Here is a 115,343-nt window from a genome sequence, read left to right as displayed (position 1 = left end):
ATACGAAAGCGAAAATCTGCTTTCATTGGTTTCTTTGTTCTCACATCTGCTAACCCAGCGGTATAACTCCAAGTTTTACCACCCTTAGAAATGTTAGCGAGTATTCCCGGGTATCCAAGTTGTAGTGCATCCCGTATTGCTTTCTTAACGGAAGTACGATCGCTTTGCATACTTGTTTGTAACGAACTAGATACATTTTGCGTAGGTTCTGCTTTTACAATTGAGGCTGGTGTTATGTATAACAGGGAACTTCCAGCTATTAAAAGTGATAGACTTGCACATGTAATTTTACTGCATGTTTTCATAAAGCATCCTCTTCTCTATTTAAATTGTATTGATGGTTGATAGGTATGTCATATACTAACCACACAGCTATCAACTCTCCCAATGATAAAAGTCAACACTGAATTTGCAATCATCTATAGATCAATTATTTCTACAAGCAACTCTCTGACCTAATAAATGATTAATCCCTCTTCTTCAGATGTTTGTTAATTTCTATAATTTCTTCTTTTTCTTCCATAGAGTTTTATTAATTTGTTTTTCTAAAAATATATTGTAACTATTCCCCCTCCCGTTCTTCTCTATATTTTAATCATATACATTGAAAATCTCTTTTTTCTTACTCCTTCCTTACAAATTCCTTACGTTCAAAATCACTTCTATATTTCGGTGGTTTTTATTTAAGAAAACTTAGTTCTATTAACTTGATCGCAATGAAATAGCACCAAATACCCATCAACTGAAGAAAAGTAAATGCCTCAAAAATGGAAATACTGTACATTTTGCTTGATGAACATAGGGACTGGCTCCCCACTATAACCTTTTTACCGTATAAATATATATTCCATATTAAAATTATAAAACTCAATTAATTTCTTATTTTTCAGAAAAATAAGACAGTAACATTGAATTTATTGTATAATGTTGTAAAAAGATGTCGGAGGGATTTAATGTTACATAAAATATCTCAATTCACAATGAAGCTTTCATCCATTCTTTTATCACTCTTATTATTATTAAATTTACCTTATTTATTTATCACTCAAAATGGATTTACCTTTCAACCAATTCTTTTTTTTAATCAGATTGTTACAATGTTAAAGGAAGTTTTCTCCCCTGAATCATTAGTGGTTATAGGATCAGACCCGAAATTTGGTAGTTTCAAAAAAACACCTTTATTCCCAACTGTTTTAGAACCTTACCTATATTCATTTACTGTATTATTTTTAGCCTTTTTACTTGCGCTCTTTCTATCATCTAGCATGGCATTTTTTTATTTTTTAGCAAAAGATTATATAAAAAAATGGATAAATCGAATTGTGTTCATATTAGAAGCTGTCCCTGATATGATGATGATGATTTGTTTGCAAATATTTTTCATATGGGTACTTAGGAAATTCGGGGAAGCTCCTTTCACCATTATTTCTTTTAATGAAAATCGAGCTTATTTACTCCCAATTGTATCTTTAGCAGTCTTACCTACATTACAAATGTTTCGGATGATGGTGTTATACATAAAAGAAGAACATGGAAAAGATTATGTAGAGGTTGCCTATGGAAAAGGCCTTTCATCAAGTTATATACTATGCATTCATTTATTCAAAAATATATCTATCCACTTCTTCCACCATTTAAAAACGCTTTTTGTTTTCTTACTTTCTAATTTATTCATTTTAGAATTTGTTTTTAATATGGAAGGCATTATTCAATTCTTATTTAATAAAGCGTTTATTTCACCTCCAGCTGCATTTATCATACTGGTTATGATTATTTTACCGTTTTATACTATTTTTCAAATAATCTCATTCATGATGAATAGATGGCAAAAGCACTTGAAAGGAGTAGCATTATGAGATCTATTTGGAAATCAAAACGCTTTTTAATCGGCTTTACATATTTATTTATACTTATTTCAGCTAGTTTTATTTATAGTTGGTTCTTTAAAGATAACATCCCAAAACCTCCTCAATTACTTTACAATGACAATAACGAATTACTTGGAAAGGCCCCCTTTCCGCCATCGTTAATTCCGCCTTTTGGATCTGATCGTTTTGGAGAGTCTGTTTTCTTTCAAATTATAGAAGGAGCAAAATTTACTATTCTATTAGCCGTGGCAATTAGCTTCTTTCGAATTTTATGCGGAACATGTATAGGAATCCTCTTAAGTTTATTTACTCCAAAACTCAAGAGATTTTTCCAGGGATGCTCAGAAGTTTTTTACTATATTCCAACTCTATTTATCGCATTCATACTTATTACGCCCGTTAATATTGTAATCACATCAAATGCTGATGGGTTAAATCCAAATATTTCATTTACGTTTTATCAAGTACTCGTACTTATTTTCGTCGCTCTGCCTACACTTTCTTTATATATATCCTCAGAGGTTGATGAATTTATGAAACGAGATTACATTTTAAGTGCACAATTATTAGGTGCTAGCCGTTTTCATATTATGAAAAAACACTTACGAGTCTTATTACTTGACCGCTTATTTGTATTATTTATGGAACATATCGTCCAAACACTCATACTCGTTATCCATTTAGCGTTGCTTAACATTGTAATTGGCGGGATACAAATGCGTGAACTATATGACGGAGTGCTCAAACCTGTTTCTCTATCTAATGATTGGGCAGGCCTTATTGGCTTAAATCGTAATGAAATGAATCTTTCATGGTGGATCATTTTTTATACTCTCGCTTCATTCTTTATTACGATTCTATTTATTAAGCTTATGACACTCGGGATTCAAGATGCACTGAAAGCAAGAGATTCGCAAACTGTAGCAATTCAAACCGTTCCTGATCATAAAAAATTTGTTAAACATAAAGATTCTTTTTCTTTTGCAAATAAAGTGAACCTTTAATCCTGTCTCATTAATCAAGTATGGATTGGCATTGATATTAGTAGAATATAAAAAAGATGATCCCTATTGCATACAGGGATCATCTTTTTATGCAGTCTAACTTTTTTACATGTACTTTGTTAGACTTATATTTTTTATATTTAATGTGAATTATTTGCAATCACAATTATGCTGTTTAAAATCGATTACCATACGTCCTTGAATTCGACCTTGTTCCATTTCTTCGAATACATTTTGTACTTTATCTAAAGAACAAGTTTGAACAACAGGTACTACTTTTCCTTCTGCACCGAACATAAATGCCTCTTCTAGATCCTTACGAGTACCGACTAGAGAGCCAACCACTTCAATTCCATCTAGTACAAGTCGCGGAATGTTTAAATCCATCGTTTCTACTGGTAAACCTACTGCAACGACTTTACCACAAGCACGTACTGCATCAACTGCAGAGTTGAATGCTACTTTTGAAACAGCTGTTACTACAGCAGCATAAGCACCACCAAACTCATCTTGAACAATCTTATCAGCAGGACCTTGAGAAATTGGATTGATTGTCATATCAGCTCCAACCTCTTTTGCTAAGGCTAATTTATCGTCATTAATATCTACTGCAATTACCTTTGCACCAAATACGTTTTTAGCATATTGAATAGCTAGGTTACCTAATCCACCACAACCATAGATGACGATAGGTTGGCCAGGTTTAATATTGGATACTTTTATAGCTTTATATGTAGTTACACCCGCACATGTGATTGATGATGCTTGAGCTGGATCTAATCCTTCTGGTACTTTCACCGCATAATCAGCTGTCACAATACATTGTTCAGCCATACCACCATCTACTGAATAACCAGCATTCTTAACTTCACGGCAAAATGTTTCTCTACCAGTCACGCAATATTCACAACGTCCACAAGATTGGAACATCCATGCAATACTTACACGATCACCTACCTTTAGTGAAGTTACATCATCAGCAATTTTTGTAACAATACCAATACCCTCATGACCAAGAATACGGCCATCTGTGTTTCCAAAATCATGATTTGCAACGTGTAAATCAGTATGACAAACCCCGCAATACTCTACATCTACTAGCGCTTCACCTGAGTGTAACGGACGTAATTCCTTTTCAATAATTTCAATGTTTGCTTTACTATTTTTATTAACTACTACTGCTTTCATATGTGATCTCCCCTTTAGTGTTTTAGAATTTTTCATGAGTTCATCTCACAACTTCTGTCTTCACTAGTTTGGCTAATCATTATGCCAAATGTAAGTGTTCAATCATCATTACATGTTCATCATAACATGACACTTCAAAAACATTTTGTGAAATTATGAACAATATTTGAATTATTGCATAAGTCGGTTTTTATTTTATATTTTTAAAAATGAGAGTCTATCACTGGCTATAAGTAAGCCACATATTTCTACAAGAAAATAAAAAAAGCCCTTCATTTGAAGAGCTTTTCTTATTTTCGCCTCATCGAAATCGTTTCACGTATACTTTGTAAATGTTTTAACGTTTCCTCCTGTCGTTGCAACGACAACCCTACATACAAAGTATCAATTAAACTTAACTGTGCTAATCGTGATGAACTTGCTTCTGTGCGGAATTCTGTCTCACGTGTTGAAGTATAGAGCGTTATATCAGTAAGTTGACTTAATGCCGATTTCTGATAGCTCGTAATCGCAATAATTTTAGCTCCTCTTGCTTTCGCTACTTCTAACGCTTCAAGTAACCCTTTATTGCTACCAGAATGAGAAATGCCGATAACAACTGAATTTTTCGAGAGTAAACCTGCTCCCATAATTCGGAAATGCAAATCGGTATGAGCGATACATGAAATACCAGTTCTCATAAACTTATGCTACGCATCCGTCGCAATAATACCAGAGCCACCATTTCCATAAAACTCAATTCGATTCGCTTCTTGTAAAGCTTTTACAGCTTGCTCTAGCGCTGTATCATTTAACAAATGCAATGAGTTATTCATACTTATTATTTCTCGCCGTGTTTCACTGCGTACAGTGCAGCTTGCGTACGATCATCTACTTCCAATTTAGCTAAAATATTTGAAACATGTGTTTTCACAGTTTGTTCTGTAATATGAAGCTCTGCTGCAATTTCTTTATTGCTTCGCCCTTTCGCAATTTCCTGAAGTACTTCTTGCTCTCTTTTCGTTAACATAGAAAAAGGGTTTTCTTTTTCTTTTTCTTTCTTGACTACTGATCGTCCTAATAGTGCTGGTGTTACTTTCGGATGAAAATTCGTATTTCCTTCATGTACTGCAATAATAGAAGCTACAAGTTGCTCAGGTTGTACTTCTTTTAATTGATAACCATCTGCTCCGGCTTCAAGTGCTGGTAAAACATAATCTTGCTCTGAAAAACTGCTTAATATTAGTATCTTTATCGTTTCATCATATTGTTTTATTTGTTTTGTTGCTTCGATGCCATCCATCTTCGGCATTGATAGATCCATTAATACTACATCTGGCCTTTTTGTTTGGACGAATGTTAACGCATCTTCTCCATTTTCTGCTTCCCCAACAATTTCAAATTCTTCTCTCGTTTTCAAAAAGAATACAAGTCCTCTTCGAACGATATGATGATCCTCAACTAGTAGTAATTTAATTTTCAACCTTCTTCTCCCCTTCAAACTGGCAACTGAATTTCAATTTTCGTACCCTTTTTCAGCTCCGTTTTTATTTGAAATGATCCCCTCATTAACTGAATACGTTCCTTCATACTTTTTAAACCGAGTGCTGACTCTCTTACTTGCTCTTGTATAAATCCTATTCCGTTATCCTCTATGTAAAAATACAACTGGTTATCTTCTATTTTTAAAAGAACATGTACCTTTTCACATGAAGCATGTTTTTTACAATTATGTATCGCTTCTTGACTAATACGCCATAAAACTTCTTCTATTTCATCACCAATTGAAACCATTCCATCAATTCGAACTTCTACGTGAATCCCTAACAACTTTCCGTAATTTTTAATTGCTTCAGCTAACCCTTTCTCTAATCCTTCCGGTCTTAATTGCCAAATCAAAAGTGTCATCTCTTGTAATGCTTCCTGTGATAATTCTCCAATATAGCTCAACATCTCTTGCAAGTCTCTATCTTGCGTCATATTTAGAGTACCTTTTGCGGTTAACATGATAGAAAATAACAATTGTTTTACTGAATCATGTAAATCACGTGCAAGTCGATTTCGTTCAGCTACTACTACATATTTACGTTCTTTTTCCACTAGCTGAATACGTTGGATTGTCGTCCCTATTTGAAATGCAATTGATTCTAATAATGCTAATTCTTCCTCTGAAAAATGTGTTTTTTGAGGAGAGGCGACATTTAATAGACCAAACTTCTCCGATCCAGACCTAAGGGGAATTGTCGCATGGTGCGTAACATTTTCGGTATCTCCCCAATTACATTCAATCGCATCCTCTATTCGCTTACATTCAATAATATTTGTCGCTTTTTCCAATCTGCCATTCACAAAACGCTCTACACACCAGCAATCTCCTTCACACATCGGCTTCTTCTCTTGCCACGTAAGAGCTGGCGGTAAGTTTTGATCTACAAGCATACGGTGTTTTCCACTTTCATCAATAAAAAAGATCCACCCTGTTTGCAAATTCATAACTTGTAACAATGTATGTAACACTTTTTCTAACATATCTTGTAAATTTGTTGCTTCATTTAATAATTCAGCAATTGCTTTTAATGCCTCTAAACGATGCATCTCTTTTTCTTCAAAGTTCATTTTCATCACCGTCTACCATTATAACATTAAGAAATTTCTAAATTCTACAAATTAAAAAGAACTGAATTCCTTCAGCTCTTTTTTATATCAATCATTTTATTATTATTTTTCTATCCAATGCTGAAAGCAGCATTTCCGTTACCAAAATATTCTACTTTAGCTGTCCGATAAAGATTGTCCATCTTGGCTATGCTGTAAACTTTCAGTAGTAACAAGCATATTTGCTGCTGGCATTTGTACTTGATTCTTATGGAACATAGACATTAATTCAAATCTTACTTGTCTAGAAGTTTCAAAATAATCTTCTGGCTTTATTAAACCTGTAATACAAAATTCATATCCAACGTATTTCAGATTCGGGTTTAAATCTGTAACACCTACATATTTAAAAGGTTCAACAGCTTCATCCTCTACTTTATAAAGACTTGGGGCCAATTTTTCATTACAATTAACACAAACTTCCTCTAACAATTCCTTAACTCTTGTAGGATCTTCCTGATAACTTACCGTAATCCGTTCAATTACTCGCATCCAGCCTTTATTAAAATTTTGTATCGTTCTAATCTCTCCGTGTGGTATCGTAAGAAGTTTTCCTGACCATTCACGAATTTGCATAAAACGAATACTAATTTCCTCAATCGTTCCTGAGTTTGTTCCGTTAAAAGTAACAAAATCGCCAACACGAAACTCTTTGTCCGCTAATCTCGCAAAGCCTAATATAACATCTTTCAGCATCTGTTGTGCAGCAAAGCCGATAACAACCCCCGCTATCCCAGCACCTGCAATGATACTTTTTATATCTACAAATTGGCTAATTAAATATATGATTAGACTAATGATAATGATATATCTAAAAATAGATCGAATCACACTTTGAATCGTTTGCTCTACCTCTTCATCAAAAAAGCTTGATTTCCTAAAAAACCAATCAATAATGCGGTTTATGACAAATGAAATAATGATTAGAACGAAAGCAAATAGTAAAAATCTTAAAAGTAAAAACTCTCTTACATAATTAAAAAATTCTTCAGTATACGTTAATAAACTCATCTAACCACTTCCTTACTAATTAAAAAATTCATAATCGTCTCAGTTTATTCTAGGAAAATCTATTATCTTCTCTAAAACGTCGCTACCCTTACTATGTATTTTGACTTTATTACTAATTCACTTTAAACAGTATGTCTAGATGTTCTTTTCCTTTCCCTTTAAATATACCCTTTTTAATAACGTAAGGGGAGCTAATCGTGAAATTTTTAAGCGTTAAAACTTTATTCTACTCATTACGATTTCAACTAATTTATTCATTAACTAGATAAAAAAAGAGCTGAATTTATCAGCTCTTTTATTCGATATTAATTGTTGTTTTACTGTTTTTTTCTTCTTTCAATTTTGGCAATTCAATTGTCAGTACGCCATCTTTATAATTTGCTTTAACATTTTCTTCCTCAACTCGTTGAAAATTAAAGCGTCGAGTTACAGAACCTATAGAACGTTCTTTACGAATATATATGCCATTCTCATTTTTTTCTTCTACTTCATTATGATTAGTTGCTTGAATCGTTAATACATCTTGTTCAAATTCAACTTGAATGTTTTCTTTTTGAAAACCAGGTAAATCTGCTTTTACTGTATATTTATCAGACTGTTCATGAACATCTACTTTAAAAGTATCCATGTTCATCGGTTTAAAGAAAGCATCTGTCATCCCTTCTAATAAAGAAGGCCCAAAATCAAAAATACCATTTTGACGTTTTGTTATTTCTGGAAATAAATTACGCATATTTTTTCCTCCTTATTATTTATGAATGAAAGATTATCTCTTTCTGCCTTTATTATAACACTTGGTCAAAAAAGGTCAAAGATTTTATTTGACCTTTTTTGATGTATATTTTACCAAATAAAACAAATAAGTTATATGACTTCTCTCCCTCTTATAAAGAGGAAAATATTCACATAACAACGAATAGTATATTTGCTCTTATTTTTTCTTACGGAGGTTACATACAATGGGGTATATTGAAGAACTTAGAAAAGTTGTCGGATCAAGACCACTCAATCTAGCAGGAGTTGCTGTAGCTGTTTTCAATGAACAAGGACAAATATTACTTCAACAAAGGCGAAATGGTATTTGGGGTGTTCCTGGTGGATTCGTTGAACTTGGTGAATCAACAGAAGAAGCTGGGAGACGAGAAGTGTTCGAAGAAACAGGGATTGAAATAGGAACCTTACAGTTAATAAGCGTATTTTCTGGAAAAGAATTTTTTGTAAAATTACCAAACGGGGATGAGTTTTATCCTATAACAATCGCATATCTTTGCAAAGACATTAAAGGCGGCTTGCTAAAAGCTGATGGGATTGAATCATTAAGTGTACAATTTTTTGATTTTGATAAGCTACCAGAAAATATTAGCCCATTTATAAAAAAATTAATTGAGCAAAAACTCGTCTCAATTTAAACGCAAAAAGAGACCTTTTTTAAAGGCCTCTTTTTTTCACTTCACTTCTGCGTTTAAGCAAGATTTAAAATGTCCAAGTGCAAATTCATGCCCTTGCGCATTAAAAGATGCAACCGCCTTTTCATAAACTACAATTTTAAACCCTTTATTATAAGCATCTACTGCTGTATGAAGAACACAAATATCAGTACATACCCCTACAAGGTGAACCTCTTCAATTCCTCTTTCTCTTAACTTCATCTCTAAGTCTGTTCCTGCAAATGCACTATATCGCGTTTTATCCATGTAATATACATTCTCATCATCTTGATATGTTTCATATACCCCTTGTAATTCACCAAACAAATTTCTTCCATTTGTACCTGCTATATTATGAGGCGGGAATAATTTTGATTCAGGATGATATACATCATTCTCTTCATGTTTATCAATAGCAAAGACAACGTAATCTCCATTTTCGATATATCGCTTCGTTATATGTACAAGTTCTTTCTCAATTTCTTGACCGGGTTTTCCGCAAGTTAAAGCACCTTTTTCCGCTACAAAATCATATGTATAATCAATATTTATAAGAGCTCGTTTCATTACTATCTCTCCTTCTCCTGTTTCACAGTAAACAATAGAAAATTTGTTATTACGACATCGTATGTACTATTCGACATTTCAAATGAAATACCTACATTTTTCTTCTGAAACTTACCTTATTCCGAGTTTATCATATAATAGCTAAACAATGGTAAAACAAATAGACCCTATTGATAAGTCATAAATTTGATAATGGAACGTAACTTGCATCATAAACCAAATTACTGACATCATCATATTAATCAAGAAGATACAAATACACCGGTTCACCTCTTCAACCGCTTTTTCTGTCATAGTAGTAACAAGTGGTCTCTTCCTAATTTAATCATATTAGAAAACGAAACAAGTGATTCACTATTACAACCTCTAGTATAAACAAAAAGTACACTACTTTTTGAGTAATGTACTTTTTATTCTTCTTATGACGCTGGTTTTGTTTCGAATGTTGCTTGATTAAAACTAATAACCTTTCCTTTCGGATCATTGTTTTCATACTGAACTGCCGTAATCGTATGACTACCTGTTTCAAGCGTCTTTTCTTTTAATTGTACTGTTGTCTGTGTTGTACTAGTTACTTGATATTTATCTGCAAACACTCGATCTACAAATACGAATGTTTCTTTATCATTTTGAAAATTAGAGAGCTCTAATTCAACGTGTTGAATTAAAGTATCCTTTTTAATGAATACAGCTGGTATATTACCATTCTCAGAAGTACCGTCTGGTGTAATAACTTTTACTTTTCCTTCTCCGACTGGCACTGCTCCTTCAGGAAATACTACTATATTCTCATTACTTGCGTTTACAACTCTTTCTTCCTGCTTTGATTGCGCACCTTCTTTTTCTTGTGGAGCTCCGCAACCGGCTAATAACAATACAGACAATCCAGTGATTATGAATTTTTTCAAAATTCATCCCCCCTGTCATTTCATTATAATTTATTATACAAAAATAACTTTTAAATTTTAAGACTACTTTCAACACTTTCATGAACAACTAGAATCTTGCTCACGATTAATGTATCATACTTTCCTTAATAGAACATTAATTTTTTTTATGAAATAAATAGTAATTCCCTCTTATCTATCATTTTAGCCTAACGGATTAATTACATACCTATCCAAAATAAAAAGACATTGTTTCATTCAATGTCTTTTTATTTTCGGCTTTAAAAAACAAATGTTGTAATCTCATCCACTTCTTTTCTTGGAAGTTTCTTCGGCTTATCCTTCGGAAAACCGAGTGAAATAACCATATTTATTTGTTTTTCAGGCTCAATTTGTAAATATTGTCGTAGTTCATCTTGAGCTAACAATACCGGTCCTGTCATTGGGCATGTACCAAGCCCCTTCGCATGTGCAGCCAACATTAAGTTTTGGGCCGCTAAACAGCTGCTCTTAATTCCTTCTTCTTCCCAAACTGAATCTGGAACAAAAGCAATCGGATCAAATATTTTTTCACGAAACTTTGATTCATATGGCGTTGCCAAACATACGATTAATACTGGTGCCTCCGAGAAAGCTGTTGCATATGGTCCGAAAGAACGTGTAAGTAATTTTCCTGCTTTCTCTTCTCCGTTTTCTGCCGCTTTTGCCGCAAGTTTATGTAATGCATCCCATGTCATTTGTTCAATTTCTTTAATTTTTTCTCGGTTCATAATGACCAAGAACTCCCAAGTTTGTGAGTTCGTATCACTCGGTGCATAACGAGCACAATCAATAATTTCTTTTATATCACTAGTGGATACTTCTTGTTCTGTGAACTTTCTAACACTTCGTCTACCGTGAATTACTTCTTTAAAATCTTCATAATTCATACATTAAATCCCCTTTTTACAGCGTTTTCAAATCTTGTCCTATGTTTGAATTATATCATGAAAAAAAGCTGGAGTAATACCAGCTTTTTTCTTCAATATTAGTTCGTAACTTTAAACAAACGAATACTTTCTTCATATGCAACTTGGAGTTTCTTTGTGATCGGTCCTCTCTCCCCGTTCCCGAACTGCTCGTCACCAATTTGAACGACTGGGAATATTTCAAGTGGCGTCGCTGTGAAGAAGCATTCATCGGCCTCATATACTTCTTGAAGTGAAAATTCTCTTTCTTCTACTTCAATATGTAACTCTTTCGCTAATGTAATAACATAGTGACGGGTAATGCCGTGTAGAATGAAATTGTCAGCCGGATGTGTAATCAATTTATTATTTTTCACCATAAAGAAATTTGAATGACAACCTTCCGTTACAATTCCATCTCGCACTAATATCGCTTCTTGATAGCCTTGTTCGTTTATTTTATTTTTAATCATAATATTAGGTAGCAGGTTTAAGGATTTTATATGACAGAACTTCCAGCGTATATCCTCTTCTACAGTAACTTTTATTCCTCGTTCCATAGAAGCAATTGGTCGTGGAAAAGAAACAATGTTTGCAAAATATGTTGGTTGCATATTTGACTCATATACATGATTACGTGCTTGAGCCCCTCTTGATATTTGCAAATATACATTCCCATCTTCTTGAAATTTATTTTTTTCAATCATTTGATATAACTCTTCCACTAACTCTTCCTTAGTAAACGATGGAATTAATTTTATTTCTTCCATAGAATGAAAGAATCGTTCTAAATGTAAATCTAATAAATGTGGCTTCCCATCATATAGTCTGAATACCTCGTATATACCATCACCAAATTGAAAGCCTCTCTCCTCTAATGGAATCATTGGCTGTTCTTCCTTCGTATTTACAATTCTTCCGTTAAATAAAATCCAATCTTTATGAGTAGCTTTCATTTATTCCCACTCCTTTATTACATGATTGTTTTAATTGTACAACTTATGCACGATCAAAAGAAGCAATTTTCTGTATTTTAACAAAATAAAAAGTGCATCACCTATTTAAAGTGATGCACTTTTTATTTACTTCAGAAAATATTTTTCAATATCATCTAACATAAGATTTGCAGCTACAATACCACCTGCTGTATTCCAAATTACTTCATCTACTTGGAATACTTTATTCTCTTTAGAAGCCTGCAGTTGCTTAAAGAGTGGATCTTCTGTCCATTCTTTTGCTAATGTGTTTCCTTCATTATTCTTATCCGCGTCTTTATCTGATGTGAAATAGAATAAATAGTCCCCGTCCATATTTGGAATTTGCTCTTTTGTAATTCCTTTAATTGCAAATTCATCTTTATCTTGTAATGGTGGTCTTTTAAATCCAATATCATTTAATACAACACCTGAGAATGAATTTTTTTGATAAATACGAACGTCACCAGGGACGAAACGAATAATAGAAACTTTAGAGTTAACTTTATCACCTAATTTTTCTTTTATTCCTGCAATACGCTTTTTATAATCATTAAGAGCATTTTGCCCTTCTCTTTCTTTATTTACAGCTTTCGTATAAAGTGTAAAGTTTTCTTTCCAATCACCGCGTAATGTTTCAGCATATACTGTTGGCGCGATTTCTTTTAATTGCTCGTATATTTTTTCGTGACGCATTTTATTTCCGATAATTAAATCCGGCTGAAGCTTCATTACTGCTTCTAAATTAATGTCACGCTCAGTTCCTACTACTTTCGTATTTTTTAACTCTTTCGCTAAATGAGGATACCATTCATCACCAGCTCGTGGTTTCGTCGTTCCAACCGGCGTTACTCCAACAGATAAAAGTGCCTCAGCGCCCTCATTTGTTAAAACCACAACTCTTTTTGGCGTACCATTTACTGTCGTTTCTCCCATTGCATGCTTTATACTATAAGAACCTTTTGCCTTTACTGATGTATCTTTATCTTTCTTCTCTTCTTCTTTACCGCACCCTGCGATTACGACCATTAGTAACATAACGCAAAGTATAAGAATATTTTTAGTGCGTGTCATAAGCCCTCCTGGATGAAATTGATTATCATTTACACTTAAAGGTTAATGTATATCTCATACATTGTCAATAGATATATCAGAAAACTTTTTCAATATATATAATTACACCCTCATTTTTATTCAAAATATTTTTGTGCCTATTTGCTACTCAAATTTTTTTTAATCGTAACATATGAAAAATAAATGGACATAAGAAAGTAACTGTAATTCCAGTCACTGCATAACGTAAATAATACATATCAGGTATTACTTTTTTGAGTATAAACTGCATTATTAGCATGATACTTAGGCCCAATACTGTTTTTACCACTTGCATTTTAAAATCATTACTTTCATTCATATTAATAAAATGATTCTCTAACATGATACCAATCGTAGAACCTGTCAAAACTCCTAGTAATTTAAGATTATCTACTTGGCTTGTCATAACATACATAATGAGTGAAACAGCCAATATAATTCGTTGTAACAATATAAATTTCCTATCACTTAATCCCATTGTTACCTTCGTATATAAATAAACAACTATGACACTAAATAAAACGGCACCTATTATATCACTGAGCCAATGTACACGTAAATATAGACGAGAAATAGCAACTAATATAATAAAAACAATACCAATGATCCAAATGATTCTCTTTTTACATAAAATCATAAATGAACCCCAAAACGTTGTTGCTAACTGCACGTGTGTACTTGGGAAAGAATAACTTGCAGCTGATTTTTCATATAAAGATTGAATTCCGTCGTATGTATACGGTCGCGGAGTTTTCATAAATTCTTTTATCACTATCCCTATATATCCAGAGAAACAAAGCATAACAATCATATGAAATGCTTTTCTTTTAGAAACGCACCAATACGAAATTGAAATAACAATTAAATACAATGTTTCATTTGCAATAATAGATACAAGTTTAAAAAATGCTGTAAGTACACTTCCCTCCAGACTGATCATCCATTCAAGAAATAACATATCAATATTAAACATACAAACACGATACCTCCCTAAAATTTAATTCTGCTATTTTTCAGCACTTCATATAAAGTGAAACTTTAATCAGTGGGGGTTTTCTTCATCCCCCACTGATTATTAGCCCTCACCAATCGGACTTTAATGGGCAGCCCGATCCCCATCTAACTTCTTTGCTTTCGCTGAATTTTGAGGTGGGGTTCTTACTGCCCATTAAAGTGGGATAAACTAGTTGATTAACATTTCAAATTTATACACCTACTTACTTTACATGTTAAGAACATATAGTACCACATACTAATAATAGATAATGTGTTAAAACATCCAATCATTTTTATAGATTTCCAATGATTTTTGGGCTTTATATACAAAATCACTCTAATTACAAATAAAAAAACCGCCCTTAAGTAAGGCGGTTTCTATCATTTTGCTTTAACCAATTTAATATAAATATATACGATTGATAGTGAATATAACGTATGCAAAATAAAAGAAATAAAAGGGCTATTCCAGTGGTACTATACAGCAAACCGAACTTTAAAAAAACATTTAAAAGCGGTGGAAAGTTCGTTATGCTTTGTAATGTAAGTAGCATACAAAACAAAAGGAAAAACACTGGAGCATATTGTAATTCATACGGCTTTCTCTTCTTATTTATTCTTTTTCGAATAAACATATGGCTTAGCTCTGCTACTAAAAAACACCCTCCAATTAATACAAGACCAGAAGTCATCGTCATACATCCACCTGCCTTATATTTATCCCGCATAACTACTCATCACTATATTTTCTTCACATATATTCCGTCTTCCACATTAAATCCAAAGCTCTCTATGAAAGATTTCGCTTGTTCTGTTAATTCCGTTTGTAACACCTTTATCTCTTTCACATTTCTTTCTTTCATCATCATTTCAAATGTGAAATACGTATTTGTCCCATAACCATAACTTTGATAGTCAAAGTGAATAATTAACTGAGATAAAATCGCAGTCTCCTCTTGTACATTATAGTCTATTACACCAATATATGTATCATCAACCTTCACACAATACTGTACTTGATTCTCAGTTAAACTATGTGAGCGAAACATTTCTTTCACAACGTTTTCATTTTCTACAGTTACTTTTTCAAACGTAATCATATGTTGTCCATCCTTTTACTATTATTGTATCAATAATACGTCCTATTTATGAAAAAAACCTTAAGACCGTATGCGATCTTAAGGTTTTTCTAATTAAACTAAGCTATACGCACGTTTCGTTTCTTCGTGGAACTTATTCGTATCGTATTTATGCTCAACATAAATTTGATGCCATACCATAAACGCAAGTACAGTCCAAATTTTACGGCTATAATCGCCTTTATCTGCACAATGTGCTTCCAGTAAGTTTAATACATACTGTTTGTCGATTAAATGCTCTGTCTTACTCTCGTTTATAATATTGATAGCCCAATCATGCATTTCGTCTTTTAACCAGTGACGAATTGGTACTGGGAATCCAAGTTTTTTACGATCTAATACGTGATCTGGAACGATTCCGCGTGCTGCTTCACGTAAAATAGCTTTCGTAGTTCCGTTAGCAATCTTAAATTCAGTTGGAATTTTAGATGCAACATCGAATACTTCTTTATCTAAGAACGGTACACGAAGTTCTAATGAGTTTGCCATTGTCATTTTATCAGCTTTTAATAAAATGTCACCGCGTAACCATGTGAACATGTCAATGTACTGCATTTTGCTTACATCATCATAATCTTTAATTTCGTTATACAATGGTTTCGTGATATCCATATAGTTAACACTTTCATTGTAATACTTCATTAATTCAGCTTTCTCTTCTTCACGGAAGATTTTCGCGTTTCCATAGTAACGCTCTTCAATTGGCGTACATCCACGCTCTAGGAAGCTCTTTCCTTTAAAGCCTTCTTTAAGAGCACCACTTAGTGCTTTTAGAACGCTCTTACCTGGGCTAGGAATGTAAGAGAACATTTTCAGTGAGTTTGGCTCACGATAAATGTTATAACCACCAAATAGCTCGTCTGCACCTTCGCCTGAAAGAACAACTGTTACATGCTTACGTGCTTCTTTTGCAACGAAGTACAACGGTACAGCTGCTGGATCTGCTAAAGGATCATCCATATGCCAAATGATTTTTGGGAACTCATCCATAAACTCTTTCGCTGAAATGAATACGTTATGGTTTTTAACACCTAATTTTTCAGCAGTTTCTTTCGCAACATCAACTTCACTGAAACCACGTTGCTCAAAACCAACAGAGAATGTTAAAAGATTTGGATTCATTTCTCTTGCGATAGAAGCGATGATAGATGAATCGATACCACCAGATAAGAATGAACCTACTGGTACATCACTGCGCATATGCACTTTTACTGAATCATATAACACATCACGAATTGCTTGGATATGCTCCTCTTTCGTTGCACTTGAAGCATTGAAATAAGGTTTCCAGTAGCGATGGATTTCCATCTCTTTACCGATTTCTTTTACGAAATAATGACCAGGTTCGATTTTATTAACATCAATTGTTAATGTTTCTGGCTCTGGACCATATTGGTACGTAAAGTAATGTTGTAATGACGTTGGGTTAACGCCTTTATCTTCCATCACATGCATAATACTTTTCTTCTCAGATGCGAAGAATGTAGTATCACCTTGTTGTGCGATGTATAAAGGTTTAATACCGAAATGGTCACGTGCACCGAAAAGTTTCTTTTCTTCACGATCCCAAATCATAAATGCAAACATACCACGAAGGTAGTCTACACATTTTTCTTTCATATGTGCATACAATGCAATGATAACTTCTGTATCAGATTGCGTTGCAAACGTTGCACCTTTTTCAAGTAACATTTCACGTAATTCTACATAGTTGTAAATTTCACCATTAAAAATAATTACATATCGATCATTTTCATAAGTTAGCGGCTGATGTCCTGCCTCTAAGTCAATGATACTTAAACGGCGGAAGCCAAATTGTACATGCTCATCACGAAAATATCCTTCGTCATCTGGACCACGGTGGAAAATCATCGTGTTCATATTTTCAAATTGATGTTTTTCTGTTTCTGAAAACTCTCTAGGGTTTTCACATAAACATCCTACAAAACCACACATACTTCTTACCCTCTTTCAGTTTTCATTCTGTCTCTATACTACTATATCAACCCTATTTATACTAGCATAATCAACTGAATATGGCGACCAAAAACTATAAAAAAATCACTCCATTTCACATTTTTAACAATTTTTTATGAAAACATGAAAATTAGGCAATCACCTTTCTCCGCTTTTGTCATATGATATTGCAAATTGATTTCTAGGAGGGAATACCATGAGTGAAGAAAAAAAAGACTCTTCTCGCCCACCGGTTCGCAATTATTTAAAGCAAATTGATGATTTCTTCGAGCAAACACCACTTCGCAATGTAATTGCTGATTTAAATCATTTTTTCCAAAAAGGAAATCGTTTATTAACATTCCCTGTAGATTTATATGAAGTTGGTGAAGAACTCGTTGTGACAGCTGAACTACCAGGTATACAAAAAGAACAAATTCAAATTGAAATACAAAGTGAATACTTAAAAGTCTCTGTAAAAGAAGAGATACTTGAAGAAGAAGAGCAAACATCCCATAACTATTATCGCCGAGAACGTTCTATTTCAGAAGCATCCAGATTAATTAAATTACCGTACTCCATTAATAAAAAAGCAGCAAAAGCTTCGTATCAAAATGGCGTGTTAGAAATTCGGGCACCAAAACTTCCACAGCAACATGACATTTTATCCATAGACTAATGTAAAAAAGAAGGGTGCTTTAATCTGCACCCTTCTTTTTATTCTGCTAATCGTTTCATATCACGTATAATGTCTTCATACGGCGTATTGCTAATACCATTATACTTTTTCATTACTTTTCCGTTTTGATCAATTAAATAAAATGATGTTCCATGTATAACTTGACCATTCTCTGGTTTATCTACAAGTGATTGGAAATTATCTTTTGAAAACTTTGTAATATCTTCTAACGAATACCCCGTTAATAAATTCCAGTTACTAGTATCCTCTGTAAACTTTTGAATGAAAGCCTTCAAATTCTCTGGCTTATCTAGGTCTGGATCTACACTAAACGAAACAAACTGAACGTCTAATTTCTCTTCTTTTGCCATCTTTTGCAGTTTTGACATATTAGCAGTCATTGGCGGACAAACTGTTTGACAGTTTGTGAACATAAAATCTGCAACCCAAACTTTCCCTTTTAAATCTTTTGTACCAAATGGCTTTCCATCTTGATTTGTAAATTGGAAAGTTTCTAAATCCCAATTCAATGGTTTACGAAGCTTTGAACCTGATCCACTACATCCAGCAAGTACAAAGAGACAAAATACAACCATAAGACCAATTACTTTTTGATAACGCTTCATTTATAAACCTCTTTTCTCTATCCTAAATTTAAATAGGTTATGTTTATCATAACAAAAGTTAACACTACGAGAAAATTGTTTACTACATTTGTTCACGAAATCGTACGAATTTACGTATGTTACTTCTTTATTTCAAGCGAATTACTAGACAAAATAATTTTTTTACTATTATTTCTCTAAATAATCGTCGCAAAACTAATTCTATTGTTATTTTTGTAAATGCACCTTCCTGTTTTTTTACAATTATTTAAACATTCATCCATGTTATACACTGTATTCCTTAACAACATTTCGGTACAATACAATTACAACGATTTTAAATGAGGTGATGTTCATGGCAAAGCGCTATGAAAATATGGATAATGTGAGTACAAAAAAATCAATTCGCTCTTTTATACGCTGGCGTAAAGAACGAAAGCAAAACAAAAAAGATTTTTCTTTCTTAGTAGAACAATCACCCGTTAAACAAAGTGCATTTTTGCAAAGTAATATTGAAAAAACGACTGTCACATGGATTGGGCATTCTACTTTTCTTATCCAAACGAATGGACTTAATATATTAACGGATCCAGTATGGGCCAATAAATTGAAGCTAGTCTCAAGACTTACTGAACCTGGTCTTTCTATACAAGAACTGCCTAAAATTGATATTGTCCTCATTTCACATGGTCATTATGATCATTTAGATTTTTCAACACTTCGTCAACTTAATGATGACGTATTATACTTAGTACCCATTGGGCTAAAAAAATTATTTACTCGTAAAAAATTCAACAATGTAGAAGAGTATAAATGGTGGGAAAGTGCGACTATTGATGATGTTTCCTTTCACTTCGTACCTGCTCAGCACTGGACGAGAAGATCATTATTTGATATGAACACATCTCACTGGGGTGGATGGATTATTAAAAATGACAATGTGGAGGAAACCATTTATTTTTGTGGAGACAGTGGCTATTTCCAAGGTTTCAAAGAAATTGGCAAACGCTTTTCCATTGATATTGCCCTTATGCCAATTGGAGCTTATGAACCAGAATGGTTTATGAAAATATCTCACGTTTCACCTGAAGAAGCAGTGCAAGCTTATTTAGATTTAAATGCTACACACTTTATACCAATGCATTACGGAGCTTTTGCACTCGCTGATGAAACACCTCGCGAGGCAATAACAAGGCTTCGAAATAATTGGAATTTACGTATGTTACCGTGGGAACAACTGCATGTACTCTTTTTAGGTCAAACTTTCATTTATAATAGCGAAACACATTATAAGAAAGTGAATGAAAAAATCGAAACATTACATGTATAACGTAACTACTGATTTTCTATATTCAACATATAATATAGAAAATCATAAAGGGTGTTTTTTATGAATGAATATTTACAGACTCGCTATATCATTAGCGGGAGTGCCTGTATAGCCCTTCTTATTTCTTACTTTCTATTCACATAAAAAAGCTACTTGAAATAAATTTCAAGTAGCTTTTTATTATTCTGCTAAATACATAAATCCGATTGCACCCGGACCTGTATGAGTACTAATAATAGGCGTTGTAAAGAAAATTTCTGATTTAGCAAATCCACTTACTTTTTCAACAGCCGCTTTTACATTTTCAGCTAAAGGAATTGCTTTCGCATGCGGAATTGCCACAGCTTTTACAACTTTTCCAGCTGTATCTTCCTCAAATAACTTAGCTAACGTTTTTACAATTTGACCTTGGCTACGCACTTTCGTTACAGGGTTATAAACACCATCTTCAAGGCTAGCAATTGGCTTTATATTAAGTAGCGAACCGATAAACGCTTTTCCTTTACCGATACGCCCACCCTTCACTAAGTTTTCTAATGTATCTACTACTACATATAATCGAGTATTCTTCCTTACTTCATCTACACGTTTTAAAATTTCTTCTAGTGAGCGTCCTTCATTTGCCATTTTCGCAGCTTCAACTACTTGATATGCTAAAGCATGTGTAATAAATTGCGAATCAACAACTGTTACTTTTGTGTCGGTCATTGATGCAGCACTATTTGCAGTTGCCACAGTACCACTCATTCCACTTGTCATATGAATGGAAAGTACTTCACTTCCATCTTCCCCTAACTTGTCATACATTTCTACAAATGTACCCATTGCTGGTTGTGATGTTTTTGGTAGTTCCTCTGATTTAATCATTTCTTCAATAAATTCATCTGGTTGTAGATCAACGCGATCTAAATATGTTTGTCCATTTACAGAGATTGATAATGGTAGAACATGGATGTCATACTTCTCAATTACCTCTTGTGATAAATCTGCCGTTGAATCTGTTACAATTTTAATTTTTTGCATATTATATTCTTCCCTTTCCAATACGCTCTCCTTGTTATTATACTAGTATTCCCATTGCTTTCAACAATTTGAAACGAAATTTCATTAAATTAATTATATTTTTATATCTAAAATGAAAAAGACAGAGCTCTTAACCCTGTCCCCACTCTATATCATGCATTTTTTTCAAGAGTATTTGTTTTATATACATTTAAATAATCATTCCACTTCAAACAATTTTGTAAATATTCACGGAAAGAATACGAAAATCTTGGGTGTTTTTGTTTTTGAATTTTTGCAATAAATAATTGAAGACGAGACTGTATTAGAAACGATAATGGATGCTGCGCTTGTAGGACAGGGATTTCAAATATTTTAATACACTCCCCTGTTGAATGAGTGAAATAAAAACTTTTCGTAATCACAATATCAATCCTCTTTTTCATTGGATTTTTGAACTTCTTCTACTTTACACTGTAACACGTTGTTTAAAGTGGCGACTCCCATGAATACAAAAGTATCCTTAGACAATCTCTGTAGTCCTTTTGGTTAGAAGATTTATACTCTATTCATCTTCACCTAATCCATCCCCCACCCTAAATTCCTAATAAGATAAGGACTCGTTATCCGTATATTGCTTAATATATTCAGTATAAACTTATAAAAGCGCAAAGTTTGTCTAAATTTTGGAGATTCTATAATTTTTTTCTTCTCTATATTGTATACGTTTATAACTAGAGTATAACAAATAAATAAAAAAAGTGCCTTTATAACGAGGCACTTTTCGACTGAATTTCTTCTTCTCTTTTCTTTTTTCGCTTACTAACAATCTTTGATAAAGCGATACTAATTTCATAAATACAAATAAGCGGTACCGCAACTAAACTATGTGATAAAAAATCTGGCGGTGATATACACGATGCAATGATAATCAATGCTACGTAAGCATACCTTCTTATTTTTATTAGAAATTCCGCCGTCAATAGTCCAATACTCGTTAAAAACATTACTACTACTGGCAATTCAAAAATTACAGCAAATGGAACTGTTAAATTAAGAACAAAATGAAAATACTTTTCTGTCGTAAACATCGTATTAAACATTTCATTACCTATCGTAGTTAAAAAATGAAATAAAAACGGCATTACAACGAAATATCCAAAGCATAAACCTGCAATAAATAATATAGACAATACCGGTATATACATTAACGTCATCTTTTGTTCATTTGGATGTAAACCCGGTTTTACAAATAACCAAATTTGTATAGTAGCAAAAGGAATTGTACAAACGATAGCAAATACTGTAGCAATCGAGAAAAAAATCCACAATACATCACTTGGACCGAGAACAGTTAATTTCATTGGTAAGTCTTTTACAAGCCAAAAATAAATATCCTTCGTAAAAGTAAACCCAACAATTAAAAATAGTACAAAGGATAACACGGTATATATTACTCGTTTGCGAAGCTCAACTATATGTTCTACTACACTCATTTCCCGATCTTCCATCTCGTTCACCACACTTTATTTATCCATTTCGAAGAAAATTCATTACATTTTTTCTTTTTTTTCCTTCTCTTGAAATGCATCATCAGTCAATTCTTTCGTTGATTTTTTAAATTCTTTTAACGTTTCCCCTAAAGCCTTTCCGATTTCCGGCAATTTTTTCGGCCCAAATAAAATAAGTACAGCTACTAAAATTAAAATTAATCCTGGAAAGCCAATATTTGAAAACATTTCTCCATCCCCTTTATTAGTAGATTCCTTGTCCTACTATTGCATAATTTTATTTTGTCAAAAAAGTTTGAAAACGTCAACAAAACCATTACCTTTTGTCAAAAAAATTCAAAAATATAATCAATTATACAAATTTCATTTTCTATTGCTCTTGTGTATGATATGGTAAGGGAAATGACATATTATTTTATCCCGCTTTAACGGGCAGTAAGAACCACACCTTAAAATTCAGTGCAAGCAAAGAAGTTACGTGGGGGGGGGCTGCCCGTAAAAGCCTGATTGGTGAGGGCTAATAATCAGTGGGGGGATGCCCCCCACTGATTAAAGTTTCACTTTATAATAGTAGAAAGGATTACCATTATGACTGAAAAAATGACACGAATGACCCAATTTGTAAAAGAAGAAATTGCAAATGCAATAACACATGGTATCGGTGCCATTTTAAGCATCCCTGCCTTAATCATATTGATTATTCATGCTTCTAAACACGGTACCGCATCTGCTGTTGTTGCATTTACGGTTTACGGTGTAAGCATGTTCTTACTGTACTTGTTTTCGACATTGTTACATAGCATTCACCATCCAAAAGTAGAAAAATTATTTACTATACTAGATCACTCAGCCATTTATTTATTAATCGCTGGCACATATACTCCTTTTTTACTTATTACGCTTCGTGGACCATTAGGTTGGACGTTACTCGCAATTATATGGACACTAGCAATCGGGGGTATCATCTTCAAAATTTTCTTTGTACGTCGCTTTATTAAGGCATCAACGCTATGTTATATCATAATGGGATGGCTCATAATCGTTGCTATTAAACCACTTTATGAAAATCTAACCGGACATGGTTTTTCACTACTTTTAGCAGGTGGAATTTTATATTCTGTAGGAGCTATATTCTTCCTTTGGGAAAAGTTACCTTTCAACCATGCCATTTGGCATCTTTTCGTATTAGGTGGTAGTGCGATGATGTTCTTCTGCGTACTCTTTTACGTCTTACCTACAGCATAATAAAAAAGGTTTCAGCTTACATTAAGCTGAAACCTTTTTTATTACTTATGTAATTGTGATGCGATAACATCCTGTGTATACTTCGTTAACTCTTTAATATCCATAGTCGCATACTCTTCAGGTGTAATCGGCTTAGAAATTGTTACTGTTGCACGAGCTCGCTTCATACGATTTCCATTTGCTTCAAACATTTTATATGTCCCATCTAATGTTACAGGTAAGATTGCTACACCAGATTTTACAGCAAGATGAAAACTACCAGCCTTAAACTCTCCAACTTCCCCACCCTTACTTCTCGTTCCTTCAGGGAAAATTACGATAGAATGTCCATTCTTCAATAGTTCAATCCCATCTTTAATCGCTTGAAGTGACTGGCGGCGATCGCTACGATCCATAAATACACAATTCATAAGTTCCATCCAAGTTGGTACAACTGGGAACTTTTTAATCTCTGCCTTTGAAACGAAGCCAATTGGTTTATTTAAATAACCTAGTAAAACAGGGATATCCATATTACTCTGGTGATTACTTACAACTAGTACCGGCTTGTCTTTCGGAACATTTTCAAGTCCTTTAACATCTACTGTTCCTCCAGCTACACGTACCATTTTCTTACCAAACCAATTTGTCGTTTTGTACACAGCATTATCTTTTTCTTGTGGCGACATCGTATTTACTTGTCTTTTAAGACGCCACATTCTCGGTGTAATCGCAATTACGATTAAAATTAAATAAAAGATTTTAAAAAACGTTTGAATCATACAGAACCCCCACCTATTATCATTCCGACCTTCATTATACTAGACAAACGAAGGAAAAAGAAGAAAAAATGTCCAAACAACAAGTGTTTGGACATTTTTAAGTATGATATATTAGAAACGTTTTGCTAATTCACGAGCATTAGCAATTGCTGCTTCTTTAATTTCTTGTGCTTTTTCAGGGTTTGCATTCATACCTTCAACTGCAATATATTCAGTATCATTTACACCGACAAATCCTAATACAGTTTTTAAGTGATTGCGTCCGAAGTCTACAGCTGCGTATGCTCCTTCAGAATATACGCCACCTGTTGCTTGAATGTGAAGTGCTTTTTTACCTTCTAACAAGCCAACTGGACCATTTTCAGTATATTTGAATGTTTTACCTGCGATTGCTACGTTGTCTAAGTATGCTTTTACTACTGGTGGGTAGCTAAAGTTCCACATTGGAGTTACAAATACATAACGATCTGCATGCATAAATGTTTCTAAGTTTGTGTTCATTGCTGCAACTTTTTGCTGTTGAGCTTCAGTTAAAGCTTCAAAGCCTTCACCTGCTGCAAATTTACCCCAAGCAGCGAATACATCTGCATCGATTGCTGGTACTGTAGTGTTGAATAAATCAATTGTTACAACTTCGTCTTGTGGATGTTCGTTTTTATAAGCTTCGATGAAAGCTTCCCCTACTGCCATTCCGAAAGAACCTTCTGCTGAATTTGGATTTGCTGTAATAAATAGTACTTTTGTCATTGTATTCTCTCCCTTTTTTCTCTTTATCTTTAATTCAAGATTTGTTTTTTAAAAGTTAATAACTTACCTTATGTAAGTATAATACAAAAAGTTTTAATCGATGTCAATAAAAAATAGCTACTTTTTTTTCGTAAGTTAATGATTTATTTTGTTTCCTTAAAATTTAGTATATAGATATTAAGAATTTTTCATAGAAAAAGGCTAGCTCTACAAATTATAGAGCTAGCCTTTTATTACATATTATTTTTGAAATACATGCTTTACTTTTTCAGCTGGAATATTACTTCCGCCTCTACCTTTTACATCTTCAATCATCATAGTAATGACCATATCTGGTGAATTTAAATCAAATGCAGCGAACCAACCTAGTTCTTTTCCTTCGGCTTCTTTTGATACTTTTAATTCCGCTGTGCCTGTTTTTCCAGCAAGAGTCATGCCATCAATTTTAGCAATTTTCCCTGTACCATCTGGATCATTAATTACTTTCGTCATAGCAGTTTTTAATATATCCTGATTGCCTTTTGAAATTACATTCTCTTTCCAAACTTTCGGTTGCTTATCTGTTTTAATAATATATGGAGAAGGTATGTTTCCTTCATTAACAATTGGTGCGTACGTTAATGCTAGATGGAGTGGCGTCATTAATACTTGCCCTTGCCCATAACCTGTGTCTGCCATTTGAATATCATTTTTAATACCATCATTTGCGATTTTAGAAGCTGGGAATCCATATTCAATTGGTAGTTTCTCATCGAATCCGAATTTTTTCGCTTCACTCATAAACTTGTCTTTTCCGATTTTTAAAGCTTCTTGTGCGAAGTAAATATTATCCGAGTATTTCATCGCCTTATCAAAATCAATCGGATTTGCATCTTTTACACGCGTTACATAATAATTACCCCAAGAAGAATCTTTTGTCCATTTTAATCCTTCAATTTTTAACTCTTCTTTTGGATCAATCGTTTTCGTTTCAAGACCGATTGCACCTGTAATTGGTTTAAATACAGAACCTGGAACTGATAATTGTGTAAATCGATTCGTCATCGGTTTTTTCGGATCATTATTTACCGCATCACGTTGCGCTTTTGACGCCCCTCTTGTAAGGGTATTTGGGTTATAAGCTGGTGTGCTCACAAGTGCAAGTGTTTCTCCAGTCTTTGGATTAATTGCTGCACTTGATCCTACCTCATTTTTCATTTCATTATAAATTTCGCTTTGAACTGCACTGTCAATCGTTAAAGTTACATTTTCTCCATCAACAGCATCTGTTTTTGCTAAATTTTTAATTTCTTTTCCTTGTGCATCTTCTACGAAGACACGACCACCTTTTTTACCGCGTAGCTTTTCTTCCAGTACTTGCTCTAAACCAGCTTTACCTACTGGATCATCTGCTTGATAACCTTTCTTTTGTAACGTTTTTAAATCTTCAGCATTCACTTTTCCAATATAGCCAGTAAGATGTGCGGCTTCTTCTCCTAATGGATATGAGCGAACATTTACTGGCTTTGTCGCAACACCTGGTAAATCTATGTACGTATTTTGTGTTGCTCCTTCAGGCAATATTCCAATTGGTACAAGGTAATTTGGTTTTACCCATTTAGCTGCTAGTTTTTGGTCAATTTCTTCGACAGACATATTTAGTAACTTCGCTACCGTTTCTTTCGTTTGCGGAGCTGCATCCCCTAATTTTTCAGGAATCAATCCGATTTCAGAAGCTTTACCATTTACCGCAAGATATTTACCGTTACGGTCATATATTTCTCCGCGCTTCGGCTCTGTCGTTTGCATACGCACTTTACTATCTTTCGTCATACCTGGGAATATAAAATCAGGAGTCCAATCTATTTTCCAAGATTCTTTATCTCCATCCTTTTCTTTCACCATTTTTGCTTCATGGGCAAAATTGATTTTACCACCAACAGTATCCATGCTTACTTTAAAAGGAACAGGACCTTCATCTTTTTTATCTTCTTTTACTTCTCCTGCTTCTACTTTTAAGTCTTTCACTTCAATGCCAGAATAAATTTTTTCATATTTCTCAGTAAATTCTTTCTTTGAAATATCTTTTTTTGCCTTTTCTGATAATTGATCATACATTTCTGCAAATTTTTGTTTATTCCATGCTTTTGCATATGTATCAAATGCTTCTTGTGGTTTTTCTTCTTTACCACATCCGACTAACATGAATGTTAAGCAAAGAAAAAGAATCCCCCATATCTTTCTCAATCGATTCTCCTCCTCTTTCTATCTTAATACTCTTGAAAATTTTAGCATTTTCACATGCTCCCTTTCATTATAGCACTATCGAATCTCATCTATAAACCTATATTGATGGATATAAATAAAAAGACTGATGTGAATATTCACATCAATCTTTATTATTATTGTTGCTTTTCATATACATGATAATAGTACGTATACGGATTTTTTTCATCCGTTAATCCTTTTTCAACAAAAGTTTCTTTCCAATTTGTCATATCTATTTCTGGGAAGAATGTATCTCCTTCAAATGCATGATGGATTTTTGTTATATATAACTTGTCTACGTAAGGTAAAAAGAGATCATAAATTTGCGCTCCGCCAAAAATAAAGATCTCTTCTTCATTTTTGCATAGCTCAAACACTTCTTCTACAGAATGTGCTACTTCACAGCCTTCAACATGATAACCTTCATTACGAGTTACAATAATATTACGTCTTCCAGGCAGCGGTCTACCAATCGCTTCATAGTTTTTTCTTCCCATAATAAGCGAATGACCCATCGTTGTTTTCTTTACATATTGTAATTCACTCGGTAAACGCCAAGGTAAATTATTATCTTTACCAATTACTCTATTCTCGTCCATTGCGACCATAAATGAAACTATCATCTTTTCATCTCCTCTACAATTACACTGCAACCGGTGCTTTAATTGCTGGGTGTGGATCATATCCTTCAATCGTTAAATCTTCCATTTCAAAATCAAACACAGATTTCACATCTGGATTTAATGTAAGTTTTGGGAACGGACGTGGTTCACGCACCAATTGCTTTTCTACTTGCTCAAAATGATTCGTATAAATATGGGCATCTCCAATTGTATGAACAAATTCTCCCACTTCAAGTCCGCATTCATGTGCAATTAAATGTGTTAGTAACGAGTAACTTGCAATGTTAAATGGAATTCCAAGGAATATATCACCACTTCTTTGATATAGCTGACAAGAAAGTTTACCGTCTGCTACATAAAACTGAAATAACGTATGACAAGGTGGTAATGCCATACTTGGTACATCTTCAGGATTCCAAGCAGATACAATTAGGCGACGTGAATCTGGCGTTTTTTTAATCATTTCAATTACATCTTTTAATTGATCAAGCGTCTCACCAGCTGTCGTTTTCCAAGCACGCCACTGCTTACCGTATACGTCTCCTAAATAACCATATTTATTTGAGAAGTCATCATCTTCTAAAACGTTCTTTTTAAACAATTCCATTTGCTCATCGTACTGAACTTTAAATTCCTCATCTTGTTGTGAGCGAAGACCGAAATCAGTCATGTCAGGACCCGTATACTCGTCACTTTCTACCCAACTCTTAAATGCCCATTCATTCCAAATGTTGTTATTATGCTGCAATAAATAACGAATATTTGTATCACCTTTCATAAACCAAAGTAGCTCACTTGCTACAAGTCGAAACGGCACTCTCTTTGTTGTTAATAAAGGAAAACCTTTACTTAGATCAAAACGCATTTGATATCCAAATACAGATACAGTGCCTGTCCCTGTACGGTCTTCTTTCTTCGTACCATGCTCCATTACATGGCGGCATAAATTTAAGTATTCATTTTCAGCATGTTTCATATGTAGTAAAACCTTCTTTCAATCTTATATAAAATTTATCATAACATGAAAAACATTGAATTTAATAATCTTGATTAATAAAATTTATTTCAGTAATTCTTACAAAATTATTAACTTTCCATATTTAAAAAGGTTTTCATTTTCTATTACCGAAAGTATAGTGCGGTAGAACAAAATTTATATTTGGAGGTTAGAAGTATGTCTAAAATTGAAACGCCTGTTATGACTTCTTTACAAACAACGGTTGAAAAAATGATGAAGGATTTAAAGGTTCCTGGCGCTGCTGTGGCTGTTATAAAAGACGGTGAAGTCATTATTTCAGAAGGCTTTGGCTATCGTAATTTAGACACAAAAGACCCTGTTACACCGCGTACTTTGTTCGCAATCGGTTCCTCAACGAAAGCTTTTGGCACACTTTCATTAAGTTTGTTAGCACAGCAAAAAAAGTTTAATTGGGATACTCCTGTCCAGTCTTATATACCTAACTTCTCTTTATCTGAACTACTTGCTAGCTCACAAGTTACAGGACGAGATTTAGCTTCTCATCGCACTGGGGTAAGTCGTCATGATGCTCTTTGGTATAGCTCTTCCTTGTCTCGAGAAGATCTTGTCGAAAAAATAAAACATTTACCACTTGATGCACCGTTTCGAACTTCCTTTCTATATAACAACTTAATGTATGCGACAATTAGTTATATTGTAGAAAACATTACGAATCAAACGTGGGAGCAATACGCTACAGAACATATTTTAGAGCCTTTAAATATGAGGCATACAAACTTCTCTGTTATAGATTCACAAACTACAAATGATTATGCTTTACCTTACATCGAAAATGACGGTGAAATAAAAGAAGTTCCATTCCGCAACATCGATACCGTTGGTGCTGCTGGTTGTATTAATTCTACAATTGAAGATATGGCCAATTGGGTCCTTCTTCACTTAAAACAAGGGAAATTTGGAGAGCATGAATTAATCTCCTCTGAATTATTACAACAAATGTATACACCGCACAATTCCATTCCAGATCAACCAGTTTTATCACTTCCTGAATCTCCATTAAATAGTTACGGTCTCGGTTGGTTTATTAGTGCTTATCGTGGGAATAAGGTGATTCATCACGGCGGTAATATTGATGGATTTTCAGCACTTGTTTCTTTCATACCAACAGAAAACATCGGCCTTGTCATTTTAACGAATGCTGGAGGCACATTACTGCCTACTTATCTCGCTAATCAAATTTATGACGAACTGCTTGAATTAGAATCCATTGATTGGCGTAAACGCGCTGTAGAAGATACTGAAAAAATGAAGGAAATGATAAAAGAAGCAACTGAATCCATTCCAGAACAAATTAAAGGGACTACACCTTCTCACAAATTAGAGGATTATACTGGTACTTTCGAACATCCTGCATACGGAACATTACAAGTATACAAGCGTGATGATTCATTATTTGTGCAATTCATGGAAATGGACATTCAATTAACACATCATCATTACGACATCTTTTCTGCAAAAGTTGATTTATTCCAAATGAAGATGAATCTATTATTTGCATATGAAATGAGTGTGAACGGTGAATTCCCTTCCCTTCAGTTACATGTACCAGCTACGCTAAGTACTCAGCCGCTTGCATTTAAGAAAATTAAATAAATTTTTAATAGAGGGATGATAACACTTCCCTCTATTTTTCATTACAATCTCCATCCAAATAAAGGATAATACGTAAAGGATACGGAATTCTATTATTTAACTAATTAAATTATCAGGGGGAAAAGCCGTGTATACAGGAATTTTCAAAGAAATTGTTTCAATTACTCATCACGATTATTCAGGTTGTATAGATAAAAAAGGATGGGACGATCCCACTACTTATTTACAGACAATCGAGAAACTAGAGAGACAAGGAGAACTAACACCAGTACAATTTACTGAAATTGTACGTGATTACTTATTAGACTTTAAAGATAATCATATGTTTTTCAAAATGATCTCTACTAATCACCCCCTTAATAGTGTTGGCTTTCAAGTAAAAAGATACGAAGACCGACTATATATTACATCTACTTCACAGGAAATAAGAGTGAAAAAGGGACAGTCTATTCTAGCATTAGATAATATGAAAGTTCCTGAGTTATTAATAAAATATAAGAAGTATTTAAATGAGAATACATATGAACGTGAAAAATGGGATTATGTTTTATTAAAATCATCAAATTGTACACTTATAGATGAAAACGGAGTAACCGAAACCATTCGTTTACAAAAGTATAAACAAAACGAATACACACCTATTTATTCATTTAAACAACATAACAAAGATACACTCTTAATTACTTTGACGGACTTCGCAAATGCTGAAGCTATCAATACATTATTAGACTCACACAAAGATGAGCTTAATGCTTTTCCGAATTTAATCATAGATGTGCGATTAAATCGTGGCGGAAGTGATGATGCATTTTTCAACCTACTTCCTTACTTATTTGAAGACAAAGAAATTTCTCTTTTCGATTCTTCAGAAACAATGCAATTAAATCATACAGAACGAAACTTTCATCTACGTATGAAAGACATGAAAATGGAAGATTATGATTCTTTAGACGAACTTTCCAAATTATTCACTAATATGTTTATTCAAGATTTAAAAAAGAATTATAAAAAAGGATTCGTTACATTTAATACTTCTAGTTTACCAAAAGAACTTCAATCATTAAAAATACACGGACGAAAATCACCTAGTAGAGTAGTTATATTAACAGATGTTACATGTGGGAGTTCTGGCGATTCTTTTGTAGAAGTTGCAAAAAAATCATTGAAAGTAAAAGTAATAGGTCGTCCTACTGCTGGTGTAAATGATTATTCTAATTTAGCAGTAATGGAATGGGCTGATACATTCGCACTTTACTATCCTACTTCAAGGCTTTCAATTATAGATAAAGGTGAAGGAATGTCCGGAATTGGTATTCAACCACATATACATATCCCGTGGACTCCAGAACATATACAAGAAGATGTGGATTTAAAATTAGCATTGCAACTACTTCAAAACGAAGAATGGTAAAAAAATAAAGGTAGATGTGAATCACACCTACCTTTTTTATTTCATCTTAATCTTTTCTGGTTGAAACCAAGTTGGCTTTAATAACTCAAAGTTTTTATGATCCTCTAATACGATAGTAAGACGTTCTAACGTATCATCTAACATATGTGGTGCTGCTCGTAATGACCAGACAACTGACGAGAAAACTGTCATGCCAACGTACACCGCATATAATTTCCAAAACTCCTCTGGTATTCTCTCGTTAAAGTATCCTTCTATTTGTCCGATTGAATATGGAATACTAATGTCCCTTGCAAATAGTGCAATTTTCACGAAATCATGAAGCGGATCACCCCAGTCGTAGCCATTAAAATCAACAACACCTACATATTTCCCATCACGTACAATTATATTTTCTAAATGAAAATCATCGTGTTGAAATCGATTTGGGCGATTCTTTAAGTGTATTTCATTTTCATCTATAAACTTAATGATTTTATCATCATTTTTTACTTTTATTCCACATGTTTTATATGCCTCTACATATTTTCGATGTTTTTTCATTGCTCTTTCATACCATGGAAGTAAATCATTAGGAGCTTCATATGTATGCATTTTTGCTAAATCTTTTCCTGCCTCTATACCAATTTCATATTGTTCTTTTGGTGAATACGTAGGCAATAGCTTCTTTGCATCTTCCCCTTCTAAATATGAAAAAATACTATAGCATACACCTTCTTCTTCCAATATACCTATTTCAATCGGCGTTTGTGCCTGTACGTTACGTTTTGCCATTTCATTTAAAATTTGAAACTCTATTTTCCTTCTTTCATACTCTTGTATATCGCCAATCCGTAACAAATATTTTTCATCATCAATTGTCGTAACTATATATTTTTTATCAGGTGAAAACCCTTTAGAAATTTCTTCAATATTAACTGCATCTTTTACTATTTGTATATTGTTTTGCCATGCTGTAATTGTTTTCATGTATATTCCCCCTTACATTTCTATATTTGGTGTGTAAGCTACTTCTATAATAAACCCATTTGGATCATAAAAATCAATCGTATAATACCCTTCCGAATAATGATTCATTTCAATCGGACCACGTATTACGTTAACTTCCGTACTAGAAAGAAAATTTGCTACCTCATCAACAACTTCTCTTTTAATAGCTTGGTAACAAATATGTCTTGGTCCTAAAGTCCTTACGATTTCTTCATCTACTTCTTTAAAATATATTTCACTTTCTCCTGTGCTATATGCTACTTCATTTAACTTTCTCCAGCCAATTATTGAAAACAGCTTATCATAAAAAGAAATAGATTCCTTTAAATCTGCTACCCAAAATTCCATATGATGAATGCCCGCTCGAAGTGTATTCATATTAAGAATACGCCCCTTGTACTACTTGTACAATTTCCATCGGCTTATGAACCATATAATCTGGTGCATCTTTTTTCACTGTTTCAATGACATCATATCCCCAAGATACCCAAATTACGTTCACCCCAGCCTTTTTACATGCTGCTACGTCTCGCTGTTCATCACCAACATATAACATATCTTTCTCTGTTATTTTTTTCGATTTTAAAAACCTTTTTATCATTTTATCTTTACCAAACAAATTTTTAGAACAATACACTTCTTGTATATTTTCTATACCATTATTGTGTAAGAATGCCCGAATGTGCTCTTCTGAGTTCGAAGATATGACTGCAATTCCGTACCCCTTTTTATGTAGTTCATCTAATACTTCCTTCATCCCATGGAACAAAATAAGATCTTTTATAGCAGGTTGATACAATTTATAAAACTCCAACGCTAATATTGGTAGTTTATACAGCGGTACATCAAGTTGTTTACATCTTTCTGGCATCGTTAACTTGCGTAAATACTCAATTTCTTCTTCCCTTACCGTTTTATATCCGTGCTTTTCAGCAAGTTGATTATAAATTGGTACAAATATATTTTGTGAATCTACTAATGTGCCATCAAAGTCAAAAACAATATATTTTTGCATTCCCATACTCCCTTTGCCTCTTTTTCTAAACCTATCTTATTCAACACCGTAGTTGTCTTACCCTTCTATACACATAAAAAAGAACAAGATTTTCTCTTGTTCTTTTTAAGAAAGCCACTTTGGCGGTACATTCGTATTCCAATAAATATTCCCTAACTCATGGTGTCCAGAGTATCCATCATCAAAACGGTGGTAGTGGAAATTAAAATAGTAACCATCTTGCGGTGGATGATCTCTTCTTACGTGGAAACGCAATAAGTCATTTCCTGTTTTCGTATCGTAAACGTGAAAAATCTTTTCATTATTTCCACCCGCTGGTTTTTGAGAAATCGCTAATGATTGTAGCGATTCTTCTGGCACATCATTTGCTAGTTCAGCAATTGCCTCTTCAATTTTTGGTAATATTACATCTTTAAATTCATCTTCAATTACCGGACCAATTTTAGTCCCAAATTTTTGCATCGACTGCTTCTCTGCTTCTTGCATTGCATACGTAATAAAAGTATCGGTGGTTAACCTGTCATTCGTTTCTTCATATGTATAGGACGTACTCTCCAAATTTTGTTGCCCAGCTGTGCTTGTAGGCTTGTCCGCAGCTTTGGCATTATCAAGCAATATGGAAGGAGGCGTCACTAGACCAAATGTAAATACGGTAATTAATGCGACTAAGGTTTTTCTAAACCAATTTGGCATGTATGTTTCCTCCCCTTTCACTCATTATATTTTATATAACGGTTGTTTCCTCTATTATACAAAATGATTGTAATTTTTGCACTTTACAATTTTGTTAACGTTCACATATTTTTCACTTGAATATGAAATTGTAAGATTTCATACAATAAAAATACAACAATAATGAGGAGGAGATTCGATGACTTTAGATGTCATGTATTCCGCCGCAAGCATAATCGTTTTAGTATATTTTATTTATCAATGTGTTACAGATTAGAAAAAAGAGCCATTTTTCGGCTCTTTTTTCTATGGTAAGAATACTATCCAACCAATCCATACTATAAAAATGACTCCAGCAATTACAGCTGGTAATAAATAAAAATGAGAAAGTATAACTATTCCATACAAAAGTATTACTGGAAACAATAAATAGAGATCTGCCTTCCATCTTAACAATAGTAATTTTCCTTCATCACAATATAAATGAAGAAACATTTTTTTCGTAAATTCGTTCCAATAGTCGCGCGCATAACGGGAAATTGCAAATAAAGCAAATGCAAGAATGATAGCGGCAATCCACTTCGGACTCATAATAATACTGACAGTGCTTATACATACAATTTGAATAGAAAATATTCGTGCACTACTTGTACGGAAAAATTCTTTAAAAAAGGATTCAACAATACGATCATCGGTTTTCTTCCCTAAAAACTTTTTAGAACGCGGAAACATCCACGGCTTTTTATTCGAACTACTCGGTTTAGCCGCATGACCACCAACTTGCATAATCCCGCTCGTCCAGCGCATACTTTCTTCTTTTTCTTTCTCAATTTCTTTAAAAAAGGAATTTTTATAATTCAATTTTTCTTTTATCAATACGGTAATGAGAAAAACTGCTAGTCCGATACATAGTATAGAGTAAAATGGATTTTTATAAATAAAAAATAGACTCACTCCAAAAAAGGATAGACTTATAGAAAATATTACATTTTTGATAACCCATAGTAACCATCGTTTTCCCACACGTACATGAATACATCTCGTTAATAACGCCAACAAAAATCGAAATACAGTAAAGAATAGCCAAAATAATACGACTTGTACCTTCGTCACTCCAATACTTTTCAGCAAAACTGGTAACATAACAACTACTACCACTACATTCGTTATTGCTATTCGAATAAACGTATATGTCATGCCATACTGGATTAATTTTTGCATGTGAGCAGGATACGAAATTAAAAATAAACTATCCGCTTGCTCAAAAAATGAGCGAACTCCTCTTCCATATGTAATCACATAAAATGCGAGTAGACCTAATCCGAAATAAACAGTCTCTCCCATCGATAATTCTTCCGTCCATAGTGAACGATAATAAATCCCCATAAATATAAATGCTGGAATAATAATATATAGCGCAACTGTCCAATCCGTTATAGAACGTATGGACTTCCATTTGCGGCCCAGTTCATGGCGCAATCTTTTATAAAATTGTTGTTTAATCATGTTGTTCACGCCTTACAATTACATCAAAACAGTCTAATAATGAACTCCCTGGCATTTCTGCTAACGTTTGAATTGCCTCTAAATGGCCATCTGCGACTAATGTACCTTGTGAGATGAGTAAAAATCTTTCGCAAATTCTTTCAGCTGTATCTAATACGTGCGTACAAAGTAAAATTCCTGCCCCGCGTTCTTTTTCTTTATATAAATAACTTAAAAACTCTTTCGTAGCTACCGGATCTAAACCGATAAAAGGTTCGTCAATGATATAAAAATCTGGTTCAGTTAAGAACGCCAAAATGAGCATCGATTTTTGTTTCATCCCTTTTGAAAACTTTGATAAATACTCATGTTTATGCCTATCCATTCGAAACATATGTAATAACTCTTCCGCTTTCCGTTCCCAGCTTCCGGCTTCGTTCTCGCGAGCAGCCATTAATAATTCAATATGTTCCCAGAGCGTCAAATAATCATAATAAGTTGGATGTTCGGGCACATATGCATACGGATTTTTCTTTTCACCAAATGATATTTCACCATTCATATTTACAAGTAACCCGAGCATCGTTTTAATCGTCGTACTTTTCCCGGCACCATTTGCGCCAATAAGAGCAACTAATTCGCCTTGCTCAATCGAAAAGGCAATATCATGAATTTTTTTCACCTATTTCATATCCAGCAGAACGGATATTTACTTCTAACATACATTCCCCTTCTTTCCATTTCCAATACAAACTAGGAAAAGAATAACATATAACTATCTATATATCATTATAAAATATTTATTTTCATAGCAGGAATAAATATTTTTTAACAGAATACTTAATGTTTGATTACATTTAATTGGAGTGGATAATATGTCTTTTCAAATTCGTGAAGCTACGATAGACGATATAGATGCACTTTGTTCTTTAACGAAAGAATTAAAAGGTTCCTCTATTTCGTATGAAGATATGAACAACCGATTGCAATTCGTACAAATGAGTCCTTTTGATTTTTTATATGTTTATGAGGAAGAAAAAACTATACTTGGATTACTTGGGTTTCGTATACGTGAAAATTTAGAAGATGTAACTCGGTATGGAGAAATTTCAATTATTAGCGTTGATTCTACAATACGACGGAAAGGCATTGGGCAAGCATTAATGGATTATGCAGAGCAATTAGCAAAGAAGCATAATTGCATTGGCACATGGCTAGTTAGTGGAACAAAAAGAGTAAAAGCTCATCCTTTTTACAAAAAATTAGGATATGAAGTGAATGGATATCGATTTGTAAAACATTTTTAAACTACTTGTTAATTGAAAGGACTATAACTATGACAAACATTCAAGCAATTTTCATTGATCGTGACGGTACAATTGGTGGCGATACTACCATACATTACCCAGGATCATTTACATTATTTCCTTTTACAAAAGCATCACTGCAAAAATTAAAAGCTAATCATATAAAAATTTTCTCTTTTACAAATCAACCAGGTATCGCGGATGGGATAGCGACCATAGCCGATTTCTCACAAGAATTAAAAGGCTTCGGTTTTGATGATATTTACGTATGTCCTCATAAACACGGTGATGGTTGCGAATGTCGTAAACCAAATACAGGCATGCTTCTACAAGCAGCCAAAAAACACGGGCTTGATTTAACACAATGTGCTGTAATTGGTGATCGCTGGACTGATATCGTTGCAGGAGCAAAAGTGAATGCGACAACGATTTTAGTACGAACAGGCGCTGGATACGACGCTTTACATACGTACCGAGACAAGTGGGCACATATTGAACCAAACTACATTGCAGAAAACTTTGAAGATGCGACAAATTGGCTTTTAAGTCAACTATAATGCAAATGAAAAGAGACGCCTTCAAAATGAAAGCGCCTCTTTTCATTTAATATTATTTAAAACGTTAATTCATAATGGAAATAACGATTATCTCTCAAATATCCATTTTCAGCGTATAATCGCTGTGCTGATAAATTATCAATCTCTGTTTGTAATTTTACACCTTTTGCACCATTTTCTAAGGCGAATCCTTTCGCAGCTTCTAATAATTTTTTCCCTGTTCCTGCCCCGCGCTTAGCAGCTTGTACAAATAAATCATTTAAAATCCATAATTCTTTCATCGAAATAGAAGAAAATGATGGATATAATTGTGTAAATCCAATATATTCACCATCTTCAACTGCTACGAAGATAACAGATTCTTTTCTCTCCATTCGATTTCGTAAAAATACTTTTGCTCCTTCTAGATCGGAATCTTGTCTATAAAACATACGATAGTTATTAAAAACTGATGCTAGTCCATCTAAATCTGCAATTGTTGCCTCATATATTCTCATTTTACTCCATTCCCCTTCCAATACTGTTTCATTATATCCGTTGCCCATTTAGGCTGTACAATTTCTTCTTTCGGCATAAACTCTTTCATTATTGGCTTTATATCCAATACAGGGGTGCCATCAATAGCATCTAACCCCTCAACAATAATTGATTTACCTTCTCTTTTGATTACCTTTACAATGGTTGCTCCTATACGATTCGGACGATTTTTTCCACGCTGTGCAAAAATACCTACTTTAGGATAATCATGATTATTTCTAGGATATCTAGCAAAATATTGAATTTGTTCATCAGTTACTTTATGAAAATAAAAAACAACTTCAATATGTGAAAAATCTTCAATCCCTTGTATACTTTCTTCTGTATACATTTCCGTTAAAGTAATATAGGATTTTACTTCTCCCCACTCATCATCTTTTATTTCCTTTCTTTCATTATGTACAAATGCGATTGGTTGAACTGAAAACATACGCATTCCCCCTTACATGTAACCACTTACATTATAAAATATTTTCTGAATGTTTTCCACATATACAAATTAGGTTACATAATATAATTATAATCTATTTTATAAGGCGAAATGAACTGCTTCAACTGCATGTATATAAGTTGTATCGAATATTGGAACTGATACGTCTTCCTGTTTAACTAATAATCCTATTTCTGTACAACCTAATATGATTCCTTGTGCCCCTTCTTGTACTAACTCTTCTATAACTCTCTTATAATACTCTCTAGATTGTGATACTATTTTTCCTAAACACAATTCCGTATATATTACTTCATTTATCTTATCCCTATCCGTTTTCGATGGAACTGTTACTTTTATATGATTTTCTTCAATACGTGACTTATAGAAATCTTGCTCCATTGTATATTTTGTTCCAAGTAAACCAACAGTTTGAATACCTTTTCTTTTCATTTCTTTCGCAGTTGCATCTGCGATATGTAAGACTGGAATATGAATATTCTCCTTTATTTTCTCAACTACTTTATGCATAGTATTTGTACAAATAATTATAAAATCTGCCCCTGCACTCTGTAACGAATATGCTGCATTCCCTAATACCTCTCCTGCTCCATTCCAATCTCCGTTAGATTGGAACCGTTCAATCTCTTCAAAGTCCACACTATTGATTATACATTTTGCTGAATGTAACCCTCCTAATCTCTTTTTTATTTCTTCATTTATGATTCGATAATATTCAGTAGTTGATTCCCAACTCATACCACCAATTAATCCTATTGTTTTCATAACTACTACACCCACCTCACACTATTTTTATAACCTGATTCAAACATTTTATTATATATATTATACATAATAAAACAAGACTTTACGTTGAAAATATAAAGTCTTGTTTTAACTATTTCCAAGGAAATTTTATAAGAATATTCTGAAATTAAACACCTAATGTTTTTATAGAATCTTCATATCGATAATGAAAACATTCTCGATACAACTGTTTAATTTCATCATATGATGGCACACGTGGGTTATTTGCTGGACTTCCACTTTCAATTGCATCAGATGCCATTTTAGAAATAGCTTTTTCAAATTCAACTTCACCAATTCCGTATTCTTTTAAATTTGGAATACGAAGATCAAAGCAAAGTTTTTTTATTTCCCTGAGCGTGTAATCGGCTACTTCTTCATCACAATAAGAATACATATCTTTATTTAAACAACGTCCAATTTCCGCTAGTCTTTTTACTGCACTCACTTTTGTATATTCTAAAACTGTAGGTAATAGTATTGCATTCGATATACCATGTGGTACATGAAATAACGCCCCTACTGGTCTTGACATGCCATGAACTAACGTAACAGATGCGTTTGAAAATGCAATTCCAGCTTGTAAGGAAGCAATCATCATCGCTTCTCTTGCCTCCATATTCTCTCCATCTTCATATGCAATACGTAAATATTTCATAATACTTTCAATAGCAGAAAGAGCGAGTACATCTGTAAGTGATTGTGAAACTTTAGAAATATATGCTTCGACTGCATGACATAATGCATCTATCCCTGTTGCTGCTGTAATATGAGGTGGTACAGAACGTGTTAAAATCGGATCAATAATCGCTACTTGCGGGGTAAAACTCGGATGTTTCATCATCATTTTTACATCTGTTCGTTTATTCGTAATTACTGCTACACTTGTTACTTCTGACCCAGTACCCGAAGTTGTTGGAATTGCAATGAGCGGTAGCGGATCATTGTCTATTTCCATATCCTTTTGGACATAATCTTCTACTTCTCCGCCATTTGTATATAACACCGCAACTGCTTTTGCTGCATCAATACAACTTCCACCACCAAGACCGATAATAAAATTACACTTTTCCTCTTTACAAATAGTTAACGCCTCTAACACGTGTATATTTGTAGGCTCAGCATTTACTTTATTATATGTAATAACGGTAATACCTTTTGTATTTAATTGTTGTATACAACTCTCAACATATCCCAAATTCTCCATAATTGTATCAGTTACTATAAAAGCTCTTTTTCCAAACTTCTTGGATTGTTCCCCCAGTTTTTCAAGCGAATTTCTTCCATATAATACGGACTTCGGCATACGAAATTCAGCAACTTCTTGCAAGTACTCCACCTCTTCTTTCCCTAATTAATATTTTCGTCTATAAAATATCTATTTAATAAATTCCTGTTAAAGTATAGAACGCGATAACTAAAAATACAGCAAGCGTTTTCAAAACTGTAATAGCAAATATATCTTTATAAGATTGTTTATGTGTTAACCCAGTTACTGTAAGAATAGTAATGATAGCTCCGTTATGTGGTAATGTATCCATTCCTCCTGATGCCATTGATACGATACGATGCATTACTTCTAACGGAATATCGAATTGATTAGCTGCTGCAATAAATTTATCACCCATTGCACTTAAAACGATTCCCATTCCTCCTGATGCAGAACCTGTAATGCCAGCTAAAATATTCGTCGTGACTGCTCCGTTCACTAGCGGATTTGTAAACGTGGCAGAAATGCCATCTCTCATAATCGCAAAACCTGGAAGTGCTGCGATAACACCACCGAATCCAAACTCAGCTCCTGTATTCATTGTTGCAAGTAGCGCTCCACCAATACTTGTATTCAATCCAGCTTGGAATCCTGTTACTACTCGTTTCCAATATAATAATAACGTTGTTACTATACCTATGATAAGTGCTAATTCTACTGACCAGATTCCAACTACTGCACTTAATTCTACTTTTCCAAATGCTTTCATACCAATTGCAGAAAAATCAAAACCATTCGGATACCACTTCGGTATCATAATAGTAAAAACTTTATTCATTACACCTACTAAAATAAGTGGTATAAAAGCAATTACTTGCTGCGCTCTTGTAATTTCAATATTTTTAACCAGCTGCATATCTTTTTGTTCTGCTTGTAAAGAAGCTGCCATTTCCGTATTCCCATCGTTAAAACCAAAATATCCTTCTCCAGCTGCTTTCGCCTTCTTACGTCTACTTTCTAAATATAGTAAACCTAACGTAAGTACAAAAATTGCCCCTACAATACCAAGTATCGGCGCAGCATAAATGTCTGTTTTAAAAAACGTTGTAGGTATTACGTTTTGAATTTGTGGTGATCCAGGTAGCGCATCCATCGTAAACGTGACCGCTCCAAGAACAATTGTTCCAGGAATTAAACGTTTTGGAATATTCGCTTGTCGAAACAACTTAGCTGCGAACGGATATACAGCAAACACTACTACATACACACTAACACCACTATACGTTAAAATAGCACCCATTAATACAATCGCTAATATTGTACGTTTTTCACCAACTAACTCTATAATTGTCTTTGCAATTGAGTCCGCAATCCCTGACATTTCTACTACTTTCCCAAATATTGCCCCGAGTAAAAATACAGGAAAATATAGTTTAATAAAACCTACCATTTTCTCCATAAAAATATTCGAAAAGAAAGGTAATACAAAACTAGGCTCTGTCAAAAATACCGCAAATAATGCAAATATCGGTGCAAATAAAATAACAGAAAATCCTTTATACGCTACAAACATAAGTAAACTAAGTGCTAATAATATAATAACTAGCTCCAATTATACCCCTCCTTTAAACTGAAAATTCAAACTTTTATTGATAAATTTCAATTAATCCTTTGATTCTGACATCACTCCTCTTATTCATACAAATTTTTCATGCTAAAAATGTCTAATTATACATATTCGATTACATATAAAAAATCCCTTTAAACAAAAAACGATTTCATCATCATACGTTATAAAGGGATTATTAGTCTCTATATTTACTTCTTTATCAAACTATTTTCTAAGCAAAAATGATGTAATTCTATTACATCATTTACGATATGAGTCGCACCAACTTCGGTCAATTCTGTTTCACTACCATAGCCATATAAAACGCCGATTGATGCAATTCCATTCTGATTCGCACCGATTATATCGTGCTTTCTATCTCCAATCATAACAAGTTCTTCTTTATTAAGTTCTTCATTTGTTTGTAAAATATGAGCAATGATTTCTTCTTTTTTTATTCTTGTACCATCTAAATTACTTCCAATAATACCTTCGAAATAATTTGTTAGTTGAAAATGCTCTACAACTTGTTCAGCAAATATAGTAGGCTTTGAAGTTGCTATAAATAAACGATTTCCAGTATCTTTTAATTGTTTTAAAAGATTTGGAATACCCTCGTAAACATTATTCTCCAACAATCCACGTTGCTTTAAATATTCTCTGAAATAAAAAACAGCTCGTTCAACTTCTCCTTCATTCATATTATATCTCTCTACAAATGATTGCTGGATGGGTGGACCAATAAATGAATCTAACTCGCTTATATGTAATTCTTCAATACCAACCTTTTTTAATGCATACAATACTGAATTGACAATCCCTTCTTTCGGATCCGTCAATGTTCCATCTAAATCAAATAAATATGTTGTGTACACGTTTCAATCCCCCACTCATTTTACTTTATAAGTAACCTATAACAGATCTCCCCTCTTTCCCTTCTATTATAATACTATCATTATCTTTTTTTCTGAAAAATTACTTTTCCTATGTCACATACTTTCAGTTACAAAAAAAGATACATATGGTAAAGTGAAAAAGTTACAATTATTTTAATAGAAACTGGTGAAACAAATGTCAATTACGTTAATTTTTATAATGGCTTTCACAATTATTATCCATGCGGTTGAAACTAGCTCTTACAGTATTCGATTAGCTGGTGTACGTTTAAAAAAGATTGCCGTTGCCTTATCCGTCGTAGGAATGGTACTGCTTATTTCTAGAACATCTAACTTACTACAAGCCTTTTTAATCGGTGGTATTGTCGATGAAGCAAAACTAGATTCTTCTATTGATTTAGAGCATATTATACGTCTCGTTCTATTATCTGCTTCTATCGGTACATTACTTGCTATTATACTGTATCCAACTTTGACAAAACTATTTGGATACGTCATTCAAAATTTTGAAACAGATGGTTCATTCATTCGAATGATGAAGACGAATAACATTCAAAAGTTAAAGTACACAAAAAAATATGTACGCTTTCCAAAGTTAGAAATGATTCATAGACTACGCATTGGTGGTATTCCAAAACGTATTATGCTTATTAATATGTTTGCTACTGCTATTTATACAGCAGGTGTTCTTTCTGCCCTTTACGCTTCATTTCTAAATCCAGATTATGCAACAAACGCAAGTACAGCTTCTGGTCTTGTAAATGGTTTTGCTACAATTTTATTAACCGTACTACTCGATCCACGCATCGCTCTTTTAACAGAACGTGCTTTACAATCAGAGAATGGTGCTGAGTCTATGAGTAAAATGTACGGTTGGCTAATGATTTCTAGACTTTTCGGTACATTATTAGCACAACTACTATTTGTACCAGGTGCTTACTGGATTTTATGGATTATTGAACTAATACATTAATTTACTAGAAAGGTGAATATATCAATGAATATCCAAACAGAGCAACATATCATTCGCTTAATAGAAAACGACGAATGGATGATGGACGTATTACAATTAGCAAAATCACTAGAATTACCTGATTGGTGGATTTGTGCCGGGTTTGTTCGTTCTAAAATTTGGGATACTTTACATAACTATGAAGCTAAAACGACTATGTCTGATGTTGATGTGATTTATTATGATAGTCTACATAAAGATGAGATATACGAACAATCATTAGAAACGAAATTAATGAATATGGATGCTACTATCCCTTGGTCTGTAAAGAATCAAGCTCGTATGCACGTAGTAAATAATATGCCACCGTATTCTTCTTCTGTTGATGCTATTTCTAAATTTCCTGAAACAGCAACGGCGTTAGGAGTTACATTAGACGAAAAAAACAAAGTTATATTAACAGCTCCGTGTGGTATTGAAGATGTTCTTTCCTTACAAGTGAGACCAACAGCTCATTTTCTGGAATCAAAAGAGCGTATACATATGTACAAAAATAGAGTTATTAAAAAGAATTGGCAAAGTAATTGGCCCAACATTACAATCACATATCCATAAATTAAAAAAGGGTGCTTCTCATTTATAGAAGCACCCTTTTCTTCATTTCAAAAAATGTATGACTGTTTCTGCAAACCTATTTGCTTCCTCATAATGAGGTGAATGACCGCTCTCTTCAAATACGATATATTTGCCGTTTCGGGCATCTTTATTAAATGTTTCAATTTGTTTTTCACACGTTACAACATCATGTTTTCCTACAATTAATAACATTGAATTTTGTACATCTTTTATTTTTCGTAATAATGAAGTATGAAATGCTCCTTCTAATTTTAATCTATCAAAGTGGATCTTGGAGCGATTTGAAAATACTTCCCACTCTTCATCACTATATAAACTCTCGTCTGTCACATCTTCCTTGTAATTGTAAATCTCCATTCTATTTTCTTCTAGTTCGTCACTTAGTCTTATATAAGCATCTAACAACTCTTCTGAACTAGCATTGCTAGATGAATAAACTAAACACGCTTTTGCTACTTCTTCTTTTCCATACTTTTTCAATAAGTCCGCTGTCTTTTGTAACAAAGCTTTACTTGTTAATGCAAAATCGAAAGTTGGTCCTTCAAATATTATTTTCTCTATTGAACTTGGATATATCGACGCATATAACAACGCTACATATCCACCGAAGGAATGTCCAATTATAGACCACTTTTCAATTTGTAATGATTTTCTTAATTCCTCACAGTCTTCAATCAAATCATGTAATCCAAAAGCTTCGTCTTCAGTAATTTCTTCTGAGCGACAAACACCTCTTTGATCTATCATAATTACATATAAAGAATTTTTTAAACGTTCTGCTTGATGAAATGAAAAATCATAACAACTTTCTCCTGGTCCACCATGCAAGTATAGAACTGGTTTATTGTTAGGATTCCCATGCGTTTCAACGTATAGCTTTTTCCCTCTAATATTTATATATTCCCCTGTTTCTATCAAATTCGCCATAAACATCACCACCTTCTTTTTTTACTGAATATTATAACATTCATTGTTAAATAATCCCTATTACATTTAAAAAGACGATGATGATTGCAAGTGGCGCTACAAATCGAAGTAAAAATGCCCAACAAGTAAATACTTTCTTTCCGTAATTTCCACCTACAAAAAACTCTGCTTCTAGCACCTTCTTCTCCATTTTGAATGAAACGAAAATACTAATAAATAGTGCTCCAAGCGGCATTAATATATTACTAGATAAAAAGTCTACCGCATCAAAAATATTCTTTCCGAAAATCGTAATATCACTCCATATTCCAAATGATATAGCTGATGGTATACCTACTAAGAAAATGCCGAAACCGATCATCCATGATAATTTCGTTCTCTTTTCTTGTTCCCCATTTGCTAATGCTGAAACAACTGTCTCTAGTAAAGAAAATGCCGATGTTAATGTCGCAAATGTAAATAGTGCAAGGAATACTGTTAAGAAAAACCCACCGAACGGAATTTGACTAAATACAGATGGTAATACGATAAATAGTAATCCAGGCCCTTCTGTTGGTTCCATTCCTAATGAAAATACAGCTGGAAAAATAGCAAGACCCGCAAATAATGAAACAAATAAATTCAACCCAACGATTGTTATTGCTGATTTTGGTAAACTTTCTTTTTTATTTAAATAGGAACTATATGTGACCATTATCGAAATCCCGATACTAATCGCAAAGAATGATTGACCCATTGCGAACAAAATACTTTCTGAAGTAATCTTTGAAAAATCTGGTTGTAAGAAAAACTTCACACCTTTCATTGCATTATCAAGTGTTAATGAACGAATAATAAGAGCAACAAATAAAACGAACAACGCTGGCAACATATATTTACTTGCTTTTTCAATTCCGTTTTGTACACCTTTTGATACAACCCAAATCGTAATGAACATAAAAGCGAAATGTCCCATAATTGCCCAAACGGGATTTCCAATTGTTTCAGTAAATAATGAACCGTAATTTTGTCCTGGAGTAATAAGTTGTCCCGTTACTCCTCTGAATAAATAAATTAACACCCATCCACCTACAACACTATAAAACGAAAGTAGTATAAAACACGTTCCGACGCCAAGGCGTCCAATCCAGTGCCACCCTGTATTTGCTGCAATACTTTTAAATGCACCAATTGCTTGTTTCTGCGTACTACGTCCAATCATAAATTCAGCTATAAGTAGTGGTAATCCAATTAATACAGTAAATAATATAAAGATTAAAAAGAATGCTCCTCCCCCGCTCTTGCCGGCGATATAAGGAAACTTCCATATTGCGCCAAGTCCAATTGCCGATCCGGCTGCAGCCATTATAAAACCTAATTTCGAAGTCCATTGCTCCGTCTGTTTCATCTCATTTTCCTCCTAATAGAATCATTTTATATAAATAATTAAATTTTATAGACCAATCCGAATAAACCCTCCATTTCTATTTCCATAAAATAAAAAATGGCTCAACGTCTCTATATAAAGAGACGCTAAGCCATTTACTTAACGCGGTACCACCCTTATTGATTCCATTATGAATCCACCTTAGTAGTAATCGTTTGATTACAAACCTAATATCGAAGGTTAACCGTTAAGATTTACTAAGAATGTGATTCCGTTCCACCTTACTGCTCCTAGGCGAGTTCAGGATGTCATTTGACTATGTCACACCAACCCATAGCTCTCTGTACAAATATACGACCTTACTACTCCTATTCAACACATTTAAATATTTAGAATATATTTTCTTTTGAAATTAATATGAAGTATATCGGTTATATTTGTAACTGTCAAGGGAGATATTAAATTTTAATGAGAAAATGCGGAATTTCCTTCCCCTATTATTAAGGGATAAGCCTTGTACAGTCCCTTGGAAAAGCACTCGCCTCTCGTACATTTGTTAATTCTAATAGTTTGTATACAACTCTCTCTAACCCAATTCCAAAACCACCGTGCGGGGGACAACCGTATCGAAATGTATTTAAATAAGATTGAAACTTATCGGGATGTAGTCCTTTTTCGTTAAACGAAGCGAGTAACATTTCATAATTATGAATTCGCTGTGCTCCTGATGTTATTTCTAATCCTTTATATAGTAAGTCGAATGAATCGGTAATAGATGCATTCTCTTTATTCGGCATCGTATACATCGGTCTCGCTTCTTTCGGATAATGTGTAATGAAAACAAACTCACTCTTATATGTTTCCTTCACATATTTCCCTAGTAGCTTTTCACCTTCTGTATCTAAATCCCCAATTGGCGATTCTTTCCGATACTTACTTTTCAAAATTTCTTGTGCTTGTAACAATGTAATTTTCGGTATTTCTGTAATAACAGGTACTTCTATTTGTAATAGTTGTAGTTCTTTTTCACAATTTTTTACTACTTGTTGAAACATATATCGTAATACATCCGTTTCTAATTGCATCACTTCATGAAAATCATTTATAAAGCCAATCTCTACGTCTAACGATATATATTCATTTAAATGACGGGAAGAATTGTGATGTTCCGCTCTATATACAGGTGCGATTTCAAACACACGTTCTAATCCTCCCGCTACCATCATTTGCTTATAAAACTGTGGTGATTGAGCTAAATACGCTTCTTTTTGGAAGTATGGCAACTTAAAAACATTTGCTCCTCCTTCTGCCCCTTGCGAAACAATTTTTGGAGTAAATATACGTGTGAAATCGTTCTCTATAAGGAATTCACTAAAGCTATGAACGAACGTAGATTTCACTTTAAATATCGCCGCGATTCTCTCATGTCTTAATGATAATACCCGCTCATTAAATAGTTGATCTAAGCCAACTTGTAACTTCTTTTTATTTATTTCAAATGGAAGTTGTTCTGCAACGTTTATTACTTTCACTTCATGCGCAAGTAATTCAACACCCAATTCCGTTTTCGTTGTTTCGACTATCTCGCCGATTACATGGACGACACTTTCTACATCAACTTTATATCCAGCTAATTCATTTTCTAATACACATTGAATTACCCCTGTTCTGTCCCGTAATAATAAAAAACTAACATTTCCAAGATGACGAATCTTTTTTACCCATCCTTGAAGTAATACAACTTTTCCGCTTTGCTTTGTACATTCTTTTGTGAGTGAACGCTTCATTACATTTCCCTCCAGTAAATTTATATTTATTTACGTTATTATTGTTGTCATCGTCATCATCCACGGTCACTCACCTCCCTTCAAAGAATACAAAAATCCGCCCCTATAAATAGGGACGGATTTTTCCGCGGTACCACCCAAATTGTCATAATGACCATCTTAGCCCTGATAACGGTAGGTACCGTTTGCTTTTACTAATTATCACGTTCAAAGCAACACTCACAGGTGTCTTTCCATCATGCGGTATCGCAATCTTCTCAGCAACCGATTGCTCTCTGTAGACCTTTGCATCATGTACTTTTCCTGATCATCACTTTTTATATTTACAGAGTATTCTATCTCTTTGTTTTATAAAACGCAAGTCTTTTTAAATATATTTTGATTTTTCAAATCCACTTTTGTACAATCTCCTCTAAAGCCATTCCACGTGAGCCTTTTAATAATACAACATCATTTTGCGTTATAATTTTTAATACTTCCTCTGCTATCTCGGCTTTATTATCAAATGATTGTACTTTTCCTGCATGATAGTTCTTTCTTGCTTCTTCCGCTACAATTTTAGCTAACTCTCCATACGTAAATACATATTGAATGCTCTCCTCATTTAACATTTTACCAATTTCTCTATGATATGTTTCACCTTTCTTCCCTAACTTCAACATATCCCCAATCACTATCATTTTTTTCTTATAGGCATTTAACTTCTGTAACGTTTCAATTGCAGCCTTCATGGAGGAAGGACTGGCATTCCATGCATCGTTAATAATTGTAAAACCTGTTTTAGCGGTTAAAAACTGAAAGCGCATTTGTGTAATATTTATTTGCTGCAATGCTTCTTGTATTTTTTCTATAGGGACTTTGTAAAATTGACCTACAGCGATTCCGACAATCGTATTAAAAATATTATGTTCTCCATGTAAGGGAACATCGTACTGTATTTTTGTATGATTTAATTTAAAATGAACACCATATTCATCTAATTGTACGTTCGTTGGAAACAAATCATTTGTATACTTTCCACCAAATGACTTACTTTCTATACCTAGCATATTAATATTTTGAGAAAGTAATGGCTCGTCGCCATTATATAGGAACAGTCCATCGTCATTTAATCCGTCTATAATTTCAAATTTAGCCTTCGCAATCTTTTCTCTTGATCCAAGCGTCTCTAGATGTGACTGTCCAATCATTGTAATAATCGCTACATCTGGCTGTGCGATTCGTGATAAATTTCGAATTTGTCCTTTTTCACTCATTCCCATTTCAAGTATTAAGAACTCAGTATTTCGTTCCATTTCTAAAATTGTTAACGGCAAACCGATTTGACTATTAAAATTACCTTTTGTTTTATGCACTCTATAAGTTGAACTTAAAATGCCTCCTATTATATCTTTTACGGTAGTCTTGCCATTACTACCAGTAATTCCGATCACTTTTACATTTATCTCGCTTCGATAAAATTGTGCCAATTGTTGCAAAGCAAACAAAGTGTCATCTACAAATATAATTGGAATCCCTTTTGGCGGAGTACCGTAAGACTTTTTCCATAAGGAAGCGACAGCTCCATTATCCATTGCTTCTTTCACATACTCATGCCCATCTTTCACCCTAATGATTGGAACAAATACATTTCCTTCTTTCATGTTTTTGGAATCTATGCAGACACCATGCATCTCTATAAGATGAAACGATTCTTGTAATCCTTCTCCATTTACTACCTCTTCAAGTTTTTTCAAATTCATTTGAATCATAGCATCACCTATTTTCCATTTAATTACATATTTACCGTTTGATTTACGCATATTAATAAAAATTTTATAGTGAGGTGTTAATATGAAAAAAGCGATTAGTTTCTTTCTTCTTTTGTTATGCTTAATTGTAGTGAATGAAACGTACGCCTATTCACCAAAATCTTTACCTATCTCTCAAAACTCTGATCAATGGCAAGTGAATATTGATGAACCGAAAAAAGTAAACAAAAAAAAGCTTCAAGCTAAAAAAGATGAATTTCAAACATATCAATTTTCAGTAAAAAATGTTGGAAACAGTGAAGTATATAACGTACAAGTCGAAGTATTCCGCAACGAGCCAAAAACAAAAACGAAATATGAACTCTTCTCCCTAAAGGAAAGTCGTTTAGCAAGTGGAAAAACCGGATTTGAACATGCTAATTTTCCACTTGCTACAAAAGCAGATGAAGTTGATGTAATCATTACATGGCAAGAACACCCTTTCCGCTCCATGAGAAATGGTCAAAAAGTGGAGTCTAGAAAATTTAAAGAGCATTTTGTTTTTAAAGATGAAAAAAAATAAAGTGAAACTTTAATCAGTGGGGGTTTTGTTCATCCCCCACTGATTATTAGTTGAACCAATCGGACTTTTACGGACAGTTGATCCCCCACCTAACTTCTTTGCTTCCGCTGAATTTTGAGGTGGGGGTCTTACTGCTCGTTAAAGCGGGATAAATGGAATGCGAATAAATTCACATTATCATCTATATAGCTTACTTTACTAGTACCAGTTCTAAAGCAAATTAAAAAGTCGTGGCTTATACATGCCACGACTTTTTATATTAATTCGTACTAATTCCTCTCGCTGCCCAAATACGATCGATATCAGTGGCATGTTGTCCGCCATATAAAAGAGCATCCGCTTGCTTAATTGCTTTTGCTCCATCACTGAATTTAGAGTTTGGTGTTAACGACCAGTGCGATTGTAAAATAATTTTCGTTGCTACATCACGACCAAATGCTTGCGCCATCTCATATTGTCCTTGAGCCCAAATTTCTCCATCATCATGTACTTCATTCGTAATATCTTTCGGATACACTTTATTATTATCTAATCGGCGTAAGCACGTCGGATCTGAACTAGAATAAGCAGTCGCATCCCATTCTCCAACACATGCTTTTCCGTAGCCTGTTGTCGATACTGCATCTTCATACGTAGCACCTAAGAAATCACCAAACCCTTCTCCCATCGCTCCACCTTCTGCAGAACTACCGAAGCCAGGAACTTGGTTATCTTGAATTGAATGTCCATATTCATGTGCGATAATACCAGCATCTTCTGCATCATCTACTCCACCAGTACCAAATGTTAAAGCTTTCGTTGTCGGAGAATAAAACGAGTTGTCCGCCGTTGTTCCATTCACATTCACTTTAATAGAGCGATTATTAATATTTTTAAAACCTAGACTTTGAATGTAACGTTGTAAAGTATCGATATGATAATACGACATCACATCTTCAAAGCTATCATTTGCACGTGTATAGTTAAATTGTAAGTTTGTAGATTTCGTTTTTGCTTTTGAAGAAATCGTTACATACTCTCCAATTAAAAATCCTGTCCCATCTAAACCTTTTAACGTAACAGTCTTTAATTGGTTCGTTAATGCTGTTGAATCTGCATCATTGTTATCTTTTAAACCTACTTTACTACCGCTAGATACGACTGGATTAGGTAAAAATACTTTTCCTGATCCTTCTGCTTTACGGTTTATATCAACTTTTTTAATTAACTTCCCATTTTCTGCATCAATAAATGTTTCCCATGCACCAAACGGATTATTAGAATGGACTACAACTTTATATACTGGACGAGCAATTCCTTCTTCCACAATATATCCGAATTCTTTCTCTGTAGGAGCCCATAAGTTTTGCTCACTTGCTTCTCCAACATACGCCATTGATTTTTGTATTGCATCTTTTTCACTAATTTTTGTCGTTACTTCCTTCACACCTTTAACAGATTGATAATCAGAAACAGCAAGTACTCCCTTTCCCTCTCCGTTAAGAGTAACTGTTATTTGTTTTGAAAATACAGGTGCACCATTAACCACTTGTTGGAACCTAACATATGAAGCTACTGACGTTTCTGTTGTAGAAATATATTGTAAGTCTGAAAGGTCTGGCTTTAATCCGTACTGATTGGCATTCCCTTTTAAATATTCAATAGCTTTTTTCTGTGGCGAATAAGCTTCCACCTTTACTTGTTTCTTTGTCTCTACTGCAGAAACAGTAGAAAGCGTTCCCATTACTAATGGCACAGTCATCGCCATTGCCACCATTTTTTTATTAAACATAGAACCACTCCCCCTAATAAAGTAGCTCAACCTTTTCCCATTCCCACTAGGCAATCATTCTTTACAAAATGGATGGATAAAAATTGAATCTACGTTTAATTCTCTATAAACAATTCTATTACCTTTCCATTTAGGGTGAGTGAAAGTTTCTCAATATTTATGTGTAAAGTGAAAACAATACTGTAGAAATATACTTCTACAGTATTGTTTTTGATAAGATATGTGCTAGAGGTTCTATCGAATGGATTATGCGGAAAATAACCGGATACATTTCCAGCACACAAAAAGGAAGTTGGAATCATTCCAACTTCCTTTTCTTTAATTAGCTGAACTTAATTTAATGCGGACTTTTGTCTCACCTAAAGAAAGTTCATCGTCTTCATTCGTTAAGTGACCAAATGTAAATTGTTTAACGAGTAAGTTTTCTTCCAACAACTCTTTATGATTCGTTAACGTTTGCTGTAGCTCTTCCTCTGTATCAAGAATAACATCCACTCGTAAATTTACTGGTAAATTCAACTGCTTACGATATTCTTGAACGGCGCGAATAAACTCACGTGCTACTCCTTCTTGTAACAATTCTTCCGTTACATTCGTATCTAACATAACTGTATATTGTCCGTTAGTTGTATTAGAGAATCCAGATTTCGCAACTTTCTCTACTAATACATCTTCAGTCGTTACAACTACTTCTTCTCCTGATGCTGCTTCGTAAACCGCTCTTTCTGTAGAGACAAAGTTTTGTACCTCGTCTTGTGATAATTGTTTTAACCAGCCATTTACTGCATTTACATTCTTACCAAACTTCGGTCCTGCCGTTTTAAAGTTCAGCTTTAATTGATATGATGTGTATTTCGTTTCATCGAGTTCAACATGGAACGCCTTCACATTTAACTCATCCATGACGATATCACGATAAGATTCCCAGTCCATATCACTTTCATTATGCTCAAGTAGTACAAGTTCCGCTAACGGCTGTTTTACTTTTAAAGAATGCTGATTACGGTTACTTCTTCCAAGTTCAACAACTTGTAAAACTGCATCCATCTCTGTTTCTAATTTCGGCTGAAGTAGTGATTCATTTACAATTGGATAATCCTCTAAATGAACGCTACTTTCAGTTAAATTCAAATGAATATCTTCAGCGACAAACGGTGTAAACGGTGCGATTAATTTACTAATTGTCACAAGCACTTCGTGAAGTGTCTCATACGCAGCTGCTTTTTCAGCATTCATACCAGATTCCCAGAAACGATTACGTGATCGTCTTACGTACCAGTTACTTACTTCATCTACAAGTGCCGCAATTTCACGAGCCGCATTCGTAAATTGATAATCATCAAGTGCTGTTCTCACTTTTTTCGTTGTACTATGCAATCTTGATAATACCCATTCATCCAATTTCGTCCGCTTTACGTCATATGTTTCATTCGGATTATACTCATCTAAATTTGCATATAAAACGTAGAAGCTATACACATTGACTAACGTATCTACAAATTTAGATTTCGCTTCCAGTACTGTTCTTTCAGAAAAACGTTTCGCATTCCACGGAGCACTATCAACAAGTAGAGCCCATCTTAAAGCATCTGCACCAAACTGATTTACTAAATCAACTGGATCTAGTGCATTCCCTTTACTTTTAGACATTTTCTGTCCTTCTTCGTCTAATACATGCCCTAGTGATAACACTCGTTTATAAGGCACTTTTCCTGTATATAGTGCTGATACTGCTAATAAACTATAAAACCAGCCACGTGTTTGATCAATACCTTCTGCAATTACATCTGCTGGAAACTGTTCTTCAAATAACTCTTTATTTTCAAATGGATAATGATATTGCGCAAATGGCATGGAACCACTATCAAACCAAACATCAATTACTTCTGGTGTACGATTCATCGCACTTCCGCATTTTTCGCAGTTAACTTGCACTTCATCTACATACGGCTTGTGCAATTCTAAATCTTCAGGTGTTTCTTTCGTACTATGCTTTCTTAAATCACCAATGCTTTTCGGTGCGAATTGATGATCGCAACTTTCACATTCCCATACGTTTAATGGTGTTCCCCAATATCTATTTCGGCTAATATTCCAGTCCACCATATTTTCTAAAAACTTACCAAAGCGTCCATGTTTCATATGGTCTGGATACCAAGTAACAGAATCGTTATTTTGTAAAAATGTATCTTTAATTGCAGTTGTTCGGATTAACCAACTCTCTCCTGCATAATAAAGAAGTGGTGAATCACAGCGCCAGCAATGTGGGTAACTATGTTCATACTTTTCTTTATGGTATAGTAAGCCTTCCTTCGCTAAATAACGAACGATATCCACGTCACAATCTTTTACAAATTTCCCTTTCAAAAATGGTACTGCTTCTGTATACTCACCTTTCTCATCTACAACATGCAAGAATGACAACCCTGCACTTTGAACGACTCTATAATCGTCCTCCCCATATGCTGGAGCGATATGAACGAGTCCTGTACCACTATCTGCCGTTACAAAATCTGCTGCGATAACGTGGTAGCCATTTGTAACTTCGTTCATTGGAAATGGCGGCATATAAGATGTGCTTACTAATTCTTCTCCTTTATGAACAGATAATACTTCATAGTTTTCTTTTAATACATCTCGTACACGTTCTTTCGCAACAATGTATACATGACCTTCTTGTTTCGCTTTCACGTATTCCATATTTGGATGTACAGCGAGCGCGACATTTGCTGGAAGTGTCCAAGGTGTTGTTGTCCAACCTAGGAAATATTCATTTTCACTATCTTTCACTTTAAACTTAACGGTTGCACTTAAATCTTTTACTGTTTTATACCCTTGTGCAACCTCATGTGAACTTAGTGAAGTTTGACAGCTTGGGCAGTATGGTGAAACTCTATGTCCTTTATACAATAAACCTTTTTCATGAATCGTCCCTAAAATATGCCATACACTTTCGATATATGGATTCTCTAACGTAACGTATGGATCATCCATATCGACCCAATAACCGATGCTTTCAGTGAATTCACGCCACTGCTTCTCATATGTGAATACACTCTCTTTACACTTCTGAATAAAAGGCTCAATTCCATACTCTTCGATTTCATGTTTACCAGAAATACCAAGTTGTTTCTCAACACCTAATTCTACAGGTAAACCGTGTGTATCCCATCCCGCTTTTCTTAACACTTTATAACCAGACATCGTTTTATATCTTGCTACTACATCTTTAATTGTTCGTCCAAGTGCATGACCTACATGCGGTAGTCCGTTCGCCGTTGGTGGTCCTTCATAAAACACAAAAGATTGTGCGCCTTCTCGATTCTGAATTGATTGCTCGAAAATACTTTGCTCGTTCCACTGTTTACGAATACGTGTTTCTCTCCCTACAGCTGACTCTTTTACATCTACTTTCTTCATCTACAATCACTCCTTTTTATGTTTTAAAGCACACAAAAAACCCGTCCCTATAAAGTAGGGACGGGTTTAACCGCGTTACCACCCTAATTCTATTAGCTCTTCACTAATAGCACTTAGCAACGTACGATCATACGTGTTCTTTGTAACGGTAGACATCCGTCCGGGCTTACTCATTTTCAGCCTCGGCTCCTCGGAGATGATTTTCAAATAACGTCTGCACACCGGCTTTCAGCAACATACCGGCTCTCTGGGGAACAGTACACTATTTTACTCTTTCTCGTCTTCAGATTTGTATACTTTGTTAAAAGCTATTTTATGGCATTTGGCAACTAATTGTCAACTAATTCGAAATATATTTTTATTTATATCCTTTTTTCCTTTTCTTATACAATTACTTTTCAAATTCTCGCAGTGCTGCTAAATTTTCATCATCCTCGATAAGTTCAGCGAAAAATCCCGACTCATCCTCACGAAGTACAATTTCAAGCTCTTCCTTCGCCTCTTTATTCCTGTTTAACTGTGCTAAATAACAAGCACGATCATATCTTGCTAACAAATCACTCGCATCCATTGTTACTACTTCATTTGTTATTTTTTCTGCCTTTATCGTTTGGCCAGCACCATGATATGAAGATGCTAAAGAAAGAAGAATTGCTGTTTCATTCGGATGATGGATAGAGGCATTTTCTAATACGTGAATTGCCTCTTCAAACCTCTCTTGACTTTGATATATTTCTCCTAAAGCAAGAAACGCTCTACTTACAAACGGTGTTTGCTCCGTTAATTGTAAGGTAATCTTTTCTGCTTTTCTTTCTTCTCCTGCTTTAAAGAATACTTGTGCCTGAAGAAAAAGAGTATCGTAATCATCTGGTAACTCTCGAACCATTTGCTTCGTTAATTCCATAGCATCTCTTAACATACCTTCTTCCTCGCACTCAACGAAAAGATTTACAAGTTGCTTCGCTACATCGTAATCCCATTTACTTTCTAATGATGTTTGCAATACATCTATCGCCTCTTTATACATCGCCACATTCTCGTAAAATAGTGCAAATCGCTGCGCTGCCATACTATTTTTTTGATTCAACTTTAATGAGATTTCATATAAATCAATGATTGTAGTAATAATCGAAATTTCTTTCGCACGGTTTTTCATGCGATAAAAAGCTCTTGTAATTATGGATTTCTTTGGCTGTTCATTTTGTTGACGTTCAATCCATCTTTCCGTCACCGCAGATGCTGCATACATAAATGCCATACTTCTTTCTGCCTTTTTCACTTTTAATATGTGAAGAAAATCTCGTATGTTAGACCATTTCTTATGTTGTTCTATCGCTTTTACATATACATCAAATATACGTTCATTATTTACATCTTTTTGTATAACCTTCATTGCAATTTCAATTGCTTTTGCATTTCTATTTTTCACTAATACTTTTGCATAATGATATAAAACTTCTGTATGCTCGCCATCTAATCTTAGTGCCTCTTCAATCTGCGCTTGTTCTTTATCTATTTCATCCATCGCTCCATACACGTATGCAATCGCATCTAATCGCCATATTTCAGGTACTTCGTCTGCTAATTGTTCTAGTTCAGTCAGCAACTCTTCCTGAAGATTCATCTCTACTGAAAGCTGTGCCAAATATTCCATATTAATATGCAACGGCTCTTCTTTCATCGCCTGAACCATATGACTTTGTTCTTTAGAACGATTTTCTTCTTTTTCGTATATTTCTGCAAGCTGTAAATGTACACCAATGAAATTCCCATCAAGCTCTAAACATCTTTCATACGCTTGTTTTGCTTCCGTTAATTGTCCTAATGCCATAAGTGTTTCACCAATTCGGTAATACGGTAATGCCGTTTCCTTTTGTTCTATCGCCTTATTATATCTTTTCATCGCTTGGCCATACTGTCCGATAGATTCATATAAAATACCTGTATAACAGCCATATTCACTTACGTCATTTCTTTCTTTTTGTAACGTTCTTAAGAATGCTATTCCTCGTTGTACAAATACGGTTCCTTTCATTCGATTCACATATTCATCTAACGCACTTGCTACATTATATTCGCTCTGCTTTATACCACTCTCTAACTTAGACAATGCTACTTTAAACCCTTCTTCACTTCCACCTAGTTCAACTTCAGCATCCCATAAAACCATTCCTGCATTCATAAGAAAATCTTGGCTCTTTTCAATTTGTTTTTCAATACTGAGAATATATTCTTTCGCTTCCTTATATTGTTCTCTTGCCATATAAACTTGCGTAAGTCCGAAGTGAGAATAAACATCATCATGATTTTCTTCCAAAGCACGAGTATACAATGTTTCTGCTTCTTCCAGACTATCATTTTGGAAATGGTAATCACCAAGTTTTACGTATAGAGGTGCCTTATCGTCACAATTCTCAATACCTTTTAATAAAATTTCTTTCGTACTTTCCTCATCCTTCAAATCAGATTCGTATATTTCTGCAAGTTTCGTATAAATGTATGGTGCATTACTATCCAAATAAATTGCTATTTTAAGCCCTTTTATCGCTAAATATAATTTCCCTAAATGATGCGCACATCTCGCTCGCTCATACCATACATGTGCTTCATTTTTATATTCTTTTAACAAATCATTAAAGATTTCATACGCTTCTTCATATCTTTCTAAATCTATTAATATTAACCCGTGATTCGTTAAAGTAAATCGTTCAGGGCTACGTTCCAAGGCGACTCGAGAAAACTGCAACGCCTTTTCAGATTGATCGATATACATATATGATAACGCAAGGAAACTCCAAGCAATCGGCTGATCCGCGTCTAATTGTAACGAGGAACGAAAACTTGAAATTGCTTCTAAATAACTTTCCTGCTCAAAAGCATACCTTCCGTTTATGAAATGATATAAGGCACGACTATTTTTCTTCTCAACACTCGCAAGCATGTGCCCAGCTTTTTCTAACTCTTCCAGGCGAATAAAGCACTGTGCACCATGTAATTTAACAAAATCTGAGTTAGGAAATTTCTCCATTAACTTTTCTATACAATATAAAATAAATTCTTTATCTACTTCAACATCTAAATGCTTAACCGTATATAACCACGTATTCGGATTATCACTTGTCTCTTTTAAAAACTGTACTAACTTATGAATCCCCTCTTTATCTTGTTCATCTAAATGATCCGTTAAAGAAAAAATTGATTTGAAATAAGTATTTTCTTCTTCATTTAAAAATGATAGTTGTTCCTTCTTTTCTTTTGGAACAAACGTAATCGCTAAACAACCTGTATAACGATATTTTTCTTGTAACTTACTATATTCCACAATAACTGGCTCTATAAAGTTCGGATCTTGAACATAAAAGGCCTGCAATGTATCATCATATCCAGATAGTACTTGTACATGTGAAGCATGCTCAATATCTATACTTAATAAAACAGGAATTCCTTCATCAATCAGTCTCTTATAATTCTCTTCATTACCTTTAAAATAACGATATTCATAACCTAATTCTTCTAAATAAGAAACGGTATCTGAAAACTTCGATCCTGTCATATCAAAAATAAACTCTGCTATTTCATCTTGTGTACGTTTTTCTCCCCAAATTTGCAACATCATTTCTAAACTTGTTGGTACGCAATAATTATCCTTTTGTACAATTGGAACGATTGGTAAGTGAACCTTTTTTCCATTTGGATTTTTTGCTAAATTATGATATAAAGACCCTTTTAAACTTTTTTCTTCTTGTAATAACTGTTGTAAATCTACAAGTTTATTCATTTTGTAAAGCGCTTCTGCACGTAAATGTACAAAATAAGCTTTATACGCATGATAAGGAAGCTGATTATTTATGTTATCTATTACCGCTAACATTTCTTCATACTTTCCTAAATCTAATAAATATTTTACCTTTTCAAAATGAAAATATGGTACTTGCGGGAACTTTACAATCGCATCATTAATTAGCTGTAATGCACGTTTTTGTTCTCCCTTATTCGCATATAACTGTGATAATAAATAGGTAGATAACTCTTCACAATCTTTATGCTGCATACCAGCTATAAATTGTTCTTCTGCTTTCTCCCATTCACCTGTATGCATATAGACGTATCCCCATTTATCAAACACGGCACGTTCACTGTACTCCTCTGCTTTTTGCATATAGATTAGCGCTTCTTCATTTCGTTTCATTTCTAAAAGACATCTTACTAACGTAAAATATGTTTTCGCTAAAAAATCGGCATCTATTTCTTCTTTATTGCTCTCTTCTAAAGCGTCTTTTAGCAACTGTTCTGCTTCAAGAATTTTCCGCTCATCAATTAACTCATCACAATATAAAGAGAGCGTTCTCATATTTAGGAATTTTTTATAAGCGTAGCGAATGAGGAATGAACTGTATTGGTGCATAAGCCCTTCATCAGTAAGGCGAATTAATATATCAAACTCCTTATGTGAAGGAATATTAGCAAGCCAATTCTTCACATAAGATAAAGTATTCTTTTCTTTTATATATGAAATTTCATTATTTATTTCCTGTAATCCCTCTATAAATCTCTTTTCTTTCAAACAAGCATCTAACTGCTTAAAATCTAGCATGTATTCACCTCGAATATTTATTTATACTGCTACTTGCTTAGATTTTACACATCATATTGTATGTATTCAACTAAAATCTCCTATAATGGATAGTATTATTTAATATTATTCAAATTTATAACAAAATATAGTAAAAATGATTGTTTCCCTCTGTATTTTGTTTGATTATATGGAATAACGTAACATGTGGGTCTTATTTTTATATAGCTGAAATCAGTACATGAAATTATATCGGCGATAATTCAAATATATCAGCGATTCTTAAAATATATCGGCGATTTTCTAGATATATCAGCGATTATACGGTGAATATCGACTTATCGACAAAAAAATACATACTTCGACACACAGCTATCTTTCAACATTCTACGTCACCAAATGTAATTTTCATATTCGGAGCATATACTAAAGAAGAATATAGATGAAATGCTTTAAAAAATCGTAGTTCAGCTTCATATTGAGCTAGCGCATCATCATATGTTAATCCTCTGTCTATTAAACGTCCTATAAATTGCTGTTTATCACCTGGATTCCCCGCAATCCCCTCTTCCTTTAATGAATGATACAACTTCGCTTTACCATTATGGGGCATATTAGAATCTAAAAAGTTCACTTTATCGCTTACTCTACATTCAATATTTTTCATGCCTAATTCACTTAAATATATCGGTATTTTCATGCCTATATTTCCATCTTTTCCGTTTCTCTGTGTGTCACTTTCAAATAACTTCTGCAAAGTGCCTAACCTAATAAATTCCGATTGATTCTCCCCATCTAAAAAGTATGAAGACATATTTGATATCCAATGTGGTTCAAAACAGATTATTTTTCCACCCTTTTTAACTGAATGCATCATTTTTTGTAGCATCGTTTTTGGTGAACTCATATGTAATAAGAAGGCATGACAGATTGCTATATCATATGTATCGTTCAATTCAATTTCTGTAGCATCTCCTTCAAGAAATTGTGTCTCATATGGAAGTAAACGAAACAACTCTCTCGCTTCAGCAAGTAATGTTTCTCCACTATCAACGCCTGTATACTTTGAACCTATTGGAAGTAATGGCATTAATACTAAGCCTAAATAACCATATCCACAACCGAAATCAACAATATGTACTGGCTTAGCAATCTTCCAAACTGTATTTACTAAAAAGCTTACATAATCGTCGTTGTAATATAGATCTCTCGTATTCTTTAAATACGCTAGTTTACTGTTCCAATCGTACGTTTCCAAGTTTAACGCCTCCTTTAATATACACCTATTACAATTCTCCATTTAACAAAAACATTCCTACGCTTTAAACAATCCTTCAAATATAGTTTTGATAATGTGAAAATACTGCTTACACCGTTCCTATACAAAATAAAAAAGGCATACATATCTGTAATGATACATACACCTTTTTATGTTACATCTCCTCAGGTGCCTCCACCCCAAGTAAACGTAACCCCTCTTTTAATACAACCGTCACAGCATACACTAACGCCAGTCTACTGTCTTTCTCTTCACTCTCTTCTAATATACGCACATTCCCGTAGTATTTATTAAACGATTGTGCTACATCTAATACGTATTTCGAAATAACCGATGGTTCATTTTTGTTGAAGGCTATTTCAATTACTTGTGGGAATTTATTAAGTAATTTTACAACGCTCCAGCTATGATCATCTTTTAATGCAAACGTACACGTTTCAAATTCTACGCTTTCTTTTCTTAAAATAGAGCAAGCACGTGCATGTGTGTATTGTACATATGGACCTGTTTCCCCTTCAAATTTCAGCATATTTTCTAATGAGAATTCAATATTATGCATACGCTCATTTTTTAAATCGTGGAAGATAACTGCGCCAGCGCCGACTTGCTTTGCTACTTCTTCTTTTTGTTTTAAGTTTGGATTTTTCTCTTCAATATTTTGTTTTGCAAGTTCGATTGCTTCCTCAAGTACTTCTTCTAGTAAAATAACTCTTCCTTTACGTGTGGACATTTTCTTACCATCTTTTAAAATGAAACCAAACGGTACATGTTCCATGCCATCAACCCAATTGTAGCCGAGCTTTTTTAATACAGTGAAGAATTGATTGAAGTGTAAACTTTGTTCTGGGCCAACTACGTATAACGCTTTATCAAAACCAAATGTGTTTTGACGATATAGAGCTGCCGTTAAGTCACGCGTTGCGTAAATCGTCGCACCATCTGATTTTCTAATTAAGCAAGGCGGCATGCCCTCTTCTTCTAAATTAACGATTAATGCACCTTCTGACTCTTCAAGTAAATCATGTTCCTCTAAAATCCCAATAAAGTCTTCCATTAAATTATTATAAAAAGCTTCTCCTTGAAAATTAGTAAATTCCACACCGAGAAGTTCATAAATACGAGAAAATTCTTTTAAGGATTCGTGGCGGAACCAATTCCAAAGCTCAACTGCTTCTTCATCACCTTCTTCTAATTTCTTAAACCAAGCGCGTCCTTCTTCTGCTAATTCTTCGTCGTCTTTTACCTCTTCATGGAATTGAACATATAACTTAAATAGTTCACGTATTGGATCCTCTTTCACTACTGCTTCATTTCCCCATTTTTTATAAGCGGTAATTAACTTTCCAAACTGTGTTCCCCAGTCTCCAATATAATTAATCCCTACAACTTCATAGCCACATTTTTCAGCGATATGTTTCAATGAATTTCCAATCATTGTAGAACGTAAATGCCCCATTGAAAATGGCTTTGCGATATTAGGAGAGGAATAATCGATAACGACCGTTTTTTCATATCCAAAATGATTTTTACCGTACTCTTCTTTCTCCGCTAAAATCGTTTTTAATACTGTATCACTTATCGTTTCACGATTAAAAAATACATTTACATAAGGACCAACGGCTTCTACTTTCGTAAAAAATGGATCGCTTAATTTCTGTGCAACTTCCTTTGCAATAATAGCCGGTGCTTTTTTATATTGCTTCGCTAATGAAAAGCATGGGAACGCTGCATCTCCAAATTCATCTTGTTTCGGTGATTCAATTAAATCTAAAATTTGTTTTTGCGTTAATTCATTCGTGAAAATATTAGATAAACTTTCCGCAAAATGCATTTTATAATCCATAATTTAACCTCCTTATTTTTTAAAACACAAAAAACTCGTCTCTAAAAAAGAGACGAGTTTGAACCCGTGGTACCACCCTTGTTGTTCGTTACGAACCACTTTCCCGTTTATAACGAGGACAGGGGGCCTCGGCTTACTCTACTATTCGTTCAAGAAGCATCTCCAAAGTGCGCTTCATCTTTTTCTTCCGTACTAGGCTCACACCCTCCCTAGCTCGCTTTCCTTCTAAAAAAGACTACTCTCTTCATCACAGACATTACATTTAATTAATTATTGCTTATTATACATCTTTTCAAACAATTAGCAAGGGTCAATTACACCAAAGTGAAACTTAGCACTTTTTCTTTTGTATACGTGAAAATTGTGTTTTTCAAATCTAGAACTACGGAAATGATCTTTCAGAACGACACGTTTTTTCGCCACACGCTTCGCTTCCGCAATTGTTTCGTCGGTAATATCATGATACAAAGCGAAGTGTTTTAATCCTTTAATTCCATCTGATTCTATAACAGTTTCTTCAAACATCGGATCGAGATAAACGACGTCATAGCTATTATCTCCACATTGTTTTAAAAATGCGAAATGTTCCGTTTGCTTTACATCAATTCGTTGCATTGCTTCATCAATTTCAGAAACGGATGAAGACCATGTTTTCAAACCATTTTCCATAATATAAGCCATATACTCATTGCCTTCAAGTCCTGTTACTTTTCCGCTTTCCCCAACAATATAACTCGCTACAATACTATCTGATGCCATCCCGAGCGTACAATCTAACACTGTCAATCCGCTCTCTAATTGCGTGGCTTGTACAAACGGATCGTGTTCTCCGCGCATTAACCTTTTCACACGAAACATCGCTGAGTTCGGATGAAAGAAAAACGATTCTTCCGTACCTTTTGGATAAATAGCTAATCGGTTCTTCCCTACGACAAGTACATCTTGTTCATACTGTTCATGCAGCTTATGTACTGGTATGTCATTACGTTTAACGAAAGAAGCATTTAATTCTGCTGCTACCCTGTTTGCATAAGCTGTCATTTCTTTGTTCGTTCTTCCTGCTGTTGTTACTATCATTGTTTCACCTCTATATAAAGAAAAGAGGGAGATTTACTCTCCCCCTTCTTTAGCAATTCTTTTCGAAAGCTTGTTCTAAATTCGTAATAATTTCGTCCATAGTTGCACCTTCAATTTCATGACGGTGAATGAAGTGAACAACTTCTTTTCCTTTTAATAATGCCATAGATGGTGAAGATGGAGGAATTTCTCCGAAGTATTCACGCATTTTTGCAGTAGCATCTTTATCTTGACCTGCGAATACAGTTACAAGATGATCAGGTTGTTTTTCAGCACGAACAACCGCTTGACCTGCTGATGGACGTGCTAAACCAGCTGCACAACCACAAACAGAGTTTACAACTACTAAAGTTGTACCTGTTACGTTTTCCATAAATTCTGTTACAGCTTCTTCTGTAGTTAACTCTTCAAACCCAGAACGCACTAACTCTTGGCGCATTGGGATTACCATTTGGCGCATGTATTCTTCATAAGCATTTGACATCTTGTAATCTCTCCTTCAACTTTCATTCCAAATTCATCATATCACGCTCTATTAATAGGTGCAAAAGAAAGATAACGATGATTTCATTTTTTTGTAGGGATTTCACAAATCCCTTCGCGGCAATGTCCAACTGGGACAAGTTTTCTATTGTTAGCGATATAATCGTATACTTTACTTCCAAAACCAAGTACGATAGATAGCTTTATAAAAGGTACGGCAAACCAATAAGATGGAACGGCCTTTGCTAATACATATATGCTATGAATGCCGTCATACCACTTATTATTTTTTAAAATATACAATCTTTGTTCCATCTTACTTTGTAGTTCTTGAGAAAGTTCATACTTCTCAACTACATCTTCATCTCGAAATGAAACAAATTTCACCTTACCCTTTTTATCTAATTTCTTCGTACGTTCTGCAACCGCCGTACACATCGGACACCAACTATCATAGAAAACAATCATACATTATTCCCCTTTACGAGACTCCGTCATTTGTTTCCATACAGAACCTTTTGCTTCTTCTCCGCCTTCAATACGCTCTAACGCTAGACGTGCTTGCATTGCTACTTCAAACTCTGGATCATCTTGCGCTGCTTTTAATGCTGGAATCGCACTTTCATCTCCAAGTTCAAATAAGAACATCGCTGCACGCCAGCGTACTAATTTACTTGGATCTTTCAGAGATTTAATCATAACGAACATCGCTGCTGGGTCACCTACGTCTGATAAGCAATCACCTGCTGTACGACGTACACTTACTGAACGATCTAATAGTGCTTTATATAATAACGGTAATACTTCATCACCTTTTACCATACCTAAATATGCTGTTGCTAAACGACGGATTGAAACTTTTTCATCATCTAACGCCATCTTCAACACTGGAATATCTTCTTCAGTAGGATCCATTTGTTCTAAAGCTGCAAAACGTTTTTTCCAGTCAGCATCTTTCATCATCTCTTCTGTTACTTTATATGGCTCACGCTTTTGAATCGTTACTTCAACAGCACCTGCCTGATTTAATAATTCTTTAACCGTTTCATTTACACGTTCTTCCGGATAAGCAGCAACAATCTCTTCTACTACTTCTTTCCCGATTTCTTCAAAATTACCGTAACGTGTACTTTGTTCCACCCATTTACGTTCTTTTACAACGTTTGGTGCAGACATTTGCACTTTCATAATTGATTCTTTAAAACGGTCAGGTAAACCAACACGTTCTTCCGTCGTTCCATCTGTTAACTTTACTTGCATTGGGATAGTAAAGAACATTTGAACAAATACTTTCACTTCTCCAAAATGAGCAAGTTGTTGTTCTTCACTTTCTTCTACTACTTCTTCGCCAAAAACAGCACGAACTTGCTGTAATAACACTTTCCAGTCATACTTTGCATTTCGCTCCACTGCTAAAAAGTCAGCTACATGATATACACCTTTAATGCCTTCAATTTTCAAAATTTCTTGCACTTGAATTGGCGCTTGTTCTTTATTTTCATTTGTATAATTATTACGTGCTCCTGATGGTAATACTTCATTCAAAATAACTTTCATTGTATTTGGACTTGGCGTCGGTTCAATTGCTTTAATCTTCACGTAAATAACTCTCCTTTATTGCATGTTCTTAGCTGTATTGTAACATGTTATCACGCTATACTCCTACTCGAATGCTTAATTTTACTATTTACCTTTCTACATTGCTGGAAAGTTTCATTCATTCTATTTTCACCTAATCATTCCATAACTATAGTTAAAAGTATAATTGACAATTACATAAAAAGGGATTAACCTTAACCCATAAAATGACCGTGGTCATTTTATGGGTTAAGTCATTCAAAGGTGGAGTGATAACAAATGAACAATGTCATAATTATTGGTGGCGGTATTGCTGGACTTTGCGCAGCAATTTCCCTACAAAAAATAGGAATAGAAGTAAAAGTATATGATAAAAACAATGAGCCTACTGTTGCTGGTGCGGGTATTATCATTGCTCCAAATGCAATGCAAGCACTTGAGCCATACGGAATTTCTGAGAGAATAAAAAAATTCGGCAATGAAAGTAACGGCTTTAAACTTGTATCCGAAAAAGGAACGATTTTCAATAAATTGATTATCCCAGCTTGTTATCCTAAAATGTACTCTATTCATAGAAAAGATTTACATCAATTGCTACTTTCTGAACTACAAGAAGATACTGTCGAATGGGGAAAAGAATGTGTAAAAATAGAACGAAATGAGGAAGACGCCTTAAAAATAGTATTTCAAGATGGTAGTGAAGCATTTGGCAATATACTGATTGCTGCCGATGGTATTCATTCTGTCGTTCGAAAACAAGTAACACAAAGGGATAATTATCGTTATGCAGGATATACGTGTTGGCGTGGCATAACTCCTACTAATAATCTTTCTTTAACAAATGACTTTATTGAAACTTGGGGAACGAACGGTAGATTTGGTATCGTCCCTCTTCCCAACAACGAAGTATACTGGTATGCGCTCATAAACGCGAAAGCTAGAGATCCAAAATACAAAGCTTACACAACAGCAGATTTATATAATCATTTCAAATCTTACCACAATCCCATACCATCTATTTTGCATAATGCATCGGACGTTCATATGATTCATCGTGATATTGTAGACATTATGCCAATGAATCAGTTTTTTGAAAAACGCATCGTTTTTATTGGGGATGCTGCCCATGCACTTACTCCGAATTTAGGCCAAGGTGCTTGCCAAGCAATTGAAGATGCGATTATTTTGGCTGAATGCATCAAAAATAATGCCCATTATCGTCAAGCATTTATAGAATACGAACAAAAAAGACGGGATAGAATTGAAAAAATCTCAAACACTGCGTGGACAGTTGGAAAAATGGCGCAAATAGAAAGTAAACCTTTAACTATAGTAAGAAATGAATTAATGAAACGTATTCCAAAATGGATTTTTGAAAGGCAAGCACATGAACTATACAACTTTCATTTATAATAAAAATAAGAAACAGCATTCTCTATCCTTCTTTCGATTACATTAAACTTAATCATGAAGTAAGATTTCATTTGAGATTATCTATTAAACAGATATAATTGTTTGTGTTAGGAGTAGATTATATGCTGAGAGAAACGAGAAAAAAAGAATTAAAAGAACTTATATTCCTAAAAGCAGTACAACTCTTCCAAGAACGCGGGTACGAAAATGTAACGGTTCAAGATATTACTACTGCATGTGGGATAGCGAAGGGCACTTTCTTCAACTACTTTCCGAAAAAGGAAAACATATTATTATTTTTAGGTGATTCTCAAATTGAGCTATGGAATGAAAGTTTAAAAACTTACGAAAATGTGGAACATCCAAAAGAAAGAATCAAACTTGTTTTAGGCGATTTACTGGATCGATTTACTGGACATGGTGATTTAATGAAGCATGCCGTCTTTGAGATTATAAAGTCAAACTACTTAGTAGAAAATGAATTAAAAAGTATACAACAGCTACAAGAAGGTTTGTCTTCAATTATTACAGAAGCGAAAGAGGCAGGAAAATTAAACAGTCAATGGGATATACATATTATCACTTCTACTGTTATGAGCACTTATTTTTATACACTAATGTCGCATTCGCTACTACATGGAAATGAAATCAATGCGAAAAATATTCTCAATCAACAATTAGATGTTGTTTGGGAAGGTATTAATCAAAAGTGATAGAGGGCTATGTTACTAGACCCTCTTATTACGATGCCCCCTCCCGCCTTCTCTCCAAAAAGGTTATACTCTCAATCACAACTTCAGTTCTATATATTCTCTTGCCTTGTTCATCATCGTAATTACTCGTCTGAATACGCCCTGTAATCCCAACAAGTGAGCCCTTCTTACAATATTCAGTTACATTCTCAGCCGATTTTCGCCATACGACACAATTAATAAAGTCTACTTGTTGTTCACCTAAACTATTTCGAAATCCTCTATTCACCGCAACACATGCTCGTGCATACGCGACGCCTTGCTTTGTGTAGTATAATTCTGGCTCCTTTGTCAATCTACCGATTAATACAACTCGATTCATCATAAGTTATACCACCTCACATATTTTTCTTCATTGTAAATAAAAATGTATGAAGGGTAAAAAGCGTAAAATAATATATTTTAAAGTAAAAAAGATTATTTTTTATGCTATAAAAGAAAAAAAGAAACCTCACATATTTTAAACATGTAAGGTTTCAAAATTTATACTTCACTGCATGAAATGTAATATCCTCCACGGGCCATCTTTATTTCCGCACGATACAATACTTCTTCTAAGTAAAAAGTTATCGGTTTTACTTTACTCTCAAATTTCAGTTGTTCATTACATTCAGCCGCATAACTTTCAATAGCTGAAGTAATAACTTCTCCCGATGGATACGTTAAAGCATCATCTAGTTCTATGAAAAAACTTTTAGAAAATAGTTTTTTCATAATCCCTTTCTTCTCTTTCATCATATTCCATCCCCTTCAATTTAAGGTTACCAACATCCATATTATACCACATCATCAATTTATCTTTGAAAAACAAAAAATCCTGCATTTTTCATGCAGGATTTTTTATTAGTCATTTTTCGTAAAGTAAGAAACGAAACGAAGAATTTCTAAGTATAACCAAACTAATGTAAGCATTAGTCCCATTGCAGTGTACCACTCCATATATTTCGGAGCTTGACTACGTACACCATTTTCGATTAAATCGAAATCTAGTAATAAGTTTAATGCAGCAACTACGATAACAACTGCACTAATAATAATACCGATTGTACCGCCTTGGTGAATGTACGGAACCGTTACACCAAACATGTTTAGTAGAAATACGACTAAATACATAACCATAATTCCAAGTGTTGCTGCCATCACGCCTGTACGGAATTTATCCGTTACTTTTACTACACGTGTTGCATATAACACTAACATTGCAAATAGAATTGAGATTGTTAGTAAAACAGCATTTAAAACGATAGAATCGCCAAATTTCATTGTATAAACCGCTGAAATACTGCCTAACACAACCCCTTCTACTGCTGCATAGATTGGTGCACCAAAAGGTGAAATACGTGGGAAGAACATAGACGCAAATGCGATGATTGCCGCAACGATTAAAGCGCCAATTAATACTGGCATCTTCATCGTACCCTCTATCATCTGTATGTATGAATAGACAGACGTTGCAAGTAGCAAGATAAGCATAATAAACGTTTTGCCTACTGTTCCGCCAATAGTCATCGCAGAAGCACTTGCTCCTTCTTTACGGAATGCCTCTTTTTTCAACATTGGATTAGATGTTCTCATTTTTTCCCTCCTAAAATAGGTTCTACCAATAGTGTAAAGTTTTTCTCTTTACTTTTCAATATATGCAGCTTGTTTTTATTTTAATCCTTCAACAATGTCCGATAGTTCACTCCATCTTTCCATCGTTTTTTCTAGCTCTTCTTCTGTTTTTTGCTGTGCTTCAGACAATTCTTGCGCTTTCGTAAAATCAGAACCAACATTCGCAAGCTCTTCTCCAATTGATTCTAGCTTTTCTTCAAGTTCCGCAATTGTATCTTCAATTGTTTCCCATTCGCGCTGCTCGTTATATGAAAGTTTACGCTTACGTTGTTGTTTCGGTGCTTCTTCTACTACTTTTTTCTCTTTCTGCACTTCCGCTTTCTCAATAAGTTCTCTCGTTTTTTCCATTTCTAAGTAATCCGTATAACTACCTAGAAATTCGCGCACTTCTCCTTCTCCCGTAAAGATGAACAATTCATCTACTACTTTATCTAAGAAGTAACGATCATGCGATACAGTTAAAACGACACCCGGGAAATCTTCTAAATAATCTTCTAACACTGTTAATGTTTGTGTATCTAAATCATTCGTAGGCTCATCGAGTAATAGTACGTTCGGTTCTCCCATTAATATACGTAATAAGTATAAACGTCTTCTCTCGCCACCAGATAGTTTGCCGAGCGGTGTACCATGTGAATGCGGCGGGAATAAGAAACGTTCTAACATTTGAGACGCACCAATTACTTTTCCATCTGTCGTATGAATAACTTCCGCGATTTCTTTAATGTATTCAATCATACGTTGATTTAAATTCATCTCTTCATTTTCTTGCGTATAGTAAGCGATTTTTACTGTTTGCCCAACTTCAATTTCACCACTATCAGGAGATATTTTACCTGCAAGCATATTTAATAGCGAAGATTTCCCGCTTCCATTTGCTCCAATAATTCCGATACGATCGCCTGGTTTCACGATATGATTGAAGTTGTTTAATACTGTTTTATCGCCAAATTTTTTCGTTACATCTTTTAACTCAAGTACTTTTTTCCCAAGGCGACTACCGCTAAGCGCAATATCAACTGACTGTTTTGCAGCTGGCCCTTCTTGACCTTTTAACTCTTCAAAACGTTGAATACGTGCCTTTTGCTTAGTCGAACGAGCTTTTGCACCACGGCGAATCCACGCTAGTTCACGGCGATATAAGTTTTGACGTTTTGATTCTTGTGCAAGTTCTTGTTCTTCACGAAGTGCTTTCGCTTCTAAAAACGTACTGTAATTCCCTTCATAACTATACAATTTTCCATTATCTAATTCGAAAATACGATTCGTCACACGATCTAAGAAATAACGATCATGGGTTACAAGTAATACCGCACCTGTGTACCTTGCTAAATATTCCTCTAACCACTCAACTGTCTCATGGTCAAGATGGTTCGTAGGCTCATCTAAAATTAATAGATCCGGTGTTTCAATAAAACACTGCGCCATCGCAATACGTTTTTTCTGCCCACCAGATAAATTTCCAACAATTGCTGTGAAATCCGTAATTCCTAGTTTCGTTAATAACGATTTTGCATTCGCATTTGCTTCCCACGCACTCATTGCGTCCATACGTTGTTGCACTGCAAATAATTGTTCCTGTACCTTTTCATTACTTGGATCTTTTTCGATATGTAATAGCGCCTTTTCATAATCACGAAGAAGACGAATTAAAGGTGTATCACCATGGAAGACTTGTTCTAATACTGTTAATTGTTCATCAAACTCTGGTTGCTGTGATAAATAACTAATTGTATACCCACGTGAATGAGTCATATCACCTGTGTCAGGAATTTCTGCCCCTGCAATAATTTTTAATAAAGTTGATTTACCAGTACCATTTACACCGATAATTCCGGCACGTTGTCCTTCTGCAATACTAAATGATAATCCATCAAATAACGGTTTCTCTCCATATGATTTTGATAAGTTTTCCACAGTTAACATTTTCATATTTGTGCATTCCACTCTTTCATAAATTGTTCAATAAACTGTTCCATATAACGATGACGAACTTCAGCCTCTTGTTTTGCTGCATTCGTATTCATTAAGTCTTTTAGTTTTAAAAGTTTTTCATAAAAATGATTTAAAGATGGGTCATTATTTTTTCTATATTCATCTTTCGTCATCACTTCACGAGGAGGAATAGTTGGATCATACATTAGTCTCCCTTTCGCCCCACCATACGCAAATGTGCGAGCTATTCCAATAGCACCAAGAGCGTCTAAGCGATCTGCATCTTGAACAATCTTCCCTTCAATTGACTCCACTTTACCGCCATGACCACCTTTATAAGACATATTGGCGATAATATGAAGAACATGCTTACTTTCCTCTTCTTCAACATGTAACTCTTCTAACCAATCAGAAACTTTTTTCATTCCTGCTTCTTCACTTTCATTTAACTTCTCATCTGCCACATCGTGAAGTAATGCTGCCATTTCAATTATAAAACGATTTCCTCCTTCTTGCTCGGATAAAGAAATCGCCAGTTTATGTACACGCTCAATATGATACCAATCATGCCCACTGGCATCTTTTTCTAAAATATGTTTTACAAAAGTAATTGTTTTTTCTATCTTTTCTTGTTTTGTCATTTTATCTTCACCCAGTTACTTATTGTAACACGCCCGCATTTTTTCATCACATATTTTCTTGTCCGCCCATACACTAGGTGGTAGGCATCATCATGAAGGAGGAATAAATATGTTCTATAATAATCAACCGCCTTACCCACAACAACCATTTTACCCTCAGGTGCAAGAACAAGAACAAAGATATACAGAACAATATGAAGAACAAGAGCAACAATATGAACAAAATCCATATGCAGCGCCACAAACTCAAGAACAACAATTTCAACAAAATCCATATGACACACGTCCAAGTTACGAATATCCTCAAAATCCATATGCAGTACCACAAACTCAAGAGCAACAATTTCAACAAAATCCATATGTAGCACCGCAAACTCAAGAACAACAGTTTCAACAAAATCCATATGTAGCACCGCAAACTCAAGAACAACAGTTTCAACAAAATCCATATGTAGCACCGCAAACTCAAGAACAACAGTTTCAACAAAACCCATACCCAACTCAGCCACAACAAACTCAAGTACAACAACAAATGTATCAACCAAACTACGACGCACGTGTCTCACCACCTAAACCGCCAACTTTCGATATTACACAACCACAAATTTTACCACCTGGACCAACATTGGATATTACACAGCCTCAAATTTTACCACCTGGACCAATTACAGAACCAACGCAACAACAGATTCAACAAGTTGTCGGTACACAGTTCTTACCTTTAAAGAAACCTGTACTAGATTTCGTAAAACCTTGGGTAGATTATGGTTTAAATGAAGCGAAACATACATCACACAAACACGCTTTAACAGAAGTTGCTGCGATTATGTTTTTAGTTGGGAAAGGATTTAATCCGACAATTGCTCATTATATTGTAGAATCTTGGGAGAAGAATGAGCAGTTTTAGTTTCATTCATTTTATGCTCTATAAAAAGATAAAAGTGCCACAAATGTCTGCTGTACAAACATTTGTGGCACTTTTTATTTTTCACGTTATATCTTTTCTAAAATAGTATTAAATTAATCTTGTCTTCCGCTCTTCTATCCGAATTACTTTTCCACTTTGATATATAAATGATTGTTCACCAAATCCACTTTTGGGTGGTTCTATTAGCTGAACCTGACCATTTTCAACAATATATATTCCGTTTATTTCTAAATCAATTTCAGCTGTCATTTCAACAAGATTTTCTTTTCTAATTCCCACCAAGATTACTCCCCTGTGCTATAATTACTTTGTCGAAGTAAGTGGTTTTATTCACCCACCACGCGAGTAAAGGTGTGAAAATTTTTGAGTAATATGAATAAAAGCCGAATTGAAATTCTAAAAATGAAAGCAAAAAGAACTGGTAGTAGAAAAGAACTCGTAGACGAACTTTCTAATATTGTTACAGTTTCTATGGACTCATTTATGGATCCAGAATCTAATGATTTATTTTGTAAAGACTTATTTAACATGCTAACACAAACTTCAAACATAAAAAACTTTGGTAGCACTAATTATGAAGAAAACAGAAGACTATCAATAGTACTGTTAAAAGAAACAGCTAAAACCATTAAATTTCCAGTTGATCAAGGGAGACTCTTTTTCTCTAAGGGTGGTAAATTTGAAGCAGTTAAACTGAACATTGGTGAAGTATTTGAGAATTTAGAAGAGTTATCAACCATATCAAAATTTCTAACTGGATATGCAGATTTTGTATTAGCTGGGGATGATTTAGAATTCGGGATCGTTATTGAGCGCACTGAATACCACTACGAATTCAGTATGTGGGGTGTATCCATAATATGAAGTACGAAAATACAAAAGACCACTTCAAAATGAGAGTGGTCTTTTTATTACTTTATCTATCAGTTTTTTCAAATCCCACTTATCAATACTCTTTTTAAGAACGTTTCTTCCTAGGACCTATAATCAATTTAATCGCCGTTCTTTCTTGATCATTAATAGTAACCTCTTGAAATGCTGGAACGAAGGCTAAATCGATACCACCTGGAGCAACAAATCCTCTTGCGATTGCAATTGCTTTAATCGCTTGGTTTAATGAACCAGCTCCAATCGCTTGAATTTCTACATTTCCACTTGTTCTTAGTACACCTGCAATTGCACCTGCCACTGAATTTGGTTTTGATTTTGAAGATACCTTTAATATATTTTCCATGTAAGTTGCTCCCTCTATTATTTAATCGCTCTTTTGTTACCGTATAAAATATTTCAACGTATCTTTTACTACTATTCACACCAAAAGCAAACAATACTACATATGTACATTCATTCGATACTTTTTCTCTTCTTCCTGCCGTGCTACGTAAATAAAGGTCAACGACTCCAAACCTTATATATACAAATATTTAAAAGATATAAATTCACTTAAACAATCACATCATTGTAACTGAAGATACTCGTTTTACTTTTGCAGGTGCAATTACAATATAAAAAGCATTCCTGCTACATTTCAAGAATTCTCTACCAAATACTTAACCTTTGTGCCTTCAAAAATTCCCATTATACCTTTCTGTTAATCTAATAAACATGAAAAAAGTACCGAGCTCTTCTACTACAAAAATTCGGTACTTTTTTCTCATTCTTTCTTATTTCTCCACATAAACCGACTTAACGATTGTACGATTATATGGTTGTCCTTCTTTATTCATCCCTTTTATATCCATCGTAACGTTATATACTCCTGGTTGCTTTATGTCCTTCAAAGCACCAGTAAATGTATTGTTATTCACATTTTGTAATTCATTATATTCAGAGACTAGTTTCCCTTCTTTATTCACGACTCTTACTGTTATGGAAAGATTTCCTTTCATTTCAGGTGCCATAGGTGATTTTTTCAGTTTATACTCAGATTTATTTGCTTTTACTTTTGTAGGCATTTGAAGAACAAATGGTGCGCTATTCTTGTAATCGCTTACAACTAAATATGCATCTTTCGACTGCTTCGCCATCATTTTAACTTTCCATTCTCCTACATCCATTTTATCAAATTTAAATGTTTTAATTGTCGCGCCACCAAAGAAAGATTCATCTTCACCAGTAGTTATAACACTATCTTTATTTGTATACACTTTTCCTTTTGGTGATATCATTTGTACTTCTACATCCGACGAAGCAGTTAATATAGAAACAATTCCTTCTGCCTTTTTATCAACCGCAACAGTTTGCTCTATCCACTGATTTTGTGGCAATTCCCCTCCTAAAATGCTTTGATTTGAAGTTGTATTTAATTGTTCTATATTTTCATTTGAACTAGTGCTGGATGCTACTAAAGCTGGAACCGGTACATTTGCTGTACGTAAATACGGTTCAATTCGTGAGAACACAGCAGATCCTTTTCGTATATTATCATGATCAAATCTAGAATCTGTAAATAAATGCGTTCCATACGGCAGCTTAGCACTCCACTCATTTACTAGTCCATCATTTGAACCGTATGATGACAAATATAATCCACCCATTGATAACGCCGAAAATACAGGGCCCCAGCTAGTCCCAGTAACTGTATAATAACGGTTTAATTTAGCTGCTGGATTATTATCAATCGTTGAACGAAATTTTGCCATTTCGCCCATTTGTAATGAATACGTACCATCATCTTTTTGACCTAATATAGAAGCAAGCCATCCTGCCCACCAACTATATGATAAATCCGCTAAGTTTGATCCATGATGTGGCGTCGCAAGTGTAATAACATTTCCGACAAATCGATTTGCCCCATATTCTACTAATGCAGCTTGTGTATCGATACCACCTTTACTATGTGCTACAATATTAACTTTTTTACCGAAATGATTATATATTTCTTCTAATTTTTGTGCTAACAATTTTCCGTTATCCCACTGACTAGCTGACCCTTTCCCAGCAGCATCATATAATTGTATAAATACTGTTTGATAGCCTGCTTTCAAAGCATAGTCATACATATCATTCATATCGTGATATACTGTCTTTCCATACCAACTATCAGCATTACCATTCCTTCCTTGCACAAAGAGAATTGGAGGCTTACTTTCATCATAATTAGCAGGTTTTTGACCTAAAAACCATTCTCCTGGTGTAAAGACTTCTTGATCTGGAAAGCCTGTTTTAAGCTCTTTTACAACTTCTGCTCGCACATTTGTGCTAATCATTGGAACCATGATAAAAAATACAATTAGTACGGCAACACATCTTCTCATCAATCGCATGTTACTCCCCCCACTTTTTTTGAAAGAAGGTGCTCGTTGTAATATTTTTTATCTTCTCTCTTAATACTAGATAATCTTTGTACTTAAACAAGACCCTGTCCCTATTCTTAAGAGATTACTAGTCCCCCTTCTTCCTTAACACACGTTATTCTCTTTGTTTCTATCTCTTCCTTTTGAGTGAATGCTACAAAAAAGTTTCTCAACAATTGTTAACTTTACTGAATCTAATATCCCCCAATTATTATTGTTTATATAAAGCATACAAATCTTGAAAAAACTTTAGTAAAAAAACACTTTATTACCAGCTAGTTATAAAAAAAGTTAATGAATATATGTGCTTTTATTTAATTAAATACAAACTAAACAAAATAGAAGCTAATATTGTAAGACTTTCCTATCATTAAATATTAAACTGAATTTTATGAATAGATACTAATATTTCCAGAAACATATATTATGATAATTTTCGCAGACTTGAATTAAACTTTTAAAAGTACTAACCTATCGGTGAGCAGAAGAAAATTCTGTAAAAAGAAAGGAGAATGCTTTATGATGACCGATTTACAAAAGGAGTTTTTTAAACGATTAAAAATTCCTGCAAAAGAAATAACATTTGATGATTTAGATGCAATTCTCTTAAAAATGGGATTGATTCTCCCCTATGAAAATCTCGATATTATGGCTGGTACTATTAAAAACATCTCAAAAAATAACTTAATAGAAAAGTTACTTATTCAAAAACGAGGCGGTCTTTGTTATGAATTAAACTCCTTATTGTATTACTTTTTAATGGATTGTGGATTTCAAGTATATAAAGTAGCTGGTACTGTTTATGACCTTTATGATAATAAATGGAAACCCGATGATGGTCATGTCATTATCATATTACATCATAATAATAAAGATTATGTTATAGACGCCGGTTTTGCCTCTCATCTACCTTTACATCCAGTCCCTTTTAACGGAAAAGTCATCTCTTCTCAAACGGGTGAATATCGAATTCGCAAACGAATTACCCGAAAAGGTACACACATTTTAGAAATGAGAAAAGGAGCTAACGGGGAATCTACAAATTTCTTGCAATCTGAACCTTCAGATGAATGGAAAATAGGCTATGCCTTCACTTTAAATCCAATAGATGAGAAAAAGGTTAATAATATCCAGAAAATCATTGTAGAACATAAAGAATCTCCTTTTAATAAAGGAGCTATCACTTGTAAATTAACTAATTATGGTCACATATCATTAACAAATAAAAATTATACAGAAACCTTTAAAGGCACCAAAAATAAACGTCCAATAGAATTAAAAGATTATGCTCGCATTCTTCGTGAATCTTTTGGAATAACGCAAGTGAAATATGTAGGAAAAACACTAGAAAGAGGTTAGTTGACTAAAAGTATTTCATAATAAAGCAGATTCCATATTTAGAATCTGCTTTATTTTATATTTTGTTATAAAGAAATTTGTTTTGCTCTTATCCTTTAATTTTCAATTATATACTCATCATCATATTTATCGTATTGGAGCCCTGACCCTATTTTTGATTCCGTAACTTGATCTCTTAAAAACGGTGCAGCTTCCATTTTGCTAGTTGCAATTTCAATTCCATATTTCTTCGTTAAATGGGCTAATTCTATTAAAAACCACTCTCTTCGCAATGTAACTGGAATATCAAATGTCCTTCTTTTCATATATAATAGCACCTCTTTAATTTTCATAACTTAAAAAACATTATAGTATATGCATGTCCATTTTAAATGTGCTATTAATAAAATATAATTTTAGTTTACATAAAATTATTATGTAATAGTAGAAAGAGGCTTGTCCTCCCCTTTCTACTGCAGAGATTTAAATTAAGAACATCTTGGTACACCGAAAGCTAAGAATAAACCTGCTACTCCCGCTGTAATCGGTACTTTCAAAGTAATTACATCGTCTACCTTCGTTACTAGAAAGTAAGCATTACCTTCTTGTAACACACAATTCACTAACAATTGAAATTCCATTCAAATTCCCTCCTCTCAATCTATATATTATACTTTATGGATTTTATTAAAAAATGTAATAGGAAATATATCCATTTTCTCCTATATACAAATAAATGTTCATCAGTCTATTAAAAATATTAATGTCCTCTGTTAAATACCACTCCTATTATTCTCAAAACTGACACATAATAAGTGATTTCAATCACCACGTTGTTTTTCATTTATCGCTATTCTTAATTTAGATATTACATTTAAACTTTATGGAGGCATTCATATGGAACATACATTTACTGAAACTTCTATTGTCGGTGAGATTGTTACACAGTTTCCGAAAGCTAGTGATCTTTTTAAATCCTATAGAATAGATTTTTGTTGTGGCGGTAATAAGCCACTTATTGATGCAATTCATGAAAGAAATTTATCAGCTACTGAAGTAATTACAGAGTTAAATACGCTTTATCATAATACGAAACGATTAAATGAATCTGAAATTGATTGGAAAAATGCTTCTTATCGTGAATTGATTGATTATGTAATTCATAAGCATCATCGTTATTTAAATGAAGAGTTACCACAGTTAAGTCCTTATGTGACGAAAGTATTACGTGTTCATGGAGCAAATCAGCCGCATTTAGCTAAGATTCATAAGCTATTTCATGAACTTAAAATGGAATTAGAACAGCATTTAATTAAAGAAGAAACAGAAGATTTCCCATTAATTTTAGAATTTGAAAAAAATCCAACTGATGAAAACTATGCAAAGTTACGTAAAGTAGTAGATGAACTAGAAAATGAACATAACCACGCTGGCAACATTATTAAAGAGCTTCGTAAAGTTACACATGACTTTACTCCTCCAGAAGGAGCTTGCGGCACTTATCGACTTGTTTACAATCGCCTTGAAGCGTTAGAGTCTGATTTATTTGAGCACATTCATTTAGAAAATAATATTTTATTTCCACGTGCCATTACGAGAGCGTAAATAAAGTGCAGGACATGAGTATACATACTGATGTCCTGCTTTTTCATTTTGCGAAACCTATCCACATCACCCTCACATAAATCCGAATTTTAACAATTTGTGAATCATTATAAAAATGTGATAAATATCACATCTCCCCCTTTCTTGATTTTCTATAATAAAAATATAATCCTTTGTTCAACATTTCACATAAAAAGGGGAAACGAAAATGAAAAAACGTTTAGTTATGATCGGAAATGGTATGGCTGGCATACGTTGTATGGAAGAAATATTAAAACATGATTGTGATTCATATGAGATTACTATTTTTGGAGATGAACCACACCCAAACTATAATCGCATTATGCTCTCTCATGTTTTACAAGGTAAAACAAATATACAAGATATCATTATGAATGAATACAGTTGGTATGAAGAAAACGAAATAACTTTGTATACAAATGAAAGAGTCCAAAGTATTGACCGAGAAGAAAAAGTTATTATTACAGAAAAGAATCGTACTCTTACATATGACAAACTTATTATTGCAACAGGTTCTAGTGCTTTTATTTTACCGGTTGAAGGTTCCACTCTTCCTGGTGTAACAGGTTTTCGAACTATTGAAGATACACAGTTTATGATGGATACTGCTAAAGAAAAGAAAAAGGCCGTTGTCATTGGTGGTGGATTACTTGGTTTAGAAGCAGCAAGAGGTCTTATTGACTTAGGAATGGACGTACATGTTGTTCATTTAATGCCTAGCTTAATGGAGCAACAACTAGATACGAAAGCAGCTTCTCTACTGCGTGAAGATCTAGAAGCACAAGGCATGAAGTTTCTAATGGAAAAGAAAACTGTAAAAATTCTTGGTACAAACCATGTTGAGGGCATTCAATTTGAAGATGGTGAAGTTGTAGATTGTGATTTAATCGTAATGGCTGTCGGAATCCGACCAAATACGCAAATAGCAAGAGATGCTGGTTTAATTGTCAATCGCGGCATTGTAGTCAATGACTATATGCTAACAAATGATGAGTCCATTTATGCAGTTGGCGAATGTGCAGAACATGACGGTATCGCATATGGACTTGTTGCTCCTCTTTATGAACAAGGTGCAATATTAGCAAAACATATAACAAATTTACAAACTGATGGATATTCGGGCAGTATCGTCGGTACGCAATTAAAAGTTGCTGGTTGTGATTTATTCTCTGCAGGCCAAATTTATGAAGATGATCAAACGAAAGCAATATCCATCTTTAATGAATGCAAACGTTCCTATAAAAAAGTATTAATTCGTGACAATAAAGTCGTCGGTATCGTTTTATATGGTGACACAGCTGATGGTACACGCCTCTTTAGCGTGTTAAAGAAAGAAGAAGATATACAAGAATATACACCAGCGTCCATTCTTCACAAAGCTGGTGAAGAAAGTGAACTTGATGTTGCTACAATGAGTGCGGATGACACGATTTGTGGATGTAATGGTGTTACGAAAGGAACAATCGTACATGCCATTTTAGAACAAGAGTTAACGACTTTTGAAGAAGTTAAAGGCTGTACGAAAGCCGCAGGGTCATGTGGTAAATGTCGTCCACTTGTAGAACAAGTTTTATCTCATACACTCGGAGATGCTTTTGATGCCTCAGCCCAGTCTGCTGGTATGTGCGGATGTACACCTTTATCACGTGATGAAGTCGTAGCGGCAATTCATGAAAAAGGCTTAAAATCACCAAAAGAAGTACGAAATGTTCTTGGTTTTGTACATGAAGATGGCTGTTCGAAATGTCGTCCTGCTTTGAACTACTATTTACGTATGGCGATTCCAGAAGAATATGAAGATGATAAAGCCTCCCGTTTCGTTAATGAAAGAATGAATGGTAACATCCAGCACGATGGTACATTCTCTGTTATTCCACGTATGTACGGAGGCGTTACAACAGCAGATGATTTAATGAAAATTGCTGAAGTTGCGAAAAAGTATAATGTTCCACTTGTGAAAATTACCGGTGCAAGTCGAATTGGCTTATACGGTGTTAAGAAACAAGATTTACCTAACGTATGGGCTGACTTAAATATGACTTCTGGATATGCGTATTCAAAATCTCTTCGTAATGTAAAATCATGTGTTGGCTCTCGTTTCTGCCGTTTCGGTACGAAAGATTCATTAGGACTTGGTATGCTCCTTGAACAATCCTTAGAAATGGTAGATACACCTCATAAAATGAAGATGGGTGTAACGGGCTGTCCGCGTAACTGTGCGGAAGTACTTACGAAAGATTTTGGCGTTGTTTGTGTCGAAAATGGATACCAACTTTATATTGGTGGAAATGGTGGTACAGAAGTACGTGAAGCTGATTTTGTAATGATTGTCCCTACTGAAGATGATGTTCTTCGCATCGCTACAGCTTACATGCAATATTATCGTGAAACTGGTATTTACGGAGAGCGTACTGCCTACTGGACAGAACGATTAGGCTTCGATCACATAAAAGAAATACTGCAAGATGTAAATATCGTCACTAAGTTAAATGAACGTTTCCAAACAGCTCGTGGCACATATAAAGAAGCTTGGGGACAAGCACTAGAAACAAAATCATTAAAAGCGATGTATGAAGTAGAAACTGTGAAATAAGGAGCTGTGATCTATATGATACAAACGAAAGAAAAAATAAAAGTTATGCGTGCAGAAGATCTTCCTATTCAAATCGGTAAAGAGGTACAAATGAAAGGTATGTCTATCGCCCTATTCCGCCTTTCAAATGGTGATATTCGAGCTGTAGAAAATCGTTGTCCTCATAAAAACGGACCGTTAGCAGAAGGAATTGTATCTGGTGAATTCGTCTTTTGTCCACTGCATGATTGGAAGATTTCATTACTAACAGGTGAAGTTCAACAACCTGATGACGGTTGTATTCAAACGTACGAAGTAGAAGTCATTGATGGTGACATTTATATATATATGTAATTTACAAAAGGAAGCCTCCCCCCTGGCTTCCTTTTAAATAAAACTAGATGAGGTGCAATTATATGAACGGATATGTATATTTAGTTGGTGCAGGACCAGGTGATGAAGGGCTTATTACAAAGAAAGCGATAGAGTGTTTAAAACGTGCAGATATTGTTTTATATGACCGTTTACTAAACCCTTTCTTTCTTAGCTATACAAAACAAACATGTGAACTTATGTATTGCGGAAAAATGCCAAAGAATCATATTATGCGACAAGAAATGATTAACGCACACCTTCTTCAATTTGCAAAAGAGGGAAAAATTGTTGTCCGATTAAAAGGCGGAGATCCATCTATTTTTGGCCGTGTTGGTGAAGAAGCAGAAACTTTAGCAGCAGCAAATATTCCATATGAAATTGTACCAGGCATTACATCTAGCATCGCCGCTAGTAGCTATGCAGGTATCCCCCTTACCCACCGTAACTACAGTAATAGCGTTACTTTACTAACCGGACATGCAAAAGGTCCTTTAACCGATCATGGAAAATATAATTCATCTCACAATAGCGATACGATTGCCTACTACATGGGTATAAAAAACTTACCTACAATTTGCGAAAACTTACGACAAGCAGGAAAGAAAGAAGATACGCCAGTAGCAGTCATTGAATGGGGTACAACTGGTAAACAGCGCGTTGTCACAGGAACACTATCTACCATTGTTTCTATCGTCAAAAATGAAAATATTTCTAACCCTTCTATGACAATTGTTGGTGATGTCGTTTCCTTACGTAATCAAATCGCTTGGAAAGAACGTAAACCATTACATGGTAAAAAAGTTTTATTTACATCCGCAACAAATAAAACAAGTGTAATGAAGCAAAGGTTACAAGAAGCTGGTGCAGAAATATATCAAATTCCAACTTTCAAAAAGGAAGAATATACATTAACACTTGAACAAATCAATGAAATTTTTAACGTTGATCGCCTTGTTTTTTGTTCAGCTGAAAGTGTAGAAATTTTGATGCAATCATGTAGTAAATACCAGAAAGATATTCGTTCCTTACAGGCAGAGCTGCAACACATGAACGTTGCCACTCAAGAAAAACTTATGCAATATGGCCTACTAAGTAAAGAAGCAAAGTTCTCTTCCGATACAACTGTTTATTTAGGCAGAAATATTAATCGGATTGCTTTTATTCAAGAGAAAATTGGTGCCGGCTCCTATATGATGACTCATAAGTATACAATTGATCATCGCTTCGATGAAGTCCATTCTCGTATGCTTTCAGAATTCTTATGGGATAGCATTGTATTTGAAGGACGCGCTTCTATTGATACGTTTCTAGCAGAAGTAAAACGTCTTGGCTTTATCGATATTGTTACTCTCCCATTCTCGTATACCGACGTTCCAACTTTACACTATGCAAATAAAGTCGGGTTTCATAACGTAGATCATCAATTACAAGAAACTCTTATGAAAAAAGATATGGTAAGACAATGAAAGGAATTGTATATGTTGGACACGGGAGCCGGTTACAAGAAGGTAACGAACAATTCATTCACTTTATTCAATCTGTTATGAAAGAACGTAACGAAAGAATCCAAAAAATAGCTTTTCTAGAACTAACGACACCTACCATTTCGGATGCAGTTACAGAAACGATACTAGAGGGAGCAACTGAAATAATGATTGTACCTGTTTTATTATTTGCAGCAGCTCACTATAAATGTGATATTCCTTTTGAGATAGAACAAATGCAAAAGCAATATCCACATATAACATTTTCAGTTGTACCACCTTTTAGTACGCATCCGCATATGGTTGAACTTGTAGTGAAAAGAATACGTGAAGCTATGCCAATGCAAAATAGTAGTATTTTACTCGTAGGAAGAGGTAGTAGTGACCCCCAGCCCATACATGAGTTACAGCAAATTGGAGTAGCTGTCGAACAAAAACTCAGTATACCAGTATCGTGCTCCTTTTTAACGAAAGGAACGCCCTCTTTTACTGCTGAGCTCAAGACTATAACATCGACTGCATCTCATGTATATGTCATGCCGTACCTTCTCTTTACTGGATTATTGCTTCAAAAAATTAAGTTGCATACAAAAAAATACGATCACGTTACAACTTGTAACTGTCTTCAGTTTGATACATATATGAAATTAACATTGTTAGAACGAATGGAGGAATATGTGTATGTATAACATGTACCCTCTTATGTTTAATCTACATAATAAAGTGGTCGTTATCATTGGTGGAGGTAAAATCGCATATCGAAAAGCGTCTAGATTAAAAGATACAGGCGCTTTTGTCACCGTTGTCAGCCCAGAAATTTGCAAGGAAATGAAGGAACTTCCTTATATTACTTGGAAGCAAAAAACTTTTAGTAATGATGATATTAAAGATGCTCATCTTATTTATGCAGCTACAAATCAACATGCTGTAAATATGATGGTCAAACAGGCCGCCCATGATTTTCAATGGGTTAACGTTGTAAGTGACGGTACAGAATCATCGTTTCACACACCGGGTGTCATCCGAAATGGTGAATATGTTGTAACGATTTCAACTTCAGGTAAAGATCCATCTTTTACGAAGCGTATGAAGCAGGAACTAACATCTATTTTTCCTACTCTTATAAAAAAGCTTTCTCGTACTCACAAATTATAATCTATTTCTTAGCTAAAATAGTAATTACCTTTGGACGAACGTTTTTTAGAAGCGTTTGTTCTTTTGGTTTTGGTTTCCTTTTTTGAATTAAACCGCTTAATTATCAGACATGATACAATTGTAAACGACACCTAATATATGAAAGACTGCTTTTTCTCATATCGATCCCCTTCCATCACTCGCCACCTCAAATCTATTCGTTTTTGCATGTAAATTCAAAACAAAATATATGACAAATAAATAACGACAGTTACTGTAACAATACTAAAAAGTGTTGAAAATAAAACGATTTGCGCATGTAGTTCAGGCTCTATTTGATACTCCATAGCAATGGTTGCTGTATTTCTTGAAGTAGGAAAAGAACTTGCAATAAATAATGATTGTGCAACAATACCATCAATCTTTAGTAGGTAGATCATGGTAAGTGCTACTAATGGCCCCATCAGTAACCTTCCAATTAAAGCCCATGTTATGACTCGATGGAAAAATTTAAGCTTAATGTTGGATAATTGCGCCCCTAGCAATATGAGTGCTATTGCAACAAAACCATTCGCAAGCTGATTAAGAGGTAGCAAGATAGAATTAGGTAATTGAATTGTAAAAGATTGAAAGAGAATCCCTAATACGAGCGCATGAAATACAGGCAGTCTTAGAAATGATTGAATAATACCTCCGATTGTTTTTGTTGCTGATAGTAAGTTATATATTCCATATGAATAGGTTAAAAGATTCTGGAAAATAACAATGAAAATCTGAATGGAAACCCCCACTGGATTGTGACTGAAAATCAATTGACTTACTGGTAATCCATAATTACCGGAATTCATTAACGAAATGCTATTTTTTAGAGCTGCACTTTCTCCTTTTTCTAACCTTAATATTTTTGAAATAAAATGACTTACTATGATCAGACTTAGACTGTAAAGCATTAAATAGTATATTATCTGGAGCAACAAATCTATTTCTATACGAATATCATATATATTCACAAATACAGCCGCAGGCATCAAGCAATAAGTAATAAGTGTAGATAGTTGCTTTAAGTCAAATTGAAACTTTCTTTGTAAGATTGCACCAATTAGCATCAATATTAATATCGGTAATATTACGTCTAATATAATAAAAACAAACATTTACAACCTCATTCTACATATATTTTAGTTGGATTAAACACTTTACTACATATGGACCACATTTAATTCATCGGAAAACACATTCAGTTCTCAATAATCAGAAAAAAACACTTATTTTATTTCCCTCCCCTCTCTTTTCTTTAACATAACAAATATGAGCCATAAAGAAAATTATGGATTATTTATAGAAATTTATAATTTTATCTTATCGAACTGAACTGTATTCTTTAGTTTAAGTATACTTTTTCACAATACCCATTAGCCTTATCAAAAAGCTGGTTCTAATAAAATATGAAGTTTTTTCTTGTTATAGATACCGTCATATGTTTTTTAAAATTCCGAGGAATTTCAATTTTTATATTTCTTGATATAGATTGATAGATATTCTTTAGAAAGGAGTGACTATTAATCGATTCATTAGCGATCAATAGTCATATCGTTTAATTCAAAAGTTATTGTTTTCATTCTCGATATATTCCGAATGTTTTATGAGGATGTTTCGTTTATTCATTTCAGTCTTATAACAATCGTACTGTTTCTTTTACTTTGGAAACTTTCAATAGACAAAAAACTGAGTTCTCGATTGTAGAATTAGATTTAAGGTCATACATTTATCCCTTAATTTCTTTATCTGTAGGCAAAACAATTGCAGCTATTATATAAATTAACACTGTAAATCCGCTAGTAAAAAAGGCTGATAATGCAGTTACTATGCGAAGGATACTAACATCAATTCCATACTTGTCACTTAAGCCACCTAACACACCTGATACTTGTTTATCTTGAGTGGACTTATATAACTTTTTCATCTAAACACCCCAATCCAATTAAATATTTGCTTTCTAAAAATTAGTTTAATCTTTGTGCTTGAACTAACCTGCCCTTTAATTGAATAACATCTGATATCTATATTTTAACATAAAATCCCATTACTCTTCTGTTTTTCATTTTAAAACCACATTATTTTAGAAAACAAACGTTCGTTAAGATATCAATAGAAAACATGTTGAAGCCTATTACTAAAAGAACCATCCCAAAATACTTTGGGACGGTTCTTTTTCCTTATTAATGATTCTTTAACATCACTAAGAGTTTCTCCTGGCTATACATCCATACTGTAATAATTAAACAAGCAAGTGCGACTTCTGATAACGCCATAAATCCAATTGCATAATGACCTGTTAGTTGGAATAGTAATGTTAAAATTAATGGCGGGAAGAAGCCTCCTAGTCCACCTAAAGCTGAAACGAGTCCGTTTACAATACCAGCTTGTTCAGAGAAGTACATTGGAACGAGTTTGAAGATTGTACCATTACCGATACCTGCACAAAATGCGACAAGTAGGCAACCAAATGTATATACGTTCATGCTAGGCATAAATGATAAAATAATACCTGAAAGTGTTAAACCGATAAATACGAAGATTAATATTTTAAATGGATTAAATTTGTCACCGAGCCAACCACCAATCGGACGCATAATTGTTGCGAGTACGATGAATCCGGCTGTCCGTATACCTGCATCTACTTTCTCTAATCCGAAATGAGATACTAAAAAGTTTGGTAAATATACTGTAAATGCAACAAATGATCCGAAAGTTAAAAAGTAAAAGATACATAAAAACCAAAGTTTCTCATTTTTATATACACCTTTTATTTGTTCCATTAGTGGTGTATTCACTTTTTTCTCTTTACGATCACCTAATAAAAAGTTCATAAGTGCAAACGCTGCAAGTAAAACTAAATAACATTGTACTGTCGTTCTCCAGCCAACTGAAGTTGCGATAACAGGCGCTAAAAATGAAGTAATTGCTGTTCCAGCGTTACCGACACCGTAAATACCATTTACAAAACCATGACTCTCTTTTGGAAAGTATTTTGGTAAAGAAGTTACTCCTACAGAGAATACAGCACCACCGATTCCTACAAATAATCCACCAATAATTAAATCCATCATAGAATTGGCAACACTAATATAAAAAACAGGAAATAATAATAGAATAAAACTAATAAAGAATAATTTTCTTGCTCCGAAACGATTTGTCCAATAACCAATTGGAATGCGAAGAACAGAACCTAAAATAACGGGTACTGCTGTTACCATAGAAATTTGTCCCGCAGTTAATGGGATATCCACTTTAATATAGGGCATTAATGATGATAAAATAACCCACACCATAAAACCGATAATTAGATTAGAAGTTTGTAAACTTAATTGAAAATTAGGACTTTTCATCCTGTTCCCTCCTATGTATACGTAGTTATATTCATTCCCTCCAGCCTAATCACGTTCTTACATGATTAGGCTGAAAAGAATCAACCACCACTTACTGGCGGAATCATTGCTACGACATCGCCAGTTTGAATGCTGTCATCCTCATTTGCGTATTCTTCATTTATTGCGACCATAATCTCGTTTGAAATTGCTACATTATATTCCTTAATCAGAACTTCCTTCAGCTTCGCGACTGTAATATTTTCACAATCTATGTGTAATGCTGGCTTACTTACTTCTTCTTGTAAATGTGCAAATAATAGTACTTCAATCAAATTCTCATCTCCTTTCCAGGCTCGCCATTACCATATGCTGTTTTCTCTAACTGATCGCCTATCCACGACTCACCATCTTCCCAAAACTCTTTTTTCCATATCGGAACAATTTGTTTTATACGTTCCATAATATATTCATTCGCCTCATAAGCAGCTTTCCGATGCGGTGTAGCAACAGCAACGACAACAGCCAAATCAGAAATTTGTAACGTACCAATGCGATGTGTAATTGCCACATATGTTCCAGGCCATTTCTCCCCTACTTCGGTACCAATTTTCTCAAGCTGTTTCTCCGCCATTGTTTTATAAGCTACATAATCTAAATAAAGCGTACGACGGCCTTTCGTAAATTCTCTAACAGTGCCAATAAAAGTAGTAACCGCACCACACTCACGCCGAATTACTTTGTTTGTCACTTCTTCAATTGATATAGGTGTATCTATTACTTCATAATACGTATGTGTCATTTCGCACCTCTTATCTTTGTATAAATTAGCAACCTATTTTTCTATTATTTGTATGAACGAAACAATTCTTTCCATGGCCATTCACTTCCGTTGGTTGATTCTAATAACAGTACCGAAACAGTAATTCCAGCTTTAAATCCTCTCGTTCCCCCTGGCAAAACGATAAATGCATTCGCTTCTGCAAGTGAAGAAATTGCGCTAGATTTATCTAAACCAACTGGTGTAACTTGCAATTGACCATCTACAATTTCTACTCTCCCTCTTACAAATCGAGTAAACGGATTTGCTTTCGGAAAGTCTTTTTGTAAAATTGCCTCTGCACGAAATACGTGCGAATCTTTTCTATGCAAGTATGTTCCAATGACTGGTCTAACATATAATTCACAACCGACATAACAAGCTGAAGGATTACCAGATAAACCAAATAGTAGTTTTCCTTCTACCTCAGCTACAGTTGTCACACTTCCTGGTCGCATCGCTATTTTGTTAAAAAGTACATTAGCTTGTAATCTCTCATAAATAGCAGGCAAATAGTCATAGTCTCCTACTGAAACGCCACCAGTCGTAATTAAAATATCAACTTCTTTTATCGCCTTTTTTACATTGTTATAACACGTCTCAAAATCGTCAACGAATTGTCCATAATACCGTACAACTCCGCCCGCTCGTTCAATTTGCGCTGCTATCATATAGGAGTTACTATTTCGAATCTTCCCTGCCTTTAATTGTTCATGTACTTCAAGCAGTTCGCTACCCGTCGTTACTATTCCAATAATCGGCTGTTTTACAACATGTACGGAACTATAACCAAACGTAGCAAGAAGTGCTGCAACTCCAGGATTAATAACAGTCCCTTTTTTCACAAGGATAGTATTTTGTTTTACATCTTCACCTTTAAAAGAAATGTTATCACCAGCTGCGAAACAGCGTTTTAATGTCATATAAGTCCTTTCATTTTTTTCAAATCCTTCCGTTAGTTCTAACATAACAACCGCATTACACCCTCTCGGAATTGCGGCTCCTGTCATAATACGGACAGCTTGAAATGCTTTCACTTCTTCTGTAAAGACAAAACCTGCTCCAATTTCGCCAATCACTTCAAACTGAATGGGATTACTGCTACTGGCTTCTTTTGTATCTTCTGCTCGAATCGCAAATCCGTCGTATGGAGAGCGATTGAAATGCGGGACATCATGATCTGCAATAACATCTTTTCCAAGTGTTCTACCGTAGCTTTCTATAAGAGAAACCTTTTCTATTTCACCTTGGTAAGCATATTCCATTACACGCGCAACTGCTTCTGCCACTGGAATTGGTATACGTTTTTCTAACATTCTTTTTCACCTCGTTTTAATAAACTGAAACTCTCTTTCTCTTCATCCTATATATTTTGCGTATATTTGTTTTGCTATTTTCACATCATTTGTCCCATGAATAAATGCCCTACCATCTGTAAATAAAACGAAACGATATTCATCAATTAGAAATGATAGTAAGTACGGCGTTTTTTGGACATGTACACTTTTTTGTAATCGTTTTTGAATTTCGTTTAAATTTAGAAATCCCTTTATTCCTGGACGGATTTGAACTGTATTCCGCCCGCATAACACTTCCGTTTTCATCTGCGCTTCAAATGTTAAACTTGGATACGTTCGTGTATTTCCGCAAGATGGACATGTACTTTTTTTCTGTCTATTTACTTTTAATGAGAGGTATTGATTGTTCCAAATATCAAATGATAGCATTGTTCCTCGCAGCGTATCAAAATCATCCACCAATATTTTCATCGCCTCTGTCACTTGGTGAGCAACAACCATCTGTACAGCTGGCTTAATGATTCCGGCTGTATCGCATGTTGCACCGCCCATCGGATGATCCATTAGACAGCGAAAACATGGTGTTTTCCCGGGAAGAATTGTGTACGTTACACCGTAACTTCCAACGCATCCACCGTATATCCAAGGTATATTTTCTTTTTGTGAAATATCATTTATAAGTAGACGCGTATCAAAGTTGTCAGTCGCATCTAATATGAGATCCACTTCTTTCGTTAACTCCTCCATTTCTTGCATTGTGACATCCGTTACAACTGGTACAATTTCCACCTCAGAATTAATCTTTCTTACATGTTCCGCCGCTGCAATTGCTTTTGGTTTGCATTGTTTTGCATCTTCTTCTGTATATAACTGTTGCCGCTGTAAATTACTCCATTCGACATAGTCACGATCGGCAATTGTCAATTTCCCAATTCCCATCCGAATGAGCGCTTCTGCATTCGCAGCTCCTAGTGCCCCTGCACCAATTAAGAGCACATGCTTTTCCCTTATTTTCCTTTGTCCCATTTCACCTATTCCAGAAAACAATACTTGTCTTGAATATCGCTCTTGCATAGGAAAACCTCCTTTCACTATCCGCCAATGTAAGACATTTCAACTTTTTGACGTTTATTTGTGCTTTCCGCCGTTCTTTCATCTGAATATCGATCTGTTCTAAACCCCCATGTATGTTTGAGAATTTGTAGTAGTGAAGCATCCGAAATATTTTCTCTAAGAAGCGTTCGTAAGTCTGTTCCTTTCGTTCCAAATAGACACGTAAAAAACTTGCCGTCTGCCGAAATACGGGCTCTCGTACAAGAAGAACAAAATGACTCAGAAACAGAAGTAATAAATCCAACCTCTGCATTACTTCCTACATATCGATACACTTTCGCAACCTCTCCAAAGTAACGAGGTTTAACAGGCTCAATCGGATATACACGATTAATTTTCTCTATTAATTGTTCCTTCGTAATAACTTGTTCAAAGTTCCAGCCGTTCGTACTTCCTACATCCATAAACTCTATAAAACGGAGCTGAATTTCTTGTTCTTTAAAATAACGAGCCATAGGAAGAATTTGACTATCATTCATCCCTTTTTTTACGACCATATTTACCTTTACTTCTAATCCAGCAACCTTTGCTTCTTCCATTCCTTTTAATACTGGTTTTGTGCTTACATTTCGCCCATTAATTTTTTGGAAGACATAATCCTCTATCGCATCTAAACTAATATTTACACGTTTTAATCCCGCTTCTTTTAACGCCTTTGCTTGTTTTGCTAAATGAATACCGTTTGTTGTGAGCCCAATATCTTTTATGCCTTCTAGCTTTGCAAGTCTTTCAATTAATTTCGGTAAGTCTTTACGCAATAACGGTTCGCCGCCAGTAAGCCTAATTTTATTAACTCCCATACTTATAAATAATCTTGCTAATCTTTCTATTTCATCGAACGTTAATAAACACTCTTCCTGTAAAAAAGCATAATCAGCTCCGAACACTTCAGCAGGCATACAGTATGTGCACCTAAAATTACAACGATCAATAACCGAAATACGTAAATCTTGAAGTGGCCGCTTTAAAGAATCTTTCATTTTCTCGTGCATCTATATCCCTTCTTTTCTGCTGCAATCCTTAGTAAGCTTTCATTTTTTTATTTGCCTTTATTATAAAAAAGAAGCTACATATTCAATGTGACTTTTCTCACATTACTTTCCCCATTCAAAAATTTTTCACAAATCCGTTCGAATTTTGTTCACATATTCATCCACTATTCCTTACGGTCATTGAAATTTAACTTTATTTTTGAAATAGCTCTTGCATTTTCAGCATATTTACACTCAAAATAGGAATTGTATTGCTTATATGAAGAAAGGTGATTGCTGTGGCAAACAGTATGACATTATCTCAAGATTTAAAAGAATTACTTGCATCTGTTGAATATAAAATGCAGATAAAAAAAGGTAGTTTTATTTTTCAAGAAGGTATGGAGGCAACCGAACTCTATATCATCCACTCAGGAAAAGTACAAATTAGTAAACTTAGTGCTGACGGACAAGAACTAACACTTCGAATTTGTTCGGCATACGACATTATTGGAGAATTAACATTGTTCACGGATAATGCGAAGTATTTATTAAATTCAAAATGCCTTGAAGATGTTGAAGTAGGCGTTATAAAGCGTGAAGCGTTAGAAAAAGAATTACTCCAAAAACCAGCTCTTGTATTTGAATTTATGAAATGGATTAGTGAACATTTAAGAAGAATGCAAACGAAGTTCCGAGATTTAGTATTACACGGCAAAAAAGGTGCCCTATATTCTACTCTTATACGAATGACAAATAGTTACGGTGTATTAAAAGAAAATGGTATTCTCATCGATTTACCATTAACGAATCAAGAACTTGCTAATTTCTGTGCAACTTCACGAGAAAGTGTAAATCGAATGTTAAATGAACTAAAAAAGCAAGGTACAATTTCTATTCATAAAGGAAAGATTACAATCCACGATTTACAATTTTTAAAATGTGAAATTGCTTGTGAAGATTGTTCTGCTTCTGTTTGTAGTATCGATTAGCGTCTTATTTAGGTACTTATACTTATAAAGAAAGCCGAGGTCTCCAATTAGATCTCGGCTTTCTTTATAAATTACGAAACATATAAAACTAAATTATTTTTTCAATTCATTTGGAATACGTCTTCTGTAAATTACATAACTACGGCTTATATATTTAATTGGGGCACTAAATACATGTACTAGTCTAGTGAATGGCCATACTGCGAAAAGCCCCATTCCTGCAAGAATATGAATTTTAAACCACACTGGTACTTCCGTCATATATTCAACTTTCGGTTGGAAAATAAAGAGGCTTCGGAACCATGGACCGATTGTTGTACGATAATCAAATCCTTTTGAGTCGATATTTAAAAACGTTGAAGAAAGTCCTGCTAGCATTACGATAAGTAATAAAACAAGCGCAATATAATCTCCCTTTGTACTCGTTGCAATGATGCGTTTTACTGTTACGCGGCGGTACGTTAATATAATTAAACCTATGATAGAAGCAATACCTGCCGGAAGACCAAAACTAATTGCTACTACATGATACATATGCTCAGAAATACCTATGGAACGGTATACAGCTTCTGGAATTAATATCCCCATAACATGACCGCCAATTACGAACATAATCCCAAAGTGGAATAATAGACTTCCGATTCGGAGCATTTTCTTTTCTAATAGTTCACTAGATTTTGATGTCCATCCAAATTGATCATAGTTGTATCTAAAAATATGTCCACCGATAAAGATTGCAAAAATGATATAGGGAAACAACACCCATAGAAATTGATCCATCATTTTGACAACTCTCCTTTCTAATTTGTCTGTACACCCCATGTATCAATAGCGAGTAGAACAGCCGCAAGAATTGGTTCATACATACTATCAGCTTCTTTTAACTGAACGTGTAATGCTTGGATGTTCTCTTTGTATTTACTCATAATTGGTTCACTGTCTTGCTCATTTGCATTTGCAAAAAACTCTAGTAATAGCGGTAAATAATCAGGTAGTTCTTTATCTGTTACTTCAAAACCAGATTTTTTATACTGCTGTTTTAACTCTAGTAATTCAATACCTCTTTCCCTTTGTTCACCGGTGTTCATATACGTTAAATACATATTTGTCTTCTTACCGAAATCAAATGTATATACGTAACTATCAATGAGTTGATCGTTCGTTTTATCCAGTGCTTGTTTTATAAATGCTGTAAGTGAAGTTTTAACTTCTTCCTGTTCAATCGCTTCAATCTCTTCTTGCAATTCAGCTAAAGCTTCTCTCCACCCGAGTTCCGGGTAGGAGAGAAGGAATGAAGAACAAGAAAAAGCAATTTGTAGACTTTGTTTCATATTTTTCCGCCCCCATTATTTAAGAAATTGTCATGCAAGAGCCTGGACCACCTGCAAATGATAAACCACAGCTTCCTTGTTCATTGTATAAATCTGCAACTTGTTCGCGGTGAGACGTCGGGATAACAAAACGATCTTTATATTTTGCGATAGCAAGCAGACGATACATGTCTTCTACATCTTGTTTTGTTAAACCGAGTTCTTTTAATACCGCTTTATTTGGTTCTTTATTAATTTGAATTGCTCTCATATGTGTTCGCATAACAGCCATTTTTTTCAATGTAAGACGAATATGTGATTCATCTCCTGCAGTGAGTAGATTCGCTAAATATTGAATTGGAATACGCATATTATCGATAGCAGGGAAAATCTCTTCTGCTTGCCAGTTACTACCTTTCCCTTCCACCATATTCATAATTGGGCTAAGCGGTGGGATATACCAAACCATTGGCATTGTACGATACTCCGGATGAAGAGGTAGAGCAATTTTCCAATCGATAATCATTTTATAGATTGGTGACTGTTGTGCCGCTTTAATCCACTCTTCAGGAATGCCTTGTTTTATCGCTTCAGCTGCTACTTCTGGATCATTTGGATCTAAGAAAACAGTAAGCTGAGATTCGTATAAATCTTTTTCATTTTCAACTGAAGCTGCTTCTTTTACTTTGTCAGCGTCATATAGCATTACCCCAATATATCTGATACGTCCGACACATGTTTCCGAACAAATTGTTGGCATACCTGCTTCAATACGAGGGAAACACATTGTACATTTTTCCGCTTTATTCGTTTGCCAGTTAAAATACACTTTTTTATATGGGCAAGATGATACGCAGAATCTCCATGCACGACATGCATTTTGATCTACAAGAACAATCCCATCTTCTTCCCGTTTATACATCGCACCAGATGGACAAGACGATACGCAAGATGGATTCATACAATGTTCACATATGCGTGGTAAATACATCATAAAGACATTTTCAAAATCCGTTTTAATTTCTTCTTCCATTTTCTTTACGTTCGGATCTTGTAATCCTGTTATATGTCCACCAGCTAAATCATCTTCCCAGTTTGGACCCCATTCAATTTTTTCAATAAATTCACCTGTAATTGCTGATTTTGGACGAGCAACTGGCTGATGCTTACGCTGCGGACTATTTGTTAACGTTTCATAATCATAGTTCCAAGGTTCAAAGTAATCATCAATTGTTGGTTGATCTGGATTGTGAAAAATATTCATAAGACGCTTCATTTTCGAACCGGATTTCAGCTGAATTTCACCATTTTTCAATTCCCAGCCACCTTTATATTTCTCCTGATCTTCCCATTGCTTCGGATAACCAATACCAGGTTTCGTTTCTACGTTATTGAAATACATATATTCAGCACCTGGACGATTTGTCCAGGTGTTTTTGCACGTTACGCTACAAGTATGGCAGCCGATGCATTTATCTAGGTTCATTACCATTCCGACTTGTGCTTTAATCTTCAAGCCAATCTACCTCCTTCAGTTTGCGAATTACTACGTTTAAATCGCGCTGGTTCCCAGTTGGACCATAATAGTTAAATCCATAACTTAATTGACCGTATCCACCAATCATATGTGTTGGTTTCACGTGAATTCGAGTTGGACTATTATGCGTTCCCCCGCGATTACTTGTTAATTTCGTTCCAGGTACGTTAATGTGGCGATCTTGCGCATGGTGCATAAACGCCATTCCTCTCGGTATACGGTGCGTTACAACAGCACGTGCAACAACAACACCGTTACGGTTAAAGCACTCGATCCAATCATTATCCGCAACACCAGCTTCTTCAGCATCTTCTTTATTCATCCAAACGGTTGGACCACCTCTAAATAGCGTTAACATCGGTAATGAATCAAAGTACATACTATGAATGGACCACTTATTATGGGGTGTTAAATAGTTTAGTGTAATCTCTTTCCCTTCTACTTCAGGTCGTGATTTACGGAACGGTTTATGTTGCAGAATTGGTTTAAATGTCGCCATCGTTTCACCAAATTCTTTCATCATGTCATGATCTAAATAGAAAGATTGTCGTCCAGTGATTGTTCTCCAAGGGATGAGACGTTCCACATTTGTTGTAAACGGTGAGTAACGACGTCCACCTTTTTCTGAACCTGTAAAGGCCGGAGAAGTAATTACTGTTTTTGGTTGTGCTGTAATTTGTTCAAATGTGAAGCATTCTTCTTCACGTTCTTCTGCCAAATCACGTAGTTTTAAATCCGTTTGTTTTTCAAGTGCTTCCCATGCTTTTACAGCCATATGACCGTTTGTTGTAGAAGAAAGCGTTAATACCGCTTCAGCAGCATTGATTGCTTCTTTTATGTCTGGACAACCTTTCGCAATAGAATCTGTTTGAACAACTCCTAATCGGCTCTTTAATTGCTCATACTCTTTTTCCGCAGACCAAGAGATCCCTTTCGTACCAATCGGTTGTTTTCCGACATTCGGTCCAAGCGCAGTCATTTTGTCATAAATCGTTTTATAATCTCTTTCGACAACATGAATTTGTGGCATCGTTTTACCCGGGATTGGTTCACATTCACCTTTACTCCAATCTTTAATCTTGCCAAGTGGTTGCGCTAATTCTTGCGGTGTATCATGAAGAAGTGGTGTTGCAACAACTTCTTTCATTGGTTCAAGATCAATTTTCTTCGCTAAATCTGACACAGCTTTAGAAAGTGAAGTGAAAATGTCCCAATCAGAGCGTGCTTCCCACGGTGAACCGATTGCTGGATTAAAAGGATGCACAAATGGATGCATATCTGTACTACTTAAATCATGTTTTTCGTACCAAGTTGAAGCTGGTAATACGATATCAGAATAAAGCGCTGTTCCAGCCATACGGAAATCTAAATTAATAAGTAAATCAAGCTTCCCTTCTGGCGCTTCTTCATGCCACTTAATTTCTTCTGGTCGTAATGAATCACTATCGTCATTCATTAATCCGTTTGTTGTACCTAGTAAATGTTTTAAGAAATATTCGTGCCCTTTACCGGAACTTGAAATTAAGTTCGCACGCCATACGAATAAGTTGCGCGGGAAGTTATTTTTGTTATCTGGATCTTCAATCGCAAATTTCAGTTCTTTTTCTTTTAGTTTTTGTGCAACGTATTTTCCGATTTCTTCTTGTGTTGTTGCACCAGCAGCAACAGCTTCTTTATATAGTTCAATTCCATTTTTCTCGAATGTAGGATAAGAAGGTAACCAACCAAGTCGCGCCGCTAAAACGTTATAATCACCGTGGTGTTGATAACGAGAGTTTCCTTCCACTGGTGATGCTAAATGTCCAACTGATGTATCTTCATAGCGCCATTGATCTGTTACGAAATAGAAGAAAGATGTACCATTTTGTAATTTTGGTGGCCCTTGCCAATCTTTTGCCATCGCGATTGTTTGCCATCCTTCTGCTGGTCGTAATTTTTCTTGCCCAACGTAATGCGCCCAGCCACCGCCGTTTACACCTTGTGCTCCGACAAGAAGAACAAGATTTAAAACTGCGCGATAAATTGTATCAGAGTTAAACCAATGGTTAATACCAGCCCCGACAATAATCATTGAGCGACCGTTCGTATCAACAGCATTTTGTGCGAACTCACGAGCGATTTGAATGATTAGATCTCGTTTCACTCCCGTCATTTTCTCTTGCCATGCAGGTGTAAACGGCACGTCATCATTGAAGTCTTTCGGCTCTTGTCCACCAAGCCCTCGGTTCACACCGTAATTTGCTAACGTTAAGTCATATACAGTAGTAACGAACACTTCGCCCTCTTCTGTCATAACCTTTTTCACTGGAATTGTACGTTCTAATACTTTGTTTCCATTATCAGAGAAGTACGGGATTTGTACAGTTCCAACATAATCTTCCATTCCAAGTACAGAAAGACATGGATCAATCTTTTCGCCTGTTTCTTCATCTTCTAAACGTAAGTTCCATTTCTTTTCGTTATCCCAACGTGACCCCATTGTGCCGTGAGGTGTTGCAAAATCGTTCGTATTTTCATTCCAAAGTACAGGTTTCCATTCTCCTAACTTTGTTTCGCGTCCAATATCAGAAGCATTTAAGAATCGATCCGCAACGAATTGGTCTCCTTTTTGTTTCAATGTAACGAAGAAAGGAAAATCAGTATATTGCTTCGCATACTTTGTGAAGTATTCTACTTGATTATCTACGTAAAATTCTTGTAAGATCACGTGCCCCATTGCCATCGCAAGTGCACCGTCTGTACCTTGTTTCACACTAATCCAATCATCTGCAAACTTTGTTGACTCAGCAAAATCAGGACTGACAGAAACGACTTTCGTTCCTTTATATCGAACCTCCGCTAAAAAGTGTGCATCTGGTGTTCTTGTCATCGGTACATTTGAACCCCATGTCATAATGTAACCAGAGTTATACCAGTCACTACTTTCTGGTACATCTGTTTGATCACCCCAAATTTGTGGAGAAGCTGGTGGTAAATCTGCGTACCAATCATAGAAACTAAGCATCGGTCCACCCATAAGTTGCATAAAGCGGCTGCCTGCAGCATGACTTAACATCGACATAGCTGGAATTGGTGAAAAGCCAACATTTCGGTCTGGACCGTATTTCATTACTGTATATAATAATGAAGCTGAAACGAGTTGTAACACTTCATCCCAATTCGCACGAACGAATCCCCCTTTACCACGTGCCTGCTTATACTTGCGTGCTTTTTCAGGGTTTTCCACAATACTTTTCCAAGCATCTAATGGTGACTCATTATTTTGTAATTCCTCTTGCCACATACTCCAAAGAACACCACGTACATACGGATATTTCACACGAAGTGGACTATAAATGTACCAAGAAAAACTCGCTCCACGTGGACATCCTCGTGGTTCAAAGTCAGGCATATCTGGGCCTGTTGTTGGATAGTTAAGCTCCTGTCCTTCCCAAGTTACAATTCCATCTTTCACATAAATGTTCCAACTACATGAACCAGTACAGTTCACGCCATGTGTAGAACGAATTACTTTATCATGCTGCCAACGCTTTCTGTACACATTTTCCCATTCACGATCTTCATATGTTTCTTGTGTATGATTATCGTTATAACGATCTATTGGTGAAAAATATTTTAAACGTCTCATTAGTGCTGAAGGTTTCTTCTTCATACTGTTCACTCCTTTAATACGTCTCTCTTACATACCCTTACTATAAGAGAGGTTGTAAAATACAGATGTGACATTTCGCACAGTTCAAGAGATTGTCAAAAATTCAGTAGAAAATAAGTTTGTGAGAAGACCTTTTGTTTTGTTATGAAGATTTATAGTAAATCTTGATTAATAGAAGAATAGTATTTTGAGGTATTGACTATTTTGCAAAAGAAAAACGTAGGAGAAACTCCTACGTTTTTCTTTATAAATATAGGAAACAGCCATTTGAATGCATTTATAAAACTAGAAATCATTATTTACCATATTGCCCTTAGTTACTGAAACAATTATACTAGATGTAATCAGAATAAATAATCTGAATATTCTCAGAATTAAAGGTAAGAGTTTTATACTCGCTCATAGAGAGGTACGTTCTATTTTCCACTAAATAGATTAGAAAACGATAATAACATTAGGAGGATTACGATGCACCAACTTGATTCATTACATCCCATTATAGAAAAAATAATTAACAATATTGAAAAATTAATGGTCGGAAAAAGAAAAGAAACGATTTTAGCTTTGACAGCTCTCTTAGCTGAAGGTCATGTACTATTAGAAGATGTTCCTGGCGTTGGGAAAACAATGTTAGTACGCGCTCTTTCTAAATCTATTGATGCTGATTACAAGCGAATTCAATTCACACCTGATTTACTGCCATCAGATGTAACAGGTGTTTCTATTTACAATCCGAAAGAGCTCCAATTCGAGTTCAAGCCTGGACCAATCATGGGAAATTTTATACTTGCTGATGAAATTAATCGTACATCTCCCAAAACACAATCTGCCTTACTTGAAAGTATGGAAGAAGGCAATATTACAATAGATGGTATGACAAGACCGTTACCAAAACCATTCTTTGTAATGGCTACACAAAATCCAGTCGAATATGAGGGAACATATCCTTTACCAGAAGCCCAGCTCGATCGTTTCTTATTGAAGCTAAAAATGGGATATCCTTCACCAGAAGAAGAATTTGAAGTTTTAAACCGGATGGAAAAAACAAATCCCCTCTCCCTTTTACAAGCTATTACTACAATAGAAGAATTACTTTATTTGCAACAAAGCGCACGGGAAATAAGCATGGACAAAGCAATCAAGCATTACATTGTAAAGCTTGTTAGTCAAACTCGCTCTTATAGTTCTATACAACTAGGTGCAAGTCCACGTGGCTCGATTGCTTTAATGAAAGCTTCACAAGCTTATGCATTCATCCATGGCAGAAATTATGTTATTCCAGACGATGTTAAATTTTTAGCTCCTTACGTGTTAGCTCACAGACTCATTCTAAAAATGGAAGCAAAATTTGAAGGAATAACAGGGGAACAAGTTATTTCAAAAATCGTTGCGCGAACTACCGTGCCGACTCAAAGGAAGATGAACCTTTGATGAAACGCATGCTACGAGCACTACATCACGTTTTGAAGTTATTACTAATCCCTTTATGCCTAGTGTTAACATTTGTGTACGCTATGCTTCAAGGAGGATTTGTAAGTTGGTTTTTATTTTACAGTATGGTTCCTATTGGCCTTTATTCACTATTATTCCCCTTCTACGCTTTACGGGGTGCTGAAGTAAAAAGAATAACAAATCAAAACGATTATGTAGCAGGAGAACGATTTGTAAGCACGATTACAATAAAAAGAAAATTTCCTTTCCCCTTACTTTATTTAGTTATAGAAGATGAACTGCCACCACACCTTACAAGTTGTAGACAAACAAAGATGAATAAAACAATACTCTTTCCAGGATTAAAACGAAATTTTTCGTTTCAATATGCAATTGACACAATCCCTAGAGGAGAGCACACTTTTTCAAGCATACGCGTCAAAACTGGTGATTTATTCGGTATGATGGAGAAAGAAGTAACTTTTTCAGTTCCGGATACATTTTTAGTCTATCCTCAGTATGTAGATATAACGTATCAGCAATTGGAAAACCATTTCGAGCAAGGAGCGCTCTCAGCAAATATAAATTTCACAAAAGACTCTACCATTTCTGTCGGTGTGAGAGACTATAAACCTGGTGACCGCTTTTCATGGATTGATTGGAAAGCAACTGCAAGAACAAACAACATTATGACGAAAGAGTTTGAACAACAGCGCAGCCATAATATTATGATATTCATAGACAGAACTGAGTCTCCTCTATTCGAATCAGTCGTCACATTTACTGCCTCTATTGTCAGGGCTGTATTGAAGCAAAATTCACCAGCGTCATTTGTGTCTGTCGGAAAAGAACGAACTTTTTTCCCTTTAGACAATGGAGATAGTCAGTTGCAGCAAATCTTTTGTCATTTAGCGAAAGTACAAGCGGACAGTGTATTCCCGCTCTCCCGGAGTGTAGAAATGGAATTAAGAAAAGTTTATGAGCCCGTAACAATTATACTCGTGACAAGCGATCTTTCTCCCGATATTCAAAAGGCAGCTGACTATGCCGCTATACAAAATAGAAAATTACTAGTTTTTATTGTAAAAGAAAAACCGAATCAACTCTCACATCGAGAACTCAGTGTTTTAGAAACTCTACAAAAACGAAAAATATTTGTAAATGTGGTTTATGAAAACCGATATACAAATGTGTTTTTTGAGGTGAGCAAATGACAACATTACAAACAAAATACAAATGGGATATGAGCAGATTCTTCATGCATGCATGCGCATTTCTACTTTTACTAGAATGGATACGACCCCTTATAGGTATTACAAACGTAGGTAGATTAGATATTTTCGTAATATTTATAGGAATTTGCTTCACACTCTCTTTTTTTCAAACAAAGTGGCAGATTCCGATAAAGATCGTGACAATTTTATTCATCATTCATCTCCTATATTATAAAAATATTTTTATAAATCCATCTTGGCTAACGAAATTTTTTACTGATATTTCTCGAAATTCCTCCCTGTTATTCCAGGGGAATTTGCTAGATATTTCTCCAGTTTTTCCAACCGTTTTATTTTTTCTATCATTTTGGTTTTTGAGTTCTTTCATCTCTTTTTGGTTGATTCATAAAAAGCGTGGATTGTTATTTCTTATATTGACTATTATTTATATCACAATTTTTCATAACTTACATTTATACAATGCAAACTACGCTATTATTCGTACCGTTGTCATCGGCTTTTTTATGCTTAGTCTTCTTCGCATAGAACGAATAAAAGAGAGTGAGCACTTACAAAATTATGCTAGAGAAATCTCAAAACTACTTAAACCTCTTACAATATTTATTGTATTGTCAGCAACCATCGCATACTTTGCGCCAAAATTTGGCCCTCAATGGCCAAACCCAATGGATTTTTTAAAATTCAACACATCCGAATCAAGTAAAAAACAAGAAGTTTCTAAAATTGGATATGGTCTAGATGACTCAAAATTAGGCGGTCCTTTTACGGCAGATCCTACAATTGTTTTTACAGCAGCAACACAAAACAAACAATATTGGAGAGTAGAAACAAAAGATTTTTATACAGGAAAAGGCTGGGAAGTTTCTGAAAAGCAACAGAAGGTTTCTTTTAAAAATAAAAACGACGTCGTGAGCTGGTACGAACAAAATACAAAAAAGGAGACAACTAAGGCAACAATCACCATGCAAAAAAGGTATCCTCACCTTACCTATCCAGCAGGGTTAGTATCAGTTGAGGCTTCTTCCGATGTATCATACAGCGTTGACCCATTTTCAGAAAAAATCTATACGATGGACGGAGACTCTTCTACTACTTTACATTCATATAAAGTAACATATGAGGTCCCGGAGTTTTCCATAGAAAACTTGAAAGCTGTAAAAACGAATGAAGGTCAAGAATCAAATCCTTATTTCATGACAAAGTACACGCAACTTCCCGAATCATTACCGCAGCGAGTAAGAGACTTAGCTGTAAGTCTAACAAAGGATAAAGACACCCGATACGATAAAGTATTAGCTATTGAAAACTATTTCACCGACCATTCTTTTATATATGAAACAACGAATGTCTCATTCCCTGCCAAAAACCAAGATTATGTAGATCAATTTCTTTTCGATACAAAAAGCGGCTACTGTAATAATTTCTCAACATCCATGATCGTGTTACTTCGTTCTGCTGGAATTCCCGCTCGCTGGGTAAAAGGTTATACAGAAGGAACTCTTGATAATACGCTGGTGGGTGCTGAAGGTGAGGATGTTTATAAAATCGCGAACGATAACGCACACTCTTGGGTCGAAGTATATTTCCCTGGATACGGATGGATTCCATTCGAACCAACAAAAGGATTTACGAATCCCTATAATTTCACAAATAATACTCCTGCTCCTACTTTACAAAATAGCGAAGATACTAATTCTCAAAACGCGCAAATGCATCAAAAAAACAATGAAGCAAAGCTCAAAAGTTTAATAGAAGATACAGAAGAAGCTTCTATTAAAAAGATTCCAAATTCTAAAAATGGATTTTCTTGGTGGTACGTATTCCTCTCTACAATACCGATTAGTATTATAGGATACATTCTATTCATCACTAGAATGAAATGGATTACGTTTTTTATCATTCATTTCTATAAATATCGAAAAGATGATGCCGTTTATACAAAAGCTTACGATTCTCTCCTAAAACAATTTGCGCGAATTGGTATACGACGAGACGAGAGTCAAACATTCCGAGAATATGCTCTCCATGTTGATACACTTTACAACTCGGCTGATATGCAACAACTTACTTTCAGTTATGAGAATGCTATGTATCAAAAAGGACAAGCCGCAGCAGAATGGAAAAAATCCGTACACTTATGGGAAGTGCTTATGAAAAAAGCTGCTTCTCCGCCTAAATCAAATGACTTCCATTCAGCGATTTAATATTGACAATATGAATGTAAATAAAATGCCTCAAAGAACAAAATAGTTCTTTGAGGCATTTTTTAATAAAGTGAAACTCCTAGTTATTCGCCAAGTACCTTCTCAATCTCAACCTCTAAATCCACCGGCTTCGTTTGCGGTGCAAAACGCCCTACTACTTTTCCGTCTTTTCCAATTAGAAATTTTGTAAAGTTCCATTTTACTGCTTTCATACCGAGTAAACCTGGTGCTTGTTCTGTCATGTATGTATACAGAGGATGAGCCTTATCACCTTTTACATCAATTTTTGCAAACATTGGGAAGTTTACACCGTAGTTTAATTCACAAAAGCTTGTAATATCTGCTTCTGTACCTGGTTCTTGTCCTCCGAATTGGTTACAAGGGAAACCGAGTATTTCAAGTCCTTGTTCTTTATATTTATCATATACTTCTTGTAATCCTTTATATTGCGGTGTAAACCCGCATTTACTAGCTACATTTACAATAAGAAGTACTTTTCCCTCATAATCTTTTAACGATTTTTCTTCACCTGTTATTGTTTTAGCTGAAAAATCATAAACTGTCATTGTCTTTGCCCCTCTCTTCACTATCATTCCATGTTTATACTATACTACATTCGTGAATTTACAGCTCTTATTACGTATTTTCTCCCCACGATTGTAAACGCTTTATTTCCGTTTGAAAATTCGACACAAATTACTAGACTTTTATGATGGAAAGTTTTACAATTAAATTGTGAACAAAATGTGACAGTTTATATTCTATTATTATAGAAAAGGATGGTGTTCAATATGAAAACTGCACAACATGAAACGATTTCAAATCGCGAGTTTTATTTCGTACTATATATGATGTTATTGTATGTGATTGGCTGGGTAATCGATGTAAATGGTTTATTTTTAAGCTCCTATTTTAATTTAGCTGGAGAAATTATGCTTCCATTAGTTGGCGGTATTGTTGGACTATTCGTTATGTCTATTAATAAACAACAAAAACAATAAGAACATTACAAAAAGGCAGAAGACGAAACTTTCGTTTTCTGCCTTTTTGTATTTTTGGCGTATAATAGTTACATACCGTATATAAGGAGTGGTAAAGATGAAAAAAGTAGAACAATTATCTTCTCACCTATATCTGATTGATGATTTTGATTTACAACATAATGAACGAACTGGTACGTACGTTTTATTAGGTGATGATATTACTTTAATTGAAACTTGTGCAGCCCCTTCTCTTCCGTATATTTTAGACGGCTTACAACAATTACATATTGATTTAAACGAAGTTAAAAACATTATCGTTACACATGTTCATTTAGATCACGCCGGTGCTGCTGGTTTAATGATGGAAAAATGCCCAAATGCTACTTTATATGTGCATTCTCGCGGTGCTCGTCATATGATTGATCCAACAAAACTCATTTTAGGTGCAAAAGCTGTGTACAAAGAAGATTTCGATAAACTTTTTGATCCAATTCTTCCAATTGAAGAAAAACGTGTTCATATTGTACAACATGGTGATACGTTACAAATTGCCGAAGACCGCATCCTTACATTTTATGATACACCGGGACATGCAAAGCACCATATTAGCATTCACGATTCATTAACAAACGGTATTTTTACTGGCGATACAATTGGAATTTATTATAGAGAACTCGCAGACCTTGGTGTAGAACTGTATCTACCATCAACGTCCCCTTCACAATTCCAACCAGATGCGATGATTGCTTCTAAAAATCATATTCAAAGTATGAATGTAGATACTATTTATTTCGGCCATTACAGCGCATCATCCAATGTTACAGAAGTATATAAGCAACTAGAACATTGGTTACCTATTTTCGTTCATACTGGTAAAGAGGTCTTTGAAAAATATAATGATTTCGATGAGGCTACTAAAGCTTTGCAAACTGTATTAATGGATAAGGTCTCTTCTCACCTTACAAAGTTAAATGTTCCATCAGATCATTCCGTTTATAACATTTTACATCTAGATATAGAAATTAGCGCGATGGGCATTATAGATTATTTCACGAAGCAAGAAAAAGCAAACACCACTATTAAATAACCGTAAAAGAAGAGATATACAACAGTAGTTATTGTATATCTCTTCTTTTTTTGAATATATTTTGAGTAAAGGATGGTGGAATATAATGCAAAAAGTGATGCTATACCTCTGCTTTACATTATTTATCGTCTTATTATTATTTGTCGGAGTGAAAATTCAATTTTATTTAGATACAGACGCACAAGTAAACTTTAACGTTTATCCAAGATTATTCTACTTTACACTCTTCCCTCTTATAGTCGGCATTTTATTACGATTCCTTCAATCTATTAATCGTGAAACAAGTAAACAAAACTGGCGCTTTCAACCGGATAAATTTATCGCCATTACTGTGCCTACACTATTCATTTCCTTTTCTCCAGCTCTACTCTTTTCACCAGTTGGTGCATACCTACCTTATATAACTAATATTATTCTTATCAATACAACTTTTGTTACGATAATTAGTTTAATAGCTGGCTATTCCCTTTTAGATTGTTTTATACAAAAAGATACTGTAAATATGAAAAAATATAATTGAATACTCTATTTGATCGTGCAAGTCAGGGAGGTACTTCCTTGGCTTGTTGTTAGAATAATTATATTCCAGTATAATACAGTAATCGAATAAAATTCAGAGGAATGATACAATGTTTTTTCAATTTTTTCTACTAGCAGTCATTATGTCTTTTATTAGTGGTCGACTAATTGGTACAAAACTAAATTTTTTCAAACAAGCAAGTGCAGCCACTTTAGGTGTTTCACTTACGTCGGCTATGTATTGGTTTTTATATTTACGCTATCAAGATGAATCGATTGTCGGTGTTGATAGATATTTTTGGCTGGGGAGCTCATTAATTGTATCGATGCTTTGTTACCTAGTTTTTGAATTATTTGATCCTATTAAGCGTGGCGAAATGGATGACGTAGTAATAGAAAGTAGAAACCCTATTTCAAAATTCTTCGCTAAAATTGGTAGACAAAAAAGATATATGCGCGTCTCTTCTATTGCAATCAAACACGGAATGGGAAAATATTTAGCTTTAAAGCGCTCACCAGAAGCAGATCGCAAGCTCGCCACTTCCCTTCGAAATACACTAGAAGAATGTGGTGGTGTATTTATTAAATTCGGACAAGTTTTATCAACTCGATCTGATTTACTACCACCAGTTTTTATTCACGAATTATCAAACCTTCAAGAAAATGTAACACGTTTATCACAACAACAAGTTGAAGAAATATTGAACAAGGAACTACATATACCGAAAGATGAAATTTTCAGCTCCTTTGAAATGGAACCCTTAGCTGCCGCCTCTATTGGCCAAGTACATAAAGCGAAGCTCAAAGAAAACGACCAGGATGTCGTCGTTAAACTACTACGTCCTAATATTTCTGAGACAATTAAACGTGACTTAGATATTTTAATTCACTTCGCTCTATGGATTTCCAACAAATCAACTTGGGCTAAAAATATCGGATTTCTTGATTTAGCACAGGGCTTCTCTACCGCAATGAAAGAAGAAATTGATTTCAAAATCGAGGCTCGTAACTTCGAACAAGTGTCTGATTCACTAAAAAATAGTGAAACGAAAATAAAAATACCGGAAGTATATCAAGAATACAGTAATTCAAAAATACTTGTGCTTGAATTTTTAGATGGAGTAAGTGTTAAAAGTGGGGCAGCATTATTAAATGAATTACAAATTGATACGAAAAAAGTACAACGACAACTCTTTGATTGTATTTTAGAGCAAATTTTCTTTAAAGGTATTTTCCATGCAGACCCTCATCCAGGTAATGTGTATATTCTTCGTGATGGTACTCCTGCATTACTTGATTTCGGTTCTGTCGGACGATTAGGAACACTTCAACAAGAGGCATTCAAGCGACTGCTTATCGGCTTTGAGCGCAAAAATTCATATGTCTTACTTGATGGACTGCTTCAATTAGTTGAAAAGAAACCAAATGTTGATAAAGAAGGATTAGAACAGTCTATTAGTCAATTATTAATTCAAAGTACGTACGTTTCTACAAATAGTTCTGGAGAATTCATTCAAGGGTTGTTTCAAATAATCGCTGAATTTGAATTAGCATTTTACCCAATGGTTGCAGGGGCTTTCCGCTCTTTAATTACGCTAGAAGGAACGATGCTACAACTAAACCCTGAATTCAATTTAATGGATGAAGCGAAGCGCTTTGCGAAAGATCATGTAGCTAGTTTTATGCCAGTTAACAATTATTCAAGTTTAAAAGAAGCTGCAACAAACGAATTACTCTCTATGTTACCTGCCATGCGACGCATTCCTAGAAAATTAGATGATTTAAGTTCAAAACTAGAAAACGGAGAATTATCCGTAAAGGTCGGCTTTTTCTCTGACGAAACAAATGCATCATTTATTACTACTTTCATCTCACAATTCCTCATTGCATTTATTGGAACTGCATTTGGTGGAATTTCGGTAGGTGTATTGCATTTAGCAAACAATGCGAAAGAACCAAATGATCAATTTTTAAATGTCGTTGGTTACGGTGGTTTATTTATAAGTGCGATATTACTTGTAAGAGTAGCTATTCATGCGGTAAGAAAATTTAAGTAATAATAAAACGAGTATGAAATCACTTAGATTTTATACTCGTTTTTTATTGTTTATATATTCAATATGCACTAGAAAATTTATGCTAAAATAAAGAAAATCGTGCACTAGGTCAAAATACATTTCAATCAAGGGAGAATTATTATGTATAGATTTTTTGGATTCTCATGTTTAATGTTTCTCGCAAGCATATGTTCTTTCTTTATTTTAAGAGGACCTAATGCAAATTTAACTTTAGTTATTTCGATACTAGGTATTCTTTCATTACTGGGTATTATTTTTGCGATAGCATCAAAAAATTGGTTATTCGGAATAATTGGTACAGTATTAAATGGACTAATACTAGTAGTTGTATATTTCCTATTGCTAGCAAAAGGAATAGGTGGTTAATATATTTACGTTTCAATAAGAAAATCTCAGAGCTTAGACTCTGAGATTTTTTACTTATCTCACCTTTTCGTCTACATCCTCCATAATCTGCTCTGCTTTCATAAATCTTTCTTTATATGCCTCAGGTACTTCTTCTAGTTTTATTGCACCGGTTGATTTTGTCTTCACTCGTACGATTTCATGTGTCATTAAAGCTTCCATATAGCGATCAAACTCTTCTTGCGTTAATACTTCTCTACTTGATTTATGACCATTTAATTTATCAAAGTATGGTTGAAGGCCCATACTTACCTTTTTCATTTCTTCTCTTTTTGCTGGCGATAATGCATCATAATCAATATTGCCGTTCGAATCTCCGTACGCAAGCTTTGCATTTGTTAATTTCTTTAGTTCTTTTGTAAACACTTCATATTCTTTTGTACCCATTTCATCTTTCGCTTCTGATAACTTTGCACTAAAACGCATGTACGCCTCTAATGTCATCGTTCCAGCATGTTTTTTTAAGTTTTCAAAAGACCCGTATATACCATCTGCCATAATAGATTGATATGCAAAACCAGTTGTCGGGATTAAAAACGCCGCTGCAAGTACTCCTGCGATAAGGCGTTTCTTCACCTTACTTCCCCCGCGCTTCATTTTTATTTGAACGATTACTTTTTCTTTCAACTCCGGCGGTACAACAATCCCTTTCGCTTCTTCTTGTATAGATTCTCGAACTCTACAATCTAAACTCATTTCACATTCCCTACCTCTCCTAAAAAGATTTCTTCTACTTGCTCTTTTTGACGTAGTTTCTTTAAGGCCGAATGAATTCTAGATTTCACAGTACCAATTGGAATATGTAATATTTCTGCTACTTCTTCTTGTGAGTAGTCGTGCAAGTATCTTAAAATAATAACTTGTTTCAATTTATACGGTAATTTATGAATAAGTTCGATTAGCTTTTGATTTGATATTTTCCTTACAACATCGTTAGAAAAATCAATTTGTACTGGTTTTCTCTGCTCTTCTGCTTTTTTTATAATTCGTAGTCGCATCCACCTCTTTCTTCTATAAGAGTGAATTTGTTTAATTACAAGTCCAATTAGCCAAGGACGAAATGGCTTCTCGCTATCATACTTACGAAGCGATTCATATAGCTGTATGTATATTTCTTGAACGACATCATCTACATCCGCTTTATCATCTATTAAAAAATGTGCTGTCTTATATACTTCGTGAATCGTTACATCATATAATTCGCTATACGCTTCTTTATTTCCTGATAAAGTTAATTGGATCAAATCTGTATACACTGTTTCATCCTTCATATACCACCCCTCCTTTGTCTTACACTTTATATTGGCAAGTAATCTATATTTCGTTCGATTTTTTTTAAAAGTTTTTTATATAAATTAATATAATGATTCAATACGTTCATAAGCTTCACTTATAACCTTGCATAACTATTATATAATTTCCCAATTCCTGAAAAAGATTTAAAATGATTTATATAGTCAAATTTAGGGGGATAAATAATGAAAGCTATCATTGTAACATCGTTCGGTGGTCCTGAAGTGATGAAATATACAGATGTGGATATGCCGGTTGTTTCAGAAAATCAAGTTTTAATTCGCGTTGTTGCTACGAGTGTAAATTTCGCTGACATTAAATCACGTTATGGCAAAAAAGGAAATAAAGCACTACCTTTTATTCTAGGTATAGATGTCGCTGGTATTGTAGAACGTGTCGGCTCTCATGTGAAAAATATTCACCCTGGACAACGTGTCATTGCTTTTCCTCAAAATGGATCTTACGCTGAATATGTTGTTGCAAATGAAAATCTTACTTTCACATTACCTGATGAAGTCGATTTCCAAACTGCAGCAGCATGCCCTATCGTATCTTTCACAAGCTATAATTTACTCGCAAATGTAGCAAGGCTTCAACAAGGTGAATCTGTACTCATTCATGCGGCGGCTGGTGGAATTGGCACTACTGCTATTCAACTTGCAAAACTATTAGGGGCGGGAAAAGTTATCGGTACTGTCGGAAGTGAAGCAAAAAAAGAAATTGCTTTAGATGCCGGTGCTGATTATGTAATTGGTCATCAAGATGAAGATTTTGTAGAGAAAGTCAATGAGCTGACAAATGGTGAAGGGGTTGATGTAATTTTAGACTCTATTTCTGGAACGGTTTCGGAAAGAAGTTTAAAATGTCTTGCTTATTACGGCCGCCTCATTCATTTCGGTAATGCAAGTGGTGAAATTGGCAATTTCCAAACGAAAGATTTACATGCAAGTTGCCGCTCTATACTCGGTTTTAGCTTTGGAACTACACGAAAAAAACGTCCTGAACTACTCCAAGAAACTGCAAATGAAGTATTCCGTTATTTGCGTGACGGACGTTTGCAAATCAGGGCTACGAAATCTTTTCCACTTCAAGATGCAGGGAAAGCACATGAATGGGTCGAAAGTAGAAAAAGTACAGGGAAAGTAATACTAACTGTTCAGTCCTCTTCCTGAAATGAATACTTGAAACCGAGGTGTCATTCATGGGATCACGAATTATGCATGCTATTATCGCTAACGGTATTGCCGAGAAATTATGTATTCAAGATAAAACTTCTTTCATACTTGGAGGTGTAGCCCCTGATGCGGTTCATTCAGCAGAAGAAAAAGGAACTTCACATTTTTACGCAGGCACGACGAAAAACTATACGCGAAGGATAGATTTCAATTCTTTTTTTCAAAAATATAAAGTTCATATGAATTCCCCTTTTCTCTTAGGCTATTACACCCATCTCATTGCCGATGATAATTGGCTAAGTGGTTTTTTTCTACCTTGGCTAAAAAATAGAATAGAAAATGATGAAACAATCGCACCTATGTACTATAACGATTTTAAATTGTTAAATGCAAAATTGCTTCATCATTACGATAAAGAACAACAGCTCTTCTCTCTTCTCAATCAAGAGGCTCACATTGTGGATATTGAAGAGGTTTCTAAAGAAAATATTTTAGAATTTCGAAAGTATCTTTTTGAAGATATGTTGTATCCGGAGCAACATTTGCATGAAGACTTACAGGTGTTTACGTTTAATCAAATTGTCGGTTATATGGAAACCGCTATTGAAAAAGGAACATTTTTTATTAAACAACTTTCTCATGATAAATTCATTTCAATGATTTAATCCCCCTCAATATGTTTGAGGGGGATTTTCACATAGCAATATTATTATTTGTTCTTTTCCATAACCGCAAAATAATTTCCTTCACTATCAGCA

Annotated in this window: 110 protein-coding genes, 2 pseudogenes and 4 other annotated features (2 of these 116 cut by a window edge); of the genes and pseudogenes, 35 read left to right on the top strand and 77 right to left on the bottom strand. The window is 34.6% G+C overall.

Annotated elements, in window-relative coordinates; translation table 11 throughout:
* On the bottom strand, positions 1-305 hold the start of the coding sequence (locus RCJ96_RS13055; protein ID WP_416503795.1) for a serine hydrolase domain-containing protein. It extends 853 nt beyond the left edge of the window; the window shows 305 of its 1,158 coding nt (coding positions 1-305); it begins with the start codon at positions 303-305; its stop codon lies beyond the left edge, outside the window.
* Positions 306-953: 648 nt separating this feature from the next.
* Here RCJ96_RS13055 and RCJ96_RS13050 point away from each other — a divergent pair.
* Both RCJ96_RS13050 and RCJ96_RS13045 read left to right on the top strand, forming a co-directional pair.
* Positions 954-1,856 carry an ABC transporter permease subunit gene (locus RCJ96_RS13050; RefSeq protein WP_270794870.1) on the top strand — a complete coding sequence of 301 codons (903 nt, stop codon included), beginning with the start codon at positions 954-956 and terminating at the stop codon, positions 1,854-1,856.
* A complete protein-coding gene (locus RCJ96_RS13045; protein WP_139302774.1) occupies positions 1,853-2,872 on the top strand; it encodes an ABC transporter permease in 1,020 nt (339 codons plus the stop codon). Before RCJ96_RS13050 ends, RCJ96_RS13045 begins: the two co-directional genes overlap by 4 nt.
* A 150-nt stretch (positions 2,873-3,022) precedes the next feature.
* Here the strand turns inward: RCJ96_RS13045 and adhP are convergent, their stop codons facing one another.
* From adhP to RCJ96_RS13015, 6 genes and pseudogenes are all read right to left on the bottom strand, one after another.
* A complete protein-coding gene (gene adhP / locus RCJ96_RS13040) occupies positions 3,023-4,060 on the bottom strand; it encodes an alcohol dehydrogenase AdhP (protein WP_074607785.1) in 1,038 nt (345 codons plus the stop codon).
* 290 nt (positions 4,061-4,350) lie between these two features.
* Positions 4,351-4,866, bottom strand: a pseudogene (locus RCJ96_RS13035) (MurR/RpiR family transcriptional regulator); the annotation flags it as partial.
* Between the two features lie 14 nt (positions 4,867-4,880).
* Positions 4,881-5,522, bottom strand: a complete 642-nt coding sequence (locus RCJ96_RS13030; protein ID WP_242303655.1) for a response regulator — start codon at positions 5,520-5,522, stop codon at positions 4,881-4,883.
* A gap of 14 nt (positions 5,523-5,536) precedes the next feature.
* The gene (locus RCJ96_RS13025) at positions 5,537-6,634 is read right to left on the bottom strand and encodes a sensor histidine kinase (protein ID WP_270794996.1); all 1,098 of its coding nucleotides are present in this window, start codon (positions 6,632-6,634) and stop codon (positions 5,537-5,539) included.
* 177 nt (positions 6,635-6,811) lie between these two features.
* A complete protein-coding gene (locus RCJ96_RS13020; RefSeq protein WP_242303654.1) occupies positions 6,812-7,705 on the bottom strand; it encodes a mechanosensitive ion channel family protein in 894 nt (297 codons plus the stop codon).
* A gap of 295 nt (positions 7,706-8,000) precedes the next feature.
* Positions 8,001-8,438, bottom strand: coding sequence for an Hsp20/alpha crystallin family protein (locus tag RCJ96_RS13015; RefSeq protein ID WP_001245061.1), 438 nt, complete (start codon positions 8,436-8,438; stop codon positions 8,001-8,003).
* Between the two features lie 226 nt (positions 8,439-8,664).
* Here RCJ96_RS13015 and RCJ96_RS13010 point away from each other — a divergent pair, with 226 nt between their 5' ends.
* Complete coding sequence (locus RCJ96_RS13010) at positions 8,665-9,114, top strand: NUDIX hydrolase (protein WP_074607792.1); 450 nt, start codon at positions 8,665-8,667, stop codon at positions 9,112-9,114.
* A 36-nt stretch (positions 9,115-9,150) separates the two neighbouring features.
* Here the strand turns inward: RCJ96_RS13010 and RCJ96_RS13005 are convergent, their stop codons facing one another.
* The 9 genes from RCJ96_RS13005 to asnB all read right to left on the bottom strand — a co-directional run bounded on the left by RCJ96_RS13005 (position 9,151) and on the right by asnB (position 17,693).
* On the bottom strand, positions 9,151-9,699 hold the full coding sequence (locus tag RCJ96_RS13005) for a cysteine hydrolase family protein (protein ID WP_074607793.1): 549 nt from the start codon (positions 9,697-9,699) through the stop codon (positions 9,151-9,153).
* Positions 9,700-10,118: 419 nt separating this feature from the next.
* Positions 10,119-10,607, bottom strand: coding sequence for a hypothetical protein (locus tag RCJ96_RS13000; protein WP_000713485.1), 489 nt, complete (start codon positions 10,605-10,607; stop codon positions 10,119-10,121).
* A gap of 260 nt (positions 10,608-10,867) precedes the next feature.
* Positions 10,868-11,515, bottom strand: a complete 648-nt coding sequence (locus RCJ96_RS12995; protein WP_001105300.1) for a nitroreductase family protein — start codon at positions 11,513-11,515, stop codon at positions 10,868-10,870.
* Between the two features lie 98 nt (positions 11,516-11,613).
* The gene (gene dat, locus RCJ96_RS12990; protein WP_270794877.1) at positions 11,614-12,489 is read right to left on the bottom strand and encodes a D-amino-acid transaminase; all 876 of its coding nucleotides are present in this window, start codon (positions 12,487-12,489) and stop codon (positions 11,614-11,616) included.
* Positions 12,490-12,615: 126 nt separating this feature from the next.
* The gene (locus tag RCJ96_RS12985; RefSeq protein WP_074607798.1) at positions 12,616-13,581 is read right to left on the bottom strand and encodes an ABC transporter substrate-binding protein; all 966 of its coding nucleotides are present in this window, start codon (positions 13,579-13,581) and stop codon (positions 12,616-12,618) included.
* Between the two features lie 148 nt (positions 13,582-13,729).
* The gene (locus tag RCJ96_RS12980; protein WP_416503794.1) at positions 13,730-14,575 is read right to left on the bottom strand and encodes a phosphatase PAP2 family protein; all 846 of its coding nucleotides are present in this window, start codon (positions 14,573-14,575) and stop codon (positions 13,730-13,732) included.
* 385 nt (positions 14,576-14,960) lie between these two features.
* Positions 14,961-15,290, bottom strand: a complete 330-nt coding sequence (locus tag RCJ96_RS12975; RefSeq protein ID WP_014481650.1) for a hypothetical protein — start codon at positions 15,288-15,290, stop codon at positions 14,961-14,963.
* 48 nt (positions 15,291-15,338) lie between these two features.
* Positions 15,339-15,698, bottom strand: coding sequence for a GNAT family N-acetyltransferase (locus RCJ96_RS12970; RefSeq protein ID WP_044790704.1), 360 nt, complete (start codon positions 15,696-15,698; stop codon positions 15,339-15,341).
* Between the two features lie 93 nt (positions 15,699-15,791).
* The gene (gene asnB, locus RCJ96_RS12965; RefSeq protein ID WP_000333816.1) at positions 15,792-17,693 is read right to left on the bottom strand and encodes an asparagine synthase (glutamine-hydrolyzing); all 1,902 of its coding nucleotides are present in this window, start codon (positions 17,691-17,693) and stop codon (positions 15,792-15,794) included.
* A 217-nt stretch (positions 17,694-17,910) separates the two neighbouring features.
* Between asnB and RCJ96_RS12960 the strand changes: the two genes are divergently transcribed.
* Complete coding sequence (locus RCJ96_RS12960) at positions 17,911-18,372, top strand: Hsp20/alpha crystallin family protein (RefSeq protein ID WP_001288087.1); 462 nt, start codon at positions 17,911-17,913, stop codon at positions 18,370-18,372.
* 38 nt (positions 18,373-18,410) lie between these two features.
* Here RCJ96_RS12960 and RCJ96_RS12955 read toward each other — a convergent pair whose 3' ends face one another.
* Positions 18,411-18,998, bottom strand: coding sequence for an SCO family protein (locus tag RCJ96_RS12955; protein WP_446699798.1), 588 nt, complete (start codon positions 18,996-18,998; stop codon positions 18,411-18,413).
* Positions 18,999-19,332: 334 nt separating this feature from the next.
* Between RCJ96_RS12955 and RCJ96_RS12950 the strand changes: the two genes are divergently transcribed.
* Entirely contained in the window at positions 19,333-20,307 is a 975-nt protein-coding gene (locus tag RCJ96_RS12950) for an MBL fold metallo-hydrolase (RefSeq protein ID WP_074607806.1), read from the top strand.
* A 180-nt stretch (positions 20,308-20,487) separates the two neighbouring features.
* Here RCJ96_RS12950 and RCJ96_RS12945 read toward each other — a convergent pair whose 3' ends face one another.
* From RCJ96_RS12945 to RCJ96_RS12930, 4 genes are all read right to left on the bottom strand, one after another.
* On the bottom strand, positions 20,488-21,330 hold the full coding sequence (locus tag RCJ96_RS12945; RefSeq protein ID WP_025991670.1) for a DegV family protein: 843 nt from the start codon (positions 21,328-21,330) through the stop codon (positions 20,488-20,490).
* A 152-nt stretch (positions 21,331-21,482) separates the two neighbouring features.
* Positions 21,483-21,734, bottom strand: a complete 252-nt coding sequence (locus RCJ96_RS12940; protein ID WP_000629015.1) for a DUF2535 family protein — start codon at positions 21,732-21,734, stop codon at positions 21,483-21,485.
* A gap of 342 nt (positions 21,735-22,076) precedes the next feature.
* Complete coding sequence (gene tatC, locus RCJ96_RS12935) at positions 22,077-22,820, bottom strand: twin-arginine translocase subunit TatC (protein ID WP_074607807.1); 744 nt, start codon at positions 22,818-22,820, stop codon at positions 22,077-22,079.
* A 42-nt stretch (positions 22,821-22,862) separates the two neighbouring features.
* A complete protein-coding gene (locus RCJ96_RS12930; RefSeq protein ID WP_000492443.1) occupies positions 22,863-23,048 on the bottom strand; it encodes a twin-arginine translocase TatA/TatE family subunit in 186 nt (61 codons plus the stop codon).
* A 360-nt stretch (positions 23,049-23,408) separates the two neighbouring features.
* Between RCJ96_RS12930 and trhA the strand changes: the two genes are divergently transcribed.
* Entirely contained in the window at positions 23,409-24,065 is a 657-nt protein-coding gene (trhA, locus tag RCJ96_RS12925; RefSeq protein WP_000136894.1) for a PAQR family membrane homeostasis protein TrhA, read from the top strand.
* A gap of 41 nt (positions 24,066-24,106) precedes the next feature.
* On the opposite strand, the gene RCJ96_RS12920 is transcribed toward trhA, so the two are convergent.
* The 5 genes from RCJ96_RS12920 to RCJ96_RS12900 form a co-directional block, all read right to left on the bottom strand.
* Complete coding sequence (locus tag RCJ96_RS12920) at positions 24,107-24,826, bottom strand: lysophospholipid acyltransferase family protein (protein ID WP_270794884.1); 720 nt, start codon at positions 24,824-24,826, stop codon at positions 24,107-24,109.
* 111 nt (positions 24,827-24,937) lie between these two features.
* On the bottom strand, positions 24,938-25,573 hold the full coding sequence (locus tag RCJ96_RS12915; RefSeq protein ID WP_078418583.1) for an FMN-dependent NADH-azoreductase: 636 nt from the start codon (positions 25,571-25,573) through the stop codon (positions 24,938-24,940).
* 240 nt (positions 25,574-25,813) lie between these two features.
* The gene (gene pbpC / locus RCJ96_RS12910) at positions 25,814-27,799 is read right to left on the bottom strand and encodes a penicillin-binding protein 3 (protein ID WP_242303650.1); all 1,986 of its coding nucleotides are present in this window, start codon (positions 27,797-27,799) and stop codon (positions 25,814-25,816) included.
* A 155-nt stretch (positions 27,800-27,954) separates the two neighbouring features.
* Positions 27,955-28,443 carry a dihydrofolate reductase gene (locus RCJ96_RS12905; RefSeq protein WP_098670196.1) on the bottom strand — a complete coding sequence of 163 codons (489 nt, stop codon included), beginning with the start codon at positions 28,441-28,443 and terminating at the stop codon, positions 27,955-27,957.
* A gap of 19 nt (positions 28,444-28,462) precedes the next feature.
* The gene (locus RCJ96_RS12900; protein ID WP_416503792.1) at positions 28,463-29,419 is read right to left on the bottom strand and encodes a thymidylate synthase; all 957 of its coding nucleotides are present in this window, start codon (positions 29,417-29,419) and stop codon (positions 28,463-28,465) included.
* 198 nt (positions 29,420-29,617) lie between these two features.
* Here RCJ96_RS12900 and RCJ96_RS12895 point away from each other — a divergent pair, with 198 nt between their 5' ends.
* Positions 29,618-31,075, top strand: coding sequence for a serine hydrolase (locus RCJ96_RS12895; protein ID WP_416503791.1), 1,458 nt, complete (start codon positions 29,618-29,620; stop codon positions 31,073-31,075).
* Between the two features lie 127 nt (positions 31,076-31,202).
* The gene (locus tag RCJ96_RS12890) at positions 31,203-32,486 is read left to right on the top strand and encodes a S41 family peptidase (protein WP_416503790.1); all 1,284 of its coding nucleotides are present in this window, start codon (positions 31,203-31,205) and stop codon (positions 32,484-32,486) included.
* A gap of 36 nt (positions 32,487-32,522) precedes the next feature.
* Here the strand turns inward: RCJ96_RS12890 and RCJ96_RS12885 are convergent, their stop codons facing one another.
* The 6 genes and pseudogenes from RCJ96_RS12885 to RCJ96_RS12860 form a co-directional block, all read right to left on the bottom strand.
* On the bottom strand, positions 32,523-33,455 hold the full coding sequence (locus RCJ96_RS12885; RefSeq protein WP_416503789.1) for an aminoglycoside phosphotransferase family protein: 933 nt from the start codon (positions 33,453-33,455) through the stop codon (positions 32,523-32,525).
* 12 nt (positions 33,456-33,467) lie between these two features.
* Positions 33,468-33,854 carry a VOC family protein gene (locus RCJ96_RS12880; RefSeq protein WP_074607815.1) on the bottom strand — a complete coding sequence of 129 codons (387 nt, stop codon included), beginning with the start codon at positions 33,852-33,854 and terminating at the stop codon, positions 33,468-33,470.
* Position 33,855: 1 nt separating this feature from the next.
* Positions 33,856-34,491, bottom strand: coding sequence for an HAD family hydrolase (locus RCJ96_RS12875; protein ID WP_029438115.1), 636 nt, complete (start codon positions 34,489-34,491; stop codon positions 33,856-33,858).
* 105 nt (positions 34,492-34,596) lie between these two features.
* The gene (locus tag RCJ96_RS12870; RefSeq protein WP_001134414.1) at positions 34,597-35,184 is read right to left on the bottom strand and encodes a YpjP family protein; all 588 of its coding nucleotides are present in this window, start codon (positions 35,182-35,184) and stop codon (positions 34,597-34,599) included.
* A 285-nt stretch (positions 35,185-35,469) separates the two neighbouring features.
* Positions 35,470-36,669, bottom strand: a complete 1,200-nt coding sequence (locus RCJ96_RS12865; RefSeq protein ID WP_446699797.1) for an ABC transporter permease — start codon at positions 36,667-36,669, stop codon at positions 35,470-35,472.
* Positions 36,662-37,370: pseudogene (locus RCJ96_RS12860) on the bottom strand (ABC transporter ATP-binding protein). Before RCJ96_RS12860 ends, RCJ96_RS12865 begins: the two are co-directional and overlap by 8 nt.
* A 153-nt stretch (positions 37,371-37,523) precedes the next feature.
* On the opposite strand from RCJ96_RS12860, the gene RCJ96_RS12855 reads away from it, so the two are divergent.
* Both RCJ96_RS12855 and RCJ96_RS12850 read left to right on the top strand, forming a co-directional pair.
* Positions 37,524-37,955, top strand: a complete 432-nt coding sequence (locus RCJ96_RS12855; protein WP_416503787.1) for a GNAT family N-acetyltransferase — start codon at positions 37,524-37,526, stop codon at positions 37,953-37,955.
* 29 nt (positions 37,956-37,984) lie between these two features.
* Positions 37,985-38,512, top strand: coding sequence for an HAD-IIIA family hydrolase (locus RCJ96_RS12850; protein WP_416503786.1), 528 nt, complete (start codon positions 37,985-37,987; stop codon positions 38,510-38,512).
* Between the two features lie 56 nt (positions 38,513-38,568).
* On the opposite strand, the gene RCJ96_RS12845 is transcribed toward RCJ96_RS12850, so the two are convergent.
* The 6 genes from RCJ96_RS12845 to RCJ96_RS12820 form a co-directional block, all read right to left on the bottom strand.
* Positions 38,569-39,009 carry a GNAT family N-acetyltransferase gene (locus RCJ96_RS12845; RefSeq protein ID WP_001223874.1) on the bottom strand — a complete coding sequence of 147 codons (441 nt, stop codon included), beginning with the start codon at positions 39,007-39,009 and terminating at the stop codon, positions 38,569-38,571.
* A complete protein-coding gene (locus RCJ96_RS12840) occupies positions 39,006-39,479 on the bottom strand; it encodes an SAM-dependent methyltransferase (RefSeq protein ID WP_074607821.1) in 474 nt (157 codons plus the stop codon). The genes RCJ96_RS12845 and RCJ96_RS12840 overlap by 4 nt, the downstream gene beginning before the upstream one ends.
* A gap of 99 nt (positions 39,480-39,578) precedes the next feature.
* Positions 39,579-40,265, bottom strand: a complete 687-nt coding sequence (locus tag RCJ96_RS12835; protein WP_242303642.1) for an aspartate/glutamate racemase family protein — start codon at positions 40,263-40,265, stop codon at positions 39,579-39,581.
* Positions 40,266-40,413: 148 nt separating this feature from the next.
* Complete coding sequence (gene eutG / locus RCJ96_RS12830) at positions 40,414-41,616, bottom strand: alcohol dehydrogenase EutG (protein WP_270794997.1); 1,203 nt, start codon at positions 41,614-41,616, stop codon at positions 40,414-40,416.
* A 52-nt stretch (positions 41,617-41,668) separates the two neighbouring features.
* Positions 41,669-43,108, bottom strand: coding sequence for a GntP family permease (locus RCJ96_RS12825; protein WP_070805909.1), 1,440 nt, complete (start codon positions 43,106-43,108; stop codon positions 41,669-41,671).
* A gap of 206 nt (positions 43,109-43,314) precedes the next feature.
* Positions 43,315-43,980 carry an HAD family hydrolase gene (locus tag RCJ96_RS12820; protein WP_270794900.1) on the bottom strand — a complete coding sequence of 222 codons (666 nt, stop codon included), beginning with the start codon at positions 43,978-43,980 and terminating at the stop codon, positions 43,315-43,317.
* A 196-nt stretch (positions 43,981-44,176) separates the two neighbouring features.
* Between RCJ96_RS12820 and RCJ96_RS12815 the strand changes: the two genes are divergently transcribed.
* Together RCJ96_RS12815 and RCJ96_RS12810 are read left to right on the top strand one after the other, a co-directional pair.
* Entirely contained in the window at positions 44,177-44,974 is a 798-nt protein-coding gene (locus tag RCJ96_RS12815; RefSeq protein ID WP_000028910.1) for a lipid II flippase Amj family protein, read from the top strand.
* Between the two features lie 24 nt (positions 44,975-44,998).
* Positions 44,999-45,568 (top strand): nucleotidyltransferase family protein, encoded by a 570-nt coding sequence (locus tag RCJ96_RS12810; protein WP_416503785.1) that lies wholly within the window; start codon positions 44,999-45,001, stop codon positions 45,566-45,568.
* A gap of 42 nt (positions 45,569-45,610) precedes the next feature.
* Here the strand turns inward: RCJ96_RS12810 and RCJ96_RS12805 are convergent, their stop codons facing one another.
* The 4 genes from RCJ96_RS12805 to RCJ96_RS12790 all read right to left on the bottom strand — a co-directional run bounded on the left by RCJ96_RS12805 (position 45,611) and on the right by RCJ96_RS12790 (position 51,420).
* The gene (locus RCJ96_RS12805; RefSeq protein WP_446699796.1) at positions 45,611-46,516 is read right to left on the bottom strand and encodes an alpha/beta fold hydrolase; all 906 of its coding nucleotides are present in this window, start codon (positions 46,514-46,516) and stop codon (positions 45,611-45,613) included.
* A gap of 46 nt (positions 46,517-46,562) precedes the next feature.
* Complete coding sequence (locus tag RCJ96_RS12800; protein ID WP_416503783.1) at positions 46,563-47,903, bottom strand: sodium-dependent transporter; 1,341 nt, start codon at positions 47,901-47,903, stop codon at positions 46,563-46,565.
* 115 nt (positions 47,904-48,018) lie between these two features.
* Positions 48,019-48,267, bottom strand: a binding site (T-box leader).
* A 115-nt stretch (positions 48,268-48,382) separates the two neighbouring features.
* Positions 48,383-49,669: an aspartate--tRNA(Asn) ligase gene (gene aspS / locus RCJ96_RS12795; protein WP_416503782.1), complete on the bottom strand. Its 1,287-nt coding sequence runs from the start codon at positions 49,667-49,669 to the stop codon at positions 48,383-48,385.
* A gap of 108 nt (positions 49,670-49,777) precedes the next feature.
* Positions 49,778-49,989: a binding site (T-box leader), on the bottom strand.
* A 66-nt stretch (positions 49,990-50,055) separates the two neighbouring features.
* On the bottom strand, positions 50,056-51,420 hold the full coding sequence (locus RCJ96_RS12790) for a UDP-N-acetylmuramoyl-tripeptide--D-alanyl-D-alanine ligase (protein ID WP_416503781.1): 1,365 nt from the start codon (positions 51,418-51,420) through the stop codon (positions 50,056-50,058).
* 82 nt (positions 51,421-51,502) lie between these two features.
* Here RCJ96_RS12790 and RCJ96_RS12785 point away from each other — a divergent pair, with 82 nt between their 5' ends.
* Positions 51,503-51,982, top strand: coding sequence for a hypothetical protein (locus tag RCJ96_RS12785; protein ID WP_074607833.1), 480 nt, complete (start codon positions 51,503-51,505; stop codon positions 51,980-51,982).
* Positions 51,983-52,241: 259 nt separating this feature from the next.
* Here RCJ96_RS12785 and RCJ96_RS12780 read toward each other — a convergent pair whose 3' ends face one another.
* From RCJ96_RS12780 to RCJ96_RS12740, 9 genes are all read right to left on the bottom strand, one after another.
* On the bottom strand, positions 52,242-53,753 hold the full coding sequence (locus tag RCJ96_RS12780; protein ID WP_416503779.1) for a M36 family metallopeptidase: 1,512 nt from the start codon (positions 53,751-53,753) through the stop codon (positions 52,242-52,244).
* Positions 53,754-54,071: 318 nt separating this feature from the next.
* The gene (gene ileS / locus RCJ96_RS12775; RefSeq protein ID WP_416503778.1) at positions 54,072-57,173 is read right to left on the bottom strand and encodes an isoleucine--tRNA ligase; all 3,102 of its coding nucleotides are present in this window, start codon (positions 57,171-57,173) and stop codon (positions 54,072-54,074) included.
* Positions 57,174-57,226: 53 nt separating this feature from the next.
* Positions 57,227-57,466 (bottom strand) — a binding site (T-box leader).
* Positions 57,467-57,564: 98 nt separating this feature from the next.
* Positions 57,565-61,767 carry a tetratricopeptide repeat protein gene (locus RCJ96_RS12770; RefSeq protein ID WP_446699795.1) on the bottom strand — a complete coding sequence of 1,401 codons (4,203 nt, stop codon included), beginning with the start codon at positions 61,765-61,767 and terminating at the stop codon, positions 57,565-57,567.
* 358 nt (positions 61,768-62,125) lie between these two features.
* On the bottom strand, positions 62,126-63,004 hold the full coding sequence (locus RCJ96_RS12765) for a class I SAM-dependent methyltransferase (protein WP_416503776.1): 879 nt from the start codon (positions 63,002-63,004) through the stop codon (positions 62,126-62,128).
* A 175-nt stretch (positions 63,005-63,179) separates the two neighbouring features.
* Positions 63,180-64,868 carry an arginine--tRNA ligase gene (argS, locus tag RCJ96_RS12760; protein WP_416503774.1) on the bottom strand — a complete coding sequence of 563 codons (1,689 nt, stop codon included), beginning with the start codon at positions 64,866-64,868 and terminating at the stop codon, positions 63,180-63,182.
* 45 nt (positions 64,869-64,913) lie between these two features.
* Positions 64,914-65,128: a binding site (T-box leader), on the bottom strand.
* A gap of 40 nt (positions 65,129-65,168) precedes the next feature.
* Positions 65,169-65,945 carry a class I SAM-dependent methyltransferase gene (locus RCJ96_RS12755; protein ID WP_446699794.1) on the bottom strand — a complete coding sequence of 259 codons (777 nt, stop codon included), beginning with the start codon at positions 65,943-65,945 and terminating at the stop codon, positions 65,169-65,171.
* A gap of 49 nt (positions 65,946-65,994) precedes the next feature.
* Complete coding sequence (locus RCJ96_RS12750; protein WP_000063713.1) at positions 65,995-66,429, bottom strand: BrxA/BrxB family bacilliredoxin; 435 nt, start codon at positions 66,427-66,429, stop codon at positions 65,995-65,997.
* 83 nt (positions 66,430-66,512) lie between these two features.
* Positions 66,513-66,896: a thiol-disulfide oxidoreductase DCC family protein gene (locus tag RCJ96_RS12745; protein WP_270794912.1), complete on the bottom strand. Its 384-nt coding sequence runs from the start codon at positions 66,894-66,896 to the stop codon at positions 66,513-66,515.
* A gap of 3 nt (positions 66,897-66,899) precedes the next feature.
* Positions 66,900-68,027: a conserved virulence factor C family protein gene (locus tag RCJ96_RS12740; protein WP_416503773.1), complete on the bottom strand. Its 1,128-nt coding sequence runs from the start codon at positions 68,025-68,027 to the stop codon at positions 66,900-66,902.
* A gap of 258 nt (positions 68,028-68,285) precedes the next feature.
* Here RCJ96_RS12740 and RCJ96_RS12735 point away from each other — a divergent pair, with 258 nt between their 5' ends.
* A complete protein-coding gene (locus RCJ96_RS12735) occupies positions 68,286-69,419 on the top strand; it encodes an FAD-dependent monooxygenase (protein WP_416503771.1) in 1,134 nt (377 codons plus the stop codon).
* 122 nt (positions 69,420-69,541) lie between these two features.
* Positions 69,542-70,132 carry a TetR/AcrR family transcriptional regulator gene (locus RCJ96_RS12730; protein WP_000943171.1) on the top strand — a complete coding sequence of 197 codons (591 nt, stop codon included), beginning with the start codon at positions 69,542-69,544 and terminating at the stop codon, positions 70,130-70,132.
* A gap of 28 nt (positions 70,133-70,160) precedes the next feature.
* Here RCJ96_RS12730 and RCJ96_RS12725 read toward each other — a convergent pair whose 3' ends face one another.
* The 5 genes from RCJ96_RS12725 to RCJ96_RS12705 all read right to left on the bottom strand — a co-directional run bounded on the left by RCJ96_RS12725 (position 70,161) and on the right by RCJ96_RS12705 (position 74,361).
* Complete coding sequence (locus tag RCJ96_RS12725; RefSeq protein ID WP_000982010.1) at positions 70,161-70,496, bottom strand: single-stranded DNA-binding protein; 336 nt, start codon at positions 70,494-70,496, stop codon at positions 70,161-70,163.
* Between the two features lie 158 nt (positions 70,497-70,654).
* A complete protein-coding gene (locus RCJ96_RS12720; protein WP_000975123.1) occupies positions 70,655-70,909 on the bottom strand; it encodes a DUF4318 domain-containing protein in 255 nt (84 codons plus the stop codon).
* A 105-nt stretch (positions 70,910-71,014) separates the two neighbouring features.
* Positions 71,015-71,746 carry a Bax inhibitor-1/YccA family protein gene (locus tag RCJ96_RS12715; RefSeq protein WP_001260642.1) on the bottom strand — a complete coding sequence of 244 codons (732 nt, stop codon included), beginning with the start codon at positions 71,744-71,746 and terminating at the stop codon, positions 71,015-71,017.
* 75 nt (positions 71,747-71,821) lie between these two features.
* Positions 71,822-73,717: an ABC-F family ATP-binding cassette domain-containing protein gene (locus RCJ96_RS12710; protein ID WP_014893791.1), complete on the bottom strand. Its 1,896-nt coding sequence runs from the start codon at positions 73,715-73,717 to the stop codon at positions 71,822-71,824.
* Positions 73,714-74,361, bottom strand: a complete 648-nt coding sequence (locus tag RCJ96_RS12705; RefSeq protein ID WP_000165940.1) for an HD domain-containing protein — start codon at positions 74,359-74,361, stop codon at positions 73,714-73,716. The genes RCJ96_RS12710 and RCJ96_RS12705 overlap by 4 nt, the downstream gene beginning before the upstream one ends.
* Positions 74,362-74,470: 109 nt before the next feature.
* On the opposite strand from RCJ96_RS12705, the gene RCJ96_RS12700 reads away from it, so the two are divergent.
* Entirely contained in the window at positions 74,471-75,268 is a 798-nt protein-coding gene (locus tag RCJ96_RS12700) for a hypothetical protein (RefSeq protein WP_446699793.1), read from the top strand.
* Between the two features lie 108 nt (positions 75,269-75,376).
* On the opposite strand, the gene RCJ96_RS12695 is transcribed toward RCJ96_RS12700, so the two are convergent.
* Entirely contained in the window at positions 75,377-75,568 is a 192-nt protein-coding gene (locus RCJ96_RS12695) for a DUF3954 domain-containing protein (RefSeq protein WP_078417153.1), read from the bottom strand.
* Between the two features lie 84 nt (positions 75,569-75,652).
* On the opposite strand from RCJ96_RS12695, the gene RCJ96_RS12690 reads away from it, so the two are divergent.
* Positions 75,653-76,153 (top strand): YxiF family protein, encoded by a 501-nt coding sequence (locus RCJ96_RS12690; protein WP_074606071.1) that lies wholly within the window; start codon positions 75,653-75,655, stop codon positions 76,151-76,153.
* 94 nt (positions 76,154-76,247) lie between these two features.
* Here RCJ96_RS12690 and spoVS read toward each other — a convergent pair whose 3' ends face one another.
* Positions 76,248-76,523, bottom strand: a complete 276-nt coding sequence (spoVS, locus tag RCJ96_RS12685; RefSeq protein ID WP_000427791.1) for a stage V sporulation protein SpoVS — start codon at positions 76,521-76,523, stop codon at positions 76,248-76,250.
* 430 nt (positions 76,524-76,953) lie between these two features.
* On the bottom strand, positions 76,954-78,555 hold the full coding sequence (locus RCJ96_RS12680; RefSeq protein ID WP_242303628.1) for a lipase family alpha/beta hydrolase: 1,602 nt from the start codon (positions 78,553-78,555) through the stop codon (positions 76,954-76,956).
* Between the two features lie 549 nt (positions 78,556-79,104).
* Between RCJ96_RS12680 and RCJ96_RS12675 the strand changes: the two genes are divergently transcribed.
* A complete protein-coding gene (locus RCJ96_RS12675; RefSeq protein ID WP_000988051.1) occupies positions 79,105-79,944 on the top strand; it encodes an arylamine N-acetyltransferase family protein in 840 nt (279 codons plus the stop codon).
* Positions 79,945-80,039: 95 nt separating this feature from the next.
* Here the strand turns inward: RCJ96_RS12675 and RCJ96_RS12670 are convergent, their stop codons facing one another.
* Both RCJ96_RS12670 and exsG read right to left on the bottom strand, forming a co-directional pair.
* The gene (locus RCJ96_RS12670) at positions 80,040-80,249 is read right to left on the bottom strand and encodes a hypothetical protein (protein ID WP_000830253.1); all 210 of its coding nucleotides are present in this window, start codon (positions 80,247-80,249) and stop codon (positions 80,040-80,042) included.
* Positions 80,250-80,411: 162 nt separating this feature from the next.
* On the bottom strand, positions 80,412-80,564 hold the full coding sequence (gene exsG, locus RCJ96_RS12665) for an exosporium protein ExsG (protein WP_000395675.1): 153 nt from the start codon (positions 80,562-80,564) through the stop codon (positions 80,412-80,414).
* 256 nt (positions 80,565-80,820) lie between these two features.
* Between exsG and ric the strand changes: the two genes are divergently transcribed.
* The 6 genes from ric (at position 80,821) to RCJ96_RS12635 (ending at position 87,135) form a co-directional block, all read left to right on the top strand.
* Positions 80,821-81,528, top strand: coding sequence for an iron-sulfur cluster repair di-iron protein (gene ric, locus RCJ96_RS12660; protein ID WP_074541289.1), 708 nt, complete (start codon positions 80,821-80,823; stop codon positions 81,526-81,528).
* Positions 81,529-81,736: 208 nt separating this feature from the next.
* Positions 81,737-84,142, top strand: a complete 2,406-nt coding sequence (gene nirB, locus RCJ96_RS12655) for an NADPH-nitrite reductase large subunit (protein WP_416503767.1) — start codon at positions 81,737-81,739, stop codon at positions 84,140-84,142.
* Between the two features lie 15 nt (positions 84,143-84,157).
* Entirely contained in the window at positions 84,158-84,475 is a 318-nt protein-coding gene (nirD, locus tag RCJ96_RS12650) for a nitrite reductase small subunit NirD (protein ID WP_074606059.1), read from the top strand.
* A 62-nt stretch (positions 84,476-84,537) separates the two neighbouring features.
* Positions 84,538-85,962 (top strand): uroporphyrin-III C-methyltransferase, encoded by a 1,425-nt coding sequence (locus tag RCJ96_RS12645; RefSeq protein WP_001014951.1) that lies wholly within the window; start codon positions 84,538-84,540, stop codon positions 85,960-85,962.
* Positions 85,959-86,669: a sirohydrochlorin chelatase gene (locus RCJ96_RS12640; RefSeq protein ID WP_242303624.1), complete on the top strand. Its 711-nt coding sequence runs from the start codon at positions 85,959-85,961 to the stop codon at positions 86,667-86,669. The genes RCJ96_RS12645 and RCJ96_RS12640 overlap by 4 nt, the downstream gene beginning before the upstream one ends.
* The gene (locus RCJ96_RS12635) at positions 86,662-87,135 is read left to right on the top strand and encodes a precorrin-2 dehydrogenase (protein WP_242303623.1); all 474 of its coding nucleotides are present in this window, start codon (positions 86,662-86,664) and stop codon (positions 87,133-87,135) included. Before RCJ96_RS12640 ends, RCJ96_RS12635 begins: the two co-directional genes overlap by 8 nt.
* Positions 87,136-87,350: 215 nt before the next feature.
* Here the strand turns inward: RCJ96_RS12635 and RCJ96_RS12630 are convergent, their stop codons facing one another.
* The 8 genes from RCJ96_RS12630 to moaA all read right to left on the bottom strand — a co-directional run bounded on the left by RCJ96_RS12630 (position 87,351) and on the right by moaA (position 94,705).
* Positions 87,351-88,268, bottom strand: coding sequence for an AEC family transporter (locus tag RCJ96_RS12630; protein ID WP_416503765.1), 918 nt, complete (start codon positions 88,266-88,268; stop codon positions 87,351-87,353).
* A gap of 611 nt (positions 88,269-88,879) precedes the next feature.
* Complete coding sequence (locus RCJ96_RS12625; RefSeq protein WP_000737852.1) at positions 88,880-89,077, bottom strand: PspC domain-containing protein; 198 nt, start codon at positions 89,075-89,077, stop codon at positions 88,880-88,882.
* Between the two features lie 256 nt (positions 89,078-89,333).
* Positions 89,334-90,503 (bottom strand): nitrate transporter NarK, encoded by a 1,170-nt coding sequence (narK, locus tag RCJ96_RS12620; protein WP_000841850.1) that lies wholly within the window; start codon positions 90,501-90,503, stop codon positions 89,334-89,336.
* Positions 90,504-90,583: 80 nt separating this feature from the next.
* Positions 90,584-90,817, bottom strand: a complete 234-nt coding sequence (gene moaD, locus RCJ96_RS12615) for a molybdopterin converting factor subunit 1 (RefSeq protein ID WP_270794920.1) — start codon at positions 90,815-90,817, stop codon at positions 90,584-90,586.
* Positions 90,814-91,284: a molybdenum cofactor biosynthesis protein MoaE gene (locus RCJ96_RS12610; protein ID WP_416503763.1), complete on the bottom strand. Its 471-nt coding sequence runs from the start codon at positions 91,282-91,284 to the stop codon at positions 90,814-90,816. Before RCJ96_RS12610 ends, moaD begins: the two co-directional genes overlap by 4 nt.
* A 44-nt stretch (positions 91,285-91,328) precedes the next feature.
* A complete protein-coding gene (locus RCJ96_RS12605; protein WP_416503761.1) occupies positions 91,329-92,618 on the bottom strand; it encodes a molybdopterin molybdotransferase MoeA in 1,290 nt (429 codons plus the stop codon).
* 42 nt (positions 92,619-92,660) lie between these two features.
* Positions 92,661-93,674: a molybdopterin-synthase adenylyltransferase MoeB gene (locus tag RCJ96_RS12600; protein WP_270794922.1), complete on the bottom strand. Its 1,014-nt coding sequence runs from the start codon at positions 93,672-93,674 to the stop codon at positions 92,661-92,663.
* A 17-nt stretch (positions 93,675-93,691) separates the two neighbouring features.
* On the bottom strand, positions 93,692-94,705 hold the full coding sequence (gene moaA, locus RCJ96_RS12595) for a GTP 3',8-cyclase MoaA (protein ID WP_270794923.1): 1,014 nt from the start codon (positions 94,703-94,705) through the stop codon (positions 93,692-93,694).
* A gap of 278 nt (positions 94,706-94,983) precedes the next feature.
* On the opposite strand from moaA, the gene RCJ96_RS12590 reads away from it, so the two are divergent.
* Positions 94,984-95,676, top strand: coding sequence for a Crp/Fnr family transcriptional regulator (locus tag RCJ96_RS12590; RefSeq protein WP_000013859.1), 693 nt, complete (start codon positions 94,984-94,986; stop codon positions 95,674-95,676).
* Between the two features lie 93 nt (positions 95,677-95,769).
* Here RCJ96_RS12590 and narI read toward each other — a convergent pair whose 3' ends face one another.
* Genes narI through RCJ96_RS12570 form a run of 4 tightly spaced genes read right to left on the bottom strand, consistent with a single transcriptional unit; the run spans position 95,770 to position 102,175 of the window.
* Positions 95,770-96,459 (bottom strand): respiratory nitrate reductase subunit gamma, encoded by a 690-nt coding sequence (narI, locus tag RCJ96_RS12585; RefSeq protein WP_074606041.1) that lies wholly within the window; start codon positions 96,457-96,459, stop codon positions 95,770-95,772.
* 17 nt (positions 96,460-96,476) lie between these two features.
* On the bottom strand, positions 96,477-97,007 hold the full coding sequence (gene narJ, locus RCJ96_RS12580) for a nitrate reductase molybdenum cofactor assembly chaperone (RefSeq protein ID WP_074606039.1): 531 nt from the start codon (positions 97,005-97,007) through the stop codon (positions 96,477-96,479).
* 19 nt (positions 97,008-97,026) lie between these two features.
* Entirely contained in the window at positions 97,027-98,502 is a 1,476-nt protein-coding gene (gene narH, locus RCJ96_RS12575; RefSeq protein WP_270794924.1) for a nitrate reductase subunit beta, read from the bottom strand.
* Positions 98,492-102,175, bottom strand: a complete 3,684-nt coding sequence (locus RCJ96_RS12570) for a nitrate reductase subunit alpha (protein WP_416503758.1) — start codon at positions 102,173-102,175, stop codon at positions 98,492-98,494. The genes narH and RCJ96_RS12570 overlap by 11 nt, the downstream gene beginning before the upstream one ends.
* Before the next feature lie 468 nt (positions 102,176-102,643).
* On the opposite strand from RCJ96_RS12570, the gene RCJ96_RS12565 reads away from it, so the two are divergent.
* The 3 genes from RCJ96_RS12565 to RCJ96_RS12555 are packed head-to-tail and all read left to right on the top strand — an operon-like array spanning position 102,644 to position 107,045.
* Complete coding sequence (locus tag RCJ96_RS12565) at positions 102,644-103,606, top strand: AAA family ATPase (RefSeq protein ID WP_074606033.1); 963 nt, start codon at positions 102,644-102,646, stop codon at positions 103,604-103,606.
* Positions 103,606-104,820: a DUF58 domain-containing protein gene (locus tag RCJ96_RS12560; RefSeq protein WP_416503756.1), complete on the top strand. Its 1,215-nt coding sequence runs from the start codon at positions 103,606-103,608 to the stop codon at positions 104,818-104,820. Before RCJ96_RS12565 ends, RCJ96_RS12560 begins: the two co-directional genes overlap by 1 nt.
* Complete coding sequence (locus RCJ96_RS12555; protein ID WP_416503754.1) at positions 104,817-107,045, top strand: transglutaminase TgpA family protein; 2,229 nt, start codon at positions 104,817-104,819, stop codon at positions 107,043-107,045. Before RCJ96_RS12560 ends, RCJ96_RS12555 begins: the two co-directional genes overlap by 4 nt.
* Positions 107,046-107,128: 83 nt before the next feature.
* Here the strand turns inward: RCJ96_RS12555 and bsaA are convergent, their stop codons facing one another.
* Complete coding sequence (gene bsaA / locus RCJ96_RS12550; RefSeq protein WP_000219438.1) at positions 107,129-107,611, bottom strand: glutathione peroxidase; 483 nt, start codon at positions 107,609-107,611, stop codon at positions 107,129-107,131.
* Positions 107,612-107,836: 225 nt separating this feature from the next.
* Between bsaA and RCJ96_RS12545 the strand changes: the two genes are divergently transcribed.
* From RCJ96_RS12545 to RCJ96_RS12525, 5 genes are all read left to right on the top strand, one after another.
* A complete protein-coding gene (locus tag RCJ96_RS12545; RefSeq protein ID WP_000844977.1) occupies positions 107,837-108,046 on the top strand; it encodes a DUF3925 family protein in 210 nt (69 codons plus the stop codon).
* 97 nt (positions 108,047-108,143) lie between these two features.
* Positions 108,144-109,115, top strand: coding sequence for an MBL fold metallo-hydrolase (locus RCJ96_RS12540; RefSeq protein ID WP_446699792.1), 972 nt, complete (start codon positions 108,144-108,146; stop codon positions 109,113-109,115).
* 85 nt (positions 109,116-109,200) lie between these two features.
* The gene (locus RCJ96_RS12535) at positions 109,201-109,635 is read left to right on the top strand and encodes a hypothetical protein (protein ID WP_062821427.1); all 435 of its coding nucleotides are present in this window, start codon (positions 109,201-109,203) and stop codon (positions 109,633-109,635) included.
* 109 nt (positions 109,636-109,744) lie between these two features.
* Positions 109,745-111,691, top strand: a complete 1,947-nt coding sequence (locus RCJ96_RS12530) for an ABC1 kinase family protein (protein WP_416503750.1) — start codon at positions 109,745-109,747, stop codon at positions 111,689-111,691.
* 141 nt (positions 111,692-111,832) lie between these two features.
* On the top strand, positions 111,833-112,078 hold the full coding sequence (locus RCJ96_RS12525) for a hypothetical protein (RefSeq protein ID WP_071727387.1): 246 nt from the start codon (positions 111,833-111,835) through the stop codon (positions 112,076-112,078).
* Positions 112,079-112,132: 54 nt separating this feature from the next.
* Here RCJ96_RS12525 and RCJ96_RS12520 read toward each other — a convergent pair whose 3' ends face one another.
* Positions 112,133-112,813 (bottom strand): DUF3600 domain-containing protein, encoded by a 681-nt coding sequence (locus RCJ96_RS12520; protein ID WP_416503748.1) that lies wholly within the window; start codon positions 112,811-112,813, stop codon positions 112,133-112,135.
* Positions 112,810-113,388, bottom strand: coding sequence for a sigma-70 family RNA polymerase sigma factor (locus RCJ96_RS12515; protein WP_416503746.1), 579 nt, complete (start codon positions 113,386-113,388; stop codon positions 112,810-112,812). The genes RCJ96_RS12520 and RCJ96_RS12515 overlap by 4 nt, the downstream gene beginning before the upstream one ends.
* A gap of 207 nt (positions 113,389-113,595) precedes the next feature.
* On the opposite strand from RCJ96_RS12515, the gene RCJ96_RS12510 reads away from it, so the two are divergent.
* Positions 113,596-114,582: a quinone oxidoreductase family protein gene (locus RCJ96_RS12510; RefSeq protein ID WP_416503744.1), complete on the top strand. Its 987-nt coding sequence runs from the start codon at positions 113,596-113,598 to the stop codon at positions 114,580-114,582.
* A 29-nt stretch (positions 114,583-114,611) separates the two neighbouring features.
* Positions 114,612-115,250, top strand: coding sequence for a hydrolase (locus RCJ96_RS12505; RefSeq protein WP_270794930.1), 639 nt, complete (start codon positions 114,612-114,614; stop codon positions 115,248-115,250).
* A gap of 44 nt (positions 115,251-115,294) precedes the next feature.
* Here RCJ96_RS12505 and RCJ96_RS12500 read toward each other — a convergent pair whose 3' ends face one another.
* Positions 115,295-115,343 carry the final stretch of a VOC family protein gene (locus RCJ96_RS12500; RefSeq protein WP_074606021.1) on the bottom strand. It continues 335 nt past the right edge of the window, so 49 of the gene's 384 nt are visible here — the last part of the coding sequence; the start codon falls outside the window, past its right edge; the stop codon is at positions 115,295-115,297.

The sequence above is a fragment of the Bacillus sp. BSL6 genome, assembly GCF_052928345.1.
Note: the sequence above shows the minus strand (reverse complement) of the source record. Positions and strands in the feature narration are given on the sequence as shown.

Bases quoted from the DNA above. Each gene is read 5' to 3' on its own strand.
- RCJ96_RS13050 (WP_270794870.1), top strand. From the start codon at position 954: ATGTTACATAAAATATCTCAATTCACAATGAAGCTTTCATCCATTCTT.
- RCJ96_RS13045 (WP_139302774.1), top strand. From the start codon at position 1,853: ATGAGATCTATTTGGAAATCAAAACGCTTTTTAATCGGCTTTACATAT.
- adhP (WP_074607785.1), bottom strand. From the start codon at position 4,060: ATGAAAGCAGTAGTAGTTAATAAAAATAGTAAAGCAAACATTGAAATT.
- RCJ96_RS13025 (WP_270794996.1), bottom strand. From the start codon at position 6,634: ATGCATCGTTTAGAGGCATTAAAAGCAATTGCTGAATTATTAAATGAA.
- RCJ96_RS13020 (WP_242303654.1), bottom strand. From the start codon at position 7,705: ATGAGTTTATTAACGTATACTGAAGAATTTTTTAATTATGTAAGAGAG.
- RCJ96_RS13015 (WP_001245061.1), bottom strand. From the start codon at position 8,438: ATGCGTAATTTATTTCCAGAAATAACAAAACGTCAAAATGGTATTTTT.
- RCJ96_RS13010 (WP_074607792.1), top strand. From the start codon at position 8,665: ATGGGGTATATTGAAGAACTTAGAAAAGTTGTCGGATCAAGACCACTC.
- RCJ96_RS13005 (WP_074607793.1), bottom strand. From the start codon at position 9,699: ATGAAACGAGCTCTTATAAATATTGATTATACATATGATTTTGTAGCG.
- RCJ96_RS12995 (WP_001105300.1), bottom strand. From the start codon at position 11,515: ATGAATTATGAAGATTTTAAAGAAGTAATTCACGGTAGACGAAGTGTT.
- dat (WP_270794877.1), bottom strand. From the start codon at position 12,489: ATGAAAGCTACTCATAAAGATTGGATTTTATTTAACGGAAGAATTGTA.
- RCJ96_RS12985 (WP_074607798.1), bottom strand. From the start codon at position 13,581: ATGACACGCACTAAAAATATTCTTATACTTTGCGTTATGTTACTAATG.
- RCJ96_RS12980 (WP_416503794.1), bottom strand. From the start codon at position 14,575: ATGTTTAATATTGATATGTTATTTCTTGAATGGATGATCAGTCTGGAG.
- RCJ96_RS12975 (WP_014481650.1), bottom strand. From the start codon at position 15,290: ATGACTTCTGGTCTTGTATTAATTGGAGGGTGTTTTTTAGTAGCAGAG.
- RCJ96_RS12970 (WP_044790704.1), bottom strand. From the start codon at position 15,698: ATGATTACGTTTGAAAAAGTAACTGTAGAAAATGAAAACGTTGTGAAA.
- asnB (WP_000333816.1), bottom strand. From the start codon at position 17,693: ATGTGTGGTTTTGTAGGATGTTTATGTGAAAACCCTAGAGAGTTTTCA.
- RCJ96_RS12960 (WP_001288087.1), top strand. From the start codon at position 17,911: ATGAGTGAAGAAAAAAAAGACTCTTCTCGCCCACCGGTTCGCAATTAT.
- RCJ96_RS12955 (WP_446699798.1), bottom strand. From the start codon at position 18,998: ATGAAGCGTTATCAAAAAGTAATTGGTCTTATGGTTGTATTTTGTCTC.
- RCJ96_RS12950 (WP_074607806.1), top strand. From the start codon at position 19,333: ATGGCAAAGCGCTATGAAAATATGGATAATGTGAGTACAAAAAAATCA.
- RCJ96_RS12945 (WP_025991670.1), bottom strand. From the start codon at position 21,330: ATGCAAAAAATTAAAATTGTAACAGATTCAACGGCAGATTTATCACAA.
- tatC (WP_074607807.1), bottom strand. From the start codon at position 22,820: ATGGAAGATCGGGAAATGAGTGTAGTAGAACATATAGTTGAGCTTCGC.
- RCJ96_RS12930 (WP_000492443.1), bottom strand. From the start codon at position 23,048: ATGTTTTCAAATATTGGCTTTCCAGGATTAATTTTAATTTTAGTAGCT.
- trhA (WP_000136894.1), top strand. From the start codon at position 23,409: ATGACTGAAAAAATGACACGAATGACCCAATTTGTAAAAGAAGAAATT.
- RCJ96_RS12920 (WP_270794884.1), bottom strand. From the start codon at position 24,826: ATGATTCAAACGTTTTTTAAAATCTTTTATTTAATTTTAATCGTAATT.
- RCJ96_RS12915 (WP_078418583.1), bottom strand. From the start codon at position 25,573: ATGACAAAAGTACTATTTATTACAGCAAATCCAAATTCAGCAGAAGGT.
- RCJ96_RS12905 (WP_098670196.1), bottom strand. From the start codon at position 28,443: ATGATAGTTTCATTTATGGTCGCAATGGACGAGAATAGAGTAATTGGT.
- RCJ96_RS12900 (WP_416503792.1), bottom strand. From the start codon at position 29,419: ATGAAACATGCTGAAAATGAATACTTAAATTTATGCCGCCATGTAATG.
- RCJ96_RS12895 (WP_416503791.1), top strand. From the start codon at position 29,618: ATGTCTAAAATTGAAACGCCTGTTATGACTTCTTTACAAACAACGGTT.
- RCJ96_RS12885 (WP_416503789.1), bottom strand. From the start codon at position 33,455: ATGAAAACAATTACAGCATGGCAAAACAATATACAAATAGTAAAAGAT.
- RCJ96_RS12880 (WP_074607815.1), bottom strand. From the start codon at position 33,854: ATGAATACACTTCGAGCGGGCATTCATCATATGGAATTTTGGGTAGCA.
- RCJ96_RS12875 (WP_029438115.1), bottom strand. From the start codon at position 34,491: ATGCAAAAATATATTGTTTTTGACTTTGATGGCACATTAGTAGATTCA.
- RCJ96_RS12870 (WP_001134414.1), bottom strand. From the start codon at position 35,184: ATGCCAAATTGGTTTAGAAAAACCTTAGTCGCATTAATTACCGTATTT.
- RCJ96_RS12865 (WP_446699797.1), bottom strand. From the start codon at position 36,669: ATGATTAAACAACAATTTTATAAAAGATTGCGCCATGAACTGGGCCGC.
- RCJ96_RS12855 (WP_416503787.1), top strand. From the start codon at position 37,524: ATGTCTTTTCAAATTCGTGAAGCTACGATAGACGATATAGATGCACTT.
- RCJ96_RS12850 (WP_416503786.1), top strand. From the start codon at position 37,985: ATGACAAACATTCAAGCAATTTTCATTGATCGTGACGGTACAATTGGT.
- RCJ96_RS12845 (WP_001223874.1), bottom strand. From the start codon at position 39,009: ATGAGAATATATGAGGCAACAATTGCAGATTTAGATGGACTAGCATCA.
- RCJ96_RS12840 (WP_074607821.1), bottom strand. From the start codon at position 39,479: ATGTTTTCAGTTCAACCAATCGCATTTGTACATAATGAAAGAAAGGAA.
- RCJ96_RS12835 (WP_242303642.1), bottom strand. From the start codon at position 40,265: ATGAAAACAATAGGATTAATTGGTGGTATGAGTTGGGAATCAACTACT.
- RCJ96_RS12815 (WP_000028910.1), top strand. From the start codon at position 44,177: ATGTCAATTACGTTAATTTTTATAATGGCTTTCACAATTATTATCCAT.
- RCJ96_RS12810 (WP_416503785.1), top strand. From the start codon at position 44,999: ATGAATATCCAAACAGAGCAACATATCATTCGCTTAATAGAAAACGAC.
- RCJ96_RS12805 (WP_446699796.1), bottom strand. From the start codon at position 46,516: ATGGCGAATTTGATAGAAACAGGGGAATATATAAATATTAGAGGGAAA.
- RCJ96_RS12800 (WP_416503783.1), bottom strand. From the start codon at position 47,903: ATGAAACAGACGGAGCAATGGACTTCGAAATTAGGTTTTATAATGGCT.
- aspS (WP_416503782.1), bottom strand. From the start codon at position 49,669: ATGAAGCGTTCACTCACAAAAGAATGTACAAAGCAAAGCGGAAAAGTT.
- RCJ96_RS12790 (WP_416503781.1), bottom strand. From the start codon at position 51,420: ATGATTCAAATGAATTTGAAAAAACTTGAAGAGGTAGTAAATGGAGAA.
- RCJ96_RS12785 (WP_074607833.1), top strand. From the start codon at position 51,503: ATGAAAAAAGCGATTAGTTTCTTTCTTCTTTTGTTATGCTTAATTGTA.
- RCJ96_RS12780 (WP_416503779.1), bottom strand. From the start codon at position 53,753: ATGTTTAATAAAAAAATGGTGGCAATGGCGATGACTGTGCCATTAGTA.
- ileS (WP_416503778.1), bottom strand. From the start codon at position 57,173: ATGAAGAAAGTAGATGTAAAAGAGTCAGCTGTAGGGAGAGAAACACGT.
- RCJ96_RS12770 (WP_446699795.1), bottom strand. From the start codon at position 61,767: ATGCTAGATTTTAAGCAGTTAGATGCTTGTTTGAAAGAAAAGAGATTT.
- argS (WP_416503774.1), bottom strand. From the start codon at position 64,868: ATGGATTATAAAATGCATTTTGCGGAAAGTTTATCTAATATTTTCACG.
- RCJ96_RS12755 (WP_446699794.1), bottom strand. From the start codon at position 65,945: ATGATAGTAACAACAGCAGGAAGAACGAACAAAGAAATGACAGCTTAT.
- RCJ96_RS12750 (WP_000063713.1), bottom strand. From the start codon at position 66,429: ATGTCAAATGCTTATGAAGAATACATGCGCCAAATGGTAATCCCAATG.
- RCJ96_RS12745 (WP_270794912.1), bottom strand. From the start codon at position 66,896: ATGATTGTTTTCTATGATAGTTGGTGTCCGATGTGTACGGCGGTTGCA.
- RCJ96_RS12735 (WP_416503771.1), top strand. From the start codon at position 68,286: ATGAACAATGTCATAATTATTGGTGGCGGTATTGCTGGACTTTGCGCA.
- RCJ96_RS12730 (WP_000943171.1), top strand. From the start codon at position 69,542: ATGCTGAGAGAAACGAGAAAAAAAGAATTAAAAGAACTTATATTCCTA.
- RCJ96_RS12725 (WP_000982010.1), bottom strand. From the start codon at position 70,496: ATGATGAATCGAGTTGTATTAATCGGTAGATTGACAAAGGAGCCAGAA.
- RCJ96_RS12720 (WP_000975123.1), bottom strand. From the start codon at position 70,909: ATGATGAAAGAGAAGAAAGGGATTATGAAAAAACTATTTTCTAAAAGT.
- RCJ96_RS12715 (WP_001260642.1), bottom strand. From the start codon at position 71,746: ATGAGAACATCTAATCCAATGTTGAAAAAAGAGGCATTCCGTAAAGAA.
- RCJ96_RS12710 (WP_014893791.1), bottom strand. From the start codon at position 73,717: ATGAAAATGTTAACTGTGGAAAACTTATCAAAATCATATGGAGAGAAA.
- RCJ96_RS12705 (WP_000165940.1), bottom strand. From the start codon at position 74,361: ATGACAAAACAAGAAAAGATAGAAAAAACAATTACTTTTGTAAAACAT.
- RCJ96_RS12700 (WP_446699793.1), top strand. From the start codon at position 74,471: ATGTTCTATAATAATCAACCGCCTTACCCACAACAACCATTTTACCCT.
- spoVS (WP_000427791.1), bottom strand. From the start codon at position 76,523: ATGGAAAATATATTAAAGGTATCTTCAAAATCAAAACCAAATTCAGTG.
- RCJ96_RS12680 (WP_242303628.1), bottom strand. From the start codon at position 78,555: ATGCGATTGATGAGAAGATGTGTTGCCGTACTAATTGTATTTTTTATC.
- RCJ96_RS12675 (WP_000988051.1), top strand. From the start codon at position 79,105: ATGATGACCGATTTACAAAAGGAGTTTTTTAAACGATTAAAAATTCCT.
- RCJ96_RS12670 (WP_000830253.1), bottom strand. From the start codon at position 80,249: ATGAAAAGAAGGACATTTGATATTCCAGTTACATTGCGAAGAGAGTGG.
- exsG (WP_000395675.1), bottom strand. From the start codon at position 80,564: ATGGAATTTCAATTGTTAGTGAATTGTGTGTTACAAGAAGGTAATGCT.
- ric (WP_074541289.1), top strand. From the start codon at position 80,821: ATGGAACATACATTTACTGAAACTTCTATTGTCGGTGAGATTGTTACA.
- nirB (WP_416503767.1), top strand. From the start codon at position 81,737: ATGAAAAAACGTTTAGTTATGATCGGAAATGGTATGGCTGGCATACGT.
- nirD (WP_074606059.1), top strand. From the start codon at position 84,158: ATGATACAAACGAAAGAAAAAATAAAAGTTATGCGTGCAGAAGATCTT.
- RCJ96_RS12645 (WP_001014951.1), top strand. From the start codon at position 84,538: ATGAACGGATATGTATATTTAGTTGGTGCAGGACCAGGTGATGAAGGG.
- RCJ96_RS12640 (WP_242303624.1), top strand. From the start codon at position 85,959: ATGAAAGGAATTGTATATGTTGGACACGGGAGCCGGTTACAAGAAGGT.
- RCJ96_RS12635 (WP_242303623.1), top strand. From the start codon at position 86,662: ATGTATAACATGTACCCTCTTATGTTTAATCTACATAATAAAGTGGTC.
- RCJ96_RS12630 (WP_416503765.1), bottom strand. From the start codon at position 88,268: ATGTTTGTTTTTATTATATTAGACGTAATATTACCGATATTAATATTG.
- RCJ96_RS12625 (WP_000737852.1), bottom strand. From the start codon at position 89,077: ATGAAAAAGTTATATAAGTCCACTCAAGATAAACAAGTATCAGGTGTG.
- narK (WP_000841850.1), bottom strand. From the start codon at position 90,503: ATGAAAAGTCCTAATTTTCAATTAAGTTTACAAACTTCTAATCTAATT.
- RCJ96_RS12610 (WP_416503763.1), bottom strand. From the start codon at position 91,284: ATGACACATACGTATTATGAAGTAATAGATACACCTATATCAATTGAA.
- RCJ96_RS12605 (WP_416503761.1), bottom strand. From the start codon at position 92,618: ATGTTAGAAAAACGTATACCAATTCCAGTGGCAGAAGCAGTTGCGCGT.
- RCJ96_RS12600 (WP_270794922.1), bottom strand. From the start codon at position 93,674: ATGCAAGAGCGATATTCAAGACAAGTATTGTTTTCTGGAATAGGTGAA.
- moaA (WP_270794923.1), bottom strand. From the start codon at position 94,705: ATGCACGAGAAAATGAAAGATTCTTTAAAGCGGCCACTTCAAGATTTA.
- narI (WP_074606041.1), bottom strand. From the start codon at position 96,459: ATGATGGATCAATTTCTATGGGTGTTGTTTCCCTATATCATTTTTGCA.
- narJ (WP_074606039.1), bottom strand. From the start codon at position 97,007: ATGAAACAAAGTCTACAAATTGCTTTTTCTTGTTCTTCATTCCTTCTC.
- RCJ96_RS12570 (WP_416503758.1), bottom strand. From the start codon at position 102,175: ATGAAGAAGAAACCTTCAGCACTAATGAGACGTTTAAAATATTTTTCA.
- RCJ96_RS12565 (WP_074606033.1), top strand. From the start codon at position 102,644: ATGCACCAACTTGATTCATTACATCCCATTATAGAAAAAATAATTAAC.
- RCJ96_RS12560 (WP_416503756.1), top strand. From the start codon at position 103,606: ATGAAACGCATGCTACGAGCACTACATCACGTTTTGAAGTTATTACTA.
- RCJ96_RS12555 (WP_416503754.1), top strand. From the start codon at position 104,817: ATGACAACATTACAAACAAAATACAAATGGGATATGAGCAGATTCTTC.
- bsaA (WP_000219438.1), bottom strand. From the start codon at position 107,611: ATGACAGTTTATGATTTTTCAGCTAAAACAATAACAGGTGAAGAAAAA.
- RCJ96_RS12545 (WP_000844977.1), top strand. From the start codon at position 107,837: ATGAAAACTGCACAACATGAAACGATTTCAAATCGCGAGTTTTATTTC.
- RCJ96_RS12540 (WP_446699792.1), top strand. From the start codon at position 108,144: ATGAAAAAAGTAGAACAATTATCTTCTCACCTATATCTGATTGATGAT.
- RCJ96_RS12535 (WP_062821427.1), top strand. From the start codon at position 109,201: ATGCAAAAAGTGATGCTATACCTCTGCTTTACATTATTTATCGTCTTA.
- RCJ96_RS12530 (WP_416503750.1), top strand. From the start codon at position 109,745: ATGTTTTTTCAATTTTTTCTACTAGCAGTCATTATGTCTTTTATTAGT.
- RCJ96_RS12525 (WP_071727387.1), top strand. From the start codon at position 111,833: ATGTATAGATTTTTTGGATTCTCATGTTTAATGTTTCTCGCAAGCATA.
- RCJ96_RS12520 (WP_416503748.1), bottom strand. From the start codon at position 112,813: ATGAGTTTAGATTGTAGAGTTCGAGAATCTATACAAGAAGAAGCGAAA.
- RCJ96_RS12515 (WP_416503746.1), bottom strand. From the start codon at position 113,388: ATGAAGGATGAAACAGTGTATACAGATTTGATCCAATTAACTTTATCA.
- RCJ96_RS12510 (WP_416503744.1), top strand. From the start codon at position 113,596: ATGAAAGCTATCATTGTAACATCGTTCGGTGGTCCTGAAGTGATGAAA.
- RCJ96_RS12505 (WP_270794930.1), top strand. From the start codon at position 114,612: ATGGGATCACGAATTATGCATGCTATTATCGCTAACGGTATTGCCGAG.